122 protein-coding genes and 4 pseudogenes (1 of these 126 running past the window's edge) are annotated in these 107,501 nt (G+C 69.0%); 71 read left to right on the forward strand and 55 right to left on the reverse strand.

From position 1 onward, the window contains the following. Positions 1–40: 40 nt before the first annotated feature. Positions 41–862, reverse strand: a complete 822-nt coding sequence (locus ACFWZH_RS23585) for a MerR family transcriptional regulator (protein ID WP_384434513.1) — start codon at positions 860–862, stop codon at positions 41–43. Between the two features lie 82 nt (positions 863–944). Here ACFWZH_RS23585 and ACFWZH_RS23590 point away from each other — a divergent pair, with 82 nt between their 5' ends. Further along, entirely contained in the window at positions 945–1,328 is a 384-nt protein-coding gene (locus ACFWZH_RS23590; RefSeq protein ID WP_384434516.1) for a VOC family protein, read from the forward strand. Positions 1,329–1,356: 28 nt separating this feature from the next. Here ACFWZH_RS23590 and ACFWZH_RS23595 read toward each other — a convergent pair whose 3' ends face one another. The 3 genes and pseudogenes from ACFWZH_RS23595 to ACFWZH_RS23605 all read right to left on the reverse strand — a co-directional run. After that, on the reverse strand, positions 1,357–2,754 hold the full coding sequence (locus ACFWZH_RS23595; protein WP_384434519.1) for an SMI1/KNR4 family protein: 1,398 nt from the start codon (positions 2,752–2,754) through the stop codon (positions 1,357–1,359). 141 nt (positions 2,755–2,895) lie between these two features. Continuing rightward, positions 2,896–3,282 (reverse strand): barstar family protein, encoded by a 387-nt coding sequence (locus ACFWZH_RS23600; protein ID WP_384434522.1) that lies wholly within the window; start codon positions 3,280–3,282, stop codon positions 2,896–2,898. A gap of 171 nt (positions 3,283–3,453) precedes the next feature. Continuing rightward, positions 3,454–3,822: pseudogene (locus tag ACFWZH_RS23605) on the reverse strand (class I SAM-dependent methyltransferase); the annotation flags it as partial. A 362-nt stretch (positions 3,823–4,184) separates the two neighbouring features. Here ACFWZH_RS23605 and ACFWZH_RS23610 point away from each other — a divergent pair. Continuing rightward, a complete protein-coding gene (locus tag ACFWZH_RS23610) occupies positions 4,185–5,387 on the forward strand; it encodes a multidrug effflux MFS transporter (protein WP_384434525.1) in 1,203 nt (400 codons plus the stop codon). A 6-nt stretch (positions 5,388–5,393) separates the two neighbouring features. Here the strand turns inward: ACFWZH_RS23610 and ACFWZH_RS23615 are convergent. Both ACFWZH_RS23615 and ACFWZH_RS23620 read right to left on the reverse strand, forming a co-directional pair. Next, positions 5,394–5,471, reverse strand: a pseudogene (locus tag ACFWZH_RS23615) (IS5/IS1182 family transposase); the annotation flags it as partial. 288 nt (positions 5,472–5,759) lie between these two features. Then, complete coding sequence (locus ACFWZH_RS23620; RefSeq protein ID WP_384434528.1) at positions 5,760–6,695, reverse strand: LysR substrate-binding domain-containing protein; 936 nt, start codon at positions 6,693–6,695, stop codon at positions 5,760–5,762. Between the two features lie 70 nt (positions 6,696–6,765). On the opposite strand from ACFWZH_RS23620, the gene dapA reads away from it, so the two are divergent. After that, the gene (dapA, locus tag ACFWZH_RS23625; protein WP_384434531.1) at positions 6,766–7,686 is read left to right on the forward strand and encodes a 4-hydroxy-tetrahydrodipicolinate synthase; all 921 of its coding nucleotides are present in this window, start codon (positions 6,766–6,768) and stop codon (positions 7,684–7,686) included. A 179-nt stretch (positions 7,687–7,865) separates the two neighbouring features. Next, complete coding sequence (locus ACFWZH_RS23630; RefSeq protein ID WP_384434534.1) at positions 7,866–8,474, forward strand: maleylpyruvate isomerase N-terminal domain-containing protein; 609 nt, start codon at positions 7,866–7,868, stop codon at positions 8,472–8,474. A gap of 167 nt (positions 8,475–8,641) precedes the next feature. On the opposite strand, the pseudogene ACFWZH_RS23635 reads toward ACFWZH_RS23630, so the two are convergent. From ACFWZH_RS23635 to ACFWZH_RS23655, 5 genes and pseudogenes are all read right to left on the reverse strand, one after another. After that, positions 8,642–9,254 (reverse strand): annotated as a pseudogene (locus ACFWZH_RS23635) (transposase family protein). 81 nt (positions 9,255–9,335) lie between these two features. Then, positions 9,336–9,521, reverse strand: coding sequence for a hypothetical protein (locus ACFWZH_RS23640; RefSeq protein ID WP_384434537.1), 186 nt, complete (start codon positions 9,519–9,521; stop codon positions 9,336–9,338). Positions 9,522–9,532: 11 nt separating this feature from the next. Next, positions 9,533–10,093, reverse strand: coding sequence for a cysteine hydrolase family protein (locus ACFWZH_RS23645; RefSeq protein ID WP_384434540.1), 561 nt, complete (start codon positions 10,091–10,093; stop codon positions 9,533–9,535). Between the two features lie 60 nt (positions 10,094–10,153). Beyond that, positions 10,154–10,468, reverse strand: coding sequence for a hypothetical protein (locus tag ACFWZH_RS23650; protein WP_384434543.1), 315 nt, complete (start codon positions 10,466–10,468; stop codon positions 10,154–10,156). A gap of 119 nt (positions 10,469–10,587) precedes the next feature. Continuing rightward, positions 10,588–11,565, reverse strand: coding sequence for a LysR family transcriptional regulator (locus ACFWZH_RS23655; RefSeq protein ID WP_384434545.1), 978 nt, complete (start codon positions 11,563–11,565; stop codon positions 10,588–10,590). 70 nt (positions 11,566–11,635) lie between these two features. Here ACFWZH_RS23655 and ACFWZH_RS23660 point away from each other — a divergent pair, with 70 nt between their 5' ends. The 3 genes from ACFWZH_RS23660 (at position 11,636) to ACFWZH_RS23670 (ending at position 13,816) form a co-directional block, all read left to right on the forward strand. Next, positions 11,636–12,574 carry an NAD-dependent epimerase/dehydratase family protein gene (locus ACFWZH_RS23660; RefSeq protein WP_384434548.1) on the forward strand — a complete coding sequence of 313 codons (939 nt, stop codon included), beginning with the start codon at positions 11,636–11,638 and terminating at the stop codon, positions 12,572–12,574. A 16-nt stretch (positions 12,575–12,590) separates the two neighbouring features. Beyond that, a complete protein-coding gene (locus ACFWZH_RS23665; RefSeq protein WP_384434551.1) occupies positions 12,591–13,475 on the forward strand; it encodes an aldo/keto reductase in 885 nt (294 codons plus the stop codon). 122 nt (positions 13,476–13,597) lie between these two features. Next, on the forward strand, positions 13,598–13,816 hold the full coding sequence (locus ACFWZH_RS23670) for an EF-hand domain-containing protein (RefSeq protein ID WP_201808806.1): 219 nt from the start codon (positions 13,598–13,600) through the stop codon (positions 13,814–13,816). A 68-nt stretch (positions 13,817–13,884) separates the two neighbouring features. Here the strand turns inward: ACFWZH_RS23670 and ACFWZH_RS23675 are convergent, their stop codons facing one another. The 3 genes from ACFWZH_RS23675 to ACFWZH_RS23685 form a co-directional block, all read right to left on the reverse strand. Beyond that, positions 13,885–14,196: an alpha/beta hydrolase fold domain-containing protein gene (locus ACFWZH_RS23675; RefSeq protein ID WP_384434554.1), complete on the reverse strand. Its 312-nt coding sequence runs from the start codon at positions 14,194–14,196 to the stop codon at positions 13,885–13,887. 36 nt (positions 14,197–14,232) lie between these two features. Then, positions 14,233–15,207 (reverse strand): NADP-dependent oxidoreductase, encoded by a 975-nt coding sequence (locus ACFWZH_RS23680; protein WP_384434557.1) that lies wholly within the window; start codon positions 15,205–15,207, stop codon positions 14,233–14,235. Between the two features lie 125 nt (positions 15,208–15,332). Continuing rightward, positions 15,333–16,412 (reverse strand): alkene reductase, encoded by a 1,080-nt coding sequence (locus tag ACFWZH_RS23685; protein ID WP_384434941.1) that lies wholly within the window; start codon positions 16,410–16,412, stop codon positions 15,333–15,335. Positions 16,413–16,699: 287 nt separating this feature from the next. Between ACFWZH_RS23685 and ACFWZH_RS23690 the strand changes: the two genes are divergently transcribed. Then, positions 16,700–17,236, forward strand: a complete 537-nt coding sequence (locus ACFWZH_RS23690) for a MarR family winged helix-turn-helix transcriptional regulator (protein ID WP_384434560.1) — start codon at positions 16,700–16,702, stop codon at positions 17,234–17,236. Between the two features lie 160 nt (positions 17,237–17,396). Here ACFWZH_RS23690 and ACFWZH_RS23695 read toward each other — a convergent pair whose 3' ends face one another. From ACFWZH_RS23695 to ACFWZH_RS23710, 4 genes are all read right to left on the reverse strand, one after another. After that, the gene (locus ACFWZH_RS23695) at positions 17,397–17,999 is read right to left on the reverse strand and encodes a DUF2867 domain-containing protein (RefSeq protein WP_384434563.1); all 603 of its coding nucleotides are present in this window, start codon (positions 17,997–17,999) and stop codon (positions 17,397–17,399) included. A gap of 216 nt (positions 18,000–18,215) precedes the next feature. Then, positions 18,216–18,593 (reverse strand): VOC family protein, encoded by a 378-nt coding sequence (locus tag ACFWZH_RS23700; RefSeq protein ID WP_384434565.1) that lies wholly within the window; start codon positions 18,591–18,593, stop codon positions 18,216–18,218. Between the two features lie 238 nt (positions 18,594–18,831). Continuing rightward, positions 18,832–19,554 carry a dienelactone hydrolase family protein gene (locus ACFWZH_RS23705; RefSeq protein ID WP_384434568.1) on the reverse strand — a complete coding sequence of 241 codons (723 nt, stop codon included), beginning with the start codon at positions 19,552–19,554 and terminating at the stop codon, positions 18,832–18,834. A 289-nt stretch (positions 19,555–19,843) separates the two neighbouring features. Beyond that, on the reverse strand, positions 19,844–19,981 hold the full coding sequence (locus tag ACFWZH_RS23710; protein WP_384434570.1) for a hypothetical protein: 138 nt from the start codon (positions 19,979–19,981) through the stop codon (positions 19,844–19,846). A gap of 120 nt (positions 19,982–20,101) precedes the next feature. Here ACFWZH_RS23710 and ACFWZH_RS23715 point away from each other — a divergent pair, with 120 nt between their 5' ends. The 3 genes from ACFWZH_RS23715 to ACFWZH_RS23725 all read left to right on the forward strand — a co-directional run bounded on the left by ACFWZH_RS23715 (position 20,102) and on the right by ACFWZH_RS23725 (position 22,108). Beyond that, positions 20,102–20,674, forward strand: coding sequence for an RNA polymerase sigma factor (locus ACFWZH_RS23715; protein ID WP_384434573.1), 573 nt, complete (start codon positions 20,102–20,104; stop codon positions 20,672–20,674). A 163-nt stretch (positions 20,675–20,837) separates the two neighbouring features. Then, positions 20,838–21,092 carry a hypothetical protein gene (locus ACFWZH_RS23720; RefSeq protein ID WP_384434577.1) on the forward strand — a complete coding sequence of 85 codons (255 nt, stop codon included), beginning with the start codon at positions 20,838–20,840 and terminating at the stop codon, positions 21,090–21,092. Between the two features lie 440 nt (positions 21,093–21,532). Continuing rightward, complete coding sequence (locus ACFWZH_RS23725; RefSeq protein ID WP_384434580.1) at positions 21,533–22,108, forward strand: hypothetical protein; 576 nt, start codon at positions 21,533–21,535, stop codon at positions 22,106–22,108. 386 nt (positions 22,109–22,494) lie between these two features. On the opposite strand, the gene ACFWZH_RS23730 is transcribed toward ACFWZH_RS23725, so the two are convergent. Both ACFWZH_RS23730 and ACFWZH_RS23735 read right to left on the reverse strand, forming a co-directional pair. Continuing rightward, a complete protein-coding gene (locus ACFWZH_RS23730) occupies positions 22,495–23,274 on the reverse strand; it encodes an alpha/beta fold hydrolase (RefSeq protein WP_384434583.1) in 780 nt (259 codons plus the stop codon). 272 nt (positions 23,275–23,546) lie between these two features. Continuing rightward, positions 23,547–24,362, reverse strand: a complete 816-nt coding sequence (locus tag ACFWZH_RS23735; protein ID WP_384434586.1) for a S1 family peptidase — start codon at positions 24,360–24,362, stop codon at positions 23,547–23,549. 422 nt (positions 24,363–24,784) lie between these two features. On the opposite strand from ACFWZH_RS23735, the gene ACFWZH_RS23740 reads away from it, so the two are divergent. Continuing rightward, positions 24,785–26,644 (forward strand): erythromycin esterase family protein, encoded by a 1,860-nt coding sequence (locus ACFWZH_RS23740; protein ID WP_384434589.1) that lies wholly within the window; start codon positions 24,785–24,787, stop codon positions 26,642–26,644. Between the two features lie 70 nt (positions 26,645–26,714). On the opposite strand, the gene ACFWZH_RS23745 is transcribed toward ACFWZH_RS23740, so the two are convergent. Both ACFWZH_RS23745 and ACFWZH_RS23750 read right to left on the reverse strand, forming a co-directional pair. Further along, positions 26,715–27,743, reverse strand: a complete 1,029-nt coding sequence (locus ACFWZH_RS23745; protein ID WP_384434592.1) for an HD domain-containing protein — start codon at positions 27,741–27,743, stop codon at positions 26,715–26,717. Positions 27,744–27,850: 107 nt separating this feature from the next. After that, a complete protein-coding gene (locus tag ACFWZH_RS23750; protein WP_384434595.1) occupies positions 27,851–28,282 on the reverse strand; it encodes a GNAT family N-acetyltransferase in 432 nt (143 codons plus the stop codon). Between the two features lie 190 nt (positions 28,283–28,472). Here ACFWZH_RS23750 and ACFWZH_RS23755 point away from each other — a divergent pair, with 190 nt between their 5' ends. The 6 genes from ACFWZH_RS23755 (at position 28,473) to ACFWZH_RS23780 (ending at position 33,088) form a co-directional block, all read left to right on the forward strand. Further along, entirely contained in the window at positions 28,473–28,979 is a 507-nt protein-coding gene (locus ACFWZH_RS23755) for a hypothetical protein (RefSeq protein ID WP_384434597.1), read from the forward strand. Then, positions 28,958–29,206, forward strand: coding sequence for a hypothetical protein (locus ACFWZH_RS23760; protein WP_384434600.1), 249 nt, complete (start codon positions 28,958–28,960; stop codon positions 29,204–29,206). The genes ACFWZH_RS23755 and ACFWZH_RS23760 overlap by 22 nt, the downstream gene beginning before the upstream one ends. A gap of 662 nt (positions 29,207–29,868) precedes the next feature. Then, positions 29,869–30,780, forward strand: a complete 912-nt coding sequence (locus ACFWZH_RS23765) for a hypothetical protein (RefSeq protein ID WP_384434603.1) — start codon at positions 29,869–29,871, stop codon at positions 30,778–30,780. 142 nt (positions 30,781–30,922) lie between these two features. Then, positions 30,923–31,690 (forward strand): TIGR04255 family protein, encoded by a 768-nt coding sequence (locus tag ACFWZH_RS23770; protein ID WP_384434606.1) that lies wholly within the window; start codon positions 30,923–30,925, stop codon positions 31,688–31,690. A gap of 8 nt (positions 31,691–31,698) precedes the next feature. Further along, entirely contained in the window at positions 31,699–32,559 is an 861-nt protein-coding gene (locus ACFWZH_RS23775; RefSeq protein ID WP_384434608.1) for a hypothetical protein, read from the forward strand. Positions 32,560–32,704: 145 nt separating this feature from the next. Continuing rightward, positions 32,705–33,088 (forward strand): VOC family protein, encoded by a 384-nt coding sequence (locus ACFWZH_RS23780; protein WP_384434610.1) that lies wholly within the window; start codon positions 32,705–32,707, stop codon positions 33,086–33,088. 40 nt (positions 33,089–33,128) lie between these two features. Here ACFWZH_RS23780 and ACFWZH_RS23785 read toward each other — a convergent pair whose 3' ends face one another. Together ACFWZH_RS23785 and ACFWZH_RS23790 are read right to left on the reverse strand one after the other, a co-directional pair. Beyond that, complete coding sequence (locus ACFWZH_RS23785; RefSeq protein WP_384434613.1) at positions 33,129–34,124, reverse strand: nuclease; 996 nt, start codon at positions 34,122–34,124, stop codon at positions 33,129–33,131. 279 nt (positions 34,125–34,403) lie between these two features. Next, on the reverse strand, positions 34,404–35,384 hold the full coding sequence (locus tag ACFWZH_RS23790) for a helix-turn-helix transcriptional regulator (protein WP_384434616.1): 981 nt from the start codon (positions 35,382–35,384) through the stop codon (positions 34,404–34,406). A gap of 128 nt (positions 35,385–35,512) precedes the next feature. Here ACFWZH_RS23790 and ACFWZH_RS23795 point away from each other — a divergent pair, with 128 nt between their 5' ends. Beyond that, entirely contained in the window at positions 35,513–36,253 is a 741-nt protein-coding gene (locus ACFWZH_RS23795; RefSeq protein ID WP_384434619.1) for an NIPSNAP family protein, read from the forward strand. Between the two features lie 88 nt (positions 36,254–36,341). Further along, positions 36,342–36,712: pseudogene (locus tag ACFWZH_RS23800) on the forward strand (IS5/IS1182 family transposase); the annotation flags it as partial. A gap of 8 nt (positions 36,713–36,720) precedes the next feature. Here ACFWZH_RS23800 and ACFWZH_RS23805 read toward each other — a convergent pair. Then, positions 36,721–37,248: a hypothetical protein gene (locus tag ACFWZH_RS23805; RefSeq protein ID WP_384434622.1), complete on the reverse strand. Its 528-nt coding sequence runs from the start codon at positions 37,246–37,248 to the stop codon at positions 36,721–36,723. A gap of 335 nt (positions 37,249–37,583) precedes the next feature. On the opposite strand from ACFWZH_RS23805, the gene ACFWZH_RS23810 reads away from it, so the two are divergent. The 4 genes from ACFWZH_RS23810 (at position 37,584) to ACFWZH_RS23825 (ending at position 39,596) form a co-directional block, all read left to right on the forward strand. Next, positions 37,584–37,811 (forward strand): hypothetical protein, encoded by a 228-nt coding sequence (locus ACFWZH_RS23810; RefSeq protein WP_384434624.1) that lies wholly within the window; start codon positions 37,584–37,586, stop codon positions 37,809–37,811. A 244-nt stretch (positions 37,812–38,055) separates the two neighbouring features. After that, positions 38,056–38,445, forward strand: coding sequence for a VOC family protein (locus ACFWZH_RS23815; RefSeq protein ID WP_384434627.1), 390 nt, complete (start codon positions 38,056–38,058; stop codon positions 38,443–38,445). 367 nt (positions 38,446–38,812) lie between these two features. Beyond that, positions 38,813–39,022 carry a helix-turn-helix domain-containing protein gene (locus tag ACFWZH_RS23820; RefSeq protein WP_384434630.1) on the forward strand — a complete coding sequence of 70 codons (210 nt, stop codon included), beginning with the start codon at positions 38,813–38,815 and terminating at the stop codon, positions 39,020–39,022. Between the two features lies 1 nt (position 39,023). Continuing rightward, positions 39,024–39,596, forward strand: coding sequence for a Clp protease N-terminal domain-containing protein (locus ACFWZH_RS23825; protein ID WP_384434633.1), 573 nt, complete (start codon positions 39,024–39,026; stop codon positions 39,594–39,596). 115 nt (positions 39,597–39,711) lie between these two features. On the opposite strand, the gene ACFWZH_RS23830 is transcribed toward ACFWZH_RS23825, so the two are convergent. Further along, entirely contained in the window at positions 39,712–40,068 is a 357-nt protein-coding gene (locus ACFWZH_RS23830) for a hypothetical protein (protein WP_384434636.1), read from the reverse strand. A 665-nt stretch (positions 40,069–40,733) separates the two neighbouring features. Here ACFWZH_RS23830 and ACFWZH_RS23835 point away from each other — a divergent pair. Continuing rightward, on the forward strand, positions 40,734–41,285 hold the full coding sequence (locus ACFWZH_RS23835; RefSeq protein ID WP_384434639.1) for a hypothetical protein: 552 nt from the start codon (positions 40,734–40,736) through the stop codon (positions 41,283–41,285). A 12-nt stretch (positions 41,286–41,297) separates the two neighbouring features. Beyond that, positions 41,298–41,687: a VOC family protein gene (locus tag ACFWZH_RS23840; RefSeq protein WP_384434642.1), complete on the forward strand. Its 390-nt coding sequence runs from the start codon at positions 41,298–41,300 to the stop codon at positions 41,685–41,687. A 249-nt stretch (positions 41,688–41,936) separates the two neighbouring features. On the opposite strand, the gene ACFWZH_RS23845 is transcribed toward ACFWZH_RS23840, so the two are convergent. Then, positions 41,937–42,431 carry a MarR family winged helix-turn-helix transcriptional regulator gene (locus ACFWZH_RS23845; protein ID WP_384434645.1) on the reverse strand — a complete coding sequence of 165 codons (495 nt, stop codon included), beginning with the start codon at positions 42,429–42,431 and terminating at the stop codon, positions 41,937–41,939. Between the two features lie 52 nt (positions 42,432–42,483). On the opposite strand from ACFWZH_RS23845, the gene ACFWZH_RS23850 reads away from it, so the two are divergent. After that, entirely contained in the window at positions 42,484–43,182 is a 699-nt protein-coding gene (locus tag ACFWZH_RS23850) for a TIGR03086 family metal-binding protein (protein ID WP_384434648.1), read from the forward strand. A gap of 413 nt (positions 43,183–43,595) precedes the next feature. On the opposite strand, the gene ACFWZH_RS23855 is transcribed toward ACFWZH_RS23850, so the two are convergent. Further along, positions 43,596–44,066 carry a MarR family winged helix-turn-helix transcriptional regulator gene (locus ACFWZH_RS23855; RefSeq protein WP_384434651.1) on the reverse strand — a complete coding sequence of 157 codons (471 nt, stop codon included), beginning with the start codon at positions 44,064–44,066 and terminating at the stop codon, positions 43,596–43,598. 139 nt (positions 44,067–44,205) lie between these two features. Between ACFWZH_RS23855 and ACFWZH_RS23860 the strand changes: the two genes are divergently transcribed. The 7 genes from ACFWZH_RS23860 (at position 44,206) to ACFWZH_RS23890 (ending at position 48,817) form a co-directional block, all read left to right on the forward strand. After that, a complete protein-coding gene (locus ACFWZH_RS23860) occupies positions 44,206–44,580 on the forward strand; it encodes a DoxX family protein (RefSeq protein ID WP_384434654.1) in 375 nt (124 codons plus the stop codon). Positions 44,581–44,780: 200 nt separating this feature from the next. Next, a complete protein-coding gene (locus tag ACFWZH_RS23865) occupies positions 44,781–45,389 on the forward strand; it encodes an ester cyclase (RefSeq protein ID WP_384434657.1) in 609 nt (202 codons plus the stop codon). Positions 45,390–45,643: 254 nt separating this feature from the next. After that, positions 45,644–46,213 carry a suppressor of fused domain protein gene (locus ACFWZH_RS23870; RefSeq protein ID WP_384434660.1) on the forward strand — a complete coding sequence of 190 codons (570 nt, stop codon included), beginning with the start codon at positions 45,644–45,646 and terminating at the stop codon, positions 46,211–46,213. A gap of 316 nt (positions 46,214–46,529) precedes the next feature. Beyond that, complete coding sequence (locus ACFWZH_RS23875) at positions 46,530–47,036, forward strand: AAA family ATPase (protein WP_384434662.1); 507 nt, start codon at positions 46,530–46,532, stop codon at positions 47,034–47,036. 60 nt (positions 47,037–47,096) lie between these two features. Further along, positions 47,097–47,597, forward strand: a complete 501-nt coding sequence (locus ACFWZH_RS23880; protein ID WP_384434665.1) for a hypothetical protein — start codon at positions 47,097–47,099, stop codon at positions 47,595–47,597. A 271-nt stretch (positions 47,598–47,868) separates the two neighbouring features. Continuing rightward, positions 47,869–48,186: a hypothetical protein gene (locus tag ACFWZH_RS23885; protein ID WP_384434668.1), complete on the forward strand. Its 318-nt coding sequence runs from the start codon at positions 47,869–47,871 to the stop codon at positions 48,184–48,186. Positions 48,187–48,346: 160 nt separating this feature from the next. Beyond that, positions 48,347–48,817, forward strand: a complete 471-nt coding sequence (locus tag ACFWZH_RS23890; RefSeq protein WP_384434944.1) for a DIP1984 family protein — start codon at positions 48,347–48,349, stop codon at positions 48,815–48,817. Between the two features lie 354 nt (positions 48,818–49,171). Here ACFWZH_RS23890 and ACFWZH_RS23895 read toward each other — a convergent pair whose 3' ends face one another. Continuing rightward, positions 49,172–49,588, reverse strand: coding sequence for a hypothetical protein (locus tag ACFWZH_RS23895; RefSeq protein WP_384434671.1), 417 nt, complete (start codon positions 49,586–49,588; stop codon positions 49,172–49,174). A gap of 998 nt (positions 49,589–50,586) precedes the next feature. On the opposite strand from ACFWZH_RS23895, the gene ACFWZH_RS23900 reads away from it, so the two are divergent. The 4 genes from ACFWZH_RS23900 (at position 50,587) to ACFWZH_RS23915 (ending at position 53,954) form a co-directional block, all read left to right on the forward strand. After that, positions 50,587–50,781: a hypothetical protein gene (locus tag ACFWZH_RS23900; RefSeq protein ID WP_384434674.1), complete on the forward strand. Its 195-nt coding sequence runs from the start codon at positions 50,587–50,589 to the stop codon at positions 50,779–50,781. Between the two features lie 56 nt (positions 50,782–50,837). After that, positions 50,838–51,371, forward strand: a complete 534-nt coding sequence (locus tag ACFWZH_RS23905; protein WP_384434677.1) for a DinB family protein — start codon at positions 50,838–50,840, stop codon at positions 51,369–51,371. 442 nt (positions 51,372–51,813) lie between these two features. Further along, the gene (locus tag ACFWZH_RS23910; protein ID WP_384434680.1) at positions 51,814–52,854 is read left to right on the forward strand and encodes a vWA domain-containing protein; all 1,041 of its coding nucleotides are present in this window, start codon (positions 51,814–51,816) and stop codon (positions 52,852–52,854) included. 260 nt (positions 52,855–53,114) lie between these two features. Next, entirely contained in the window at positions 53,115–53,954 is an 840-nt protein-coding gene (locus ACFWZH_RS23915; RefSeq protein ID WP_384434683.1) for a DUF1963 domain-containing protein, read from the forward strand. A gap of 215 nt (positions 53,955–54,169) precedes the next feature. On the opposite strand, the gene ACFWZH_RS23920 is transcribed toward ACFWZH_RS23915, so the two are convergent. After that, a complete protein-coding gene (locus tag ACFWZH_RS23920; protein ID WP_384434686.1) occupies positions 54,170–54,979 on the reverse strand; it encodes an alpha/beta fold hydrolase in 810 nt (269 codons plus the stop codon). Positions 54,980–55,046: 67 nt separating this feature from the next. On the opposite strand from ACFWZH_RS23920, the gene ACFWZH_RS23925 reads away from it, so the two are divergent. Both ACFWZH_RS23925 and ACFWZH_RS23930 read left to right on the forward strand, forming a co-directional pair. Further along, entirely contained in the window at positions 55,047–55,421 is a 375-nt protein-coding gene (locus tag ACFWZH_RS23925) for a MerR family transcriptional regulator (protein WP_384434689.1), read from the forward strand. Positions 55,422–55,808: 387 nt separating this feature from the next. Next, on the forward strand, positions 55,809–56,423 hold the full coding sequence (locus tag ACFWZH_RS23930) for a hypothetical protein (protein WP_384434692.1): 615 nt from the start codon (positions 55,809–55,811) through the stop codon (positions 56,421–56,423). 76 nt (positions 56,424–56,499) lie between these two features. Here the strand turns inward: ACFWZH_RS23930 and ACFWZH_RS23935 are convergent, their stop codons facing one another. The 3 genes from ACFWZH_RS23935 to ACFWZH_RS23945 all read right to left on the reverse strand — a co-directional run bounded on the left by ACFWZH_RS23935 (position 56,500) and on the right by ACFWZH_RS23945 (position 58,426). Beyond that, complete coding sequence (locus ACFWZH_RS23935) at positions 56,500–56,919, reverse strand: DUF6640 family protein (protein WP_384434695.1); 420 nt, start codon at positions 56,917–56,919, stop codon at positions 56,500–56,502. A 138-nt stretch (positions 56,920–57,057) separates the two neighbouring features. Beyond that, positions 57,058–57,696, reverse strand: coding sequence for an FMN-dependent NADH-azoreductase (locus tag ACFWZH_RS23940; RefSeq protein ID WP_384434697.1), 639 nt, complete (start codon positions 57,694–57,696; stop codon positions 57,058–57,060). Positions 57,697–57,937: 241 nt separating this feature from the next. Then, entirely contained in the window at positions 57,938–58,426 is a 489-nt protein-coding gene (locus tag ACFWZH_RS23945; protein WP_384434700.1) for a luciferase family protein, read from the reverse strand. Positions 58,427–58,632: 206 nt separating this feature from the next. Between ACFWZH_RS23945 and ACFWZH_RS23950 the strand changes: the two genes are divergently transcribed. Next, positions 58,633–59,016, forward strand: a complete 384-nt coding sequence (locus ACFWZH_RS23950) for a winged helix-turn-helix transcriptional regulator (protein WP_384434703.1) — start codon at positions 58,633–58,635, stop codon at positions 59,014–59,016. Positions 59,017–59,050: 34 nt separating this feature from the next. Here ACFWZH_RS23950 and ACFWZH_RS23955 read toward each other — a convergent pair whose 3' ends face one another. Both ACFWZH_RS23955 and ACFWZH_RS23960 read right to left on the reverse strand, forming a co-directional pair. After that, entirely contained in the window at positions 59,051–60,235 is a 1,185-nt protein-coding gene (locus ACFWZH_RS23955; RefSeq protein WP_384434706.1) for a hypothetical protein, read from the reverse strand. A 145-nt stretch (positions 60,236–60,380) separates the two neighbouring features. After that, positions 60,381–60,758, reverse strand: a complete 378-nt coding sequence (locus ACFWZH_RS23960; protein ID WP_384434709.1) for a hypothetical protein — start codon at positions 60,756–60,758, stop codon at positions 60,381–60,383. 64 nt (positions 60,759–60,822) lie between these two features. Here ACFWZH_RS23960 and ACFWZH_RS23965 point away from each other — a divergent pair, with 64 nt between their 5' ends. Next, positions 60,823–61,074, forward strand: coding sequence for a hypothetical protein (locus ACFWZH_RS23965; protein WP_384434712.1), 252 nt, complete (start codon positions 60,823–60,825; stop codon positions 61,072–61,074). Positions 61,075–61,261: 187 nt separating this feature from the next. On the opposite strand, the gene ACFWZH_RS23970 is transcribed toward ACFWZH_RS23965, so the two are convergent. Next, on the reverse strand, positions 61,262–61,687 hold the full coding sequence (locus ACFWZH_RS23970) for a hypothetical protein (RefSeq protein WP_384434715.1): 426 nt from the start codon (positions 61,685–61,687) through the stop codon (positions 61,262–61,264). 307 nt (positions 61,688–61,994) lie between these two features. On the opposite strand from ACFWZH_RS23970, the gene ACFWZH_RS23975 reads away from it, so the two are divergent. After that, positions 61,995–62,495, forward strand: coding sequence for a hypothetical protein (locus ACFWZH_RS23975; protein ID WP_384434718.1), 501 nt, complete (start codon positions 61,995–61,997; stop codon positions 62,493–62,495). 518 nt (positions 62,496–63,013) lie between these two features. Here ACFWZH_RS23975 and ACFWZH_RS23980 read toward each other — a convergent pair. The 4 genes from ACFWZH_RS23980 to ACFWZH_RS23995 form a co-directional block, all read right to left on the reverse strand. After that, positions 63,014–64,744 carry an AAA family ATPase gene (locus ACFWZH_RS23980; protein WP_384434721.1) on the reverse strand — a complete coding sequence of 577 codons (1,731 nt, stop codon included), beginning with the start codon at positions 64,742–64,744 and terminating at the stop codon, positions 63,014–63,016. A gap of 116 nt (positions 64,745–64,860) precedes the next feature. Then, a complete protein-coding gene (locus ACFWZH_RS23985; protein WP_384434724.1) occupies positions 64,861–65,322 on the reverse strand; it encodes a hypothetical protein in 462 nt (153 codons plus the stop codon). Between the two features lie 558 nt (positions 65,323–65,880). Further along, on the reverse strand, positions 65,881–67,116 hold the full coding sequence (locus ACFWZH_RS23990; protein ID WP_384434726.1) for an MFS transporter: 1,236 nt from the start codon (positions 67,114–67,116) through the stop codon (positions 65,881–65,883). Positions 67,117–67,181: 65 nt separating this feature from the next. Continuing rightward, a complete protein-coding gene (locus ACFWZH_RS23995; protein ID WP_384434729.1) occupies positions 67,182–68,222 on the reverse strand; it encodes an iron-containing redox enzyme family protein in 1,041 nt (346 codons plus the stop codon). A 683-nt stretch (positions 68,223–68,905) separates the two neighbouring features. On the opposite strand from ACFWZH_RS23995, the gene ACFWZH_RS24000 reads away from it, so the two are divergent. Continuing rightward, the gene (locus tag ACFWZH_RS24000; RefSeq protein ID WP_384434731.1) at positions 68,906–69,850 is read left to right on the forward strand and encodes an ornithine cyclodeaminase family protein; all 945 of its coding nucleotides are present in this window, start codon (positions 68,906–68,908) and stop codon (positions 69,848–69,850) included. On the opposite strand, the gene tpg is transcribed toward ACFWZH_RS24000, so the two are convergent. Continuing rightward, complete coding sequence (gene tpg, locus ACFWZH_RS24005) at positions 69,738–70,355, reverse strand: telomere-protecting terminal protein Tpg (protein ID WP_384434734.1); 618 nt, start codon at positions 70,353–70,355, stop codon at positions 69,738–69,740. The genes ACFWZH_RS24000 and tpg overlap by 113 nt on opposite strands. Positions 70,356–70,587: 232 nt before the next feature. Here tpg and ACFWZH_RS24010 point away from each other — a divergent pair, with 232 nt between their 5' ends. Next, positions 70,588–70,722: a hypothetical protein gene (locus tag ACFWZH_RS24010; protein WP_384434737.1), complete on the forward strand. Its 135-nt coding sequence runs from the start codon at positions 70,588–70,590 to the stop codon at positions 70,720–70,722. Further along, positions 70,719–71,843 (forward strand): methyltransferase, encoded by a 1,125-nt coding sequence (locus ACFWZH_RS24015; protein WP_384434740.1) that lies wholly within the window; start codon positions 70,719–70,721, stop codon positions 71,841–71,843. Before ACFWZH_RS24010 ends, ACFWZH_RS24015 begins: the two co-directional genes overlap by 4 nt. A 467-nt stretch (positions 71,844–72,310) precedes the next feature. Here the strand turns inward: ACFWZH_RS24015 and ACFWZH_RS24020 are convergent, their stop codons facing one another. Then, complete coding sequence (locus ACFWZH_RS24020; RefSeq protein ID WP_384434743.1) at positions 72,311–73,255, reverse strand: LysR family transcriptional regulator; 945 nt, start codon at positions 73,253–73,255, stop codon at positions 72,311–72,313. Positions 73,256–73,371: 116 nt separating this feature from the next. Between ACFWZH_RS24020 and ACFWZH_RS24025 the strand changes: the two genes are divergently transcribed. Both ACFWZH_RS24025 and ACFWZH_RS24030 read left to right on the forward strand, forming a co-directional pair. Then, the gene (locus ACFWZH_RS24025) at positions 73,372–74,184 is read left to right on the forward strand and encodes an inositol monophosphatase family protein (protein WP_384434746.1); all 813 of its coding nucleotides are present in this window, start codon (positions 73,372–73,374) and stop codon (positions 74,182–74,184) included. A gap of 43 nt (positions 74,185–74,227) precedes the next feature. Beyond that, entirely contained in the window at positions 74,228–74,875 is a 648-nt protein-coding gene (locus ACFWZH_RS24030; RefSeq protein WP_384434748.1) for an NADPH-dependent F420 reductase, read from the forward strand. 663 nt (positions 74,876–75,538) lie between these two features. On the opposite strand, the gene ACFWZH_RS24035 is transcribed toward ACFWZH_RS24030, so the two are convergent. After that, positions 75,539–76,045 carry a hypothetical protein gene (locus tag ACFWZH_RS24035; protein ID WP_384434751.1) on the reverse strand — a complete coding sequence of 169 codons (507 nt, stop codon included), beginning with the start codon at positions 76,043–76,045 and terminating at the stop codon, positions 75,539–75,541. A 1,159-nt stretch (positions 76,046–77,204) separates the two neighbouring features. Between ACFWZH_RS24035 and ACFWZH_RS24040 the strand changes: the two genes are divergently transcribed. Then, complete coding sequence (locus ACFWZH_RS24040; protein ID WP_384434754.1) at positions 77,205–77,615, forward strand: RidA family protein; 411 nt, start codon at positions 77,205–77,207, stop codon at positions 77,613–77,615. Positions 77,616–77,954: 339 nt separating this feature from the next. On the opposite strand, the gene ACFWZH_RS24045 is transcribed toward ACFWZH_RS24040, so the two are convergent. Together ACFWZH_RS24045 and ACFWZH_RS24050 are read right to left on the reverse strand one after the other, a co-directional pair. Next, the gene (locus ACFWZH_RS24045; RefSeq protein WP_384434757.1) at positions 77,955–78,545 is read right to left on the reverse strand and encodes a hypothetical protein; all 591 of its coding nucleotides are present in this window, start codon (positions 78,543–78,545) and stop codon (positions 77,955–77,957) included. A 353-nt stretch (positions 78,546–78,898) separates the two neighbouring features. Continuing rightward, positions 78,899–79,114 (reverse strand): hypothetical protein, encoded by a 216-nt coding sequence (locus ACFWZH_RS24050; RefSeq protein ID WP_384434760.1) that lies wholly within the window; start codon positions 79,112–79,114, stop codon positions 78,899–78,901. 1,402 nt (positions 79,115–80,516) lie between these two features. Here ACFWZH_RS24050 and ACFWZH_RS24055 point away from each other — a divergent pair. After that, entirely contained in the window at positions 80,517–80,915 is a 399-nt protein-coding gene (locus tag ACFWZH_RS24055; protein WP_384434763.1) for a hypothetical protein, read from the forward strand. A 357-nt stretch (positions 80,916–81,272) separates the two neighbouring features. On the opposite strand, the gene ACFWZH_RS24060 is transcribed toward ACFWZH_RS24055, so the two are convergent. After that, positions 81,273–81,554 carry a hypothetical protein gene (locus tag ACFWZH_RS24060; protein WP_384434766.1) on the reverse strand — a complete coding sequence of 94 codons (282 nt, stop codon included), beginning with the start codon at positions 81,552–81,554 and terminating at the stop codon, positions 81,273–81,275. A 524-nt stretch (positions 81,555–82,078) separates the two neighbouring features. Between ACFWZH_RS24060 and ACFWZH_RS24065 the strand changes: the two genes are divergently transcribed. From ACFWZH_RS24065 to ACFWZH_RS24080, 4 genes are all read left to right on the forward strand, one after another. Next, entirely contained in the window at positions 82,079–82,981 is a 903-nt protein-coding gene (locus ACFWZH_RS24065; RefSeq protein ID WP_384434769.1) for an endonuclease/exonuclease/phosphatase family protein, read from the forward strand. Between the two features lie 727 nt (positions 82,982–83,708). Continuing rightward, entirely contained in the window at positions 83,709–84,635 is a 927-nt protein-coding gene (locus ACFWZH_RS24070) for an NADP-dependent oxidoreductase (protein ID WP_384434772.1), read from the forward strand. Positions 84,636–84,639: 4 nt separating this feature from the next. Next, entirely contained in the window at positions 84,640–85,578 is a 939-nt protein-coding gene (locus ACFWZH_RS24075; RefSeq protein ID WP_384434775.1) for an AraC family transcriptional regulator, read from the forward strand. A gap of 37 nt (positions 85,579–85,615) precedes the next feature. Further along, the gene (locus tag ACFWZH_RS24080; RefSeq protein WP_384434778.1) at positions 85,616–85,921 is read left to right on the forward strand and encodes a hypothetical protein; all 306 of its coding nucleotides are present in this window, start codon (positions 85,616–85,618) and stop codon (positions 85,919–85,921) included. Here ACFWZH_RS24080 and ACFWZH_RS24085 read toward each other — a convergent pair. Then, complete coding sequence (locus ACFWZH_RS24085; RefSeq protein WP_384434781.1) at positions 85,894–86,367, reverse strand: MarR family winged helix-turn-helix transcriptional regulator; 474 nt, start codon at positions 86,365–86,367, stop codon at positions 85,894–85,896. The two genes, ACFWZH_RS24080 and ACFWZH_RS24085, sit on opposite strands and share 28 nt — an antisense overlap. Positions 86,368–86,457: 90 nt before the next feature. Between ACFWZH_RS24085 and ACFWZH_RS24090 the strand changes: the two genes are divergently transcribed. Beyond that, positions 86,458–86,784, forward strand: a complete 327-nt coding sequence (locus ACFWZH_RS24090) for a hypothetical protein (RefSeq protein WP_384434784.1) — start codon at positions 86,458–86,460, stop codon at positions 86,782–86,784. Between the two features lie 23 nt (positions 86,785–86,807). Here the strand turns inward: ACFWZH_RS24090 and ACFWZH_RS24095 are convergent, their stop codons facing one another. Next, a complete protein-coding gene (locus ACFWZH_RS24095; RefSeq protein WP_384434787.1) occupies positions 86,808–87,509 on the reverse strand; it encodes a MerR family transcriptional regulator in 702 nt (233 codons plus the stop codon). A gap of 87 nt (positions 87,510–87,596) precedes the next feature. Between ACFWZH_RS24095 and ACFWZH_RS24100 the strand changes: the two genes are divergently transcribed. The 3 genes from ACFWZH_RS24100 to ACFWZH_RS24110 all read left to right on the forward strand — a co-directional run bounded on the left by ACFWZH_RS24100 (position 87,597) and on the right by ACFWZH_RS24110 (position 89,526). After that, on the forward strand, positions 87,597–88,076 hold the full coding sequence (locus ACFWZH_RS24100; RefSeq protein WP_384434790.1) for a DUF6194 family protein: 480 nt from the start codon (positions 87,597–87,599) through the stop codon (positions 88,074–88,076). Positions 88,077–88,266: 190 nt separating this feature from the next. After that, complete coding sequence (locus tag ACFWZH_RS24105) at positions 88,267–88,818, forward strand: flavoprotein (RefSeq protein WP_384434792.1); 552 nt, start codon at positions 88,267–88,269, stop codon at positions 88,816–88,818. Between the two features lie 168 nt (positions 88,819–88,986). Further along, on the forward strand, positions 88,987–89,526 hold the full coding sequence (locus tag ACFWZH_RS24110; RefSeq protein WP_384434795.1) for a hypothetical protein: 540 nt from the start codon (positions 88,987–88,989) through the stop codon (positions 89,524–89,526). 133 nt (positions 89,527–89,659) lie between these two features. Here ACFWZH_RS24110 and ACFWZH_RS24115 read toward each other — a convergent pair whose 3' ends face one another. Next, positions 89,660–90,889 carry an acyl-CoA dehydrogenase family protein gene (locus ACFWZH_RS24115; protein ID WP_384434798.1) on the reverse strand — a complete coding sequence of 410 codons (1,230 nt, stop codon included), beginning with the start codon at positions 90,887–90,889 and terminating at the stop codon, positions 89,660–89,662. 162 nt (positions 90,890–91,051) lie between these two features. On the opposite strand from ACFWZH_RS24115, the gene ACFWZH_RS24120 reads away from it, so the two are divergent. Then, positions 91,052–91,699, forward strand: coding sequence for a TetR family transcriptional regulator (locus tag ACFWZH_RS24120; RefSeq protein WP_384434801.1), 648 nt, complete (start codon positions 91,052–91,054; stop codon positions 91,697–91,699). 112 nt (positions 91,700–91,811) lie between these two features. Here the strand turns inward: ACFWZH_RS24120 and def are convergent, their stop codons facing one another. After that, positions 91,812–92,384 (reverse strand): peptide deformylase, encoded by a 573-nt coding sequence (def, locus tag ACFWZH_RS24125; protein WP_384434804.1) that lies wholly within the window; start codon positions 92,382–92,384, stop codon positions 91,812–91,814. 186 nt (positions 92,385–92,570) lie between these two features. Between def and ACFWZH_RS24130 the strand changes: the two genes are divergently transcribed. The 5 genes from ACFWZH_RS24130 to ACFWZH_RS24150 all read left to right on the forward strand — a co-directional run bounded on the left by ACFWZH_RS24130 (position 92,571) and on the right by ACFWZH_RS24150 (position 97,173). After that, a complete protein-coding gene (locus ACFWZH_RS24130; RefSeq protein WP_384434807.1) occupies positions 92,571–93,809 on the forward strand; it encodes a MurT ligase domain-containing protein in 1,239 nt (412 codons plus the stop codon). Positions 93,810–93,847: 38 nt separating this feature from the next. Continuing rightward, the gene (locus ACFWZH_RS24135; protein ID WP_384434810.1) at positions 93,848–94,576 is read left to right on the forward strand and encodes a type 1 glutamine amidotransferase; all 729 of its coding nucleotides are present in this window, start codon (positions 93,848–93,850) and stop codon (positions 94,574–94,576) included. 153 nt (positions 94,577–94,729) lie between these two features. Further along, on the forward strand, positions 94,730–95,755 hold the full coding sequence (locus ACFWZH_RS24140) for a 6-phosphofructokinase (protein ID WP_384434813.1): 1,026 nt from the start codon (positions 94,730–94,732) through the stop codon (positions 95,753–95,755). 105 nt (positions 95,756–95,860) lie between these two features. Then, positions 95,861–96,820, forward strand: a complete 960-nt coding sequence (locus ACFWZH_RS24145; protein WP_384434816.1) for a cytochrome c oxidase assembly protein — start codon at positions 95,861–95,863, stop codon at positions 96,818–96,820. A gap of 194 nt (positions 96,821–97,014) precedes the next feature. Continuing rightward, a complete protein-coding gene (locus ACFWZH_RS24150) occupies positions 97,015–97,173 on the forward strand; it encodes a hypothetical protein (protein WP_384434818.1) in 159 nt (52 codons plus the stop codon). 61 nt (positions 97,174–97,234) lie between these two features. On the opposite strand, the gene ACFWZH_RS24155 is transcribed toward ACFWZH_RS24150, so the two are convergent. After that, complete coding sequence (locus ACFWZH_RS24155) at positions 97,235–97,708, reverse strand: SSI family serine proteinase inhibitor (protein WP_384434821.1); 474 nt, start codon at positions 97,706–97,708, stop codon at positions 97,235–97,237. Positions 97,709–97,862: 154 nt separating this feature from the next. Next, positions 97,863–98,552 (reverse strand): hypothetical protein, encoded by a 690-nt coding sequence (locus ACFWZH_RS24160; RefSeq protein ID WP_384434824.1) that lies wholly within the window; start codon positions 98,550–98,552, stop codon positions 97,863–97,865. Between the two features lie 298 nt (positions 98,553–98,850). Between ACFWZH_RS24160 and ACFWZH_RS24165 the strand changes: the two genes are divergently transcribed. The 3 genes from ACFWZH_RS24165 to ACFWZH_RS24175 all read left to right on the forward strand — a co-directional run bounded on the left by ACFWZH_RS24165 (position 98,851) and on the right by ACFWZH_RS24175 (position 101,844). Further along, entirely contained in the window at positions 98,851–99,579 is a 729-nt protein-coding gene (locus tag ACFWZH_RS24165; RefSeq protein ID WP_384434827.1) for a lysophospholipid acyltransferase family protein, read from the forward strand. Positions 99,580–99,671: 92 nt separating this feature from the next. Then, positions 99,672–100,886, forward strand: a complete 1,215-nt coding sequence (locus ACFWZH_RS24170; RefSeq protein ID WP_384434830.1) for a GDSL-type esterase/lipase family protein — start codon at positions 99,672–99,674, stop codon at positions 100,884–100,886. 130 nt (positions 100,887–101,016) lie between these two features. Then, positions 101,017–101,844, forward strand: a complete 828-nt coding sequence (locus tag ACFWZH_RS24175; RefSeq protein WP_384434947.1) for a TIGR02452 family protein — start codon at positions 101,017–101,019, stop codon at positions 101,842–101,844. A gap of 120 nt (positions 101,845–101,964) precedes the next feature. Here ACFWZH_RS24175 and ACFWZH_RS24180 read toward each other — a convergent pair whose 3' ends face one another. Further along, on the reverse strand, positions 101,965–103,602 hold the full coding sequence (locus tag ACFWZH_RS24180; RefSeq protein ID WP_384434833.1) for an alpha/beta hydrolase: 1,638 nt from the start codon (positions 103,600–103,602) through the stop codon (positions 101,965–101,967). 548 nt (positions 103,603–104,150) lie between these two features. Between ACFWZH_RS24180 and ACFWZH_RS24185 the strand changes: the two genes are divergently transcribed. From ACFWZH_RS24185 to ACFWZH_RS24200, 4 genes are all read left to right on the forward strand, one after another. After that, on the forward strand, positions 104,151–104,534 hold the full coding sequence (locus tag ACFWZH_RS24185; protein ID WP_384434836.1) for a hypothetical protein: 384 nt from the start codon (positions 104,151–104,153) through the stop codon (positions 104,532–104,534). Between the two features lie 44 nt (positions 104,535–104,578). Beyond that, the gene (locus ACFWZH_RS24190) at positions 104,579–105,427 is read left to right on the forward strand and encodes a hypothetical protein (RefSeq protein ID WP_384434838.1); all 849 of its coding nucleotides are present in this window, start codon (positions 104,579–104,581) and stop codon (positions 105,425–105,427) included. A 70-nt stretch (positions 105,428–105,497) separates the two neighbouring features. Beyond that, the gene (locus ACFWZH_RS24195) at positions 105,498–105,881 is read left to right on the forward strand and encodes a roadblock/LC7 domain-containing protein (RefSeq protein ID WP_384434841.1); all 384 of its coding nucleotides are present in this window, start codon (positions 105,498–105,500) and stop codon (positions 105,879–105,881) included. Between the two features lie 95 nt (positions 105,882–105,976). Beyond that, the gene (locus tag ACFWZH_RS24200; protein WP_384434844.1) at positions 105,977–106,351 is read left to right on the forward strand and encodes a hypothetical protein; all 375 of its coding nucleotides are present in this window, start codon (positions 105,977–105,979) and stop codon (positions 106,349–106,351) included. Between the two features lie 3 nt (positions 106,352–106,354). Here the strand turns inward: ACFWZH_RS24200 and ACFWZH_RS24205 are convergent, their stop codons facing one another. Together ACFWZH_RS24205 and ureG are read right to left on the reverse strand one after the other, a co-directional pair. Continuing rightward, on the reverse strand, positions 106,355–107,200 hold the full coding sequence (locus ACFWZH_RS24205) for an urease accessory protein UreD (RefSeq protein ID WP_384434846.1): 846 nt from the start codon (positions 107,198–107,200) through the stop codon (positions 106,355–106,357). Further along, positions 107,197–107,501 carry the 3' end of an urease accessory protein UreG gene (ureG, locus tag ACFWZH_RS24210; protein WP_384434849.1) on the reverse strand. The gene runs 391 nt beyond the window's last position, so only the last 305 of its 696 coding nucleotides appear in the window; the start codon falls outside the window, past its right edge — the gene reads right to left on this strand; it ends in the stop codon at positions 107,197–107,199. The genes ACFWZH_RS24205 and ureG overlap by 4 nt, the downstream gene beginning before the upstream one ends.

Consider the following 107,501-nt stretch of genomic DNA (forward strand, 5'->3'; position numbering starts at 1 on the left):
GAGGTGACACCGCGCCGCCTCGTCGGCCGCAGAGCATGCATCAGGCCCGGGTCACCGGTGCCTGCAGTTCCGTCACCCAGTCGTCCCGGTTCTCGGGGCACTCCAGGTTGACCTCACGGGGGTAACCCGTCGTCTGGTAGCCGTTGGCGTCGATCCAGCGAGCCAGCGTCTGGGCGGTGGGCAGCACGGCAGCCATCGAGCCGCGGTGCACGATCGTCGCCGCCTGGTCGAGGGACGGCAGGTCGAGGATCCGGAAGGCGCCCTCCTGGAGAGGGGCGGAGACCTGGACGGCGGCGTGGACGGTGATCCTGCCAGCACCCTCCGGGGCGTCCTCGTAGGAGGCGACTCCGGGGCCCGTGGGGGCGATGCCCGCCGCGCCCAGCAGCCGGAACAGTTCGTCGTAGAGCGGCCCGATGACCGGGCCGATGTCCTGGGGCTCGAAACTCTCGGCGGTGGCGGTCAGCTCCGCCACCCGGATCGTGGAGACGCTCTTGATGACAACGTCGTTCGTGGGCATGTGCCCCTCGCTCTCGATCGCTCGGAGCCTCGCCTCGACCTGGACCAGCCGTGCCTCCGCGGCAGCCATGGCGGTCTCCAGTTCGGCCCGCCGCAGCCGCAGCATGCCGCGCAGTTCCTCGGCTCCGACCTTCTCGTCCACGATGTCGCGCACCTGCTGGAGGGTGAACCCCAGGTCCTTGAGCGCGATGATCCGGTTGAGCCGGGCGAGCTGAGCGGCGGTGTAGTAGCGATAGCCGCTGGTGGGATCGACGTGGGCCGGGTGCAACAGACCGGTCGCGTCGTAGTGACGCAGCATCCGGACCGAGACGCGGCCGTGCCGGGCGAAGTTTCCGATGGTGAACATGATGTCTCCGAGCTGACCGCCTGACACGGTGTGAGAGTCAACAACCGCGGCCGCGGCCAGGCTGTCTCCGTACACTGCGGGCATGGCATGCCGCATCAGTGAGCTGGTCATCGACTGCGCCGATCCCGACGGCCTGGCCGCATTCTGGAGCAAGGTCCTCGGCTACGTCGAACTCGACCGGGAGGACGACGGAAGCATCGAGATCGGACCGCCCGACGCCGGATTCGGGGGCCTGCAGCCCACCCTCGTCCTCAGCCCCAGCAGCGCCCCGCGGACCGGAAAGCTGCGACTGCACATCGACGTCAACGCCACGGACCGTGACCAGGACGCCGAGCTGGAGCGGCTGCTCGCGCTCGGCGCCGAGCCCGTCGACGTCGGCCAGACCGGCACCGAGAGCTGGCACGTCCTGGCCGACCCAGAAGGCAATGAGTTCTGCCTCCTGCGCGCCCGGCTCCAGCCTCGCTGACGGCTCCGGCCCCGCTGACCACATGCCTCTACCGCGCGGCGCCAAGGTTGCCTTCGAGGACGGTCTGGATGATCTGGGGCCGGTCCCAGAGGGCCAGGAGTTCGTTGGCGATGGCCACGATGGGCAGCGGGTCCTGGTTGCCGTGCACCGTGATGGCGGCGGCCGACAGACTGCGTGGGACGGCTCCGGCGTCGAGGAGGACACGCCATTCCTGCGGGCCGAGTTCCAGGAACTCCAGACCGGTGAGTTCGGCGATCTGCAGAGGGTCGGCGAGCGTGCCGGGGTAGGCGGCAAGGGTCCGCAGGCGGGGCAGTGCGGTGACCGGGGCGAGGCTGAGCGGCACGCTGTCCCAGACGCCGATGGACAACACCTCCAAGCCAGGGTGGGCGGCGGCCTCGACACTGGGCATGCTTCGGATGTTGACATGAGCCACGGCGGGCGGCTGGTCCTGGCCCGAGCTGCCATGTCGCCTGCTGTGCCGGTTCGCTATCAGGTCGGTGAGCGAGTCGGCGACCAGGGAGGCGCCGACGTTCCCCTCGTGGCCGATCATGATGATCTGCCCCGTATGTCCCTGTGGGCCGGGGGTCAGATCGACGGCCAGCCGGTCGCCACCGCCGTTGTCCCCGAAGACGATCCAGCCGGGTGAGCCGACCAGGCCCTGCACCGCGGCGTCGGGCGGCGTGACGACCGCCTCCTTCGCCGCGAACTCCCAACGGCAGTGGCGGGACGACGCGTCGGCGATGTACAGGTCGTCCAACGCGAAGAGCTCGCAGCCGACCGCGGTGGATTCGCGCTCCGCCGCCTCGTAGTCGTCGCCCCAGTCCTCCCAGCGCGCCCGCGTCACCCGGTAGAGCGCCTTGAGCTCGTCGGGCAGGGTGATGCCAAGGCGTGCTTCCGCAGTGGTGATCTCCGCCTCCGTCGCGCCGATGGCGCCGGGCAGCCGCTCACGCAGCGTCCGTTCCAGCAGGTCCCGATCCGCCGTAGGAGCCGGCGCCGCCCCGGGCACCGGATCGGGTAGACGGCGCCATGGCTCAGGAACGGCGCCCTCAACCAGAATGATCGCCCCCGGGTGCGGGGTGCCGATGCCGGGTTCCACGGCGGGGCTGGGCCCGAGCAGGCGGAGCGCGACCTTGCCGGTCGGCGAGATCTCGGCAGTGAACGAGACGTCGTCGACGCCGATGTCGGCGAGCGCGTGCTGAACCCGCTCCACCGCGTCGGACTCGTCCCGCATGTCCTCGGTCTGGGCGGCGCGGCCGGGCGGCGGCAGCCGTCGCCGCAGGGGCAGACTCCAGCCGTGCCGGCCGATGCGTCCCGCCACGCGGACAGACCGGGCGGCCTGCCCTTCCGCGTCGCCGGCCCGCAGCAGCCGCAGCACGGGCTCCCAGGTCGCGAAGTCGTGTATCGAGCGGGGCTTCTGATCAACCATGTGCAGACCGTACGCGGGACCACTGACATCGAAGGCCGCGGGCCCGGCGCCGCGCACACCAGCGCCTGTACCGCAGGGCGACGTCCCGTGGACGCTCCTCGCCGAGCCGGCGGGCAACGCGTTCTGTGTCCTCGTGCCCTGTCACCGGAGTCGCAGAACGCCCGGAGCGCGGTCGTCGAAGATTTCGACCAGCCAATCAAAGACAGTGGTTCCGCGCTCTTCTCTCGCTGCGGCAAGGTCGGCGCCGACAGAAGGGCGGTTGGTGGGGTGGCAGCGTGACAACCGGATCTCCAACTGGCGAGCCGTCTCCGGATAGCCGAGATGCTCGCGAGACACCTGGTGGTCGCGCCACTCGACCACATAGTCATCGTCTTCGGGCGCCCCGTATCCACCGCCGAGGCAGTCGGCGAAGGCATCGAGGTTCCGACCGAAGTAGCCGCCAGGGCCGTTGATCGCTTCGCCGATGACGCGCCAGAAGTCTTCCAGCGTTCTGATCTGCGTGCCGTCCAGCACATATATCGGTGTCACGGATCGGATGGTACGTGCCGCTCCGCGACGTGTCCCGCCCATTCCGGCCGCCTGCCCGCGGTCCGGAAAAGGCATTCTGCCCTGGGGGAATCCGTGCGGACGAAAAGGAGATGCCGCGAGGCGGTGCACCGTCCGGTCGCAGCGCTATTTCTCCGAGCCAGTGGCCGACGGCGGTACCTCGACTTGAACCTCCAGTCGCACGCGCCGCATCTCGGCCAGCGTCGGCCCCCAGTCCTCCAGGTAGTGCAGGACCAGCGACGCGACCACGTCGTCGAACGCGCCGTCGGCGAACGGCAGGCGGTCGCTCAGATCACACACATACAGGGCCACGTCGTCGCCCAGCCGCCGCCTGGCCAACGCCAGCATCTTGGCGCTGGCGTCGATGCCGGTCACGACGGCACCGCGGTCGCGCAGTGCGGCGGGCAGCGGGCCCGAGCCGCAGCCGGCGTCCAGGATCCGGCGGCCGGCCACGTCTCCGGCGAGGGCTGACATCGCGGGCCGCGCGTAGTACGCGTTCACGAGGTTGTTCTCGGTATCCGCCACGGTGCACTGCGTTCGCTACGTGCACTGTGTTCGCTACGTGCACTCCGTCTCGGCTCCCCCTGTGCTCCTTGGATGCCGAGCTCCATCGCAAGGCACCGGAGCGTTGGCTGCGGCGCCACGCTCTGCCGTGAACGCGTGCGCACGCGCGGACCGAGGTCCGATGGCCCAGCACTGTGCGCTCCTGGCAGTAGGGCTTGCGGAGCGTGCGGTTCCGGTCTGTGGACCGACGCCGGGCCGGTTCCTTACCTCCTAGCGTCGTGTCCGGCACCGCACGAGGCGCAACCGCTCCAGGAGCGCAAGGACCCCTTGTTCGTGCGTGCTGCCTGCTGTGCACGTTTTCCTGCTTGGAGTTCCCCGCGATGCCCGTGATGACAGCGGCCCTGGTGCTGCTCGCCTTGGTGATGCCCCTTGCCACAGACATGTATCTGCCCGCCTTTCCGCAATTGGCGGGGGACCTGGGCACCGATGCCTCCGGTGTCCAGCTCACGCTCACCTCGTTCCTGACAGGCATGGGGCTGGGCCAGCTGATCCTCGGACCGCTCTCGGACCGGTTCGGGCGCCGTACGCCGATCCTGGTGGGCTCGGCGGTCTGTGTCGTCGCCACCGGTCTGTGCGCGCTCGCGCCCTCGCTCGACTACCTGGTCGCCCTGCGCTTCCTCCAGGGCCTCAGCGGAGCTGCCGGCGTGGTGATCGGCCGCGCCGTCATCTCGGACGTCGCCACAGGCGCGCGAGCGGCGAAACTGCTCGGCGTCCTGATGTCCCTGCTCGCCGTCGCCCCCGCCATCGCCCCCGTGGCGGGCGGCATGGTGATCGAGACCGCCGGCTGGCGCGCGGTCTTCTGGGTCCTGGCCGCAACCTCGCTCCTCGCCTTTACGGGCGCGGTCTTCGCGGTGCCCGAGAGCCTGCCGCGCGAGCGGCGCCGGACCGGAGGCGCTCGGGCGACCCTCCGGTCGGTGCGCGAGGTCCTCGCCAACCGCAGCTACCTGGGCCACACGCTCTGTTTCGGGATGGCTCTGGCGGTGCTCTTCTGCTACTTGGGCGGCGCGTCCTTCCTCTTCCAGAACCTGCTCGGTCTGAGCGTCGCCCAGACCTCCACCGCGTTCGCCTCGGTCGGCGCCGTGAGCGTGGTCTCCGGCCTCGTGATCACCCGGCTCGTCGGCCGCTTCTCCCCCACCTCTCTGCTGCACACCGGCCTTTGGACGATGCTCGCCCCCTCCGCCGCCCTGTGCGCATGCGCCGTGGCCGACCGGCTGCGCCTACCGCTGGTTCTGGCCCTGCTGTACCTGGCCTTCATCGGCATCAGCCTGGTCGCCGTCAACGCGAGCGCACTCGCGCTGGAGCGCGTCCCCCATGCCGCCGGAACCGGCTCCGCTCTCCTCGGCACCGCCCAGAGCGTCCTGAGTGCCATCGCCGCCCCACTGGTCGGCCTCGGCGGTGAGCACACCGCACTGCCCATGTTCGCGGGCATGACCATCTCGGCCGTCCTCGCCTTGCTCGCCTTCCTCGCGCTGAGCCTGACCAGGACCACCCACCGCGAAGCCCCGATCGGCAGCGCTCACTGAGCCTTTTCAGCGCTGCCTCTCCAGGGTGACGACGGCCTTGGTGATGACGGTCATGCGGTTGGGGCTGATCCGGGATCTGCGGAAGCCGCAGCCGCCCGCCACCCCGGCATCACTCCCGGCAGCCTGCACTCCGCCATCGTCACCATCCGCGCGCCTGACAGAAGGAACCGAGCAACGCCGAGGCGTACCAGAGCGCCCATCACCGCGCCGCCGAGATCGCCATCGCCGAAGGCGGCGGCAGGAGAGGTGCCAGGCCGGGTGACCGCGTTCCCCCGGATGGGTGCCGCAGCGGGCCGCGGCCTGAGTATTGAAGTCATCCCTCGAGCCAGCTACTGCTGTGACCGCATACGCATTTCTGGTCTCCGTCCCTGACTAGGAGGCACCGCCCGTAGCGCCCACCGCTGTTCGCGCCGCCGCCACGAATGCTGCGATCGCAGGGTGCCTGCCGCCGCCCGCGCGGAAGGCGACCTTCGAGCGACGGAAGAGGGGCAGCCGGGTCAGGACCACACCCTCGGGAGCGTGTGCGGTGGCCATCTCCGGTACGAATCCCGCACCTTGCCCGATCGCGGCCAGTGCCAGGACCGTACGGAAGTCGTTGACCTGATGGCGGATGCGCGGCTGGAAACCGGCCGCCTGACAGGCGCGTACGGCCATCGCGTGACCGGTCGTACCGTCCCGGGCCGTGATCCATGGGGACGTGGCCCACGGTCCGAGCAGCTTCGCCAGCGTGTCGCCAAGGGCGGCAGGACCGGTAGCGGGAGCGCTGTCGGTGGCGCCGCCGCCCGTGGCCAGGTACATCGACTCCTCCAACAGGGGCACCTGATCAACCGTGGTGTCCGGTGACGCGGGAACGAAGTCGTAGTCGTGGACGAGGGCCACGTCGAGCTCGCCGGCGCGCAGGCCGTCGGAGACTCGCGCCGAGTCGATCTCCTGCAACATCGGTTCCAGCGCGGGATGCCGCAGGGCTAGTTCGGCCAGCGTGGCGGGCACGATCGCCAGGCCGCCAGAGGGAAACGTCCCGATCCGCAGTGGCCCGCCGATGCCCTCGCGTGCCCCGGCCAGCTCGGAGACCGCCAGTTCGAGACGTTCGAGAACGGCGTCGGCGTGGGTGACGAGGGTGCGGCCCGCAGGCGTGAGCACCACCCGTCTGCCACTTCGCTCCAGCAGGGGCACGCCAGCCTCGCGCTCAAGCACGCCCAGCTGCTGGGAGACGGCCGAGGCAGTGAAGGAATGTGCCTCGGCCACGGCCGCGATGGTGCCGCGTCGGTCCAGTTCGCGCAGCAGATGGAGACGTCGGACATCAAGCATAAGATGATCTTACGTATGAGCGAAGAAATGTGAACTGGATCTACGGGTTTGCGTCGGTCAGGCTGGGCGCATGAAGCCCGAAGCGAACCTCACCGGCCTGTTTGTCCCCTTGGTGACTCCGTTCACCGACGACCTGCACCTCGCCCCGGACGCGCTCGCCTGCCTCGCCAGCGAGGCGCTGTCGGCCGGCGCTCGCGGACTCGTTGCCCTGGGCACCACCGGGGAGGCAGCCACGCTGACCGCCGAGGAGAAGCGGGCAGTGGTCCGCATCTGCTCGGCCGCCTGCCGGGCACACGGAGCTCCGCTGATCGTCGGCGTCGGCACCAACGACACTGCCGCCGCCGTCACGACGCTGCGGGAGCTCGCTCAGAGCGGTGACGTCACCGCGGCGCTGGTTCCCGCGCCGCCCTACACCCGGCCCGGTGAGGCGGGAACGCTGGCGCACTTCACGGCGCTCGCCGAACAAGGGGGCCTGCCGCTGGTCGTCTATGACATCCCGTACCGCACCGGTCAGCCCCTCAGCACCAGCACCCTGAACACGATCGGGCACCTACCGGAGGTCGTCGGGGTCAAGTACGCGACCGGCGCGATCGACGCGGCCACGATGGAACTGCTCGGCTCGTCGTCACCGGGCTTCGCGGTGCTCGGCGGCGACGACGCCGTCATCTCGCCGCTGCTCGCGGCGGGCGCCCACGGCGGCATCCTGGCGTCGGCCAATGTCCGCACCGCTGACTTCGCCGAGCTGATCTCGCTGTGGCAGCGGGACGCTACCGGACCGGCCCGCAAGCTGGGAGCAGGGCTGGCCCGGCTGTCCGCCGCGCTCTTCGCCGAGCCGAACCCGACCGTGATCAAGGGGGTATTGCACGCCCAGGGCCGCATCCCCAGCCCGGCCGTCCGGATGCCGCTGCTGGCCGCCTCTGCCGATTCGGTCCGGCGGGCGGCGGACCTGGCCACAATCCGGACCAACGCCCACCACGAGGCCGCAGCCTGACACGGGCCCGTGGTCACCGGCGGAACCTGGTGGACTTCGATGCAAGCCGATTGCGCCCGCCCGCTCCCCGCCCACGGCACTCCCCGCGTGGGCGAGCCCTCGGGGCGGCCGAGGCGGCGGGTCGATCCATAACGTGGACGTGTCAGCAGCTGTGACGATGAGATTGCGGCGATGCCCGAATGACTGATGAGATCCGGAAGACATACCTGCAGGCTGCCGAGAAGGCGGTGTACCTGCTTGCCACAGAGCAGGTCGCCCGATGCTGGGAAACCGAGTCCGTGCTCCCCGGGATGTCAGTGGGTGGGCTGGCCGGTCACCTTGCGCGTAGCGTCCTCCAGGTCGAGTGGTTCCTCGACGGCCAGGTATGCGGCGCAGAACCGGTGTCACCGGTTCGGTACTACGCGCGGCTCTCAGATACGTCGTTGCCGCACTCTGCGCTGAACGTCGGGGTGCGTGCCCGCAGCGAGGAAACTGCTGCAGCCGGCCCCACTGTCGTGGCTGAGCAGGCCCGGGCAGCGTGGGTGGGACTGTCTCAGCGGCTGGGCGTGGAGCCGGCCGATCGACGAGTGGCCGTCCTCCATCGGCCGGGAGAGGAGATGTTCCTCGACGGATACCTGCAGACCCGTTGCGTCGAGCTGACGGTGCACCTCGATGACCTCGCGCTCAGTGTCGATGCGCCATGCCGAGTGCCCGATGCTGCGCTCGCCATCGCGGTGGATTTGCTGGTCGCAGCCGCCCGGGACCAGCACGGGCGATCAAGCCGTGTTGCATGCACTCGCCAGGCGTGAGCGTGACGTTGACCAGGCCCTGCGTGTGTTGTAGTTCCTCCGCACTGCAGACGGGCCATCCCCCAAGGCCAGGAAATTAGCGTTCGGCCTCCGGTGCCAAGAGGACTGGTGCGAGGCTGATGTGCCCTCGGTTTGCGCGATGGGCATATCGCCCGAGAGCGAGGCTTTCAACGTTGCCTCTCCAGGGTGAGAACGGCCTTGGTGATGACGGTCATGCGGTTGGGGCTGATCCGGGATCTGCGGAAGATCTGCCAGCACTTCAGCCGTGCCATGCCGCGTTCGACAGGGGCCCGTGCCTGGGCGAGGGCACGGTTGACAGTGCGCTGAGTGGGAGTGAGCTCCCCGCCGGGCGGTCGTTTGAGGCCTGTGGTGACCCATGGGCCGGCGCCCGTGTAGGCGCGGTCGGCGAGGATCGGGACACCTTGTCGCTCGCAGATCCGGACGATCTTGTGGGTGCGGGTGGCGGTCAGATCGTGGCTGTGGCCCGGCAGGGCGGGCGAGATCCAAAGCACTTCGCCGGCCGAGTTCGGTGACGACCTGGACGTTCACGCCGTGCCGGCGGTGCTTGGCGGAGTAGTCGGCACGGCTGTCGCCGACGAGGTCGCACTCGACGAGTGTCCCGTCCAGCAGGACGAAGTCCGGGTCGTTCTCGCGCAGCGTTTTGAGAAGGCCCGGGGCGCGATTGGCGAGCAGTCCGGTGACGGCGGTGACGTAGGCGTGGGCGGTGACCCACTCGACCAGGGCGTGTGGGAGGTCGAGTGCGGCAGGATGCGGAACCAACAGGGCTCCTACGCCGATGGGTTGAGACTTCGAACACCTCCCTCAACGGCACTGGAGCCCTGTGCGTTGCGAACCCCTCCCTCATCCCGGCCCCGTCACCCGATCAGCGGCCACGCTGAAAACGCTCATTGAGCAGTCGAGTGCCTCGACGCAGTCCTGGGCGGCCTGGGCCGAGCGCGGCAGCATGAGGTTCTCGTAGGCACGGACGGCGTCGTCGATGCCGGATTCGGTGATGAGGGCGTGGGCGAGATCGGTGCTGCGGTCCACCCGGTCTCGCGCTATTGAGGTGCGATCGCCTTGACCCAGTCGTCGACGGTGACGACATCCGCCCACTGCGGGAACAGCCGCTCGATGAGGACCCGGTGCAGCTCCGGGTCGGTGTCCAGGCAGGCGTCGGACAGGACGGTGAGGCCGAAGTCCAGATCGTTCGCCTGGCAGAGGGTGGACAGCACCACGGCGCTGGTGGCGATGCCGGTGAGCACGAGGCTGTCGATACCGCGCGCCCTCAACACCACGTCGAGATCGCTGCCCGCGAACGCGCTCGCCCGTCTCTTGGTGACCACCACCTCGCCCGCCCGGGGCGCGACCTCGGGGTGGATCTCGGTGCCTGGGGCGCCCTCGACGAAGAGGCCGGCCCGTGCGATGGCGGTGAGCGCCCTGTTGCGCGTGCCGACTTCCGGGAAACCGGGACGGAGCGCGATGACCACGTAGATCACAGGAATGTTCGCCGCCCGGGCCCCGTCGATCGCTCTGCGCAGGCGTGGCAGATATCCGGAGCCGTCATCGGCGATGTCCACGATGGCCTGTTGGACGTCCATCACGAGAAGGGCGCTGGTCATGTCGCCTCCAGGAACGAGGTCAGGGGAGTCTTCGCGCCGGCCGTCGGCGGTCTTCGGATGTCACTGCCCCTGATAGGGCGGCTGTTGTGGCGGTTGGGCGCCGTACGGTCCGGGGTACTGCGGCGGCTGTCCCGGAGGGGCGACCGGCGGATACGCCTGCGCGCCCGGCTGCTGCGCCGGCGGGAACCCCTGGCCGGGCTGCTGGGCGGGCGGATACGGCGCCTGGTGCGGCATACCCGGACCCGCGCCCCAACCCCCGGGGGCCACCTGCGACTGCGCGCTCCTGCCGCGCGTGCTCAGCGCCACGGCGACGACGACCACGATCGCGGCCAGCACGCCCAAGCCCACCAACAGCAACAACACCGACGCGATCATCTGCGCCCCTCCCATGCTTCCGGCCCGTGCGGACACGCCACGGCGTTGACCCAACACGACCCTACTGGTGACCCACCACGACCCTACTAGGGGACGACAGCGGCGGCGTTCAGCGAGGACTACACGCCCGTGGTCTGTCTCTCCCCCCTGCCCAACGGCACGGGCTGCGTGGACATCGGCTGTCCGGGGCCCTCCGATCGGTACCTCGCCTGCTCGCGGAGGGCTTCGATCAACGTCGTGACGTGGGGGCGGTCGTGACGGCGGCCGATGGTGGCGACGCCGATGTGCCGGGTCGGAGCCGGCGGCTCGATCGGGACGGCGCGCAGACCCGGCACCGTCGGGACGAGCGCGATGGAAGGGATCAGGGAGATCCCCATTCCCGCGGCGACGAGCGAGCGGGCGAAGAAGTAGTCGGTGGTGGTGCCGCGCACTTCCGGTTCGAAGCCCGCGCGCTCGGCGTAACGGCGCAGGTACGCCTCGGTCTTGAGGCAGCCGAGCACCCAGGGCTCGGCTGCCAGCTCGGCGATGTCGAGTGACGCGCGGTCGGCGAGTCGGTGCTCGTCGGGCATGACGACGTGCAGGGGGTCTTCCAGGAGTGCGGTCCACTGCAGGCTGTTGCCGGAGCCCGGCCCGACAGGCAGCGGGCCGTCGAAGTGGTAGGCGAGTGCGAGGTCGACGGCGCCTTGGCGGACTAGGGGCACGGTGTCCTCGGGCTCTCCCTCCCGGACGTGGAGCAGGGTGCCGGGATGGCTTGCCATGAGCCGGGGGAGGGCGTCGGGCAGGAGGTGCCTGCCGCCGCTGGTGAAGGTGGCGACGGTGAGCTGTACGCGGCCCGTGCTGAGCCGCTCGACCTGCTGCCTCGCCTGTGCGAGCTCGGCCGCGACGGACTCGGCGGCCCCGACCATGATCTGGCCGGCCTGGGTGAGGGTGACCCCGCGCGTGCTGCGTGCCACGACCTGGGCACCGAGGCTGCGTTCCAGCACCGCTACGTGCTGGGAGACGGCGGAGGGGGTGAGGTGGAGAGCCGCGGCCGCCTTGCTGAAGCTGCCGTGGTCCGCCACCGCCCGCAGGACGCGGAGCCGCTGCACATCGATCAACAGTATTCCTTAACACGCTTCCAGCAAGCCGTCACTTCACCTGATGACGGTAGGCGTCCAGGGTGGGGGCATGCAAAGAATCTGCGTCATCGGCGGCAGCCGCTACTTCGGAAGGCTCCTGGTCGAGCGCCTCCAGGCGGCCGGCCACCAGGTCACCGTGCTCAACCGCGGCTCCGCTCAACCGCCCACCGGTGTCGAGCACCTCGTTGTCGACCGCGACGACGAGGCCGGTCTCGTCGCCGCCCTCGGCTCGCGCACCTTCGACGTGGTCGTCGATCAGATCTGCTACACCCCCGTGCAGGCCGCGATCGCCGCCCGCGCCTTCGCCGGCCGCACCCGGCGCTACGTCATGACCTCCACGATCGAGGTCTACGACCCGGCGACCGCCGCGCTGCCGGCCGTGCCGGCGGGTATCACGGTGCCGGAGGAGAACGTGGACCCGCGCGCCTGGCAGGTGGCCGTCGACCTCCCCTGGCACGACGAGGCATACCTGGAGGCGCACTACGCCGAGGGCAAGCGCCAGGCGGAGGCCGTCCTCACCCGGGACGGCGGCTTCGCGTTCGCCTCGGTGCGCAGCGCGCATGTGCTCGGCGGCGGCAGAAGGGAGTTCACCGGCCGACTCGCCCACTACACCGAGCGCATCGCCCAGGGCGACGAGATCGTGGTGCACGCCGAGGCGCTGCCGACGGTGTTCATCCACTACGAGGAGCTGGCGGACCTGCTGCTGTGGGCGGCCACCGCCACCGACTTCACCGGTCCGGTCAACGCCTGCTCCGACGGCCTGCTCGATGTGCGCGACCTGGCCGCGATCGTCGCCGCGCGGACCGGCCGCGAGCCCGTCTACCGGACCGTCGCCGCGGGCGGGGCCGCCTCACCGTTCTCCTTCGACCGGCACTACGCCATGAGCAACACCCGCGCGAAACAGCTGGGCTTCGCCTTCTCCCGTACCACCGACTGGCTGCCCGGCGCCGTCGCCGAAACGATCACCGCATCCGCCGCTCCCGCCTGAGGAAACACCAACCGCCATGCAGTACCGCACCATCGCCGACATCACCGTCAGCGCCATCGGCCTGGGCGCCATGCCGCTGTCCATCGAGGACCGCCCGGACGAGAAGCGGGCCATCGCCACCGTCCACGCCGCCCTCGACGCCGGCGTCACGCTCATCGACACCGCCGACAGCTACCACTGGCACGCCGGCGAGGCAGGCCACAACGAGCTCCTGATCGCCCGCGCCCTGGCCCGCTACGGCGGCGACACCTCCGGCGTCCTGATCGCGACCAAGGGCGGGCGCGGCCGTCCCGGAGACGGCAGCTGGACCGTCACCGCCACCCCGGAACACCTCAGGCACGCCGCCGAGGCCTCCGCCAGGCGACTGGGGGGCGAGGCCATCGGCCTGTACCAGCTGCACAAGCCGGACCCGGCCGTGCCCTGGGCGGAGTCCGTCGGCGCCTTGCACGACCTGCTCGACGCCGGCACGATCCGCGCCGCCGGCATCTCGAACGTGACCACCGACCAGATCTGCCAGGCGCATCAGATCCTCGGCGACCGACTCGTCTCGGTACAAAACCAGTACTCGCCCGCCATCCGGGACAGCGAGCCCGAGCTGCAACTGAGCGCACAGCTGGGCCTGGCGTTCCTGCCCTGGAGCCCCCTGGGCGGCATCTCCCGCAGTTCCCTCGACGGCCCCTCCGGCCCGACCTCTGCCGGCACCGCCTTCCACCGCATCGCGGCCGAGCACGGCGTCAGCCCGCAGCAGATCGCCTTGGCCTGGCTGCTGCACCGCTCCCCCGCGGTGATCCCGGTGCCGGGAGCCAGCCGCCCGACCTCCATCACCGACTCGGCCCAGGCCACGGAACTCCGGCTGAGCCCGGGAGAGCTGACACAGCTCGAGGACGCGCTGCCGGGCTGAAGCAGCCGCGGGCGTCGACGGGTTCGGCCCGCGACGGCCGGGCAGGGTCGGGCGGCCCCGAGTCGCTCCGAACGGGCAGATAGCCTGGGCCCGTCAGCGAAGATCGCAGAAGGGCGGAGCACATGGCAGACATCGTGGAGACGGCAGCGCGGAAGGTCTTCGAGCGCTACGACGTCGACGGGGACGGCCAGGTCACCGCGGACGAATACCGCAAGGTCGTGGCGGAGCTGGAGGGCTCGGAGATCACCGAGGCGCAGGCCCAGGAACTGATCGACTCGCTCGACACCAACGGCGACCGCCAGATGTCGTTCGAGGAGTTCTGGGCGGCCATGAATGGCTGACACCGCCGGGTCCGGCACATGAACCTGCCGGACCCGGTTCGTCACCCCGCCGGTTCCCGCGTGTGTGCTCAGTCAGCCGACACGGCTATCTGGGCCTCGTAGCGCACCTGCTCCACCGTGACACCGGCTTCGCGCAGCCGCTGCGCATACGCCTCGACCTCGTCCCGCAGCGGGTCGTACCCGGCGGTGATCGCCAGTGTCGGAGGGGCGGCGGCCAGGGTGGCGGCGTCCGCGTGGAGCGGCGAGACGCGCGGGCCCTCGCCCTCCGGCCAGTACAGCTTGACGGGAACGCCGTCGGCCAGCGCGTCCTCGGTCCGGGCCACCGCTGCCGGCTCGCCCCCGAGGTCGGCCCACATCCCGTCCATCGCCGCGCGGGCCACGGGAGCGAGAAGTTCGTGGAGCTGGGGAACACCGCGCTACACGACCATGCCGAGCACCGCCCGCGCCTCCGGGTCGAGGGGCGTCCTGGTGGTGATGACGATCTTGCCTCGCAGGTGGCCGTCGTCGAGTCGGCGGTAGGCGTCGGCCGCCTGCTCCAGGGGGAAGACCGCTTCGAGGGGCATGCGGAGGCGGCCGTCTTCGATCATGGGCATGACGTCCTCCATGACCTGCGGCAGGGGGAGCATCCCCCGGGAGAAGCGCACGCCGTGCCGGGCGGCGTCGAGGTCGGCGATGGTGACGACCTTCTCCGGGTTTCCGGTCAGTTCGACGGACAGGGGCAGGACGCCGCGGCCGGAGGCGTCGAGCACGGCGTCGATGCCCTGCGGGGCGGCGGCGCGTATCCGTTCGGCCAGGCCGTCGCCGTAGGTGACGGGGGTGGCGCCGAGTTCGCGGAGGAAGGAGTGGTTGGCTTCGCCGGCGGTGCCGATGACCGTGGTGCCCAGGGCGCGGGCGAGCTGGACGGCCACGAGACCGACACCGCCCGCGGCGGCGTGCACCAGCAGGGTCTGACCGGCGACCACCCCGAGCTGGCGCAGGGTGCGATACGCCGTCTCGGTGGCGATCGGCAGGGCGGCGGCCTGCTCGAAGGTGAGGGCATCGGGCTTGGCGACGATGTCGTCGGCGTCGGCCAGCGCGTGGGTGGCGACGGCGTCCGGCTGGGCGGTGCGTCCCAGCACCGGCCGGCCGGTCTTCCACCGCGTGACACCGGGACCGACGGCGTCGATGACACCGGCCATCTCCAGACCCAGTGGCTGGGGTTCGGCGGGGGCCTCCTGGCCGGGAGCGAACAGGCCCCGGCGCTTCTTGGAGTCCAGGGCGTTGGCGCCTGCGGCGTGGATGCGGACGCGGACCTGGCCGGGGCCGGGCTCGGGCAGCGGCACCTCGGTCACTTCGAGTACCTCGGGGCCGCCGTAGACGGCGTGCTGGAGTCTGCGGGCGAGGGCGCTCATGACGGATCCTTCAGGTAGGTGTGGAAGGTTGCGAGGGGGGCCGGGGCTCGCGGAAGCGCGCCCTGGGCGGTCGGTCCGCCGTTCCCCGGCCGGTCGAGGGGTCCCGGTCAGACGAGGGGCCCCGGTCAGACGGGCAGGGCCGGGTAGTCGGTGTAGCCGCGCTCGTCGCCGCCGTAATAGGCCGCCCGGTCGGGCTCGTTGTAGGGGCCGCCGGACGCGAGGCGGCGCGGCAGGTCGGGGTTGGCCAGGAACAGCGCGCCGAAGGCGATCAGGTCCGCGGCGCCGTTCTCGACCAGGCCGAGGGAGTCGTGGCCGGTCGGCTCGGGGTGCGTGAACGGGTTGAGGACGAACGTGCCGGGCCAGTCCTTGCGCAGGCGCCCGGTCAGACTCTGGTCGGGGCCTTCGAGTACGTGCAGATAGGCCAGGTCCAGCGGGGCGAGACCGGCCACCAGGGCCGTGTAGGTCTCCTCCAGATCCGCCGGGTCGGTCTCGGCGATGTCGTTGAAGGGGGTGCCGGGAGAGATGCGGATACCGGTCCGGTGGGCGCCGATCGCCTCGGCGACGGCCCCGGCGACCTCGACGGCGAAGCGCACCCGGCCCGCGGCGTCGCCTCCCCAGGTGTCGGTGCGCTGATTGGCATTGGGGGCGAGGAACTGGTGGATCAGGTAGCCGTTAGCGCCATGGATCTCCACCCCGTCGAAGCCGGCGGCGATCGCGTTGCGCGCCGCTTCGGCGAAGTCGGCGATCGTCCGCACGATCTCGTCGTGCTCCAGTTCGTTCGGCGTGACGAAGTCCTGGGGACCCTGGCGGGTGTACACCTGCCCCTTCGCCGCGACGGCGGAGGGGCCCACCGGGGTCAGACCGTCGGGCAGCAGGCTGGGGTGGCCGATGCGGCCCGTGTGCATCAGCTGCGCGAAGATCACCCCGCCCTCGCGGTGGACCGCGTCGGTCACCTGCCGCCAGGCGGCGACCTGCTCGGCGGAGTGCAGGCCCGGGGTGTCGGGGTAGCCCTGGCCGATCACCGACGGCTGGACGCCCTCGGTGATGATCAGGCCGGCACTTGCCCGCTGGGCGTAGTAGGTCGCCATCAGCTCCGTCGCGGTGGCCCCCGGCCCATAGGCGCGGCTACGGGTCATCGGCGCCATCGCTATGCGGTTGGCCAGACGCCTGCCGCCCAGCTCGATCGGATCGAACGCGGTCGTCATGATCATTCCCTTGGTGAGGAGCGGGAGGCCGCCGGGCACGACGGCACTCCATCGGTGTGCAGGTGCTCATCGCACCGCGTTACCTGTTCGAACAAGTAAAGCACGCCGCTCATTCCTCCCCCGCCACGTGACCCGCGCCACCCGACGAGCCTCCAGTCGGTGCTACCTGCCGCCTTACGGGCACATCGAATGACTCGAAGGATGAAAGAAGCGCAGCAAAGGGCGGTTATCCTGATTACTGTCCGGCCAGTTTCAGCAGCCGGGGAGGCGAGGAAGGGACGATCTTGATGAGCCGGGCATCCAGCCAGGACACGCAGAAGCAGCAGCAGAAGGCGGCGCCGGCCACCTCCACGGTGCCGGTGCCCGCCTCCGCCCATGCGGGGCCGGTCAGTCACGCGATCTTCCGCGTGGCCCGGCTCCACCGCATGATCGCCGGGCAGCTCCTGCGCCCCCTCGGCCTCCACCTCGGCCAGGAACTGGTGATGATGCATCTGTGGGAACTCGGCCCCCAGCGGCAGACCGACCTCGTACGCCTGATCGACTCCGACGCCGCCACCATGACCCGCAGCATCAAGCGCCTGGAAAACGCCGGCTTCGTCCGCCGCCGCCCCTGCCCCGACGACAGGCGGGCCGTCATCGTCGAACCGACGGCCGCCAGCCAGGCACTGCGTCGGGAAGTCGAACGCATCTGGACCGAACTCGAAGACGCCTCGACGGGCGGCCTCACCGCCGATCAGCAGTCCGCATCGCTGGAGGCCCTGCGGCTCATCGAGGAAAGTCTCGCCCGCGCGGCCGCACGCACTCCCCCGCCCCAGGAGGGATGAGCCCGCAACCGCGCGCCATGGGGCCCATGACGGAACGGAAGGGGGCCGGACAGCCCTTCACCGTGCAGCACAGGGGCCGTCGAGCAGGGCCAGAAGCCGATGTCGATCGTGATCACGGCCGGGCAGTGCGGGATCCGCTGCACCATCCCGGACAACACCGCTAGGCCGCGGGCGACGGGGCGTGGGGCGGGTCGGCTCGCCACTCGGCTGCGATGCCCCGCAACAGCGGCGGGTACACGAGCAGGTGCCGGAACGGCGCGATCGCGGCCATATAGGCCCGCCCGAACAGGCCGTTCGGCTTCACCAACACAGCCATCTGGCCACGGTAGCCGCCGACTCCGTCCGGGACCCAGCTCATGTGCATCACTCCGTGCATGGTCCGGTTGCTCATCTCCGACGCCCACTCGTTGCCCGTCAGATAGATCGAACGGAAGGGCAGACGGTCGAACTCGGGCCCGAACGGGCCGTCGCGCAGATCGGTGGGCAGCCGGTCGCGCAGCGACGGAACCCGGGAGCCGATGTCGGAGTCGGGGCCGTCCCAGCCGAGCAGCTTCCCGAGTTTCCAGCGGATCGCGAAGAGCGTACGGGCGACCCAGGACGGGCTGTCCGACGTGTCACCCCCGATGGTCTGCCGTACCAGGTGCCCGAAGTCGTCAGGGCCTCCCGGCGTCGGCAGCGCCCACACGTCATAGAGACGGAAGTCGCCCGCCATCTCGTGGATCAGCCAGGGCCGGGAGGTGTGCGCGGTGTCGGGGAGTCTCATTCGTGAACCTCTCTGGGCGTGTGACGACACATGTGTCGATCGTCGCCAACGCCCCCGCGCGCGGGCCTCCTTCGAAGGTCGCGACCGTATCCGCAGCACGGGTGAGGCGGCCCTCCCACCGCTCACCCCTGGTTGATGCGCTCGCCGTCACTGACAGCACATCGCTACGATCACGACGGCTCACCGCCCCGACTTGGGGTTTCCCGTCGTGTGCGGTCAGGACTGGGGAGGGTTGCGGCACAGGCAGAACGGATGCCCGGCCGGGTCGAGGTAAACCTGCCACCCGTAGCCGGACTCGCCGACGAAGCTCTTTTGGAGGGTGGCGCCCAGCTTGATCACCCTGAGGTGCTCGGGCTCGAACTCGTCCACTTCGAAGTCGAGGTGGAACTGCTGCGGATGCTCCTGGCCCGGCCAGCTGGGCTGCTGGTAGTTCTCCACCCGCTGAAACGACAGCTCGACGCCGTCGTTGCGCAGGTTGACCCAGTCCTCGGTGCTGATGTCGGTGTTGATCTCCCAGCTCAGCAGCTCGGCGTAGAACTCGGCCAGCTTCCAGGGGTCGGGGCAGTCGAGGATGACATCGGTGAACTTCAGCATCCGATCACCATAAATGCGGCGTCGGCCGCCTGCGATGCATTAATCCGCGCCTCGATGTTGCGCTCGGGCAGGTAACGCCGAGGGTCGGTACGGCCGATGGCCGGTACCGTCGCGATCGGCGCGGTTGCGTATCTGCCGCGCCACCGCCACCGCCATCGAGGAGGGCCGGGACCTGTCCTCGATGGCGGTGACCTGACCGACCCCGCCTACCGGCTGCTGCCGGCTGAACGGGCCGGCCTCACTTCAGGTGTCGGCCGAAGAACCGGTTCCCGTCCTCCACCTCGAACCACGGGGTGCCGGTGTGCCCGCCCATATTGGCGTGCAGCGTCTTCTCCTTGGTACCGAAGGCGTCGAAGAGGTCCAAGGCCCGCTGCCGGGGGTTCCCCTCGTCGTCCCACTGCAGCAGGACCAGCAGCGGAATGGTGACCTGCCGGGCCTGCTCGCGCTGGGCGCTGGGCACGTAACCCCCGGCGAAGAAGCCGGCGGCGGCGATGCGCGGCTCGACCACCGCCAGCCGGATGCCGAGGGCCATCCATCCCGAGTACCCGACCGGGCCACCAATCTCGGGCAGCGCGAGGAGGGCGTCCAGAGTGGTCTGCCATTCCGGGACCGCCTTTTCGACCAGCGGGCCGATGAAGGACTCGAAGATCTCGTCGACCGGCTCGCCGGCCTGCATCGCCCGGCGGAGGTCGGCGCGGGCCTGCTCGTCGGCGGCGGAACGGGGCCGGTCACCGCACCCGGCGGCGTCGATGGTGGCCACCGCGTAGCCGTACGCCGCGGATTGCCGGGCCCGGGCCACCAGCCGGGGTTGCGCCTTGGGCAGGCCGTTGTTGTGGGCCATCAGGATCAGCGGGGCCGGTGCGGCGGATCCGGGCGTCCACAGGGTGCCGGGGATCTCGCCGAGGGTGAATTCGCGCTCGAGGACACCGTCGTCGAGGCGCTGTTCGGAAGTGAAGTGCATGGTCGTGCCTTTCGGGAGTGCGCTTGAACGGCGCTCCCGGACGACACCTACCGCCCGACCGTGACCCCGGAGGGGAGCACCCATGTCGATACTGCGTTCACGGGTACCACCTCCTCTTTCTCTCGCACGGCCTCCGGGAAAGTAGCAGTGGCCGCCACGCTCCGCCAACGGGTTTTGCGGAGGCTCCCTGACACGGGCCTTCTCGCATCTCAGGCCCGGAAGCCGGCCGCTCCCCTGCTCGGCGCGGCGGGCCGTCCTCAGGGCCCTCGCCCCACTCAGTGTCAGGAGTTCACTTCTTCAAGAGCACCAGGAGCAGGGTGACGACCACGACGCCGATGCCGATCGCGGCACCCAACACCGGGTTGTAGTAGGCGATGTGGACGGCGAGTCCACCAAGCACGAGGGCGAAGGCAATGCGAAGGTCCATGCCTCCAGGGCCCGTGGGGAGCGCGGGGATTTTCATGCCCGGCCGATGAAAAAACCGCGGCGGCGGCCGCGTCCTGTAAGGGAGCCCGGGGTTGGTGCCCGGTATGAGGAAAGGGACAACATGGGACAGCGCTCAGGGGACGGGAACTGCTCCGTGGATCCGCCCCCTCGGCTGTCGAAAGACAGGGAAGAGGAGCTGAAGGAGGCGCTGCAGACCATCGAGCCGCGGTTGATCGCCTCCGTCACTCGGATCACCCATGACTATCACTTGGCGCAGGACATCACCCAGGAGGTATGTCTCGCGGTCTTCCAGGAGTTCCGTAAGGGTACGAAGTTCGAGAAGCCGGTCATCGTCTTCGCCACGGTGGTGGCCCGTAACAAGATCAACAGTCACTACCGGCGCAAGCACGCCTCCCTGGAGCGGTCCTACGGCGATCTGCCGGAAGACTCACGCTTGTTGGGCATGGATCCGACCGCTGGACTTGAGTATCTGGAGTTGCTGGAGTCGGTGAAGGCCGCGATCGCCGATGAGCGCCAGGCCGCCGTCTGGGAGCTCAAGCACGTGTGGGGTCTGAAGGGCACCGAGATCGCCGAACTGCTGGAGATCTCCTCGGCAACCGTGAGCAGGGAGCTGGCCGAGGCCGAGGCGAAGGCCAGGCTCCAGCAGGGCGAGGAGGAAGTCGAACCTGTGTAGACCGAGACCGGGCTCCCGGCGGCTGTCCTTCGGCGGCCGCCGCGCCCCGGCCGTGGCACCAGGGCGTCGGACGGATGGAACCCGAGCTGAGGACATAGGCCACAACAGAGCCGTGTCTTCAGCGCGGTGGCTATCACCGTAAACCGACAGATGGAGATCTTGTATGAACGACCGTCACTCCTCTCCCCACGAGAGGATGCTGGCCTACCTCCGAGAGGGGGACCAGCTCACTCCTCCAGCCTTGGGCAGCGAACACGATGGGGAGACGCTGTACCGGGCGCTTTCCGGCATCGTGGACAGCGCCGACACAGAGGATCTCGAAACCCACGGCACCTATGGCCCCCGCTACGACTCGCCGATCGCTTGGTACGAGTCCGGGCAGGGCGTCGAGCGAGACCGACCGGCGGTCCACCAGTGACCGGACGACGCAGCCCGTTACGACTGGAGATCCCGACCGGCGGGCAGCTGAGCCTGACCGCCTCATGGCTCGTCGCCCTCTGCTCACCACGGCGGGTGTTATCGGCCGCCGTCTGCATGCTTTGTGGCCTTGTACGGGGGTGGCCACAAAGCGTCAGGCAGAGCGCAACGGCATAGGCACACGTAGGACCGAACGGCGCAGCAGCCACAACGGGGAGGCTGCTGCGCCGGCCGGTCCCCCACGGTGAGGCGGAGTGATCGAGATGGCACCAACGCGCCGACCAGGACGCGACGAGGCCCGGCGACATACTCGCCGGGCCTTGCGCCATCGGCAGGGCCGGCAGGGTAACTGGCGCCTCTCCCCTGTGGCCTTGAGCCACGGCCGGTTGCCGGCCCTGTGCCGACAGCCGGTTGTCAGTGCCCCTGCGTAGGCTTCCGAACATGGTGCCCAAGAGTTTCTACGACGTGAGGTTCGGCGTGTCCCCTGGCGCGGCCAGGAAGGACGCTCACCACATCTGCGGCAGCCTCGACGAAGCCATGGCCGCTCTGGACTCCGAACTCGCGGAGTCCATCAACGTGTGGCTGCTGTTCAACTACAGCCGCGGTGCGGATCTGTACCTGGACGTGTATCAGCGGGGCGAAAGAACGCGTTCGATAGATCTCCACCCGTTCGTCACCATCCGAGTCGACGGCTACCCGGACATCACCTTCCGTGGATCGGGGAAGCCCACCGGCTACGCCGTTGGTGCGGATGATCCGGAGAAGGTGAGGATGGCGCTTGCCGACGGGATGTTCTTCGGCGACTTCGACGACAGGATCGAGGTCACTGTGGACTGGGACAGCATGCTCGTCCCACCGCTCGTGGGTGAGACAGCTCAGGACGGTGACTACGTCATGCTCGGCGACGGCCCGCTTGAAGACCTTGATGAACTTGACGGCCTCGAAGGGGACGAGTTGGAGGACGAGCTGATCGACCGGGGTTACGTCGAGTACGGGGATCACGATTTCGATGCGTGAGCCGGATGGGCAATGACCTCGTCACACCGTGGATGCTGAGGTGCATGGTCGTCGGGCCGCCTGTCGACGGCCATGGCCATCGCGGGCCGGGCCTGGTGACCTCCCACAGACCGGCCGGCGCGATCCAACTCCCCGTTCCCCGCACCCCTGCCGCCCGACGACGCCCGCCTCACCACATAGGACACGCTCCAAGTCGTCAGCGCCGCACCGCCGATGCCCTTCAGCCTGCGGATCCCGCCTGCGCGGCGACGACGGTATCGGGATGACGGCCACCTGCCGGACGAGGTCGCCAGCGGCAAGGCCACACGGGCCCATTTCAAGGTCACGCGAGAAGGAACCCGTGCGGCTGCCCCCACGTCACCGCCTGCTGGTTGCCCGCAGCTCCGCTATTCCTGGCTCCGGTCTGCGAGTGCGGCCGCGGTGGCACGGGCGAAGGCTTGCGGATTGTCCAGCATGATGTTGTGCCCGCAGTCCGGGATCGGCACCACAGCCACCCCCGCCTCGGCGAGCGCATCGGCGCCCGAGAGCGGGCCGTCGGCCTCGGGCAGCAGGTAGGCGCGGGGAATCTCCAAGTCCAGCAGGAGTTCGCGCATGGTGGGGACGGTGCCGCGGGTGAGGTGGACCGCGCTGCGGTGCAGGGCCTCGCGGCCGGCCAGGCGCATGGTGGACCACCAGTGGGGGCCGACCCGGTCGCGGACCTCTTCCCAGCCGCCTGCCAGGAACTCCTGCTCGGAGTACGCGGCGATGCCGCTGCTGCCGCCGGAGCCAGACCGGCGTGGGAGCGGGTCGAGGTTGGCATCGACCAGGACCAGTCGGGAGACCAGGTGCGGGTGCCGGGCGGCCAGGACGATGGCCGCCGAGCCGCCCATGCTGTGCGCGATCAGCTCCGCACCAGCAACGCCCGCGGCGGTCAGGGCCTTCGCGAGGGCATCGGCGTGCGCTTCCAGGGTGTAGTTGAAGCCGGTCGGCCGGTCGCTGAGGCCGTGACCGAGCAGGTCGATCAGCAGCGAACGGCGACCGGCCAGCAGCGGGTGGGCCGCGACCTCCGCGAAGTAGGCGGGCGAGGTGGCGCCCAGACCATGCACGTAGACGCGGGAAGGCTCCTCCCCCGGCAGCTCCACCCAGCGGATCTGGTCACCCTCGGGCGTCACGACGGCGTTACGCACGGCCTGCTCCCCTGCAATCAAGATCGATGGAGAGACGAGAGTAGCCACCCGTCCTCCGCACACCACCCCCATCCCCCTCGCAGACCCTGCGTGGGCGCCAAGGACGTACATCCTCGGCCAGGACACGGCGGGCTGCCCCAGAGCCGCAGGTGCTTCAGCATGCGGAACACGCAGAGGAAGGTGGTGAGTACGAAGCGGATCCCGTCTTCGTCGTCCGTCCAGGTCGAGGGCTCCAGACACTGACGGCTGTCAGGGATCAGACGGCTGTCGGATCAGCCGTTGCGCCTGATGGTCTTCCGTATCCAGTCGGCGTAGGCCGGCACATTGCTGTAGAGGCCCGGCCCGGCCGAGCACGCGACCCCCGGGGCGCCGGGGCCCGAGGTGGCTCCGATGAGCTCCCACCGCCCGTGCCTGTCCTTCTGGAGTTGCGGCCCGCCGGAATCCCCGAAGCACGCCATGGCCTCGGGCACACGGCTGATCGTGCACAAGCGGGTGGGGTCTGCATAGCCGGGCGCACACTCGGCGTCGGCACCGCTGCGCGTCTCGAGCTCCTGCAACCGCTCCGCGAACTTCAGGTCGGTGTCGACGGTGGTGCCGAACCCGAGGATCCGGGTCGGGGTGCCGGGCTGCCCGGCCCGCTCCGCGATCCGGACGGGCTTCTCGGCGACCGGGCGGTCGAGGCGTACCAGCGCGATGTCGTCCTCGTTGGCGGCCTTGCCCTCGCCGTTCACATAGCCGGGGTGGACGACGGTCCGTTCGATGGCCCGGACGGTTCCCCCGGACTTCCGCTGCTCGCTGCCGATCCGGACGATGCCGTCCAGCTCGAGGCCGTCGCCCCGCACGCAGTGGGCCGCCGTCAGCACCCACTGCGGATCGATCAGCGACGCCCCGCAGGAGCCGTCGTACAGCCCATGCTTCGGGGCCGACTCCGGGATCGTCGCCATGAACGGGTAGCGCTCCGTGGAATCGGTTCCGTTGACGATCGCTGCGGCGCTGCCGGTCATCAGGGTGGCGCACGTCGCGACGGTGAGAGCACCGACGGCAGCGGTACGCGCCGCGCGTCGGCGCACCGACTTCAGGCTGAACACAGGGGGTTCCTTCTCTCGTAGTCCGGATGTGTCCACCCTGCTTGTTCAAGATCCATCGGACCATCCGGGTAGCTGGCCCGAGTGCGGTAGGACTAACCCCCCATGCACATGCCCATCCCCGGTACGGCGCATCTCGCTGGGTATCGCCCAGTGGCTCGCGGGGCTCGCGGGGCTCGCGGACGAGTGGGAGCTCTCGCTACGGTCCGCCGTGGGTTGGGCGACGAGGTGGTCCGCTTCGTCGCCATCGGCGAATGACCATGCCGAGAGGCGCGTACGGCGCCGGAGCGGGGGTTAACCCCCGGCCGGGCACCAGGGGTATACCCCCGGAGCAACTCGGTGGGGCGCCCCAGCGCGATCCGCGCCACGGCACGCGAAGATCACTTCATCGGCTCGCGGATCGCCGCATGCAAGGAGTGATCAGAATGCACGGGTACAGGAAGACGACCGGCCGGCGAGGGCTGTTCGCGTGCACGGCAGTGCTCGCCGCCTCGGCGCTGACCGCCCCGGTGGCCGATGCGGCACCGGGGGCGCGGGCGGCCTCGACCGCACCCGCTGCATCCGCTGCACCCGCCGCCTCCCCCGCGTCCGCTGCATCGGCCGTACCCGCCGACTCCGCCGCAGCGAACCGGGAAGCGGCGGGCGTCGTGCGGTCCCTGGAACGGGCCGCGCACCCGCTGCGTTCTACGGAGCCCGGCGGCCGGACCGCGGACCTGCGGGCACTGAGCGCCATGGTCGGGGACGCCAAGGTGGTGGGACTGGGCGAGGCCACGCACGGTTCGCACGAGTTCTTCGCCATGAAGGAACGCGTCTTCCGGCACCTTGTCGAGGAACGCGGCTTCACCACCTTCGCCCTGGAGATGAGCTGGTCGGCAGGGCTCAGGATCGACGAGTACCTCCAGGGCGATCCGGGCGATCCGGGCGACCCACGAAGGATCGCGGAGGAGACACTGGCCGGATCCCCCTGGGAGCGCGAGGAGTTCGTCAGCCTGATCGGCTGGATGCGCGAGCACAACCGCCGCCACCCCGACCACCGGGTCCACTTCATGGGGGACGACCTCGGGGCGCCGAAGCTCGGCGACCGCATTTTCCAGCGTGTGCTGTCGTCCGTCGGCAAGACCCGGCCGGAGGCACTGCCCCGGCTCACCGAGCTGTACGCCGGGCTGCGCCCCTTCGACGACATCTTCGCCTACCTGCGCAAGCCGGTCGCGGAACGCAAGGAGAACGCCGCACTCGCCCAGGCAGCACTCGACCTGGTCGCCGAGCACCAGGACGCCGGCGGCAACGACTACGCATGGACGGTGCAGCACGCCCGGAACATCGCGCAGACCTTCGCCTTCGCCGCCATCGACCTCGCCGACCCGGCCTCGGTCACCGCCGCCGAGCGCCTGCGCGACCAGGCCATGGCCGACAACGTGCTGTGGTGGCAGCGCCACACCGGCGACAAGATGCTGCTGTCGGCCCACAACGGCCACGTCGGATACCTCTCCACCCACCCGGAGACGTACCCGCGGACCCAGGGCGCCGTGCTGCGCGACCGTCTGGGCCGCGACTACGCCGCGATCGGCTTCAGCTTCGCCGGCGGCTCCTTCCTCACCAAGGACGCCTCCCTCGACGGGGACTGGAAGCCGGTCACCGTCCCCGCGGCGCGACCGGGTCGGGTACCGGGACTTCTACCTCGACCTGCGGACCGCGCCCGCCACGGCCCGCGCCTGGCTCGACCGCGCCCGGCCGGTCTACGACGCCGGGTCGACCTTCACCCCCGACCCCCTGCCCACCCTCGCCCTCGCCCTCGCCCTCGGCCGGGCCTACGACGTCCTCATCCACCTCCACCAGGTCCGCGCGGCCGACAAACTCTGAAGCTCGGCCCGGAATTCGGACGAGGTGTGCTCGCTTCCGCGGTCGCTGTGCACTACGCAGCCGTTGTCCAGCCGCCGCGGAAAACGGCAGCGGGCGCGCGCGAGCCTACTGCCCTTGGAGGCACCCACTCTCTCGCTTCATGCATATGGACGGAATTTAGGCCGATCGCACTTCGGACCGCAGAAGTGCACGGCAAGATGCGGCCTCGATGGCGGGAGTCCGTCAGAAGGGATCGAACGCATATGGTGGAACACCTCCCAGAGCCGCAGGACGAGCCGGCCTCAGAGCCGGGTCGGAGCGAGAGCGCGCCAGGATTCGATGTGTCCCGGGCAGCCCGCCTCACCACGGCGGCGGTTGCCCCGCACCTGCCCCCTGGCAAGCGCAAGGACGGCAAAGCCAGCCGGGCAACCCGCTGGATCACGTGAATCCTGCTGTGCTCCGTCCGTTGCTGTGCTCCGTCCGTCGTCGGTGCTCCGTAGCTGCCGCAAGGGCACCTCAGCAGACGGCACCCCCGCCTCCTGCCGTCCAGGTGACGGCGAAGTGGCGGTCCAATGTGTCGAGGGCCGCCAGGCGGGTGTGTAGCTGTGGGGCGGCGACGGCTAGGGGACGGCCCTCAAGGAGTGGTGCGGAGCGGTAGATCTTGCGTAGGGAGTATGTGCGGGCGGGATGGTGTTCGGGTACCGCGCGGGCGGTGAGCAAGTGCGGTGTCTCCCGCAGTCGGCGCGTCACGTCTGCGGTGGCGGGTGTGTCGAGCAGGAGCGTCCAGAGTTCGTCGTCGGTGAGTGCGGCCAGGGCGTGCGGCTGGTGCCCGTCGTCGATGAGGGCGCTGACGGCGTGGCGTACTACGGAGGCAGGCGCGATGTTCTCCCAGGAGACGTGAGCGTGGGCCTCGGCGCACACGAGGTCGACCAGGGTGGCGGCGGTGGCGGCGTCGGTGTCGACCGTGGTGCCGTTGAGTCGCATGGCACTGAGGAGATTGGCGGGGTCCTGCGTCAGCCAGCCGTTCATGCGGCCGCTTCGGACATAGGAGTCGAGGTGGTCGAGGTTGAGCATGCCGCTGGTCCCGACGAGCAGTGATGGCTGCGTGCCGTCAAGGACTCTTTCGATGTCGTGGAGTTGCAGGCCGTGCTGCTCCAGCAGGCCGGCCGTCTGACGTGCGTACTGGCGGCCCAGATGGTGGTGGTTGAGCCCGGCCAGCCCTTCGAAGGTGTGGCTGAGCGGGAGGTGCCCCACGTCGTGCAACAGGGCCGCTGCCCTGAGGTCGGTGGCTTGTGGTGCCCAGTGAGCCACCAGACACAGCAGGCCGAGGGTGTGTTCCAAACGGCTGTAGGTCTGTGGGGTCACTACGCGGGACGCCCCGGCGTGGGCGACGAAGTGCAGGCGGCGCAGGAGTGGGTGGGTCAGCAATTGCTGTTCCAGCGGGGTGAGATGCACTGTTATGCGCCACAGCGGATCGGTGTAGGTGCCGCGGCAGCCGAGGGTGTTGGCTGCGCGTGTGGCAGTGGGCGAACTCTTCTGAGCCACAGCTCCTCCTCGGAGGTCGGTACGTCCTTCGCGTTGATCATTGACCCACCGCCTTGAACGGCCGCCGCCCCCTGAGACGGCGGCCGTAGTGCACAGGTGACGACTGGTCAGCTCTTCCTCATCAGGCGGTACATGCCGATCGAGTCGTGTACGGCGGTGTCGGCGAAGCCGAACTTCTCGTAGAGGAAGCGAGCGGACCCGTCCGCGATGAGCGAGACGTAGGCAGTGGCGGGGGCCCGGCGCTCCAGTTCGTCGGTGAGTGCGGCCATGATGCGTTGGCCGAGACCGCGTCCCTGGTGTGCGGGTTGCACGCACACATCGACGATCTGGAACGCGGTGCCACCGTCACCGATGATTCGCCCCATGCCGATGGGCTTGCCCTCGTAGTAAAGGACCACGCCGTACCAGGTGTTGGGCAGGGCGAGTTCGACCGCCTCGGGGGCCTTGTCGGAGAGCCCGGCTTCGGTGCGCAGACGGCGGAAGACCTCGCCGGTGGGTACCCCCGCACGCAACTCGTAAGGACCATTGACCTCATTCATACGTTACACGCTACAAGGTGCGGTGCGGCCGGCTGCCACGTCCTCGATCACCAGCCCTGGCGTCGCACGGACCAGCCGCACCCCGTTCTGGCGCTCACCGTCCCTCGCAGGCAGGGGCCGTGGCGACGTTAGAGGCGGGACGGCTCGGGCAGGCGGTGACGAACGCAAGTACGAGGAATGGGAGTTGTTCGTGTTACACCGGAAGCCCCTCGTCGCCCTGGTCGCAGCAGCCTGCGCGTTCACGGTCGCCACAACGACGGCCCTGGCCAGCCCTGGTCCCATCCGAGATGGCAGCGGCGCGGCTCACATAGTGGACGACAGCTTCACCACGCTGGCGTCCCCGGGAGGCGAGGACCCGATTCTGCGGGCGGGGAACGCGAAGTTCGGGCTTGCTCACATCAAGCAAGGGGGAAAGCACCACGACAAGCCCAGCCACCCCTACGACGCGGCAGCCAAGAAGAAGTGGCAGCTGGCCTTCTACAACAGCATCTGCGACTCTCTCGGCAAGTACTACACCCTGTACTGCCACCCCTATAAGCAGGGCTCGCTGAAGCGCACGATGTGTGTGTTCGTCGATTACGGTGACTACACTTTCCACGGGCAGAACATGGGCCAGAAGGGCATCATTACGGCCTACTGGACCAAGGGACAGAAAGGCCCGAACGGACGCGACTCATGTCTGACGAAGGACGACTGACGGGTTCCCCTGCTCCCCGGCGTTTCGTGCCCGGCGACCAGGTCACGCCGCGGGAGGCAACAGATCACCCGGAGGACCCGGTCGGCACGGTCATGACGCGAGTCTCCACCGGTGAGCTGCTGGTGGCCTTCCCTCTGGCCGGCGGCGAGATGTATCTCGACGAGGAACTCGACCTCGTCGAGCCTGCCCCGCCGGGTTGGACACCACCTCCCCCAGCCACCTCGTAGGCAGGTGGAGGCGAGACAAGCGAAGCGATGGACCTCAGGTGCCGTTGCCCGTCATTGCGGGTAACGGCACCGCGGGTCCGAGCACGAGCCCACCCCCGACACCGCGGATGCCCCTGACCGCCGCACTCGACCATCTCGTCGCTGCTGGCATTGCGGCGTCATGGCCGTACGCCCCCGCGAAAGAAGACGTCACGTGGACCCTGACCCGCTGCCAAGAGCTCCGCGATGACACACGACCGACACACGACCGGTAGGTGGTCGCGGCATTCCTCGCGGCGTCGCTTTGACGCATGGTCAGATGTCGGCGCCTGTCGCAACGTGACAGTTCACCGCGCCAGTCGTTGACTCACGGACGGGGCAAGCCCGGTGCAAGTCCGGTGACGTTCCGTCGAGTTGGGCCTCTTCCTCACTGCGCCAAAGCGGCCGTCTGGAGGGCGAGAGCCCTCACTCCAGAAGCGCCGGACGAGCCCGAACCGGCGATCGAGACAACGCGATGGTTGGTCACATCATTTGATGATCTACGAGAGTTGTCGGGAATGGTTACGCCATAGGACCACATCCCTTATTGTGACTCTGCGTACTCCTGGCGTTACGGGGGTGCTGGGGGTTGTGATCCAAGGTCCTGACTTCGCCTGACGAAGCAGCGTGCGATCGGGGGTGTCATGGCGAGCTTTGTCGATGACGGGATGCCGTCAGCTCGCGAAGAGTGGCCACAGGGGACTCTGGAAGGGCTGGAGCAGTTCAGTCAGGGCGATGTCGTACCGAGCCCCTCTTTCGTCTACTTCGGCTCGGCGGGTGCGCCGCTGATCCAGACGTCGAAGCGGTACGGCCAGTCCCTCTCCGCGGACATGCCCATGATGGTGGACCCGGCTGACGCGACACCGTGGGCGATGATCACTTCCGCGACGTGCGATATCGCCGAGCCTGATGTCGCCCGGCCCAAGAAGCCGTTTGTCCAGGTGGCACCCGTCGTGAATCTGGACTACCTGGATGGCGGGCAACGCGGGCACATCATCAACGGGAACATGGTGCATTTTGTGCACCTCCCGGCGCTGCATCTGCACTCCCCCGGCTTCTGGGTGGCCGACCTGCGTTTCGACCAGCCGGTGGAGAAGAGCTGGCTGGCCCGACAGAGCCCTGTGCGAGGCTTCGGCAGCGAGGCCGAACAGGAGGTTGTGGGCGAGGCGCTCTCCTGGCTGAGGCGGCGGCCGGCCATGGGAAGCGCGTTCATCGAGCATGTGCAGCAGCCCGTGAACGACGCCCTGGAAAGCCTGCGCCGGAGCGACAAGGCGCTATGGAAGACGGTTGACCGCGAGATCGCCGAGTGGGCCGTCGACAGTGACAGCCGCCTTGCGCCGACCCGCGTGGAGATCGTCCTCCTTTCCGGCACAGACGACCCGAGTGACGAGTGCGTGCGGTGGTGGCGGGAGACGGTGGACCGCCTCCGAGCCTCGGCGGGGAAGGCGCTGATCATCGCAGGTCCCGAGTTCAAACGACTGAACGAGATCACCGTGACGGAGTACCGGGATCTGACCGTGCTGGGGAAGCCGCACCGCAGCCTGAGCAAAGGGTAGCCGCGCACCTGCAAAGAGTCACCAAAGTGTCCTGTTTTGTGTTGACAGGAAGAGACCCCCGCGAGACAGTGAGGAGTGCAAGTTCGTGAAAGTTGCCGCTGCAAGCCAGGGGAGAGCTCGCTTCGGGGAGCGAGGTGGAGATGTGACAGGCTGGCTCACCGGCACTCCGCACGACCGCCCTCTCAAGCGACCGCCCGTGGGGTTGGTTGTCTGCCAGATCCGGCATGAGACGGAATATGCAGCAAGCTCCATTGAGCGGGCCGTCAGCATCAGGGACGCCCTGGGGTGGCAGGCCCCTCTCAGCGAACATGTCATTCAGGGCATAAACGTCCAGGTCGACCAGCACGTCAGTGTGCGCCCCAACACGGACCCCTTGGCCCGAGGCTGGCGGATGCAGAACGGCGCCTGGCTGGTCACGCTGCAAAACGATCACTTCGCGATCGAGACTACGGAGTACCCGGGATGGGCGGAGTTCTCCGCCACACTGGGCCGGCTCGTGAAGGCCGTACAGAAAGTCATCTCGCCGCGGGTGGAAAACCGAGTAGGCCTGCGCTTCGTCAATCAGTTCTCGCATCCCGATGTCCACTCCCCACTCGACTGGAGACGCTTCATCGGTGAGGAGATCTTCCAGGAGAAGCTCTACAGCTCGGTGGGCCCGTCGATCAGCGCGGCGATGCAGGTTATGGAGATCCAGCCCAGTCCCGAACAGAGCCTGGTCGTCAGGCACGGCTTCCAGAAGGACGAGAGCACAGGCCGGTTGACGTACATCCTGGACAACGACTGCTCACGCCAGGGAGCACGCCCGTTCGGGTCTGCATCGATCATGGAAACAGCGGAGGAACTTCACATCTCAGCACTTCGCGCCTTTGAAAAAGGGACCACGGAGGCCCTGCGCGACTTCTACTCCTAGGGGGAACGATGGGAGACGCCACGGTGGTACTTGAGGCATTCTCCGGAATCGACCAGACGCCGGTCGGCAGACCGCTTCTGGAAGGGGCGACACCAGGCAGCCTGCAGCCGGCAGCAGAGGCTGCGGCCCAAGTGACCGAGAACCTCACCAGTGTTCTGGAGGCTCAGGCTCGCTCCGGCTGGCTCATGGCCTATCTGGACATGTGTCGACGAACAGTCACCAGAAGCGAATGCCTGACGCAGCTGCTGGCGCCACGCCCGCTTCGTGCATGGACCACCACAGTGCACGAGGAGACAACGCTTCTTCCGGCCCTGGAGCTGTCTGCCTGCGCAGCTCCCGTGCCCGTGACCGTCGCCGTACCGCCGACCGAATCAGCTGTCGAAGAGACCCCCTTGCCGCAAGACCGAGCCACACGAGCCATCGCAGCAGTCAACGACATCGCAGGATGGCTCGGAGTCAGCGAGGCCGAAGCCGCACAACTGGCGGGCGGCTACCGCAGGTCCTTGTACAACTGGAAGAACGGCATTCAGCCCTACGACGGCCCCACCTTGGACCTCTTCGAGACGCACGCATTCGTCGCCTCGCTCGTCAGCGCGCTCGGAAGGACGGAGGCACGCGAGTGGCTTGAGACCAAGCAGGCAGGCACCCCGCGCAGAAGCATGCTCAAGGATGCCGAAGGCCGCCGGAAGCTTTCCAAGCTCGCCAAACCGCTCCTCTACCCCTCCCCCGCCCCAGCACCCCGGTGGGAACCGATCGAGGGTCTGCATCCCACTCCGCCTCCCACTGCTGACGCCGAAGAGCGTGAGGCCCAACGACGTCCCGTGCACATTATTGCCCCGCCACCACCAACCAGGGCTGACGAGCAATAGAGATTGCCAGCGATCGGCAGGCCTCCAAGCCGACTTGGAGGTCTGTGGCGTTTCTCGAAGGTGCCGCCAGGAGCCTGAGCCACGTGCACGGAGACAGAGCACAACTCGGTGGCGTTTGGCGTGGAAATCAGGAAGGCTCACGCACATGGTCTCGGTATTGCAGAACGTGGCGATCGACTGTGCGGATGCCTACGAGCTGGCTCGGTTCTGGAGCAGTGTGACGGGCCGGCCGCTGCATCCGGAGGACAGACCGGGTGACCGGGAGACTCAGGTGCTGCTGGCGGAGGGCCCAGTGCTGTACTTCAACCAGGTGCCCGAGACCAAGACGATCAAGAACCGGATCCATCTGTGTCTGCGGCCTGAGACCTCGCGCGATCAGGAGGTCGAGCGACTACTGGGCCTCGGTGCCACCTTTGTCGCCGATCACCGGAATCCCGATGGTTCAGGCTGGGCAATCCTCGCTGATCCCGAAGGCAACGAATTCTGCGTTCTGCGCAGCGCGTCCGACCGGGCGACCATGAATCCCTGACGCTCACGCGCCGCCCTGCGAGCAGGCGATCTCGGCGTTCTCAGCGCGTGCGGCTACTGCTTCCGGTGAGCCGTCGCGACGGTGTCAGGTTGAGATGGCCGATGGCCTCGTTCACGTCCTGGGGCCAGAGCCACAACCGGTAGATCGGCGGGACCCGGAAGTAGTCCTCCGGACCGTGTAGTTCACGATTGCGCATATCTGCGCAGTACCGCGTCCGCCAGGAGAATGCCTCGTCGGGCTCCAGCTTCTTCCCCTCGGCCTTCTTCTTCGTCACCCCATGAAGCTTTTCGAGGGCCCGGTACTCGTAGGCGAGCAACGTGTGGGGGTCCTTCCAGATCTTCTTCTTGTCCTTGACGGCCTTGTCGGCGGCCCTGAGGAAGAGGGGCAGGTCGAGTTCGCCGGGGATGGAGGGGTAGACGACGAAGGGCGCCGCCCATCCTTCGGCGATGAGATCGAGGTTGAACGTCGGCCTCTTCTCCCTCGGAAGGGTTTCCAGTTCCTTCTTCGAGTAGTTCGGCGCGATGTAGGCGAGCAGGCGGTTGTTGTCGTCGAAGAAGTCATCGGCGGTACGGATGAAGATGCCGCGTTCCTTGCCTGGGTCCCTGCCCTCGGCCAGCCTCTTCTTGATGTTCTCCGTGTTGAACGTGGCTGCCTCCGTGCCCTGGCTGAACTGCAGGCTGCCGGCGTTCCCCGTCTCGATCTTCGGCAGCAGGAACTCCGCGAGGTCGTCGGAGATGGGTGCGATGCCGTCCCGTATCCACGCGGCGAGTTGCTTGAACTTCTCGTCGACCTTCTTGGCCCCCTCGGCGGTATCCGCTGTTGTTTCCGGAGTGTCGACGGACAGCATGCGGATGGGCATCTCGACGTACGGCGTGTCCCCGTCGTGTACGTGGGCCAGGGCGCGCGAACCCAACGACGGCAGGGATATCCCGGCAGGCGTCCACAGGATCTCTACAGGGTCGGTCACTGGCTTGTCGTCCTTCCCAACGATTCGCCTCCGGTCCCCCGGCCTCCGGCTTCTCTCCCACAGCGTCACGCCGTGCACCGCACGCCGCAACTTCGTCCGAACGGGCACGGCGTCGGCGCCTGACCACCGACGCTCCGGGACACCAGGCGGTACCGCACAAGGCCGGCTGCCCCACACACGCACAGCTCGGACGGCGGTCAAGCCGGCGGCGGTGCGACGGTCAAGTGGGCGTAGCCCACACGGGTGACTGCTGGTGGGCGCGGCACACGGTGGAGTCCACCCTGGCCGCACTTCGCTTCCCCAGCCGGAGACCCCGGTCACCACGAACGCCGAAGGCACCTCCTGGCGTCAGTGGACTTCGTAGGCCCGGGCGAGTACGCCCACGGTGGCGGCCATGGCCTGGCGCAGTTCGGCAGGTGAGACGACCTCGACGTCGATACCGAGCCGCAGCAGTTCCCCGCAGGCGTGGTCAATGCTCTCGATCGGGATGGCGGCCTCGACCCAGCCGTCGTCCCCGACGGCTGTCGCGGTGGAGTCGACTGCCCGCACCACCTCCGGAGGGACGTTGTCGGGCAGGCGCCGGCGTCCCCGCGGGGACAGGCGGATGGTGGCTGTGCCCGTGTAGCGGCGGCTTTCGAAGTCGTCGAGGTAGGAGGTCCAGTACGCACCCAGGTCGAACCCCCGCGGCCGGTCGAACCGTTCGTCGCTGAGCACCGCATCGAGGACCTGGGTGACCCGGTAGGTCGCGATCCGACTCTCCGCGACGGCGGCCACGAGGTACCAGACACCGGATTTGAGCACCAGGCCGTAGGGACGAAGGCGGCGGTCCACCTCCTGCGGCACGCGCCAACGCCGATAGCGCACATCCACCGCACGCCGAGTGAGCAGAGCGTCGACCAGCAGGGGGAGCTGCGGCGTCTGTTCGGGTTCCCGGTACCAGCCGGGTGCGTCCAGGTGGAACACCGCCGCGGTCTGCGCGACTTCCTCGCGCAGTCCCGTCGGCAGCGCCGCCAGGAGCTTCAGCCGTGCCGCCGTCACCTCCGCCGCGAGGCCCAGGTCGGCGGCGGGCCCGGGCAGTCCGGCGAAGAACAGTGCCCGGGCCTCGCCCTCGCTCATCCCGGTGAGGCGGGTGCGATAGCCGTCGATCAGCTGATAGCCGCCCCCGCGGCCCGGCTCCGCGTAGAGCGGGACCCCGGCGGCCTGCAGGCGCGCCATGTCACGGTAGGCGGTCCGCACGGACACCCCGAGCTCGTCGGCGATCCCTCGGGCGGACATGCGGCCACGAGCTTGCAGCAACAACAGCAGCGACAGCAGTCGACCGGCAGACATGGGCGCATTCTCCTCGAAAACCCTGACAGCACGTGGCACACAGGTCCCCTAGCGTCGATCAGCGTCCGGCTCCGGCCGAACGGCCCGAAGCCCACGCCTGGAGAAGAACAGCGAAGAGGAGTTGCACCGTGTCCCCCACCGACCCCGTCGACCGCCCCACCGTGATCGAGCTTCGCCAGTACACACTGCGTCCCGGTCGACGCGACGAGCTGATCGAGCTGTTCGACGGGGAGTTCGTCGAAACGCAGGAGGAGACCGGGATGGTCGTACTCGGCCAGTTCCGGGACCTCGACGATCCGGACCGGTTCGTGTGGTTGCGCGGGTTCCGGGACATGGCGGTACGGCACCGTGCGCTGACGGCCTTCTACGGTGGGCCCGTCTGGGCCGAGCACGGTCCCCAGGCCAACGCCACCATGGTCGACTCCGACGATGTCCTGCTGCTGCGGCCACTGTCGGCCGGGAGCGGCTTCGCCGTCTGCCCGTCCGAGCGGCCCCAGGCCGGCACTCCGGCACCGGACCGCTTCGTCTGCGCCACCGTCTGGTCCTTCCCTCCCGGGCGCCCCGACGGCATCGCACTCGTCCGGGACGGTCTCCTCCCCGTGCTCCACAAGACGGGACCCGCGCCGCTCGCCGTCCTGACCACCGAGACCGCGCACAACACGTTCACCAGGCTGCCGGTCCGCACCGGAGACCACGTCGCCGTCGTCTTCACCTCCTACCCTGACGAGCAGGCGTACCGCCGGCACCTTGCCGAGGTACAGACCCATCCCCTCATACGGGACGAGGTCCTGCCCGGTATCGGGAGAGAACAGACAGCGGCCCCTCGGACACTGAGGCTGGCACCCACAGGACGCTCGCTCATCAAGTAGAGGACAGCGCTGAGGGGGAAGTAGAGGGCAGTGCTGAGGGGGAAATTGAGGGCAGTGCTGAGAGGGCACAGACCACATGGTCTGCGCCCTCTTAGACGCCATCGCCCTGACCCTGCTGGTACGCGGCATCCCGCCCATCCGCCCACGCCGCGGCCCGCGACGCCGCAGGCCCGGCAAACTGCACGGCGACAAGGGTTACGACCACCAGCACCTGCGGCGATGGCGCTGCTCCCGCGGCGTCCGGCACCGCCTCGCCTCGCCTCGCCTCGCCTCGCCTCGCCTGCAAGGGCATCGAGTCATCCCAACGACTGGGTCGACACCGGTGGGTTGGGGAACGGACCGTGTCCTGGGTGTCCGGCTGCCGACGCCTCATCGCCGCTACGAGCGCAAGCCGGAACACTTCCTCGCCTTCACCGCCATAGCCGCGACCTCATATGCCACCATCGGCTCACCAACTGAATGACGGCTCACAGTTGGTCCCCCATGCTGGCTGGTTCCGGAGGATGCGGCCCGCCACCGTCCTTGATGTCCTGCTCGCAGGTTCGTCCGTTGTGGGACTGGTCATTGGGGATCAATAGCACTCCGGCAACCTGCTCAGGGTGCTCGACGGCGAGCCATTCGTCGCCCGTGAGGTCACCGTCCGGCCCGAACGCCTGGGACGAATAGACCCTCTGACACCCCAACGCCACGCGCTTCTTGTCGACCGCGCAGGCGTCCACTGCAGGGCCGGATCTCTCGTCGGCACCGTCAAAGCGGTAGTCGAAGTGGACCTTGTCACCTTCGGCGGGCACCTGCGGGTGGGGCTCAAGGCGCCAGTCAACGACCTCGGCGGTGACGCCGAGAGACCGGCCAGAGGTGCCCTCGACCTGAACCCTGACACCGGCCTCACCGCGCTCCGCAGTCGTGTCGGTGCAGCCCCAGTGGGAAGAGCAGCCGGATAGAGCGAGAATCACCAGAGCCAACGGAGCGCCAGCAAGTAACCGTGCGGGGAACACTCAGGTGACCTCCAGTCAGGGTGGAGCGGAGCAGTTTATCCGGGGGCACGGCACCTGTGGGTGGTAGCGACGAGCGCCTGCGGCGATGAATCCTCGCCTTCATCGGCATCGCCATCAGCGCAGGCCAGGAGTTCACCGGCAGCGGGCGCAATTCCGGGCGTCGGTCCGGTGGATTCGCCGGTCAGGTCATTACGACTTCCGGGCAGGTAACCACGCCCTTACAGTGTGCCGTCGATAGGGCGCGGTGTCGGATCTCGGAGCGGGGCGGAAGATTTGGCGACGCAGGTTGCGCCTGGCATGGTCATCTGCCGACCGGATGCCAGAACCAGAAACAGATGGTGGACATCAACAACAAGTTGGCCAAGGAGGACCCCATCGGGTCCTCCGGGTACGACAGCGACACTCCGGTGATTCCGCTGCTCCAACAGCTGACGACGCTGACCGAAAGGGCACTGAACCAGCCCCACGTCCCCGCGCCGATCAAGACCGCCCTCCAGAAGCAGGCCGAGGACCTCAGAAGGAAATCGATCTCTATAAGCAGGATGGCGGCTGATCGAAAGTGAACCTTCAGCTCGGCCTGAAGCGCAGCCCGAACATGGCCTGCGTCGACTTCGTGGCGGATCTGGCGGAGCACCGGACTTCCAGCTGACGCATGTGCGAGGGAGCGCCCGAGCCGCCGTGCTCCAGGCCCCCTAACTCGGCGCGACGACCTGACAGTTGGGGCGACGCGGCGCGATTACAGGCCTCCGCCCAACGGGACGGCACAGCAGAACACTGTCACCACCCTTGCGCGGCTATCGTCAGTAGATGACGACTCACTTACGCCGCCTCACCATCCCGGCCCAGGATCCTGCAGCACTCGCCCGGTTCTGGGGCGGGGTGCTGCTCCGCCCGGTGATTAACGGCAGTGACGGCCTTCACCTTCAGTTGGTGGAAGGGAATGAACCGCAGGCTCTGTACTTCACGCAGGCGGCATCTCAGTCGGCTTCGGACGGCGGTCCGTTCCTCAGCGTCGGGGCACTCTGCGGCAGGCTCGCCGAGGAGGTCGCACGGCTCGTCTCCCTCGGGGCCGTGCTTCTCGATACCTCCGTCGACGATACCCGGCCCACGATGATGGCCGACCCAGAAGGTCATCAGTTCATGGTCGAGTTGAGTGAGGAGGAGCTTATCGACGGCGAACTCGGCCACGCGCGGTAAAGCGCCTTGTCTCGACAAAGGTGTTTGTCACGACGCGAGTCGAGAGTGGCGGCGAAGTTGTCTGCGTTGGTCAGAGCAGAGGCAGTGCTGCGGGCGTCAGGGCGGCGACTTCTCGGTCTACCTGACGCGGAAAGGGGCCGGCCGGTGCGTGTCCCTTCGGCCCGTTCCTCTCACCAGTCTTGAAGTGGGCAATCAGCGATAACAGACCGAACAGAGCAGAAGGGCCCTGCCCGCACCGCCGGTTGTTGCCGCGGCGAGGTCGCCGCGGCGTACCCGCGGACAGGGCGGGGCCGGCAGAGCACTCCTCCCCACCCCGCCCGTCAACCGCGGTTGACAACGGCTCTCGCGTCAACTTAAGTTGACAAGCATGACCGAGGCAACCGATCTCGCCCAGCGAGCAGGGGACCGTGACCCGCGGGTCGGGCTGCGGGCCGTGGCCGCGTTGCGGCGACTGCTGGAGCAGCTTGAGTCCGTACAAGTCAGAAGTGCCCGGAACCAAGGCTGGTCGTGGCAGGAGATCGCCAACGAACTGGGCGTCAGCAGGCAGGCTGTACACAAGAAGTACGGGAGGCATTGACGTGTTCGAGAAGTTCACCAGGAGCGCACGCGACGTGGTCAAGGGCGCGATCAGCCACTCCGGGCGGGCCGGGGCCACAGCAGTCACCGAGGAGCATCTACTGCTGTCGCTGCTTGACGCGGAGGGCACCACAGCCTCCTCCGCCCTGGCCTCGCTCGGCGTGGATCGGCGCCGCGAGGCCCTGGCGGGAGCGCTGCGGGAGGCCCGGCAGCGTGGCGGGATCTCTCGGGCGGACGCCGAGGCGCTGGCCGGCTTCGGTATCGACGTCGACGAGGTCGTCGCCCGTGTCGAGGCCACCCACGGACGCGGCGCCCTGGCCGCCGACCGCGCGACCAAGCGCTGGCGGCCCGCAGGACATCGCCCCTTCACCCCCGAGGCGAAAGCCGTGCTGGAGCGCTCCTTGAAGGCCGCGCTGGCCCGCGGCGACCGGCACATCGGCGACGAGCACATCCTGTTGGCGCTTGGCGCCCACCCTGGCGTGGTGGCGGACGTGCTCGCCGAGTACGGAGCCGACCAGGCCGAGGTCGAGCGCGTGCTCGGGGACGGCGGCCCAGGGCGGGCCAAGGCGAGCTGAGCACAGCACGGGCCCTCGGTGGTACGCGCGATGGCCGATCCATCACCACCGCGTCACCGCCCACACCCCGCTCAATACCCAGCGGTCGCGGCACCTCCGCCGTCCACGGCATGAGTCACGATCCGACTCGTCCTCGTCGTATTGGCCGTGCTGCCGCCCCATAGGACAGGCACGTCGCCTGCCGCGTGGTTCTCGTATCGCCCGCTCCCACGTGTCGGCGCGCCGCAGCGCCCACCGCGGCGAGAGCACCGGCAGGCTCCGGGGGTGGTCCGAACCGGCACGCCACACCAGCACGCCGCACCGGTGCGCCACACCGGTGCGCCTCTGGATAGCGGCCTCGGCAGAGGCTGACGGCGCCGCCTCGGGCGAGGTTCGAGGCGAGGGCGTCGTCGCGCGCGGTGCGGACCGCGGCGGCGACGGGTTCACCATCCACGATGACGACGCGCAGGTCGCGTCCGTGTGAGGGGGCCACGTACTCCTGGAAGAGCAGGGCATGTCGGAGGCAGCGCCGTCAGCCGCCTGACGCAACGCGGGGAGGTCCGGGACAAGGGACACCTGCCTGCCCAGGTAGCCGTTGACGGGCTTGACCACGCAGGGCACGTCAAGGCCTGGGGTGCGGACGACGCTGTTCAGCGGTGCCGTGGCGTAGGAGAGCGATGCGGGCACCGGAAGGCCGGCCGCGGCCAGTTCTTGCAGCTGCCAGAACTTGTTCCGGCAGGTGATCTGCGATTCGAGCGAGTTGAGGAGCACGCTCCCCATGCGTGCCAAGTGGCGCAGGAGCGTCACTTCGCGGTCGTGGTGCATCGAGCCGGGTACCTGTCGTACGCATACGACCTTCGGAGCGGGCATCTTCTCTCCGCCCAGGGTGCGCAGGCTCAGCCGCCCGTCACGGACGCCGAGGAGGAGCTCGTCCGTGTGCCAGACGGCGAAGCGCACCAGGACATGACGACTCGCCGGACGCGCCCTCGGCCGAATCCGCGGCGCGCCGCAGTGCCATTCGTTCGATCAACGTCTCGACATCGGCTGGGAGCGTTGCGCAGACCTGTTGCGATGCGAGTTTGCCCCCGGCGCTGGATCGCGCTCGCCTCCTGCGAGCATGTCGCCCGTACCGGCGGCTTACAGGAGAGGTGGAGAGCCGTGGAGACGTTGGTGGACGAGGCCGTCACGGAGGTGCTTCGCGGCGGGGACGGAACGACGGTCCGTCTGTACGTAGCCGCCTGCGCCGAACGCATGGCACCGCTGTTTGTGGGACTGCGGGTCGGCGCGGCGGGCCGGGATGCCGACGTGGATTTCTACGCGGAGTCCGTACGCGACCTTTGGTGTGCCGACCGCCCGCTCTCCGACGCCGCGGAGCGCGTACGTGCGCTGGAGCGGTTCCGCGAGCTGCAGCCGCGCGACGAGGAGGTCACCGACGTAGCCGGCACCTACGCCTTCTTCGCCGCCCTCGTCCTGCGTTACGCCCTGCTGACCAACGGCTCCGGGAGCCCCGCCGACGCGGTGTCCTGCGGCCACGCGGCGCTCACCGCGATGGGGATGCTGGACCAGAACGTGGTCGACGCCGGCTTCCGTGCGCAGGAGCATGGGCTCCAGGCCCTCTCGGTGTCCGGCGACGCCGCTGGGCTGTGGGAAGCGAGTGTCGAGGCGGGGCGCGAGCGGTTCCGCACCGTGCTCGGCCGTACCGTCGGCTGAGAGGATCGGGGCATGGCGGACTCACCTATGCGGATCAATGCCCTCATCGTCGATGCCACCGACCCCGCGCGGCTTGCCGCGTTCTGGTCCGAGCTGCTCGGCCGGCCGGTCGTGGGCCGCACGGGACCGTACGTCTGGCTGCGGCGCGAGAACGGCCTGGGGCTGGGGTTCCAGCGGACCGCCGAACCCAAGTCCGGCAAGAACCGCATGCACTTCGACATCGCCTCTCCCGATCCGGCCGCAGAGCAGCAGCGGGTCGAGGCGCTCGGCGGGCACCGGCTGGAGCAGTACGCCGACGGCGGGTTCCTGGTGATGGCCGACCCCGAGGGCAACGAGTTCTGCATCATCCCCGACGGCCCCTTCGAACTCGACGACGAAGGGCGGGCGAACTACCTAGGCTGACCGGCAATCCCGACTGAGCCCAAACCCATCGACGACTCCCGCCCCCTCTTCCCCCCCCCGCAGACGGCCTCCCAAATCAGCACCGCGGTCAGCCAGCCGGTCGGTCGGTCCGTCCATCCATCCATCCTCCTCCGACTCCCTGACGGCCGAAGCCGCCCCGCATACACGAGGTCGTCACGCCTGTCTGTCTCTCTGGTCAGGGCCCGGGGTAGGGGCAGAGGCAGAGGCAGGGGTGGGTCCAGGCGAGGGTTACGGCGAGCCCCGCCCAGCCTTCCGCGACGTCAGTTCCGGCAGCTCGGACAGTGTCTGCAGCGCCTTCAGGAAGCCGGCTCGGTCGGCGGCCGGCAGTTGGGTGAGCAGTTGCTCCTCGCCTTGCTGGATCGCGGCCTGTACCGCGTCCCGCAGCCGCCTGCCCGCGGCGGTGAGCGACAGCAGACGAACCCGCCGGTCCTTGGGATCCGGCTGACGGTGAATCAGCTCCCGGGCCTCCAGGTCGTCGAGGACGGGGATGATCCGGGTCTTGTCCGCCCGGATGGCCTCGGCCAGCGCCGCTTGCGTACGGATCGGTGACTCGTCGAGGTGCAGCAGTACCGAGTACGCCCACATCGTCAGACCGTGCGCGTCGAGGATCGGCTGCTCCGCTGCCATGAGCGCACGGCCCAGGGGCACAATCATCGCCGCCAGATCGGGACGGGTCGGCCGCCCCTTGGATGTGGTGCCGCTGTCGGCTGCGTTCTCGGCCATGGTCAAGAAAATACCTGTTGACAATTCATGTGCCCGCGCAGATCGTAAGCGCATGCATATGAATCACGAAGGCGTGTCCGCACCGCACGCGGACTTCGCGCACCTGAGGCGTCTCCATGCCCAGGCGGTCCGGGACAGCGTGAACCTGATACGCCGGACGGTCCCCGGCGACCTCCTCAAGCCGACGCCCTGCTCGGCGTGGGCACTGTCGGATCTGCTCGCCCATATGACGGCCCAGCACCACGGGTTCGCGGCGGCGGCGCTCGGGCACGGGCAGGACCTGTCGTACTGGTCGGTCCGACCGCTCGGGGACGATCCCGTCACGGCATACGTCGACGCGGCCGAGCACGTCATCGCCGCGTTCGCGACCCTGGAGAGCCCCGACCGCGAGTTCGCGCTCCCCGAATTCACCCTCGCCCAGACCTTCCCCGCCGCCCGCGCGATCGGCTTCCACCTCATCGACTACGTGGTGCACAGCTGGGACGTCGCCCGCACCCTGGGCCTCACGTACGCACCCGGCTCCGAACTCCTCCAGGCCGCACTGCCGATAGCCCGCGCCGTCCCGGACGACGACTCCCGGCTCGCCCCAGGCAGTGCCTTTCGGCCGGGACTGGCCGCCGACGACAACACCGGCACCCTGGAGAAGATCCTGGCGGCACTCGGCCGCTCACCGGACTGGCGCACCCCTCTCCCCCACGACAGCCACACCGGCCTGGAGCGCGGCGCGACCGCCGGCGACACCACTGACTGAAGACCCCTTTACGCACTAAAGGCCCTTTGCTGAAGGTCCCTACGTCCCTCCACACGCGCCGAGCCGACCGAGAGCACACATCACCGACGCCCGCCCATGGCCCCGCCCTGCGCCGGGAGGGGCCCGCCATCCGCTCGACGAAAGTCCGTCGCCCGCACAAGATCTGCCGGCAGATGCACCGACGCCCCCTCAGAGAGAGGACATCGCCGCGTCCGACGCTGGGCACGTCAGCGGGAAACCGCAGGTAGGAGCCGTGAATCCGGCTGGACCACGTTCCGCGCTTCGCGCTCCACGCACGAGGCAACCATCGCGGCGAACATGCGCGTCAACGCGCACTGTCACTGTCGCGATGCTGAGCCGACCCTCGTAAACATCCCGCTCCCGCCGCGCCCGCCGAGCTCGCTCGCCGGGACTCAGGGACCGTCGGGACCGATGGCGTGGTTGATGCGGCGACCGATCTCGCGCAGTTGCTTCTGCTGGGCCTTGGTGAGGGGATCGAACACCAGGCGGCGCACCTCCGCGACATGACCGGGGGCAGATTCCACGACCTTGCCCCAGCCCTCGTCGGTGAGGACCGCGAGGGTGAAGCGGCCATCGGCCGGATCAGCCGTGCGGTAGAGCCAGCCCTCCTTCTCCAGGCGCTTGACCGCATGGGAGAGCCGGGAGAGCGAGCCGTCGACGAAGTCGGCCAGGGTGCTCATCCGCAGTTTGCGCTCCGGGCTCATGGAGAGCCCGGCCAGGATCTGGTACTCGAAGTGGCTGATCCCCGCGTCGCGCTGAAGCTGGACGTCCAAAGCGGCCGGAAGCCGCACCGCGGTGCCGACCAGGGCCAGCCACGCCGCTTGCTCGTCGTCGTCCAGCCAGCGGGGCTCATCTGCGCTCATGCCCCCACTTTAACTTGAGCACTCAACCCAGACTCCCACCCCCATGGCTTGAACGTTCAAGAGATATCACTTGACGATTCAAGTTTGACCGACCTAAGGTTGAGTTGAATCTTCAACTAATTGCACGAAGGAGCCCCCCGTGAACATCACCTTGTGGATCATCACGAGCATCCTGGCCCTGGCCTTCCTCGCGGCCGGCCTGATGAAGGTCAGCCAGCCGAAGGAGAAGCTCGCCACCTCGGGCATGGCCTGGGTCGAGGACTTCTCCCCGAGGTCGGTCAGGGCGATCGGCGCCATCGAGGCACTCGGCGCCTTGGGGCTGATCCTCCCGGCCGCGCTTGACATCGCGCCGACCCTGACGGCCTGGGCCGCCCTCGGGCTCGCGGTGACCATGCTGGGCGCCGCCGTCGTACACCTGCGCCGGAAGGAAGCGAAGGCGATCCCGATCAATGCAGCACTGATCCTCCTGGCCGCCATCGTGGCTTGGGGCCGCCTTGGTCCCTACGCCTTCTAAGCCCCCTACGGGCCGCAACCCCGCGCGGCCGCCAGGGCGACCGACCAGCCCCGTTCCCGCATCAACCCCACCCCCACCCCCGCCACCGCCACCGCCACCGCCACCGCCGGCGACGCATCTCCATGTGGTTGAAAGTTCAATAACCCTTCCGCGGATCCCCCTTCCTCTCCCCAGCGTGATCTTGTAGACAAGGAATCGACATGATCGACCGCCGCAACGTCCTCCGAGGCGGAGGCGCCGCCGCCCTGGGCGTCCTCGCCATCACCGCGGTAACCAGCGGAACCAACCTGGCAGCCGCAGCCACGGGCAACCGGGAACTGCTCGGCGACCCGGCCTCGACCCCGGAGGCCGAGTCGCTTTGGCCGGCCCACCTGACCGATACGGAGCGCAAGCACCTTGAGGTCTTCGACGAGCTGGACTTCGTCGTCTACTCCGGTCAGAAGTGGGACCGGCTCGCTGAGAGCCACGCACAGAACATCCGCGTCCACTGGCCCGACGGTCATTACACGGACGGCATCGACCGGCATATCTCCGACATGAAGAGCCAGTTCGTCTGGGCGCCGGACACGCGCATCACCGAGCACCCGATCCGCATCGCCAAGGACAACCTGACCTCGGTGACCGGCGTCATGCAAGGCTCTTTCACGCGTCCCATGCCGGACGGAAAGGGCGGCTTCATCCAGCCGACGGGCAAGAAGTTCTCCATCAACATGGCCACGGTCGGCATCTGGAACAAGTACGGAGTGATGGAGGAGGAGTTCCTCTTCTGGGACAACCTGACCTTCTACCAGCAGATCGGCCTCGCCTGACCCGCGCGTGGCCCAGCGGCGCGGGACCGCCGGGCCACGCAGATGCGCCTGAGGCATCGCCGCCACCAGGTGCGGCGAGCGACGAACTGCTTCCCCCCACACGCAAGGTGTCCTGCCGCGCCAGCACCTCGCCGTCGTCCGCCACCTCCGATCGCCATCTCCGTCCGCCACTTCGGTCCGTTACGCACGGGCCGCGGCAGGCGTACAGGTGCCCTGCTCGTCAGGGAAGGACAGCGGTCGTGCAGGCTATGGGTGTGGCCAGTCGTGTGGAGAAGTACCTCGCTCATCTTGATCACCTCTCAGGCGGCGTCGAGCCCCTTTTCTTCCCGGTGGAGTCGACCAAGCCGGGACTGCCCGGAGTGACGACCGTGGTCTACCAAGGCATGCCGGAAGACCTGCTCACCGCGCTCACCTACGGTTTGTCGTTGGCCGAGCATCCGGAATGGCGGGATGGCACACCCGAACTCTGTCTGAGCGTCCGCTCGACGGAGACCGCCTGGGCCCACGCTGCGGGCTTCCTCGCCGAGGGCCTGCGGGGATCCTGCCCGTTCAGTTACGGCAACATCATCGACTTCGGCGAACCTGTTGCGGCGGAGTCCGACATGACGGCGTTCTGCGTCTTCGCTCCTTCCGTGCTCGACCGCGAGGACTATGTCGGTATCGACGTCGGCCCCCGGGGCCATGAAGGCCACGACACCATTAACATCCAGGGGCTTTACCCGATCCACGAAGCCGAGCGACAGTTCGTCACCGAGCACGGCCTCGAAGCGTTCTGGCGGCTTGAATGGGATCCGTACGACGTCCGGCGGGCGCCCGTCGCGTGAGGCTGCCTGCCTTCCGCCGCACTTGGTCCCCACTTGGTCCCCACGTGGCCCCCACCTGGTCTGGCGATTGCTTTCCGCGTCCGTTTTGCGCGACCAATCAGGCGGTGCGAATGGGGCGTTGCGCCCTCTGCCATGAGTCAGGTCGGCAAGGCTCGTTGTCTTGAGCGTCCAAGATCTGGAGGCAAGGGCCGACTGCTCAGCTCGTCGCCGTGCCACAGCGGGGCTCCGTCGGTCTTTAGGCGGCCGGGGCGATGAACCGATCAGGCAGACGGATTTTCCTTCGCCGTCGGCGCTCGGCGTGGTTAGGGTGACAGCCGTGTCGACTCTCTTCCTCACCTGCGGACTCCCCGGGGCCGGCAAGACCACCCTGGCCAGGCGCCTTGAGCAGGAGTGGTCGGCGCTTCGACTGACGGCTGACGAGTGGCTGCACGATCTCCATCCGGCGCTCGCCGGCGATGCGCTCGACGCCCTGCGGGACCCCGTCGAGCGGGTGCAGTGGCGCGTTGCCGTACGCGTTCTGCAGACCGGCGGGAACGTGGTGCTCGACTGGGGGCTGTGGACCCGGGAGGAGCGCGACCGCTACCGGACGGAAGCCCAGGCCCTGGGGGCACAGGTGGTGCTGTGCGTGCTCGACCCGTCGCTGGGCGAGCTACGAAGGCGGCTTTCCGAACGCAATGCGGCTCTACCGCCGGGGACATTCCACATCACGGAGGAACGGCTCGCGGACGCCCTCAGGTGGTTCGAGCGGCCGACGCCGGAGGAGCTGGCCGAGTTCGAGCCCACTGCGATCGGCAATCTTGCTGGTGGCCATTACCAAGTCTGAGCCGAGAAGGCCGGAGGGAGACGTACGGTGGCTGTCCCATGGGGACTTTTGATATCTACCGTGGGAGGCATCGCCGCCACGCTCGTGGGTGTCGTCGCGGGCGGTGTCGTGGGACGGCGCGGCCAGAACCGCCAGTGGCTCCAGGAGTCGCGGACGGCCGCGTACGAGAAGTTCCTCCAGGCCTTCGGCGCTGTGGAGATGGAGCTCCGCGAGGCATTCGTCGACAGACGTGTGCCCGCCGTCGACTGGGAGCCGTTCAACGCCTCTCTGCAGTCGATCTCCCTGGTGGCAAGCCAGGATGCCATGACGGCGGTCAACCAGATCTGCGACGTCATCGAGGAGTTCACCATCCTGTTCCATGGCCGTCAGCCGACGGATCTGGAAGAGCTCCGGCCGATCCACACCGAACTGTGCGAGGCGCACGTGAGGTTCGTCAACGCGGCCCGTCGCTCCCTCGACCCCTTGCAGGAAAACCTCATCCGGACCCAGGGCGGACCGTCACCGTGGCACGGGGTCGAGTCCGTCTGGGCTCGGGGGGAGAGGCGTCCAGGACGCGTATAGACGCGGAGTGACGCGAAGGGACGCGAAGGAGCGCGGATAAAGGAACGCTGCAAGGCGGCGTGATGCGACGACGCCGGCCGCCACGACGGCGAGGGGCGTTTGCGGCGCGGCATCTCGCGGGAGTCTGGATCCGGCGTGACGCTCCCAAGGCGACGCCTCCGCCGACAGCGCCATCACCCTCGCGCTCGCCAGTTTGCTCACGGCAGGCCGAAACCTCGTACACCTTCGGGCGCACACACCCCCTGCCATACAAAAGAGAGCCGGTCACTGAATGCCGATCCACTTCAACGTGTACGGCCTTCGCGAGAAAAATCTCAGCGAAGCTGAAAAGCTTATATCCAACACCCTGGAGGTGGAATTTACAGCACGCGAAAGCTCCTTCAAAGGAGGAGAGTACTTCTCACATCGGGATTCCAATCTTGAGATCACGATTGAGTCGAACTTCGCGGACGACGAAGGCATCCTCTCCGTCCCGGAATTCCCCCAGTATCCGACGCTCATCTTCGTCGGCTACGTCACCTCGGAAGTAGAGCGCCGACTGAACGCACACGGTGAGATCGACCTGCTTCGCACCGAGGCAGTCGAGTAGCCATCGACGATTCCGCAGAGCCCACCCACGGGTCTGCGGCACCTCTCCCCCCACCTGGCGGCGGTCCGGTCCAGGCTTCGGTGGAGCGAAAACCAGGTGCGTAGGAGGCCGTTTGCGTCCTTATACTCGTGCGAACTCTGAAGGACGGGAGGTGGAGACAGTGAAGCTTGCTGAGGCACTGGCGGAACGTGCGGAGGCGACGCGTCGTGTGGAGCAGTTGCGAGCGCGCATCGTCGGTAGTGCGCGGTACCAGGAAGGCGAGACGCCCGCCGAGGACGCAACCCAGTTGCTGGCCGAAGCCGGCGAGGTGCTGGATACCCTTGAAACGCTGATCCGGCGGATCAACCGGACGAATGCAACTGTGGAGATGGGCCCGGACGGCACACTCACCGACGCGCTCGCACGCCGGGATGTGCTGCGGACGCGGCACTCGGTTATCACCGCGGCGGCGGATGCGGCAGCGGGTAAGGGCGAGCGGGGATACGGGCGCCAACTTCGGTCCGAGCTGATGATGCTCTCCGCCCTCTCGGTCGCCGAACTGCGCGGGCAGGCAGACGACCTCGCACGGGAGATCCGTGAGATCGACGTTCGGATCCAGCGTACGAACTGGGAGGTCGATCTGCTGGACTGAGCCGTCCCAGCAGACGAGGACGATGTGGAGCAGGTAGCCGTTTCGGAGGCGTGCACACACCGAGGGCCGGCGGTTTTCCAGCCCACTCCTGGCGCGTGAAGAGCAACGCGGGGGTTCGACTCCCCTTTTAACAGTGCAGCTCAGCACCGCGTACAGGTAATGGTGCACATCGCACAGCACATCACCACGTGCAGATCCGGATCGGTGAGGGCGGGTTCGGGGTTTCCCACATCGCAGCAGGAAAGACCCTTCAGGAGAGGGCCGCGGCTGGCATCGGTCATTCGTCGATGGCAATGAACACCATCGACGAATGGCCTCACCACTGCTCGACGAAGTCCCTTCGGGAGCGCGGCTCTACGACAGCAATCGCGACAGTAGGTAGAGCACCACCAAGACTCCCAGGACTGCCCCGACGATCTGCCACGTCCTTTGTGGCGAGGGCAGGATGACGACCTGCGGTGCGGACTTGCCGGGGTAGACGTAGTAGATCCGGTGCCGATGCTCGGGCACGACCACCCGGGCCAGCGGCAGGTACCGCAGGTCGGCCTCTCGTGCGATCTCGCCGTCACGCGGCTTGAGGCGAGGCTTGAGGAGAGCCTTGAACTCGCCCTCCAGGTCGTCGGGGACGGAGTCGTCGTGGGTGAGGAACGTCCTGTGCCAGTTGCCGTACTCGCGTGCGTGCTGACGCGCCATGTACGGCAGGCCGGACTCGGGCCACTTGACCTCCTCGGTCCGTGGCTGCCGGCTGATAGTGCCTTCGGTCCACGTCACGGTGTGGCCGGTGCCCGCGCATCGCTTGTGGGACTCGGTTCCTGCGCCGTCGCAGTCGGGACACTCTCGGGTGCCCCTGCCCCGGCAGGTCGAGCAGGTGACGTGTCCGCGGCCTCGGCAGGTGGAGCATGCGGCGTCGAACGCCCCACACTTTTTGCACGTGACGCGCTCGTCCGCTGCCTGCCGGGCTTCTTCGGGAGCCTTCCGGGTTCGTTGGCCTGTGCCGTCGCAGCGTAAGCAGGCGTCGATGCCGCGGCAGTCGCCGCAGGTGGTGGTCGCTGCGCAGGGCAGGTCCCCTCGCCCCTGGCAGCGCGAGCAGGTCACCCTCCCGTTGCCGCACGGGCAGGGGTCGTCCTTGACCGAGCCGCGTTGCACCAGCTGCAGTGTCGTCGCGACGGCAGGGTCCTGCGGTGGGGCGAGGGGGTGGCGATCCAGCCTGTCGTATCGCGGGCGGCCCGAGAGGTCGATACGGCCGCGGTGAAGCCGCTTGTCCTCGGTGCGGGTCTCTATGGACCGCACGATCTTTCCCTCCAGGAGCGAGTGCCAGGTGATCTCACCGGAAGCCGGCAGGCCCATCTTCGGTGCTTCCCCGCGTTCGGCGATGTGCTGTCGTACGGCTTGCAGGATGTCCGTCTCGCTCAGCATGGGCCTCCCCTGTTTCAGCCGCGGGTGCCTTCTCCGCGGCCGTGGTTGGCACCGTAGCCAAAACGCACGGCGGGTAGTGCCGAACCGGACAACCTGTACGGCCGGGCGACGCCGTGCCCATGCGCGCAGGCGCCGTGAGCGTGACGGTCGGCCGCCCGGATGCTCCCTCGTCGGCGCGGCAACCGAACCTCCGCGGCAGCCCGCCGGCGATACGCGATCCTCATGCCCTGGCGCCGATTCGACAAGATCCCCTACCGAGCCCCGCATGAGGTGCCTAACTTGGCAGCACGTTGCGGTACCACCGCTCCCGTCACTTCCTGTCGGTCGAACGAGGCGTCGAATGAGGCATCGCCATGGCTATCGTGATCACGCTGCGGGTGGATACGGCCGAGCAAGTCGCGGCCACAGGCGTTGAGGCCGACGACGACGCCGAGCGAGCACGACTCCCGCCCCGCCTTGAGCCCGCCGTGGTCACCATCGCCGGACTCACTCTGCCGGGCGTCCTGACCGCTCTGCCCCGCCTGGCGGAGGAGACTGCCCGCACCTGATCGAGCCAGGAGCCACGCCGCCTCCCCCTCCCTTCCCCACACCGAAAGGCGAAGTCATGCACGACCTCCCCACGCTGCTACGCGAGTACGACCGCGCCCGCGCCTACACCGACGACCTGTGGAGGGACCTCACCCCCGATGAGGTCATCTGGCGCCCACACGAGGACTCCAGCGCAATCGGCTGGCACCTCGGCCACCAGGCCCATGTCGCCCATTTCATGATCCGCAACCTCACCGCGGCCGAGCCCAGCCCCGACCCGGAGCTGGACGCCGTGATGGACTCCGCGAATCCGGAGAGGTTCCGCGGCGCGCTTCCCACGGTTGAGCGGCTCACCGCGTTCCGCGACACGGTCGCCGAGCGGGTCCACGTCCGTATCGGCGACATCGCCGCCGGACGTGTCGGCGCCCCCACCCAGCTGTCCATCGTCGCAACCCACCTGCTGACCGCACTCATCAACCATGAGTACCAGCACGACCAGTGGATCAGCGAGGTCCGGACCGACGACCTCGGCCACGCGCTCCCGCCCGACCCCGAGTCGGACCGGCTCAGCCGCGTCGACGGCTACCTGGTCTGCAACCCCTACGCCTGACTGCCGCGCAGGCGGACGGCCGGACTGACGGACAGGCGGACAGGCTGCTGCTGGAGGCCTCCCACCTCTCGTGGTCTGTGACAAGAACGGGGAAGCGGCCCGGCGCAAGCGGCTGATCGTCGAGGACGGCTGCTGCCTGGAGCTGGGCCGCTTCCCGTGAGCCTGGTCCGCAAGTCGGGCGTCTCCACATCACCGACCTCGTGGCGCACACCCAGCGGGCCACGCTGCCCGACGTGCCGCGCACCACCACCCCGACCTTGCCCAGGAAGCTCGGCGCCTCCCCGTTTCGTTCATAGTCCGATGCCGGTGTGAACGCGGAACTGGCTGTGGCCGGCCGAGCGGACATCGGGGCGTGTGCCCGCGTCCGACCTGCGCTTCAAGATCGATTGTCAGTGGTGGGTGGGAGGATCGATGCATCGAGTCGGAACAAGGGGGAGCAGTCATGTCCGGTACCCAGAACTACATCAATCACGTTGCTCTTGTGCTGGATGCCAGTTCGTCCATGTCGCAGCTGAGCCACAAGGTCGTCGAGGTCGCCGACCAGCAGATCGCCTATCTGGCCCGCCGATCGGAGGAGCTGGACCAGGAAACCCGCGTGACGGTATACGTCTTCGCGAACAAGGTGGAGTGCGTCATCTACGACAAGGACGTGCTGCGCATGCCGTCCCTGAAGCAGCTGTACCAAGTAGGTGGAATGACGGCTCTGCTGGCGGCCACGCTGAAGTCGCAGCGGGAGCTGGCGCAGACGGCTCAACTTTACGGCGACCACAGCTTCCTGACGTTCGTGCTCACTGACGGGCAGGAGAACGCGAGCCATCGCTGCCCGGATGCCCCTGCCAAGGATCCGCGTGAACTGGTGCAGGCCGTGGCCGAGATGATCGAAACACAGCAGGACAACTGGACGCTGGCCGTCCTGGTGCCGGACCAGATGGGCAAGCGTGAGGCCATGCAGTGCGGCTTCCCGAAGGACAACATCGCCATCTGGGACGCCACGAGCACTCAGGGTCTGGAGGAGGCCGGGCAGGTCATCCAGCAGGCGACCGAGAAATTCATGGTGGGCCGTTCCCAGGGCATTCGGGGTTCACGGGCGGTGTTCTCTACGGGTGCTGAGGCTGTCAACAAGGACACCATCAAGGCGGCCGGTCTCACCCCGGTGAAGCCGTCCGAGTACCAGCTGATCCCGGTGACCCGCGAAGCGAAGATCCGGGAATGGGTCGTCGAATGCGGGCACACCTTCCGTACCGGTTGTGCGTTCTACCAGCTGAGCAAGTCGGAGAAGGTCCAGGCGCAGAAGCAGATCGCGGTCCTGGAGAAGAAGACGGACCGGGTGTACACGGGGCCGGAGGCCCGAGCGCTGCTCGGCCTGCCGGACATGGAAGTTCGCGTCAAGCCGGACCACAACGACGACTTCACGATCTTTGTGCAGAGCACCAGCGTGAACCGGAAGCTGGTGCCGAACACCCGCCTCATGCTGATGAACTGACGGCTCGCAAGCCCCGCTGGTCCGACTGGCGGGGCTCGCTCCGGTTCCAGCCGCGTGTGGTCGTCAATCGCCGCCGGATGCCAGCGCGGCCAAGCACCTGGGGCGGCCGCTGGAGGAGACGGCGCGCTGCGGGTGTACCTACGGCCGTGTCTCGACGCCCGCCTGCCCGAAACCGAGGCCCGCGCGGCCGAACTGGTGGGGAAGCTGTGGCCACAGTTTGTCCGGACCCGACTGTCAGAGGCGGGTGTTTAACTGCCTGTATGGATCCAGAGACCACCCGCTCCGCCCTCCGTGACTTCTGTGCCGATCGACTTGGCACAGACCTCGCCGCCGGCTTGGTCCGCCTCGCGCGACCCGGTTTCGCACTCGCCGAGGCCGGTCCCGGCGAAGCCGCCGGCCACAGCCGGTTCGGCGGCCGGGCGATGCTCGAACCGGACACGCCCTGGCCGATGTGCGACGGCTTTCCGCTGAGCCTGATCGCTGTCCTCGACATCGATGCCTTGGCTCCTTGGCTCGGCGACGTCCTCCCGGCGGGGACGGGCCTGCTCAACTTCTTCTACCTGGACACCGACTCCGAGCAGTGCGATCCCGCCTCCTTCGAGCTGGCGCTCAAGTACGACTCCTTCGCCCCGCAAGTGGGGAAGGTGGTCGCAGCCCGTTCCGCACACGCCGTCGAGACGAACCCACCCGCTCGCTCCAGCGTCTTCGACCCGGTCCCCTGGGCAGCCACGCCAGGGTTCGACTTCCCCGACACCTGGGATCCGGCCTGGCGCGCCCTGGACCTGGGACCCGAGGCCGACCATATGGCCAGGGCCATGCCCGGTCAGCACGTGGAGGAGCTGCTCACCGACGGGCCGAAGCGGCCGGGCGCGCTCGCCTCCGAGGACATCGCCTTTGGATGGCCGAAGTTCCCCACGGGGAGTTCGCCGATGGTGCCGTGGGGCGAAGACCCGACCGCCTACCACCACCTGCTCCAGCTGTCCGGACAGGGCGAGTGGTATCTCGGTGGCGACGGCGGCTGGATGCACTGGTCGATACCCACCGATGCGCTGCGGGCCGGCGACTTCAGCCGGGCAATTCCGACCCCGGACATCTGGTGACCATCGGACGACTGGATCCTGCGACTGGATCCTGTCTGTAAGGAGCAGCCCGCCGGGCCAGGTTCACGGCAGCGGCCCCCCGCCCCCGGCCCGCCCCTGCGCCCGCCCGCCCGACCGACCGACCGACCGACCGACCGACAACGACTCGGTGGCGACTGGGTTGCGACGACGGCGAACGTGGCGAGCATGCGGACGTCGATACCGGCGGCCGGGTGTCACACGCCCGCCTCGGCGAGGAACCGCCGTACATGTCCCAGCCACACCGCCCGGTCCGCCTCGTCCAGGACGTGCCCGCCACCGGGGATCTCGACCATCGTGGCTCCGGGGATGCCCGCGGCGAGTCGACGCTGACTGTCGGGCAGCACCAGCCGGTCGCCGGTCGGCACCGCCACAAGGGTGGGTACGCGTACGTGGCCGAGGTCGTCGCGGACGTCGAGGCGCATGATCAGCTCGAAGTGGGCCAGCGTCCCGGCGGGTATCGCGGCCACCACGCCGTCGACAGCCGCTTCGACGTCCGCTGGGGACATCGCCGTGAGCTGGCGCTCCGAGAGGCAGGAGAGCAGCGCAAGCCGGGCCACGCCCCGCCACTCGCCCGCCTTCCCGAGGGCGGCGAGGAGATGCCCCGCACCCCCGAGCACGGGGTCGGGGGCCGCGAATCCGGCGGTGAGCACGAGGGCCGTGACGCGTTCGGGGTGCCGGGTCGCGGCCCGGACCGCCACTGCGCTGCCCAGCGATTCGCCGATCACGGCGAACCGCTCGTGCCCGCGGTCGACGGCGGAGGCCACGACGGCGTCGGCGAGCGCGTCGAGGTCGAGCGGCGCGTCCGGGAGGGGCGTACGGCCCACGCCCGGATAGGACGGACCGATCGTCGTGTGGTCCCGCCCCAGATCATCGAGAACGAGACCGAAGTTGCCCTCGATGCCGCCGCCGGCACCGTGCGCGAGGAGCAGCGCGGGTCCGTCGCCCCGTACGTCTACGTCGAGCTGATAGCGGTGTGCCTGGAGAAATGCCTGTTCAGAAGCCATGTCCAGGACGCTAAACTCTGACATGGGTGTCAGAGTCAAGGCGTTGAGCCAGGGGGAGAGAGTTCCGGTGCGGATCAAGGAAATGGCCCGGCGTGCCGGCGTGCACGAACGCTCCTTGCGCTACTACGAGAAGCAGGGCCTGCTCGCTCCCGAGCGCCTTTCCAGCGGCTACCGCGAGTACAGCGAGGCGGACCTGGAGACCGTGCGCCGCATCCGCAGTCTCCTGATGGCCGGGCTGTCGACCACCGTCATCGCCCAGGTCCTCCCCTGCATCCGCGACGACGGCAGCCGTCTCGCACCCGCCTGCCCCGACCTCGTCGGGAAGCTGAGGGGCGAACGGGAGCGCATGACCCGCGAGATCGAGGCGCTGAATACGTCCCGCGCGCTCCTCGACACTGTTCTCGACGCCGCGCCCCAGGACTTCGCCCGCCAGGCTGACTGAGGCGGCGCTGTCACCTGTCTCGCTCGCCATGGATACGACGGCCAGGGCATGGGCTCCATCTCTTCTTGCCGTGTCTTGACGCCGTCCTACGCTGGCGTGATGGGTGTGTGGAGAGAGGCGCTGATCGTGGACTGGCCGCGGGTGGAGTCGGCAGTGCCCGATGGTGGCGGCGGGCGGTCCTCCAACTGGAAGTGCTGCGCGAGCCGTTCGCTCGCGCTGCATCGGAGCCCGGGGGATGAATTTGTTGAGCGGGTCTGTCCGGCCTGAAGCTGAAGCTCGGCACTGCCTCGAGCCGGCCGACGACCTGCCTGCCTGGCCAACCGCCTGACTGACTGACTGGCCAACCGTCTAACCGCCTGCCTGACTGACTGAACGTGAGGGAACACCTTGATCTCGGAGTACCAGCAGCAATTGCGTGAACGGTTCCTCTCCGTCCCCGAGACTCCTCCGCCTGCTCCCTGGCGCCCGGTCCTGAGCCGCCGAAACCCCATAGGCGGCTTGCTCGGCATCGGCTTCGCCATCGCCCCCGGCAACGGCCACGACCTGGTCATGGTGGTCTCGGGCGGCGGGCACGGGCTCTTCGACACCCTCACCGGAGAGAAGATAGCCAGGGACCGCGACCCTGATCCCGACGACAGCACCCCGGACGCAGTCCCTGACCTCTCGTGCCCCGGACTCGGACCGATCGCTGGGACCCGTGTGCGCATCGCCGGACTCTTCGGAGGCGGCCTCCACACCACCACGTACGACGGCTGGAGCCTGGAAGTCGTCAGCCCGGAATGGCCTCACCACCGGGTCCTGCTCTCCACAGACGGAGGAATGCCCCACCGCGGACCACACGGCGAGCGCTGGTGGCACATCTTCGACTCCCACTACTCGGAACTGCGGGCTGTCGGCTTCTCACCGTCCGGACTGACCCTGGCGGTCGCCACCAGCAGCGACCTCACCCTCTGGACCCGTCGCAGTGCCGAAACGGGCCCCGCGGGCAAGGCCGACGCGTGATGCGCGAGGACGTCGCCGTGCCGCCCCAACCCGGCGAACCCTTTCGACGACACCACTCCAGTCAAGACCGCCCGGACTAGTCCTGGGCGATGTGGTGCTCCAACCGTCGGTGCTCGAGGAAGTACGCGAGTGCGTTGAGGGCCAGCATGGTTGTGGCGAGGGCCGGCTGGATGGGCGGAACCCGGTCGCCGTCGACGAGGGCGGTGCCGGGGTAGAGGATCGCCGACAGCTGGGTGATCCAGTAGAGCGACTCGGTCACGACGATGACCTGGACCAGGGAGCGCGTCCAGGCGCCCCGGTGCACCCACAGCAGGTACAGGCCGATCAGGCCGAGTGCGGCGCCCATGCTCATGGTCTGGGCATTGTGGAACTTGGCGTGCGGCGGCCAGTCGGGGTTGTAGATGTGGGTCTCGTTCCAGTCCGCGATGTAGGCACCGGCCGTGGTGACCAGTGAGGTGAGGGTCAGCAGGACCCTTGCAGTGGTGATCTTGGGCATGAGATTTCTCCGTGGGTGTGAGTGCGGTGATCGAAGGGAGGGCGTGGGGGCGGGTCCCGGAACAGGTCCCCGAACGGGTCCGCAAACGGGTCCCCGAACGGGTCCGCAGACGGGTCCCCGAACGGGTCCCGGAACGGGTCAGGCAGCGATCCGATCGCGGAACTTCTCGGCCTGCCGGCGGGCCTGCTGATGCGCGTCGGTCAGGGACGCCTCGTGGATCGGGACCAGGTGGGTCAGCGCCGGGACGACGGGTGCCATGGTCAACTCGGGCGTGAGCGCGGTGACTTCGAGGCCGAGCATGTCGCGCACGATCGTCTCCAGCGCGGGTACGACGAAGTCCTTGCCGTGGTTGGGGGTACCGGGGCCGTAACCGCCGCCGCGTGCCGAGACCACCAGGGCCGGACGGCCGGACGCCGGCGGCCCGTCGGGAAGGCCGAAGGTGCGGCCCTTGACGATGACCTGGTCCAGCCACGCCTTGAACACCGAAGGCATCGTGAGGTTGTACATCGGCACGGTGAACACGTAGGCGCTCGCCCCGAGGAACTCCCCGATGAGTTCGTCCTGAACGGCAACAGCCGCTGCTTGTTCCGGAGCGTGCCGGGCGGGGTCGGTGTTCCAGGCCGCTATACCTGCCGCGGACAGGTGCGGTACGGGCGAGACGGCCAGGTCCCGGTGGACGACCGGCGCGTCCCAGGTGCCCCGGAAGGACCGGGCGACCTGGTACGACACCGAATCGGCGCCGAGCGAGGAGGAGTCGACGTGGAGCAGGTAGGACATGGAGGAACCCTTGCTGGTCGGTGTGGAGAACGGGAAGTGGAGAACGGGGAGTGGAGACGGGAAATGGGCAGGGCAAAGCCGCAGGCTGGGCTGGGCTGATGCGGTGTGGGTGAGGGTGAGGGGAGGCGACAGCGTCGATGCCGTACGGGGCCTGGCGGCTGCTTCGACGCGACCCTCGGCAGGGGTACATCGGCGTGCCGGTCACCTGCGCCGACGTCCCGGCGCGGGGCGGGGAGAGCGGTCAAGCCGCGGCGGGCCCGGCGGTCGGTGTGTGGCCGGTGGCGTAACGGTGGGAAGCGGCGATGACCTTCTTGGCCACCTCCAGTTCGGCCTCATCGCGCGGGGCGTAGAACATGACGACATTGGCGCCACGGTCGTAGAGCGGGTGCTTCTCGCCCCATCCGGAGGCCAGGAACGCGGCGTGGTCGGCCGGGTCCAGGGCCAGGTGGAGGCTGCCGTCGGCGTGCAGGTGCACGAACTCCGCGTTCCCGCGCGGCAGGAACAGCCGGGCGCCGCGGGCGGGGGCGGCATCGCCGAGGAACACCGCCCAGGTGCTGGGCACGGAGATCTCGCTGCGGCCCGAGACGGTGTCGGGAAGCGCGCCGGCCATCCACCGCCGCAAGTCCTCCTTGATCTGCGGCGGGCTGAGCTGGGTGAGCTGCAGGTGCGGGACCTCGGGCCCGGTCTCGGGCGGGTCTCCCGCACGCTCGGGCAGCGCGGAGAACGTCATGGTGGTGCCTCTTTCGGTGGTGCGGGCGGCCCGTCGGTGGGACGGGCGGCCGGCTGATCGCCGAGCGGTCCGGCTGAGTGCCGCCCCGCTCGCTGACACCACCACGCTAGTATCCTCCGGATAGTGGTTTCCTCTGGGAAACTACCCCGTAGGTGCCCCTGGCCGCTAAGTGCGGGGGTGCTGACGCGAACGGAAGGAAAGGTGCCGTGGTCGATCCGGCGCAGCAGGAGTGTCCGATCAGTCCGGTGGTGGAGCTGGTGCTCAGCCGTTGGACCACCCCGATCCTGTGGACCCTCGAACACCACGGCCGCTCGCGCTTCAACGAACTGCAGCGGCGCCTGCCGACGATCACACCGAAGGTGCTCACCCAGCGTCTGCGCCAGCTGGAACGGGACGGCCTGGTCACCCGCACCTACCATGCCGAGATCCCGCCGAGGGTCGAGTACGCCATCAGTGAGCTGGGCCGCACCCTCGTGCCCGTCTTCGATGCCATCGCCAACTGGTCCGACGCCCACCTGTCCCAGGTCACCACTGCCCGCCGGGCCTACGACACGGCACGGGCGGAGGAAGAAGCCTGGGCGGAGGGCTGAGGCGCAGTTGCCATAGTGGCCGCCCGGACGAGAGCTAGCCGCTGATGTGGACGAGTGCGGTGCGTTCCGCCCCGACCAGCAGGAGGCAGGCATCCCCCTCGCCGTACAGAACCGATTCGAGGGGGACGTTCTTGGCGTAGGCGAGGACAGGTGGGATTCCAGGTGCCCCGGTGGTCTCGGTGACGAGCGTTTCGACAAGGTCGCGGGCGAGCCAGGAGACGAGCTCATCTCCGGGGATCTCGGGTGTCGTGGAGTCGAACTCCCAGACCAGGGTCTGGCTCCGGGCCACCGCGACCATGTTCCGCTCGGACTCGATCAGCGCGGCTCTGAGGGTGGCGGAGTCCAAGGACCGGAGGACATCGTCGGATTCGTCGTCAGTTTCGCCGCCGATTTCGTCGCCGGTTTCGCCGGCGGATTCATCGCCGGTTTCGCCGGCGGATTCGTCATCGCCCTCCTCCGCGATCAGCCAGTGTTCGTCGCCGGCCCAGCCCGCACGGAAGGCGGCGTCGGGGTCGGCGACGTTCAGGTCGATGTCATACGTTCCGAAGGTCACCTCGAAGGTCACCGCGTCGGTGTTGTTGATCCGGAGGAATTCGCTGAGCAGTGTCGTGGTGCAGGCGATCCGGTGCTCGGACACATCGCTCACATCGCTGGAGTCGGGGGCGACCGGGCCGGGAGCCGGTTCGGAGGCATCCGGGGCCAGGGCCCGATCGGCGGCGTCCGGGGCCAGGGCCAGTGCCAGACGCGTGGTCTTGGTGTCGGAGCGCACCATCATGTGCAGTTCATCGTCCAGGGCGGGGCCGCCCGGTTCGGCGGCCGCCGTGATCCGCAGCAGGTCCGTACCGTCTGCCGCCAGGTAACCGGCCAGGTATCCCGCGAGCGCCCGGCCCCGCCGGTCCAGGCCGCCGGGTCCCGACTCCAGTGCTTCGACGAGGAACGTGAACGCCTCCTCCGCACCATCGTCCGGCAGGCCCCACGAGGCGTGCAGCGGGCCGTCGGATGTCGCGTCCGGGTCCTCGATGTCGTACCGCTCGACAGCCACCGGATGGCGCCGCCCGTCGAGGCCGGCGAACGTCAGCGGGAACGCCCCGTAGTCGGACACCTCGGCCAGGGAAGGTGCGGCCGCGGCAGTCCACTCCTCCTCGTAGGACGGCGGAGCGTCGCCGCCGACGACTGCCAGGCGCCACTGCGGCAGCCACCGTGCAAACAGGTGCTCCACGGCTTCGAGTGGGCCGATGTGGCGAACCCTCGCCTCCGTCAACGTCCACCTCCGAGAGCTGCCTTGCGATCACAGCAGAGCGTATAAGCGTATAGAGGGCGGACCGCGACCACTAACCGATCGTTTCAGAATGCGACCGGGGTGGTCACTCGTCGCCGAGTCGCTGGAGGACGTGCTCGAACTCGCCGGAGTCGAGCAGGCCGGCGATCACCTGGGCCATGTTCTCGATGCCGGGGTCGCGGACGATCAGACCGTCGGAGCACCAGAAGTAGCGGCCGTCCAGGTCCTCACCGGTCCGAGCCCCCTTCTCCATCAGGCGCGCGACCTCCGCGACGGTGAACACGGTCGCGCTCCAGCGTGAGCCGTCCTTCGCCAACCGGACCTCGACATCGACGTTGCAGACGGCCTCCAGATCCTCGCCTTCGCCGGGCAGGAAGGATGCCTCGAAATGGTCCGTACGGACGCGGTACCACGGACCGTCCCAACGCTGTTGAGTGGCTGCGGACCGTTCGCTGTTGGTCATCTGAGGAGTATCGACAGCAGACCCATAAGGAACAACCGAGGAGTCCGTTTCCGCGTTCTCCGAAGTGCCCGGGCTCCGCTTCAAGATGTGGGTCTCCGATTCCGAAGCCAACAGGTGGGGCGCCGTCCTGCTGTGGGAATCCAAGGAGGCGGCGCAACAGCCGCTGCCCAGTCGGGCGCTTGAGCTGATCGGCTACCCAGCGACGGTCGCTCATTCCTTTGACGTGGAGGCCACGGCCGAGGGCCGTTACGAGACGCAGCAGCTCGCACTGCTCGGCCTGGCTTTCGACGGGACCGCTGAGGCGGTGCAGCCGTGACGGCTGCGACATGAACGCGGAAGTATGACGGGCTCTTCGCCGGCTACGTCCTCCTCCCCCCCCCCGAGCCGGATCAGATATCCGTCCTGAACCGCGCGACCGCGGGCAGTAGTTGTGCTGGACGTCCGCGACCTCGTGCCGACGGTCCGCGGCCTCGTGCTGACCGTCCGCGGCCACGCGGTTGGGCTCAGCGGACGTCCACCGTCGCCAGGTCGGAGGCCCTCTCGCGTACGGGATGGCCATCGTTCGGGCTGGTCAGGCCGTACAGGACCGCGCGGTACTGCAGAACGCCGCGGTGCACGGCCTTCACGTGTGCGGCGGCCTGCGCGTCGGTGCCCGTGGGGACCACAGCGCCGCAGGTCACCGGCTGCCACGCCTGCCCACCGTTGCGGCCCTCCAGGCATATCCGCAGGTAGCTGGCGGCGTCGTCGTTCCCCTGCGCCGTGACCGTGAAGGTCTTGCCGACATGCGCGGTGCGCGGCGCCGTGATGTCCACACCACCCTTGGCGTACGCCGGCACGGCGGCCAGCGTCACCGAGGCCAGAGCCAGCGCACCGATCACGGCCACACGGCCGCCCCGCGCCGTCGGCTCCGTCTTCTTCGTCCAGGTCATGGACTTCCCTCCCGTAGATCTCCCCCACACGGCGAGACCCACCCGTCGCGAGGGCGCCCGGTGCGCCCCGCCGACTCCCCAGATGAGCCGGCCGCGCCACTCGTTGCACTCCGCCCGACGGCGCTGCGGAGGGACGACGAAATCGCGCCAACTCGCCTGATCCCACCATCAGTCCGATGTATGCACGGAGATCGGCCACCCACCGCTCAGCGGGAGAGGGACCGGGTTTGACGGCCGCACGGGGCACGGCGCCGTCACGTTCAGGAGCCGCCGAAGTCCTTGCGCCGAGACGTCGTACCGTGGCTCCGTGGGGAACGTATTCGGTGGTGGGGAACAGAGCCTGTACCTGTCCAACGGCGGCACTGAGGTGTTCGTCGACGTGCTGATGTTGGCGGTATCTGATCTTGCTGATGACGTGTGGGACTACCGCTTCGCGGCTCTTCTGACTCTGCAGGACCAGAACGTGATGGGGCGAGGGGCTGTCGGATTCGACCTGCGGGACATTGCGTGGGGCTCAACTTCGCGGGACCGCGCCCGGTCGAAGGACTTCGTGCTGCGCGCTACGACACTCGCATCGACTCGCCACCGGTGGAGCGAGCTTGGGTACGCCCCTGCCTTCGCCGGTGACTACCTGAACCAGTTCCAAGCCATGGTCGAGTCCTTCGTACCGGCCGACGACACTCATCGCGTCGGCGGCTTCCCCGGCCCGGACGACCGTGCGATGGCCTCATGCTCACAACACCGGATCCTTAGCGCGCTCCCGCACTGGGAGGGGTGTTTCCTCTGCACCAAGCCAAGACAGTCTTGAGCATTCGAGTTGGCGAACGCCGCCAACTGTGGCGCTCAATCACAGTCGCGCTCAATCACAGTCGTGTGACTGAGTCTTTGACCTGGCCATGAGTGGTTGAGTTGGGACGAATGAGCATCGGAGGTGGCTCGCAAGGTGGCGGGCCTCTCTCTCGCCGCCGGGACGTGAGGGCGCTGCTCGGGGGGTCATTGGGGGTTCACGGGCAGGTGGACTTGATCCTGCGCTGGGCGCTCGTATGGGTGGAGTAGACCGACCACGACCTGCCGATTGAGAGGAGCGGCTGATGGAGAAGGCAGACCTCTGCGCTGATGCCCGCCCGGCAGCCGCACCAACTCGACACGCTCGCCCCCGCGGCCGCGCTGCCCGTGCCCGCCTAGACGGGGTCCCAGTAGTACTCGTCGAAGAAGCAACGGATGCGTGCCCAGCTGGACCGCTGGCGCCGTAGCCCAGCAATGCCCGGTCGCCGTGCTCGTCGCTGTCCCACGCAGGCCGCCAGGCGCCAGGCGCCAGGCGCCAGGTCAGACCTGGCCGCTGAGCTTCAGGCTGTCCCTCACCGAGTCCGCAGCGCCCACGCCGTCTTGATCGCCCACCTCGTGGAAGATTGCTGCGGCCTGAGCCAGTGCCTCGCCGGCCTTGCGGAGTTGGTTGTCCGCATGGAGGAGGCGGCTGAAATTGACCAGTGCCCAGGCTTCCCATCTGCGTGCGCGGCGCTCGCGAAAGATGGCCAGAGCCCTGGTCTGGGCGTCGAAAGCACAAGCCAGCAGGTCGGGCTGTTCATGGCTGCCATGGTGCTCAAGCTCGCGGCCGAGGGCTGCCAGAGCCTTTGCGACAAGGCCGTTCGAGCCGTCCGGGAGGTGCGATACGGCCAGCACGGTTTCGGTAACAGCGACCAAGTCGTCGAAGCGCCACCTGGAGCTGAGGTACAGGCCAACGAACCAGGCGAGCAGCACGTTCCGGCCGTGACGGCCCTCTGCCTGCGGAGCGGTGACCGCGGCCATCAGGTTCGGACGTTCTTCATCGAGCCACGCGAAAGCCTCCCCGCGGCCGCTGAACCGGGAGTCGGTGAGACTGGGCGGGGAGAACACTCCTGCCCGGATCATGTACCCCTCTGTATGCATGGCCGCTGACGCACTGAAGATGTAGTGGGTGTAGAGGCGCCGGCGGGCGTCCTCGCGGTCGTCGGCTTTGGCATGGATCTTTCCTGTTTCATCGGCATACAGGCGCACCAGATCGTGCAGACGCCAGCGGCCCCAGGTACGCCCGGGCTCGATGAGATGGGTGCGGGCGAGGTTCTGCAGCAGTTCCTCGGTCTCGTGCCGGTCACTGGCGGCCAACCAGGCCGCGGCTTCGGTGGATATGTCAGGGCCGGCGTTGAGCGACAACAGCCGGAACAATCGCGCGTGGAGGGGATCGAGGCGCGCGTAGGACAGGTCGAACGCGCTGCGCACGGCCCGCTCCTGCCTGCGCAGCCTGTTCAGGCGCAGATGCTGGGCTGCCAGGGCCTGCGCGAGGGATGACAACGGGCGGGCAGGACTGTCGGCCAGGAGGGCGGCGGCGATGCGCAGCGCCAGGGGCAGGTCTCCACATGACCGGGCGATGGCGGCAGCGTCGTCCGGCGAGTCCTGAACGCGGGTATCACCGGGACCGCGTGCTTCGCGCACGGCCCGATCAAGCATGTCGATCGCAGATGTTTCGTCGACGACATCCAGCTCGAACAGGCGGGCGCCGAGATCCAGCGTGTCTCGAGAGGTGAGGAGGGCGGCGGTGAGGCCGTCGGTGGGAAGGAGCGGGCGCGCCTGGTCGGCAGTGGAGACGTTGTCGAGCACGACCAGGATCCGGCTTCCCGCGCCCGCGAGAGCAGCCAGGGCACTGCGATAGAGACGTGAACGGTCTTGCAGGCCCGGCGGTATGTCCTGGGGTGGCATGCCCAAGGCGCGTAGGAAGCCGTCCAGAGCCTGTTCGGGCGGCAGTCGACGCTCGGGGTCGTAGCCGAACATGTCCACGAACAGGACGCCGCCGGGGAACGAGCCCTGTTTCTGCAGTGCGCGCCTGGCGGTCTGCACGACCAGCTCCGTCTTACCGATCCCCGCCAGACCGGCCACCAGCGCGGCCGACGCCGTCTGCGCTGCTCCAGGTTCGAGAACCTGGAGCAATTCACCGATCTCCCGGTCTCGGCCGGTGAAGACAGCCGAGACCGGGGGCAGGCCGCCCAGCGCCGGGGTGATCGTCTGGGGCAGGTTCACGTTCACGGTGTGCCCCTGGATCACCGTCCCCAGGAAGACCCCACCGCTGATCCGGTTCTCTACCCCTGCCACCGGATCTTTCGGCGACGCAGGGCCTTGGCCTCCGACCGCTGCCATTCTGCTCAGTCCCCCTGACCGGAGCCGGCGCCTCCCGGAGCAGCTGGCGGGGGCGCGGGCTGAGTGCGAGTGGTGAACGACGCCTCGGAAAAGTCACGGCCTTGTAGAACCGGACCGTGGAAGGTCCCTCCGCTGATCTCGTTGCGGGTCGCTCCGTCCACGCTGTGCACCACCGCTGTCGCCTGCGTGAGCCACTGTTGCAGCCGTGCGTCGAAGTCCACGTCCGCCGCAGCCCGCATCGCGAGCGCAGCACCCAGTGCTTGGGCCCGCATCGGATCGGTGGGCCTCTCTTCCAGCTGTGCCAGCTCCGCCTCTCCCGGAGGCGTTGCCGGGAGCTGCCCGCCGTCCTTGTCACGCTGGAATGGTCGACGCACCAGCACACCCAGTCTTGCCCACATCTGCCGACCCAGCTCACCGCCGACACCGCCGGCCAACGCCTCCAGCAAGCCCGTCGATATCGGATCCATCCCTGGCTCCTCTCCCGTACGGATGTCACGAGAGCAGACACCGCAACCAGCTTGCGACACCAATCCCCGCCTGTACTACCAGCCACGTGGTTTCGGTGGCCGACGAGCCCGAGACCGCCCAGTGAGCAGTGCCCGGTCGTTCTCAGGCGGGGCCCGCACACCGGGGTGACAGCCACGCTACGTCGCTTCGCCGATGCGGTGCGCGGATCTGCCCTCCGTCTGGCAATTTCCATCTGGTTCCACGCGCTTCTCGTGCGCCCGGCCTCCCTGAGCCGGTGCTGGTCCTCCACACACTCCTGCCGGCACGTCTTCAGCTCCTCCGGGCGCTGCTCTCACCGGAGCGCCGTACGAGCAGGAGCTGCTGGCTGTACCAGGCGAGGACGGTTCCCGAGCGCGCGTGCGTTTCATAGATGCCAACCTTCAGTCGCTTCAGTCGCTGATGGGGGTACAGACCCCTGTTGAGCTGCAGCGTTCTCAAGCGACTCAAGCAGCGACCGAGACGGTCTCAGTCGCTGCCGTGGACCATGGTGCCTCGCGCCCCTCCCGCTGGTGCTTTGGTTAGGACGTGTACGCCGCCGGTACGGACCGCAGGCTGCGCCGCAGCACACTGAGCGCGACGACGGCGAGGGAAGCGACCATCGCAGTACCGGTCAGGAGGTAGAGCCGGCTGCCGTCCCCGGAGAGGGTGGTCAGCAGGCCACCCGTCCAGGCGCCGAGGGCGACGGCGGCGTAGGCGATGCCCCGGCAGATGCCGGAGATCCGGCCGATCAGCTCCGGTCCCGCGACGTGCTGGCGCATTGCGCGCCATTGGACGTTGAAGACGACCGCACCACTGGTGTTGGCGAGGAGGGCGGCGGCGACGATGGCGATATGGGCGGGGTTGGCCATCAGCGCGCAGGCGCTGGCCAGGCCGGCCAGGCCGAGGCCCATGCCGAGGGAGTAGCCGGCGCGTCTGCCCAATCGGGGCAGCAGGGAGGCGGCGGCCAACGCGAAGAGGCTGGAACCGGTGAAGATCAGGCCTACGGTGACAGCCGAGGCGTGCAGGTTGTGGCGGAGTGAGTAGATGGCGTAGATGTCCAGGGAGCCGGTACAGAGGTTGGATCCGGAGCTGAGCAGGATGCCGATCCGGATGGGGCGACGGCGCCAGGCCTGGCCGAGTCCGTCCCTGACATCGGCCCACAGCTCTCGGACGGTGACGGGCGTACCGGTCGGAGCCTTCTTCAGGCTGCGCAGCGGGAGGATCAGCATTGTCGCGACGAAGAAGCTGGCCGCGTTGACAGCGATGGCCGGGCCGCCGTCCCCGAATCCGGTCAGGAAGCCGGCCAGCGACGGGCCGAGCACCGCGCAGAGTGTACGGGTGGCCTCCAGGCGGGAGTTGGCCTCCAGTAGCTGCTGGGCGGGCATCAGCCTCGGGATGGCGGCCTCGTAGGCGGAGAGCAGGGTGGAGGCCGAGCAGGCCATCACGACCGTGATCACGGCGATGACCGGGAGGCTTGCCGCCCCGATCGTCACCAGCACCGCCAGTATGGCCATCAGGCTGCCGGCCAGGAGGGAGGTGGTGACCAGCAGGCCGTACGGGCCGCGCCGGTCGGTGAAGGCACCGCCGAAGAGTCCGGCGACCACGTGCGGGGCCATGGAGAGGCCGAACACCAGTGACATCGCGCCGGCGGATCCGGTCACCGCGTAGACGACCAGGGGGAGGGCGACGGTGTAGACCTCGTCGCCGAGCTGGCTGCTGGTCTGGGCGGTCCAGAAGCGGACGAATGAGGTGTCCCGCCCCAGCGGTGTAGCCAATTCGTCCGCCCCCGTGTGTGCGTTCTCGATGTGCGTTGTCTCGCGTTCTCGGTACGCCCCTGCGCTCAGAGACTGAAGTAGTCCACCTTGATGCGCGGAATGTAGTTGGCGATGTCCGAGTAGTACTGGACGATTCCGTCGTGGAACTGGTCGTAGGAATGCTTGATGTCGTGCAGATTGTTCACGGCCTTGTGCGCGTTCGCCGCCGGAACATCGCCCAGCACCTCCACCGCCTCGTCCAGCAAACCGACATGGCCGGCCTCGACGTCGATCTGCATATGCGTGATCAGCGGCTCCGCGCAGGCTTCCGGATATCCAGCGATGCGGGCTGCCCGGCGCAGGCTTTCTGCGCCCTCTTCGAAGTCGTCGGCACGCGCTTCAAAGAGCGTGGTGCAGGCGATGTACGAGAGTGTGTCCTGGCGGGCGATTTCGCAGAGGTTGTTGATGAGCGACCACGTACCGATGACCGGGTGGGCGGACTTGATGTGCTCCTTTGGTACGCCCATCTTCTTCAGCGACTGCAGCATCATTCCCGCGTGGTTGTACTCTTCGGTGAAGTACTTGGCCAGAATCGGGGTCAGTCGCTCGTCGTCGCAGTGCGCGATGGCCGTGGCGATGTGCTTGGGTGCGGATTTCACATAGTGGTAGGTCTCCATGATCATTCCCATAAAGACCTCGCCGCGCAGCTCTCCGCTCTCCAGTCCTGCGAAGAGGTTGTGGAAGCCGATCTGCCGGCCCCACATGTCGCAACTCTTCTCGATCTGCTCGACAAAATCCTTACCAGGCACAATGGCAAGCGGCTGCGGTCGGTGCAGCAGTCCCAGCTCGTCGAAGGTCTGGGCGATCTGCCGTACCGAGTCCTCGTCGACCTTGGCGCGTTCGGCGATCTCGGCGATCGAGTGGCGGCCGTCGAAGTACCGCTTGATGGTGAGGAACTGCTCTCGGGTCCCGAATTCCTCGGTGATTTCGAAGTACTCCTTGCCGACGATCATCAGCATCGGCGATTCATCCGAGGTCCACTTGAACGTACAGTGCCGCAGGCGCGGATGCTCGATACGGGCCTGGGCATTTGCGAGGTCCGCCGGGGCGGTGGTGGGGGCTGTCATGAGGAGTCTCCCGAGCCTTTCAGAAGCCGTTTCTCGGTGCTATCGCGCCCTATGGAAACCGGGGGTGCCGCGCCGGTTCACGCAGCACCCCCGGCGTAGCTGCGTCAGCCGCAGGTGGTGATCGAAGCGATCTTCGAGCCCCCGGCAGGAGCCTCGACCTTCTTGACGGAGATCTTCATCATGCGATTCACCCCCCTTTGATTTCGAATTACTCGAATTACCGAGTGTGGGTTGACGAGAACCCCGAACCTCGGATCGCCGAAATGCTGCCGCAATACCCTTGACGCCAGCAAGAGAGATCACGGTGGCCTATGTCACACGGAGATCGACATCCTGGCGGTTTAACCGCAGGTCGTCGACCCGCGCGGCTTCTGTTGGCACGCCTCCTGCGGCGTAGATTTCAGCCTGGAGTGAAATTACCGAGGGGATCCATTCCGGCCCGGCTGAAACCGTTCGCCCGACGCTCGTTGTCCGGTGGGCATTAACTGCGGCTACGGGTGAAGCAAACGTTTCTCACTGTGGCATAACGCCCACTCTCCTACCGGCGGGTTCAATAGCTTTTCCGTCAGCCCGGCACCTGCAGCGCGGCGCGCTCGACGCCCTCCGACCGCGGCCAGGGCTTGAATCGTTCGCCCGACGGTGACCGGTTGGCCACGGCCATGGCAGGCGGCGAGACTGCCCCGATGACCTTGCTGCTGACCGCTAGTCAGATCACCCGGTACCTCGGCCTCGACACCGCCCTGGCCGCCCTGCGTACAGGTTTCACCGCCGCTCCCGCCGGCCCCCGCCCGCTGCGCACCCACACCGCACTGCCCGGTCCCGGTTCCGCGACGGCGCTGCTCCCCGGCCTGATCGACGACATCCCGGCCTACACGGTGAAGGTCAACGCCAAGTTCCCCGGCGCCACACCCGCCCTGCGCGGGGTGGTCTGCCTGCACGATCTGGCGGACGGCGCGCTGCTGGCCGTACTGGACTCGGCCACCGTGACCGCCTGGCGAACGGGCCTGGCCGCAGCGCTCGCCACCCATGTCCTGGCCCCCGCAGGCGCCGACAGGGTGAGCATCATCGGCGCGGGGGCACAGGCGCGGATGGTGCTGCGGGGGCTCGGCCGGCTCCGTGCGGTGAGACGGCTGACGGTCCATGACATCGATCCGGAGCGGGCAGCGGCCTTCGCTTCGGAGCAGGGACGGCTGCTGGGGATTGCCGTGGATGTGGCCGCCGATCCCCCGTCGGCCGCCGCCGGTGGCGGGATCGTGGTCCTGGCGACCTGGTCCCGAACGCCCCTGCTCGACCTGTCCGATCTGCGCCCGGGCACCCACATCACGAGCCTGGGCGTGGACGAGCCGGGTAAGGCCGAGCTGGCTGACGACTTGCTGAGGGAGGCCCGTACGGTGGTCGACGACCTCGAACTGGCACAGGCCGTAGGCACCTTGCAGGGCCACGGGCCAGTCGCCGACGCGACCTTCGGCGAGGTACTGCGGGGCGAACGCCCAGGCCGTGAGGACGACACCCAGCTCACCGCATACACCCCGGTCGGCCTGCCCTGGCAGGACCTGGCACTGGCCTGGCCCATATACCAGGCGGCGCGCGCGGCCGGCGACGCTCCAAGCGTGGACTTCCTGGCATGACGGACCACAGCCGGGTGTACAGCTCGATGTCGAACCGCTCCACGTCGGTGACGTCGACGCCGAGACCGTCCGCGCGGGTGTTGTCGGCGCGGAAGTACATCTGCGCGAGGCCCTCGGCGGCGATGCCCTGGAGCTGCTGCTCGTTGGCGCCCTGCTCGCGGGCGCCCTGCTCGCGGGCGGTGAACAGACGGTCGACGTAGGCGGGCGGCAGGGCCTGCGTGATGTCGCGGACCCTCGCGTCGTCGGTGCTGCCCGGCGCAGCGGTGAACCCGAACCGGGCCCGGGTGGAGACGACGTTCCCGACGCGCCGCCCCTTGCTGAGGCACGCACGACGCCCGCCCAGCGGATCGACACGCTGAACCCGCAGGCCCTGAACGTCTACACCCGGATCGCGCTCGCTCTCAGCTCGCCATCGATGAGTCGGCGACGTGCAGGCCGACCAGCGCCCCGGCGTTGCCCTCAGCCGTCTTCTCCCGCACCGGGCGGTCGGCGCCGGCACAACCACCCTGCGTTATCGATCCGGTCGCCCAGTCGCCCAGTCGCCAACTGTCGTCGGCCAGACTCGCCGGCCATGACTGGCCGCCACCTCCAGTACCTGCGCGTTCCTGTGTGCCCCTTCCGCCAAGTAGCGACGGCCGTCACAGTGAGGTTGGCCAGCTTCCGTACGCCCTTCCCGCCCGCCGCCGGCTGTCCTACCGTCACCAGCGCGACATTTCCGATCCGCAAAGGAGGACGTCGTGCTCACTCCCCGCATGGCCGTGATCCACAACGACGGCGGTAGGCACGGTGGTCCGCCGGATGACCAGCCCTGGCCGGTGCCGGACGAGGAACCCAGCCCCGACGGAAGCCGCCCCCAGGAAGTGGCGCCGTGACCACACACCCTTCACCAGCCCACCTGGGACAGGCTGCGCTCGCCAGGGGTTTGGCCGAGAGCGGCCTGCTCTCCCCGCAGTGGCGCGAGGTCTGGGAGTGCACCCCGCGCCACCGCTTCATCCCGGACCCAGCCTGGAAGCAACTGCGGCGCGGCTGCGAGCTGGTGACGGGCCGGGAGCGGGAGGACCTGATTTACAGCGATGAGCCCGTGGTCACGCAGCTGGACAACGGGGAGCCGGGCGGACCCGGCATCGCCACCTCCTCCAACAGCATGCCCTCGATGGTTGCCCGACAGCTCTGCGCCCTGGACGTCAGGCCAGGCCACCGCGTGCTGGAGATCGGCACGGCCACGGGTTACGTCGCGGCCCTGTTGTGCCGACGGGTGGGCGAGGAGAACGTCTACAGCGTTGAGATCGACGGCGTGCTCGGCGCCCAGGCGCGGGCCAATCTCGCAGGCGAGGGGTTGTACCCCACCCTGCGGGTCACGGACGGCGAGATGGGCCTCGCCGACCACGCCCCGTACGACCGGATCCTGTCCACCTGCGCGCTGCGCGAGGTACCGCTGTCTCTGGCCGATCAGCTCGCACCGGACGGTGTCCTGGTGGCCCCGATGACCGACGCCTTCTACGGCGGCGCCACGGTCCGCCTGGCGCGCCAGGCCAACGGGGACCTCTCCGGCCCGTTCTTCCACGGCGCCTCGTACATGCCCATGCGCTCCCACCGCCTGGAGAAGCTGGGGCCACCGGACACCACCACGGCGCGGCACCGGCAGACCAACCTGGATCCGGAGCGGCTCTATCCGTTGGGCTTCGCCCTGTACGGCAGCGCCCGTCTACCGGGCGTGCGGATGACTCACGGCTTCCACCAGGACGTCCGGACCGTGTGGCTACAGGCCGAGGACGACTCGGCGGCTGTGGCCGGTGGCGGGACGGTGACGGTGTACGGGCCGCGGGACCTGTGGGCGGAGGCCGAAGAGGTCGAGGCGGAGTATGGCGCCCGCGGCCGTCCGGACACCCCAGCCTTCGGCCTGACGGTCACGTCGCACGGCCAGCACCTTTGGCTACACGCCCCAACAGAGGTGATCTGCGCGAAGTCGCCGGGCGAGGCTGCCGGCCTGTGACGTCGACCCGAATCCGATGTGCCGGCCGGGGGCTACCGGTCCCGTAGGTGAGTGACCAGAGCTTCGGACCTACGGGCCGCCTCGCCGCCGCGCAGGCGTGGGCGAACGCCATCGCCCCGGGCACCGACGACGGCACCGAGGAGTAGAGGAGTAGTCGAGACGGGAGGCGGCCCGGTGTGCGGGCTGAAGCGTCCGGGTGTTGCCACCGCCGACTCCTGCCGAGTGAATCCTCCGCCGAGGATCACGACCCCGGTCAGGAGCCTGTGGAGGTTTCCTGTGGGGCCTGCTCTCGCTGCTTGCACGACGGGTGGCTTTATACGCGAGCAGCGACATACGCGAGTAGCGACGTCGTTTTGACATGGCATTGGGCGTCTTGACATGGCATTGGGCGTCGCACGCTGAGGCGAATAGGCGGTGTTCACGAGTACGGGAGTCAGCTGCCGCGGGCCTTTCCCCGGGCGTATCCGTCACCCCCCGGTCCGGTTGGTGAGGGGCTGGTGAGAGGCGGTCGGTGGGGCGAATAGTGCCTGGACGGTTTCGGCGGCCGTTTCGCGCAGCCAGGTGTGGGCGCGGTCGTCGTCGTAGCGCTGGTGCCACAGCAGGTACAAGGGGATGTCGGGCAACTGGAGCGGCAGCGGCAGCGTGACCAGGCCGAGTTGGTCCCGGGCTGCGCGGGTGGCCGCGTCTGGCAGGGTGACGACCAGGTTGGTGCCGAGCGCGAGTTGCAGAGCGAAGGCGGCGGTGGGCCCGGCGGCCACGACGCGTCGTTCGTTGCCGCGCGTGGTCAGAGCGTCATCGATCTGGTCGTGCAGGCGCCCGCGCCGCGAGACGGTGAGGTGTTCGGCGGCCGCGTAGCGTTCGAGGCTCAGCGGGCCTTCGGTGAGCGGGTGGCCTGGGCGTACGGCGACGACCAACCGATCCCTGCCGACGAGGCGGTGGCGGATGTCGGGGAGCGTCGGCCGACTGGAGCTTGATTCGAGGTCGACCTCGCCTCGGCGCAGCTCGGGGGTGTCCGTGCCGGGTTCGGCAGGCAGGCGCAGCTGGACGCCTGGGGCCTGGCGGTGGACGGCGGTGATCAGGGCGGTGCCGCAAGCAGCTGTCAGGACATCGTGCCAGCGCACGGTGAAGACCCGCTCCAGAGCCGCCAGGTCGAGTTCCTGCTGTGCGGACAGAAGTTGGTGGGCCTGCTGCACGAGAGCGTGGACCTGGGCGCGCATGGCCAGCGCGCGGGTGGTGGGGACCATGCTGCGGCCGGTGCGGACCAGGATCTGGTCACCGGTGGCCTTGCGGATGCGGCCCAGGGAGCGGCTCATCGCCGGTGCGGTGACGTGGAGGCGTGCTGCCGCGCCGGCGACACTGCCCTCTTCCAGCAGGGCGTCCAGGGCGGTGAGCAGGTTCAAATCCAGTTGCATGAGAGTAACTCTACGAGTGAAAAGCATGCACTTGTTGTTAACCATCAAGGGGCCTAACTTCGAAGGGCGGGTGCGGCACAAGCCGCCCGCAAGGACCGAACCCAGGGAAGCCCGCCATGAGCACAGTCATGCATTTCGACGCCCACACGACGCTCCTGTCCGACGTGACCGCTGCGGTGAAGGCCGCCGGCCTCACGCTGCGCGACCGCTACACCACGCACGCCCGAGGAGTGAGCCTCGACGAGGTCGTCGAAGAGATCCACGCCAACGACGACGCGGTACTGGACGTGCTGCGGGAACCGCTGCTGCGGGCCCGGCGAGGATCGCAGTGGGCCGAGGACGAGCTGGCCGGCGGCGCGCTCCCGCCCGGGGAGTGGTGGGTCGTCGACCCCGCCGAGGGCAACATCAACCACGTCCACGGCATGGAGGACTGGGCCGTGACCGCCACCCTGGTCCGCGACAACCAGCCGGCACTCACCGTCGTCCACCTTCCGCTCACCGACGACACCTACACCGCCGTCGCCGGCGGAGGTGCCCGCCTCAACGACCGCCCCCTGAAGGTGTCCACCAAGACCGATATGGGCGCCGCGCTCATCGGCACCGGCCAGGCCAAGCCCGGCGAGGACAAGCGCACCTTCCGGCGGATCGGTGACTCCGTTACCGCCATGCTCATCAACGGCCTGGTCGTGCGTGTGTCTGTCCCCGCCACGATGCAGCTCATCCACGTCGCCGCCGGACGCATGGACGCGTTCTGGCAGTTCTCCGACGTCCGCTCCGGCCTGGTCGCCGGCGCCCTGCTGGTCTCCGAGGCCGGAGGCACCGTCACAGACCTGGCGGGCGAACCCTGGAACACGGGCAGCAGCGACTTCCTGGCCGCCGCCCCCGGCATCCACGCCGCCGCCCTCAAGGTCCTGTCGCCGATCGCCTGACCGGACACCTCCCTCTTCCCGACAGCGCAAGGAGAATCACCTCATGACCAGCATCGGCATCCTGGGCGCCGGCCGCGTCGGCGCCAACCTCGCCAGCAAGCTCTCCCAGGCCGGACACCACGTCATCCTCGGCCGCCGGAGCCCGACGGAAGAGACCGCAGCGGCTGCCCAAGGCGCAGGCTCCCGCGTCTCCTTCGCCGACCAGCGCACCACCGCCCGCACCGCGGACATCGTGATCAACGCGACGCCCGGCGACAGCGCCCTTGACCGCCTGGCCGGCCTGCGAACCGAACTCGCCGGCAAGATCCTCATCGACGTCTCCAACGCCACCCGCGACGCCGACGACGGCCTGCCCGGAGACCTGTGCTATCCCGGCAGCAGCCTCGCCGAGAAGCTCCAGGCCGCCCTCCCCGACACCCATGTGGTCAAGACCCTCAACACCATGCTGTTCATGGTCATGACCGCTCCCGAGACCCTGGCCACCCCACCGACCGTCTATGTCTCGGGCAACAGCGAACACGCGAAGACGACCGTCACCGGCCTGCTCGGCGACCTGGGCTGGAAGCCCGCATGGATCGAGGACCTCGGCGACATCACCACAGCCCGTGCCACCGAGGCCATGATCCTGGTCGTGCCCCACATCCTGCGCCGACACGGCTTTGAGCCCTTCGCCGTCTCCCTCGCCCGCTGACCCCGCCAAGACCGGGTTCAGACCAAGGTCAGGCAGCGGGCCCGTGCGAGGCAGCTGGGCGCTACCACGGACAACGCCCACTGGTCCGCAAGTGACGCCCAAACTCATGGACATTGATCATGCCTACGCCGCGCGAGGCGGCTCCCGAAGTCGTCGACAAACGACTCCCATTCCCGCTTCGCGACCTCCCACAGCCCGTCCGAAACAATCCAACTCCACGTACCCCGCCCCATGAGCAGCCCAACGACCGCCTCACCACCCACATAGGAGGGAGTGAGTCTTGTTGGCTGGGAATGCTTCGAGACGGCGTCGCAGCCGTCATGGTTCGGCGTCGATCCACAGGTGGAACTTGTCCCGCTGGTATCCGGCACGCGATTCGCGAGCCGCCTTCAGCCGGCCTATCGCCGCGGCCAGAGACAAGCCACCCTGCTTGCCATCGGACGAGCCAGCACTCGGTGTCGACGACGGCGACTTCGGGTCCTGGGGTGAGGCGTCGGGAGCGCACGCGGTCACGGACCATCAGCAGCGGACAGATCAGAGCGGCGGCGGCGACCTGGCGCACGGAATACATAAGGCCCCCAGGTCAGGCGAGGTGAGGCGACGTCAGCTCCATGGGCCTACCCACGTGCACCGATGCACGTCAATGGGAGGACGTCGTCGGGGTCAGTCGTGCTCGACTGGTGGTTGCCGGCTCAGGAAGTGCGCAGCTGCCTCGACCGCATCGTTCTTGAGCTTTTCGACGGATACGTCCCAGTTCTCGTCCCAATCGTCGAGGGCATGCGCGCACACGATGAGCGGCTGCAGCGCGTCGGGGTAATCGAAGTCCACGGCGACGTCACGCCAGATCCGGAAGGCGCCGACCGCGGGGTCGAGGGAGCCTTCCACCATCTGACCGGCAAGCCAGTAGGCCAGCGCCCACCTCGTAGCCCGGGCATCGGCAGGCGCTTCGACCTCAAGGCCCAGCTCGTTCAGCACCCGCTCAAACAAGTCCGGCGCTTCGAGCTCTTCGTTGCGCCCGAGGCCGGCCAGCATCGCAAGGGACTCGCTCTCGACCCCGGCAAGCAACGCGTCCAGACCAATCTGAATGAGAGTGCCAGACGCGAAATACCCGCCGAACGCTCCCTCGTGCGCGATGCGGCTCAGCTCCTTGAGCGCCTCATCACGACTCACCAGGCCTCCTGCCGGCGGACTGAACCCGCAACTTTCCCGAGCCGCGCCCTGGCTTCCTGACCCAGGCGATCGGCCACGTGCTGATGCCGTTTCACCGACCCGCTGTCTTCAGCGGGCCGAGCAAGGACACCAGCGCGAGTTTATCGAGCCGGTATGACTACCCACTCCCCCGAGTGACCGCCATACGGATTCACCACGATGGCCGGCGTGCCGGTGTCATCGTCGCGCTGCGCCTACGCCAACGACCTCGACGCCGAGCGCTCCCTGGTCGGCGTCACCACCCGTAGCAACCGGCAGAAGGCTGATCGGGATCCGGCACAGGGGCTTCCTCCGGCCGCTGATGCCCAGTGCACGTATCTCGCCGACTGGGTCGGCATCAAGCTCCGCTGGTCGCTGACCGGCGACCGGCGACCGGCGACCGGCACGAGCGTGACGCCCTGCGCGAGCTCGCCACCGGCTGCGAGGACACCGACGCGGAATTCGAACGGGTGTAGCGCAAAGCAGGCCCCGGGAAGGGGTGGCGGCCGGAGTGCACCGACGTGCGAAGGACAGTGCGCCCCGGCCTCTTCCCACCTACCGGAGACGGGTTGTGCTGTCGACGTTATGGGCATGGTGGGCATATCGCGACGTGGTGCAGGCATCCGTGCGGCAGCTCGGATGACGCCAGTCTCCGCTGTGGGTGGTGATGAGCGCCGTTCCCCAGCTAGGGACGGTCGCACGTGAGTACTTCTACGGATAGCCAGCCCCCGCCGTGATCAGCAGGATGGCTCCGTGACTGATCACGAGGGTTGTTCCCAAATCCCTGTTCGCCCTGCACGCGACCATCGGGCCGCGGAGAAGGCGATGAAGGCCGTCCTCATCGTGGCGGCCGTAGCGGGTGCGCTCCTGCTGTTGTGCCTGGTCCCCTTCTTCATCAGCCTCTTCGCTGTGGCCAGGTGACCGTGGCAGGGCCTTGAGGAGAACGTGGCCGGCTTCGTTGATCTCTAGGAACAGCGTTTCTCCACGGGCTCCGGAGTCAGTTGGTGATTACCCGATCCACGCGTATCGACCGGAAATGACGGCGTTTCCGTGGGAGCGGTGAGAAAAGAGAAGGCGGATGCCAACGGGTCCTTGGCAGGATGTCCGCGCTCAACACTCGATGGGAAAGGACCCGACGATCATGACTCGTGCCATCACTCTGATCCGCTCCGCATCCCTCTCCGACGTCGCCGAGTACGCCTACGCGGCCACGGCGCCCGCCGACTCCCGACTGATCTTCCTCGCCGGTGCGTGTCCCCTGAACGACGACGGCTCGACGGCAGCGATCGGGGACTACGCGGGTCAGGCGCTGAAAGCTGTCGAGAACATGCAGGCCGCTCTCACGGCCGCCGGCGCGTCACTCCAGGACGTCATCAGTACAAGGATTCTCGTCGCATCGGCCCGGCGGGAGGATTTGGTGGCTGCCTGGCAGGTGGTGCGGGACTCGTTCGCTGACCATGACGTTCCCAGCACCTTGATGGGCGTCACTGTGCTCGGCTATAAGGACCAGCTCGTCGAGATCGAGGCCGTCGCCGCCGTACTCGACTCTTGAGGCCCGATGACACCCTGCGGCGGCCGGGCGCGGCCTGGACCGGATGTGCCTGGCGGGAGCACCACGATGCTGCTCTGGCAAGAGACCCGGTGCCTCCCAAACTCATCCACACCACCTGTCCATGGAACGGGGTGCCTCCCCAACTCATCGACGAGCGACGTCAGTACTGCGGTTCTGGCTCGATTTCCGTGAAGGCGGCACGCGGGGTGACGGCTGACGCTCAGGTCAACCTCCTGGGATTTTCCTGAAAGTGAGCCGTGCGAGCCTTGGCGTGAAGGCCGATGCCGCGCACCCGCCCTCCGGATGAGGTTCGGGCCGAGGGGAGGTGTCGCCGGTTGGTCAGGCGATGAAGTCGTGGAGGGCAGGCAGCGGATCGGTCGTCTCGACAGATCCGATGTAGACCACGGCCTCCTCGAACTGGAAGTGGGAGAGCCCTTCGTGGCGTGGGCCGATGACGAGAAGGTTGCTCCCGCGGCGCCAGGCGGCGTGCCGCCAGTCGCCGGGGCCCATGGCCAGGGTGCCGCCTTCGGACCTGAGGTCGCGCTCCGGGGGACCGAGTCGCTGAGTGAATCCGGTGATAGCGGCGTCGATCTGCGCGTCGAACACGTCGCGTCCGGCGTTCTCGTGGCTGGACCAGCCGGGCAACGTGCCCCAGAAGTCCTCAGCCCAGTCCTCGCCGCCAACCCAGTAGAAGTGGGCGAAAGACAGGGCGAGGTGGTCCCCGAGGTAGGCGAGATGACCTTCGGCGGTGACAAGAGTGTCTTCCAACGGCAAGTCGTCGCCTTCGCGCCAGCCCAGACGCTGCAGTGCCGCCTCGGGGACCGTTCGGTCGTCCCATGGCAGTTCCGCCAGGCCGACGATCTGTTCCACCAAGAGGGAGGTGACGGGGCAGGCGGCGACGTGATCGGCGATCGGGTCCTCGTCTGTCATGGCAGAACGGTATCCAGGCCCTGTGACGACATCGCCCCCACCCCCACACGACCTCCAGCCGGTCCGAAGTGTCTTCCCAACCCATAGCTCAGCGTGCCCGCATCACAGAAGTTGAGCCAGAACCCGTTCTCATGGACATAGCCAGTGGGGCCGTGGGGAGGCCGACTGAGTGGGTGCTGCGAGGTGCGTGGGGAGAGTCGGCATCCGTCCATGCTGGCGCGTATCGGATCCGGTGTTACCCCGGTTCGGGGCCCGGCCACGGTGTGCGTCAGCGTGGCCTTGCTGGTACCGGGTCTGCCGGTCGCGGCCGGGCTGCACCCCGGCGCCGAGGTGGGCGCCGGGGTGCAGCTTGGTCACCAGATCCAGTGCTGGAGCCACGCCGTCAGCAGGGTGATGGCGCTGCCGCCGGCGGCGTAGAGAGCCCCGCGGAGGGGCTCCTGCCACATCGGGCGGTGGATCGGCCCGTGGGAGAGGTGCGGGTGCAGTTGACGCGCGGCCTGGCGCTGGCGCCAGAGGGCCCGGCGCCGCTGATGACGGCCCCAGCGCTTGCCGTTGTCGTCTTCGGGCATGGTGGTAACGTCGTCCACGGATATACCTCCAGTGAAATCGCAGGAGATCTGGTCTTTGCGGGTCTTACTGGTGGTGCATCGCGCAGGGAGTCGTCGACCCGGTTTCTCAGGCCACTGGTCGCGGCTCCTTTTGCGTTACTGAGATGGTAGCGAGCGCCAAGAGGAATACATTCGGCTGCGGCCGGACCCGTGTTTCGCTTCTGTGCCGTTGTGTTGGCACGTGTTCCTGATGGTCATTCAGGATCGCTGAGAGCGTGCCCATCCAGGGCGTTTTTGTTGCATTGCGTCTCGGCTGGCTGCACGTTAGTGCGCACAGGCCGGTAGATGAGCAAAAGTGCTGCGGAGAGCTGCTCGCAGACGCCCCTCTCCACCTGCCCTTCGATGAAGACGACGCTGTACAGGATTAGCGGGGCGAAGGACTCACGTTGGTGCACAGAGGCTCGTAGGTGAGGACGATGAAGCAGCCTGACCTGCACAGTGGCGTGCCGAGCATGGCGGCGGACGTGGTTCGGCTCCATGCGCTGTCCTGTGGTGCGCCAGCGCGAGGCCCCCGGCGGGAGGTGCGGGTTTCTCGGTGTCGATCAACGCTCGTATGAGGCGGCTCAGCTCTCTTCCGCAGTCCTGGTAACCAGGTGACCTCGTCACAGCGTCGTCTTTCGTCGTGACCGTCTGGTCTCCGGCGGACAGCTCTCGAAATTTGAGCGCTAGGCGTTCCTGCTCAACGATGTAGACGCCCACGGACTCCACCCGTGCCACTACCTTTTTGGCGAGGATGAAGGCGCGCGGGCCCTTCCCGGCTATGCGCCACTTGCGGTAAGTGCCTGGTGTGATGCCGAGGCGGGAGGCGATGCCGGGTCCGGCTTCGGTGTCCTCGATCCATAGGAGACCGGGTGGGGGGATCCTGCTCGTCGCTGCACCTCCGGCTGAGGCCTTCCCCTCCCGAGAGATACCCGACGGCCGTGCGCCAGGCGTTCAAGGACGCGGCTTGGCCGGGTATAAGCGCGAACTCGCCGGGGCCCGCGCTCACACTGCTACCGCCATTTCCGGTACGCATCGACGATCGAAGTGCGGCTCACGCGGATCGTGTGCCATTTGGTGCGCAGTGGGCACGCGTGTGGCTCGGTGGTTTCGGGCATGGCGAAGCTCCTTCGTTGTGTGGTCAGGGGTGCGGGGCCCGCTGTGTCCCGCTGGGAGGGGTAGTCGGCGGCGCGTGCGTCTCGCTGCATCTGCCCGGCGTGGCGTTCCGCTGTTCCCCGCGCGAGCGGAGTTGAACCAGCGCTGAGGATGGTCGCGTCCACTTTGGGAGGCATGGACGTGCCGCGCAACCAGTTCACACGGTCGCGCGGATTTTGTACCGCCTGGTCGAGGAACACGCTGCTGGGGCCTCCCGCCAGCAGCTTCGATGCGCGGCTGCGGGGCAGAAGGTCCCTGGTGGGACTGGGAAGTCATCGCCTGGAACGCTGGCCAGCTTCGGTTGGCTGCCGGCCACGACCTCACCTATTACCACGGCTTGGAGCTGGTCTTCGACGATCCGGCCTTCGTCAGCTGTCCAGCGATGTTTCACGATCCGGTCTTCCGCGCACCGACGACCGAGGAGTTGCTCAGAGTCACCCGTCAGCTCGGTGAAAGACCGCCCGTTCTGGTCGCCTTCGAAGGAGACGCGAACGGCCAGGAGCCCGTCTCCTGCCTCATCGCTGCGGAACGGCTCAAGATCGTGCACGAGAAAGTTCTGAGGTGCTGGCGGGAGGGCATAGCACCCGGTCAACGCCTCGCGCCATGGGTGCGGCCGCCGGACCGGTAGACAACGCCGTTCATGGCCGATCAACCCACGACGCGGCAGCTGCCCGCAGTTCGCCGTAGCCTGCAGCACCACCCCTGCGGGTGACTGAGACACCAGATACTGGGCGAGTTCTGGGTCCGGCCGCGGAGCGGCCAACCGGCCCCCACGGCCGGGCCCTCGTCACGCCGGGCAGCGGCGACGGCTAGCGGTGACGCTCAAGCTCGCGGACGAGACCTGGGGTCGGTGGCGGTGAACGGCCGCGTCAGGCCGCCAGCCTCTGTGACACATTCCTGCGCCTGTGGACCACCCAGGGCGCGCCCACCCGAGAATCGCCTACTCCCCCGCCCCGTACCGGATGCCCCACCAGATGGCGCATCCTTACCAGAGCGTCAGCCACACGTTGAAGAGAACATAGAGCGCTCCGAGGGAGAGCGGTGCCAGAGCAGCAGTGGCCAACCGCAACGTGTTGTGGCGACGCCGCCACGGCAGGAGCCAGCTGACCAGTAGTAGTGCTGCGGGGACAACAAGCCCGTACTCGCAGCACACTTTGAAGATGAGCGAAAAGGTCGGCTCGTTGTGTTCGCTGTGGCACTCGTTGCCGCACAGGGTGGAAGTGATGATGACGAGCCAGCCGAGCACAAATGCCCCGCCCAGAGTCACGCCGGTCGAGATCGCCGGAAGGATGATCGCCCGGGGATCACGATCGTCGTCCGTCGGACGTCTCGGCTCGGCACGGAAACGGCATCTTCTCCATGTACTACAGCCAACCCTCCACCACGTCCGCGCGCATGAGTCCTGGTACTCAACCTCGCACCCCACCTGCACTCTGACCTCGGTCTTCACAGCCGCGTACGACGCGCCCACCCCGTGCCACTGAGGTCCGTGGCGGCGGCAGTGATCTCGGCCGTGGCGTCGATCCGCTTCGCCTTCGGGTTGTAGGAGAAGGCGAGGGAGGAGTGCCGCGCCGTTACCCAGCTTCCGGAAGTACGGGCCCCGCGCCCCGGCCCCGCTGAAGCCGGCCAGCGCCAGACCCGGGGCCAGGACGAGCGGCGCGACGGTAGGGAAGGGCATGTCCCGGTCTTAGGCGTGGATCCGAGGATTCAAGGTTTCCTCAAGGCGGTGTTCCTACGTTCGTCGGTGAGTCCGCATGGGACTCGGTGAGTCCACAAGGAACAGGGGGAACCGTGAGTAGGTCGAGCAGCACAGCACGCACAGCATGGCGCGCCACGAAGGTGTGGCTGATCGGGTCGATGGCGGTGGTGGCGGGGCTCGTGACACCCGCGTACGCCGGTCCCACGTACGCCGGAAGCGCCGCCGAGGAGCCCCTGAAGCCGATCTCCAACCGGTTCATGACCTGGAACACGAACGGGCAGGACCTCGGCACGCCGAAGGCGATCGCGGAACAGATCAAGCACTTCCTACCGCAGGTGGCCGCGTTGCAGGAGTCCTGCTTGAACGAGGTGCGTGAGGCTGTTCGGCAGCTCAACGAAGCGGGGCTGAAGTACGAGTACCGGAGCGGACTGGCCGCCCTGAACGGCGGCTGCCCGGGCCGGCTGGGCACCGCGATCGTCTACGCCAAGGGCACCACGGTCAGGGCGCACAACAAGAAGGGCTACAGCGACGACGAGGGATGGCTGGAGGCGCGTGGCATGCAGTCCTTCACCACGAAGCTCGACGGCCAGTGGGTCCGGGTGTTCAACACGCACCTCAGTGCACCGCCCTACGAACGTCTGAGGAAGCTGCAGGCCAAAGAACTGGCGGACGCCACGCGACCGCACCCCCGCGCACTGATTCTCGGCGACCTCAACACCCGGCCGCACGCCACAAACGTCATGGCCCCGATCTGGAAAACCGAGTTCAAGGACGTCGACCAGTTCTGCGGACCGGCCAAGGATCCGCGGTGCACCAAGACCCTCCCGCTGACCGGGCCGCCCCGTACTGCCGAGGAGTCCAAGTACGACTACATCCTCGGCCGGGGCGTGAACTTCCGTAGCTGCAGGCTGCATACGCCCACCGATGACCACCGGATCGTGATCAGCGATCTCACCGTGGCCAATGTTCCCCGGCCGGTGTGCACCGTGACCTGACGGACGCGGACGGGGCAGGGCGGCCGGGTCTCCCGTCCGCCCTGAAGCCCGTCACCCGTACACGGGCCGCTACGCCCCGTCCCGTCGCCGCACGAGCAGGCCAGCGCTCCCTGTGAAGCCGCGGCGCTCCGCGTGGGCGAGGCTCGGCGTCGCCGCCCCCGGCAGCGTCCCCCTGAACCTCACCGGCCACCAATCCCCCTAAAGCTGCGCTCGCCCCACCCGCGTGCTATACGAGCGCCTGGACCGCCTTGCTGACGCCGGAGGCTGCTGGTCGGCTGCGGTGCCGGCGGGATTCGAACCGCGGACGGGGAGGGGCAGGCCCGCCCGGTCCCTGTCAGTCGCCGCGAGAAGGGCCTCTCTCGCGGCGATCGCAATGGGCCGCTCTGCCACGGCTCCGCAACCTGCGGGTGCTGCGCAGTCCCGCTCCAATCAAGGTAGAGACAACGCCCTGTGGAGGGCGAGCTCTTTTTTACGGTACGAACCGGCAGGTGAGGGGTTCGGCCAGGGCGCGGATCACCTCGGCGGACGCGGGAGTGGTTCGCCACGATCAACCGGAGCGACCGCGGCTCCGCGGTGGCCGCCCCGCGTGCCGGTGGCTGGCGAGGAGGGCTGAGAGTGTCGAGACGGAAGACGATGGGACATGTTGCCGAGACGGTAGACCATTACGCAGCTCATTCGATCTCCCTAACGTTGAGGGCATCAACCCGAATGACAAGGGAGAGTTCCCATGCGTGCTGTTGTCCAGAATTCCTTCGGTGGACCCGAGGTCCTGGAGACCGTCGACATCGACCGGCCCGAGCCCCTCGGCGGAGAGGTGCTCATCCGCGTTCGGGCCAGTGGCGTGAACCCCGTGGACGTTGCCGTCAGGTCGGGGGCCTACCCGCTGCTGGGCGAGCCGAGTTTCGGTGTGGGTTGGGACATCTCCGGAGTCGTGGAGGAGGTCGGTCCGGGAGCCCGATTCAAGGTGGGGGACGAGGTGTTCGGGATGCCGTTCTTCCCGCGTGCCGCGACCGGGTATGCCGAGTACGTCGCCGCACCCTCGCGACAGGTCGCCCGCAAGCCCGCCTCGCTCGACCATGTGCAGGCCGCCGCTGTGCCGCTGGCCGCGCTGACGGCTTGGCAGGGGCTGGTGGACGCGGCGCGAGTGAAGGCCGGCGACCGGGTACTGATCCACCGCGCCGCCGGAGGAGTCGGGCACTTCGCGGTGCAGATCGCGAAGGCGCGGGGCGCGTATGTGATCGCGTTGGCGAGTGAGGCGCGGCACGAGTTCGTGCGGAGCCTTGGGGCGGACGAGGTGATCGACTACCGGGTTACCGACTTCGCCGATGCGGTGCGTGATCTCGATGTCGTCTTCGACTCGAACGCCCAGGGTTCGCGTTCGCTGAGCGTGTTGCGACCGGGCGGCACACTGGTGAGCATCATGGAGCACTGGAACCAGGAGTTGGCAGCCGAAGTCGAAGCGGCGGGGCGGCACTTCGCAGGTGTGTCGGTCGAGCCCGACTACGCGTCGCTGGAGGCGATCGCCGCGCTGATCGACGCGGGACGGATCCGGCCCCATGTGCAGGAGACATTCCCGCTCGAGGAGGCAGGCAAGGCGCATGAACTGGTCGGATCCGGGCGGGTGCAGGGCAAGGTCGTGCTCACCGTAGGGTGAGGGCGTGGACATCCTTACCGAGGCGCTGAGTTCGATGCGGACCGGGCTTCCCACGTCCGTCCGCACCGACGGCCGTGCCCCCTGGGGGCTTCGGCTTCCGTCCGTCGCAGGGGCGGGCTTCCACGTGGTGCTGTACGGAACGTGCTGGCTGGTACCCCTGGAGAACGCCCCACTCCACGTGGAGCCGATCGCCCTGAGTCCGGGCGATGTGGTCTTCCTGCGCGACGGCCGTGGCCACATCCTCGCCGACCATCCGTCCACACCGGCCCAGGTGGAGAGGCCCGAGCAGTTCCGCCCGGGATCGCCCGTCGGTACGGTGAAGCTGGGCGGCGACGGCGCGCTGACCAGCCTGCTGTGCGGCAACTACCACTTGGACCAGAGGCGGCCGCACCCGTTGGTGCGGCAACTGCCCGAGGTGATCCATCTAAGGACGGGGCACGGCCGCCACCCCGAGCTGAGCGTCGCCGTCCAACTGCTCGGGATGGAGCTGGAGAACCCACGGATCGGATCGGCCGGCATCGTCCCCACGCTGATCGACTCGCTACTGCTCTACATCCTGCGCGCCTGGCTGGAGGACCAGCCCCCGGCCGCCGCGCGGGGCTGGGCCGCGGCGCTCGGCGACTCGGCGGTCGCCCCGGCGCTGGCGGCCATCCATGAGGATCCCTCGGCTCCGTGGACCGTCGAGTCGCTGGCCGATCGGGCCGGGCTCTCGCGGGCGGCCTTCGCACGGCGGTTCGCAGCGCTGGTCGGCGAGCCGCCCATGGCCTATCTGACCCGTTGGCGCATGACGACCGCGGCCCGGCTGCTGCGCGAGTCCGACAACCCACTGATCGCTGTCGCCGCGCAAGCCGGATACAGCTCCGAGTTCGCCTTCGCGAAAGCCTTCAAACGCGAGTACGGCCTGGCCCCCGGCGGATACCGCCGTCAGGCCCGGACCGCCTGACGACAGATCCACCACCGGGCACGAAGGCCGGCTGACCATGGGCGACGCGACAGCGCTGGACGGCTTCCTGGACAGCGTTCTGGACGGCTTTCTGGACGAAGAGGCCGTGCCCGGCGACCTGCACGGGGCGACGGCGCGGCGGCTCACCGTCTCCCCGACGGACGAGCGCACTGACGAGCGCACGGACGAGATGATCCTGCCGTGCAGTGTCGCCGACCCGGTCTTGGCGCACGCCGTGCTGAGCGACCTTCAGCCCGGAGGCCAGCTGCGCGTCACCGGCTATCTGCGGCTGCCGCGCGCAGCCCGTGACCCGCATCAGCGCGCACGGTCCGCCTCACCCTGAGCGAGCGCCTCCGTCAGACGCTCCAGTCGCACGGCGAAGGCGGCGGCCTCACCCGGCGGCCACGTCGCCATCTCCTCGGCCAGGAAGGATTCCATCGCCCCGCGCAACGCCGTGACCGCCCGCTCGCCCTCATCGGTGAGGACCAGCCTGGTGGCACGGGCGTCAGCAGGGTCGGGGCGACGGGCGATCAGCCCGGCCTCCTGCAACCTGGTCGCATAGCGGGTGGTGACGGTGCGGTCCATCCCGATCGCCTCGGCGAGCTTGGTGGCGGTGACGGGGCCCACGCGAGCGAGCCCGGACAACACCGGGTAGGTCGTGGCGTCCACGCCCTCCACCCCCGAGGTCAACCGGCCGTAGAGCCCGGCGCGGGTGGCCCGCAGGGTCAGCGCCCCGATGGCTGCTGCCACGCGGGCGGCGGACGCGCTGTCATGCGTCGTTTCACTCACGCCTCGATGATACGTGCAAAAAACACGGAGTCCTGCTACCGTCGAATGCGTGCAGAAAGCACGTGCATTCAACACGCAAAGGATGGACCCATGTCGCATTCGTCTTCGCCCCAGCCCCAGCCCCAGGACCAGGACCAGCACCCGCACCCGCGCCCGCCCGTCGTACGCCCCGAAGACGTCCTGCCCGAAGGGGTCGACTCGACCGCGATCAACGGGCTGACCGTCCGCAAGGGTTCGGTGGCCGCATTCGTCGCCAACGCCCTCCGACTGGACGACCTCACCGAGGGCACTCCCGAGCACGCAGCCGTCGTCACACAGCTGCGAGAACTCGCTCCCGCCCTGCGCACCATCGGCCTCCTCGACGTCTTCCGGCCCCGCTCCCCCGTGGTGGAGCGGATCCTCGCCGAGGTCGCGTAGCGCGGCGGACGAAACAAGCGGGATCAGGCCGCCCGCCCACGCAGGGAGAGCAGAGCGCTGAGTGCGGCGGCACCGTCGAGCAGCGCTCTGGAGCGGGCCGCGATGCCCGCGTCCCTGGTAGCCAGCGCGGAGGCGACGTCTTCCAAGCGGCGGGCGCGCCCCAGCTCCGGTACGAGGGCCCGAAGGGGTGCGATGCGGTAGCCGGCCTTGCGGAGTTGGTGAACGATCCGCGCAGTGCGCACCTGAGTCGGGGTGTAGCGGCGCGTTCCTCGCACGGGGTCGCGGTCCGGGACGACGAGACCCTCCGCATCCCAGTGCCGCAACGTCGAAGGGCGCACGCCGAGAGCCGTGGCGAGTTCGGAAACGCCCATCGAGTCCGCTGCGCTGACGTCGACGATCGGCTCGCCGGCGATGGCTCGGGCGGCCTCTCTGGCCCGACTCAGTTCCGTGCGCTCTGTGTCGAGCCGGGCGTGCGCCGCGTCGAGAAGGGCGAGCGCCTGCGCAACGGGGAGCTGGTGGACGGCCCGAACGATCTTCTTGGCCTCTGTCGGACCCGCGCCTGCCGCGAGGGCGCGGTAGGCCAGCGCGGACTGCAGATGCACCTCCCCATAGGTCCGGTAGCCCGCGGCCGTGCGCGTCGCCGGCGGAAGCACACCGTCGCGCTCGAGATTGCGAATCTGCTGCACGGAGTACCCGGCACACCGCGCGACATCGACCGTGCGCATGGCCCCCGATTTGAGACCTGACAACGTGAATCTCTCCCTTCTCGGCCCCAAAGTCTCCACAAGCACTTCAATGCAACGCTAGAGCACATGACCACCATGGACGAGATCATCAGCTTCGTGGACGGCCTCGACGGCGTCCTGACCATCAGGCCGGCGCCCGGCGACGGCTCACCGGAGATCAGCTGGGGCGACACGTTCTTCCACTACGCGCCTGACGGCGTCGTCCCGGCAGCCGCCCAACCGTTCGCGACGATCGTGACCAAGGACTACCCCGGCGACGAGGCATCGCGTCTGGACCGGGCGGACGCCTTCCGCGTGAACATCGCCGCCGGGAAGGAAGCGTTCGTCCGGTGGACCGGCCACGCGCCACGCGAACCGGCCGCCACCGAGGTCGACCCCAGCACCCCCGACACCGTGATCGCACACCCCGCCTACGGCGCCGTCGGCTGGTTGGCAGTGGTGAACCCGGGCGGGCGTACGGAGGCGGCAACCCGCGAGTTGCTGCGTGCGGCCCATCACCTCGCACGCTCACGCCACGAGCGACGCACGGAATCGACAACGCGATAACAACGCGATAAGGCGGCCCGGAGCGGGGGTTGAGTCGGGGCGGCGGCCATCCGCCGTCGCTCCGACCGCCGACCTGCCCGATCACCACCCCACATCCTCGGGACGATCGTCGAAGCGCTCCGTGAGGCGAGCGACTCGCGCCCGAAGAGGCACCGTTGCGCGGGTCGGCCGATCGCGGTGGACTGCCCCGATGACCAAGACCCACACCCTGTACCTGATCGCCTGCGCCGCGCCGCCCGCCCGCTGTCTGGAGACCCCCATCCGCGCTGCCCAGAAGGCGGGTTGGGACGTCTGCCTGATCCTCACACCGTCCGCGTACCGGTGGGCGAAGGAGGACGCCGAGGGCGAGATCGAGACCCTGGAACAGCTCACCGGCCACCCCGTCCGGTACCAGTACAAGCTCCCCAGCCAGGACGACGTCCTGCCACCGCCGCACGCGCTGCTGGTCGCCCCGCTGACCAGCAACACCATCAACAAGTGGGCTGCGGGCATCAGCGACACCCTCGCGCTCGGGCTGATCACCGAGGGCCTCGGGCTCGGCCTGCCGATCGTCGCCCTGCCGCACTGGAACGAAGCCCAGGACGCGCACCCGGCCGTCGCCCGCAACGTCGACTTCCTACGGGTCGCCGGCGTGACCGTGCTGTACGGCGAGGGCGGCTTCGTGCCGCACCAGTTCCGCAACGGCGACCGCGACAGCTACCCGTGGCAGGCCGCGATCGACGCACTGCCGGCCATCGACTGACCCTGGTCAACGCCTGCTCCCCGCAAGCGCGGATCGTCCCGTCGCTACCTGGCGGCTGACAGCCGGCTCGTCTGCCGGCCGCCAGGCGGCCCCGGCGTCACATCAGGCGCTGGTGGGCCCCTTCGTGGGCTGCCGCAACGGCACTCCCGGCTGGCAGACTCCTCGATCATGGCGAACAGCGGACTGTGGGTCGGCATCCTCACTGCACTGACCGCGCTCGGAGCCAGCTACATCACCGCGCGGGCGACCTCCCGCGCGGCGCTGGTCCAAGCCCGAACAACCACAATGGCAGAGGCCCTTCGTGAGCAGCGCGACCGGCGCAGGTCCACCTATCGGGAGATGATGAGTTGCGCGCACGCCTTCTCAGAGGTCACCTGGCAGATCGACGACGTCGACGCGACGCGTGACCGCGAGGGCAAGGACCGGATCCTGACGCAGATGTATGAGCGCATCGGCCCGACCATCGGGAACATGAACAGGGCAACCCATGAGGTCCGGCTCGACGGTCCCGCCGAGGTCTCCGCCGCGGCGGAGCAGGTGCGGCAGACGGCGCGACACGTGCAGCCCCTGCTCAAGGCGCTCATCAGTGACGACGGTCCCGAGCGCAGGCACGAATACGACGCCGCGTACCGGGATTTCCGGCAGGCCTTCGTCACGTTCGTAGGTCTGGCGAGACAGGCGTTGGAGGTTGAGGACCAAGAAGGTTAGCTCTCCCACGCCTTCCGCGCGGCAGCCGCCCACGGTATCGACAGGGCCGCCCGTCGAAGGCCCCGCCCCTGCACGGGCCGGGGCCTTCGAGGTGAGAGTGAACTGCCCATAGGCGGAAGGGAGTCGGTCAGCGCTAGCGAATCGGCATGCCCGACAGCGTGCGGGCGATCACCAGGCGCTGGATTTCGCTGGTGCCCTCGAAGATGGTGTAGATGGCGGCGTCGCGGTGCATGCGCTCGACGGGGTATTCGCGGGTGAAGCCGTTGCCGCCGAGGATCTGGATGGCCTGGGCGGTGACCTTCTTGGCGGTCTCGCTGGCGAAGAGCTTGGACTGCGAGCCCTCCGCGGCGGTGAACGGCTTTCCGTTGACGGCCATCCAGGAGGCGCGCCAGACCAGCAGTCGGGCCGCGTCGATGGAGGTGCGCATGTCGGCGAGTTGGAAGGCGACGCCCTGGTTGTCGATGATCGGGCGGCCGAACTGCTCGCGGGTCCTGGCGTACTCCAGGGCTTCCTCGTACGCGGCGCGGGCGGTGCCGACGGCCATCGCGCCGACCGCCGGGCGGGAGGCCTCGAAGGTGGCCATCGCGGCGTTCTTCACCCGCTCGCCGCCGCCCGCCTTGGCGCGCTCGCGGGCGCGGGCCAGCCGCTCGTCCAGCTTCTCCTTGCCGCCGAGCAGGCAGCTGCCGGGGACCCGGACGTCCTCCAGGACGACCTCGGCGGTGTGCGAGGCGCGGATGCCGTGCTTCTGGAACTTCTGGCCCTGGGAGAGTCCGGGGGTGTTCGGCGGGACGATGAAGGAGGCGTGACCCTTGGAGCCGAGCTCGGGGTCGACGGACGCGACCACGACGTGGACGTTGGCGATACCGCCGTTGGTGGCCCAGGTCTTGGTGCCGTTGATGACCCACTCGTCCTTGGCCTCGTCGTACACGGCGCGGGTACGCATCGAGGCGACGTCCGAGCCGGCGTCGGGCTCGGAGGAGCAGAAGGCGGCGACCTTCACGTCGTCGGCGTCGCCGTACATCTGCGGCACCCAGGTGCCGATCTGCTCCTCGGTGCCGTTGGCGAGCACGCCGACCGCGGCGAGGCCGGTGCCGACGATGGACAGGGCGATGCCCGCGTCGCCCCAGAAGAGCTCCTCCATGACCATGGGGATGCCGAGGCCGGTCGGGTCGAAGTACTGCTGCGCGTAGAAGTCCAGCGAGTAGATTCCGATCTTGGCGGCCTCCTGGATGACCGGCCAGGGGGTCTCCTCGCGCTCGTCCCATTCCGCGGCGGCGGGGCGTATGACGTCGGCGGCGAAGCCGTGGATCCAGTCACGGACTTCCCTCTGCTCGTCGTTGAGCTCCATGGTGAACTCGGCCATGTCCCCTCCAGCGCTGCAGGCAGTACGATGTTACTAGCGGTAACCCGTAGTGTGTTACTCGCCAGTAAGCACTGTCAACTCCCCCGGCGGCGGATTCGCGGCGGAGGACGGGTGTTACGTTGCGCGAGCGCCACAGATTCACAACGGGTGGGGAGCACGACCATGGAGAGCACAGAGCACAGCGAGGGCCGTCATTCGGCGACCGAGCGCCGGCGGCGGGAGTTGCTGGAGGCCGCGGAGCGCATCGTGCTGCGCGACGGCCCGGACGCGTCGATGAACGCCATCGCCGCCGAGGCCGGCATCACCAAGCCGATCCTCTACCGGCACTTCGGCGACAAGGGCGGGCTGTACCGCGCGCTGGCCGTACGGCACACCGACGCCCTGCTGGACAATCTGCGCACCGCACTAGACGCGCCGGTCGTGCGCCGGGACCGGGTCGAGGCCACCCTCGACGCCTATCTGCTCGCGATCGAGACCCGCCCGCAGGTGTACCGCTTCCTGATGCACCCCTCGGACGAGGAGAACTTCCCGGAGTCCGGTTTCGACGTGGGGCGGCACTCCGCTCCGCTGCTGCGCCGGCTCGGCGAGGAGCTGGCCAAGGTCATCACCGACCGGCTGGACCTGGGGCCGGGCGGCGAGCTGAGGGCCCGGGTATGGGGGCACGGCATCGTCGGGATGATGCACGGCGCCGGCGACTGGTGGCTGCGCGAACGCCCCTGCTCCCGCGAGCAGTTGGTCGAGCAGCTGACCGATCTGCTGTGGGGGCAGCTGGCCATGGTCGAGGACCGCGCGGGCGGCCCCGGCTTCTGAGCCGAGCCGGAGCCGCGCGATGTCGAAGCCGCGCCGCGATGCCGAAGCCGCGGGGGCCGGGCCCGTCGCCGGCCTCGGCGGGCGGCCCGGCGGCCCGGCGGCACCCTTCGTCTCAGCGGGCGGCCGCCGCCTCCGCGGCCGCGGCCCGCGCCGCCCAGGGAGCCCTGGCCGCCGTGCGTAGCACCCGGCGGCGGCGCAGGCCGGTGAGCCGGTCGACGTACAGCTGCCCGTCCAGGTGGTCGCACTCGTGCTGGAGGCAGCGGGCGAAGTATCCGGTGCCGGTCACCGTCCTCGGCTCGCCGGTGACGGTGAAACCGGTCACCACGGCGCGGTCGTGGCGCGGGGTGCCCGCCTCGATTCCGGGGAGCGAGAGGCAGCCCTCCGGCCCACGGACGACCGGTCCGTCGACCTCGACGAGCCGGGGGTTGACGAGATGTCCCAGATGGCGGACGTCCTCGTCGTCGGGGCAGTCGTAGACGAACACCCGCAGCGGGACGCCGATCTGGTTGGCGGCGAGGCCGACGCCGTCGGCGGCGTACATCGTCGCGAACATGTCCTCGACCAGCCGGGCCAGCTCGCCGTCGAAGGCGGTGGCGTCCTGACAGGTATCGGTCAGGGACGGATCGCCGAGCAGGCGCATCGGGCGGAGACGGCCGGAACTACCGGGAATGGTGCGGGAGCGCATGGGGCCAAGCGTACGGTCCCGTGAACACCGGATGACGTCGCACGGGTGGCGGGGTTCGGGCCCGCGGCCGGATCTCGATAGGCTGATCCCCGACCGAAGCCTCCGGCCGGTCATCGGCGGCGGAGGAGGCGTTCCACCGGCAGCCACACCGCAGGGGGGCGCCGGATGCAAGGAGGATCAAGGACGATGGCAGGCAACACGGAGCCGCTGTCGCCGCGGGCCAAGCTGGCCGTGACGGCAGGCAAGGCCGCGGCGGCGGTATCGCGCGCGGCGGGCCGCGGCAGCGGATCGGTGATCGGTGGCCGGGTGGCGCTCAAACTCGACCCCGACCTGCTCGCGCGGCTGGCCCGGCACCTGGACGTGATCCTGGTGTCGGCGACGAACGGCAAGACGACCACGACGCGACTGATCGCGGAGGCGCTGCGGGCCAGCGGCCCGGTGGTCTCCAACGCGCTCGGCGCCAACATGCCGGCGGGCATCACCTCCGCGCTGGCCGGCGGCTCGGACGCCAAGTACGGCGTCATCGAGGTCGACGAGAAGTACCTGGCCGGCGTGGCCCGCGATGTGACGCCGAAGGCCATAGCGCTGCTGAACCTCTCGCGCGACCAGCTCGACCGCGCCGCCGAGACCCGGATGCTGGCGGAGCGCTGGCGCGAGGGCCTGGCCGACTCCAAGGCGCTGATCATCGCCAACGCGGACGACCCGCTGATCGTCTGGGCGGCCTCGTCGTCCGCGAACGTGGTGTGGGTCGCGGCCGGCCAGGAGTGGAAGGACGACGCCTGGTCCTGCCCGTCGTGCGGTGGCGTGATGCAGCGTCCCGGCGACGACTGGTTCTGCGGCGAGTGCGGCTTCCGCCGCCCGATGCCCAGCTGGGCGCTGTCCGGTGATCACGTCCTCGACCCGCACGGCAGCGCCTGGCCGATCAAGCTGCAGCTGCCCGGCCGCGCCAACAAGGCGAACGCCACCACCTCCGCCGCGGTCGCCGCGGCCTTCGGGGTGCCGCCGCAGGTGGCCCTGGAGCGGATGTTCTCGGTGCAGGCCGTGGCCGGCCGCTATGACGTGGTCAGCTTCATGGAGCGCGAGCTGCGGCTGCTGCTGGCGAAGAACCCGGCCGGCTGGCTGGAGACGTTCTCGCTGATCGACCCGCCGCCGACCCCGGTGATCATGTCGGTGAACGCGCGCGGCGCGGACGGCACGGACACCTCCTGGCTGTGGGACGTCGACTACACCCGGCTGGCCGGACACCCGCTCTTCGTGATCGGCGACCGCAAGCTGGACCTGGCGGTGCGCCTGGAGGTCGCGGGGCTCGACTTCCAGGTGTGCGAGAGCGTCGACGAGGCGGTGCGGATGGCGCCGCCCGGCCGGATCGAGGTCATCGCCAACTACACGGCCTTCCAGGACCTGCGCCGCCGCGTGGGCAACTGAGTGCGGTCCACGGACGTTACGGACAAGGACGAGCGAGCATGAGTGACAACAGCCTGCGCCTGGTGTGGGTCTACCCGGACCTGCTGAGCACGTACGGCGACCAGGGGAACGCCCTGGTGGTGGAGCGGCGGGCGCGCCAGCGCGGTCTGGACGTCCAGCGTCTGGACGTACGCTCCGACCAGCAGATTCCCACCTCCGGTGACATCTACCTGATCGGCGGCGGTGAGGACCGGCCGCAGCGGCTGGCCTCCGAGCGGCTGATCCGCGACGGCGGTCTGTCCCGCGCGGTCTCCAACGGCGCGATCGTCTTCTCGGTGTGCGCCGGCTACCAGATCCTGGGCCATGAGTTCATCAACGACCTGGGCGAGCGGCAGCAGGGCCTGGGGCTGCTGGACGTGGTGAGCACCCGCGGCGAGGGCGAGCGCTGCGTCGGCGACGTGCTGGCCGACATCGACCCCAAGTTGGGGCTGCCGCCGCTGACCGGCTTCGAGAACCACCAGGGCGTCACGCATCTGGGCAAGACCGCCCGGCCGTTCGCCAAGGTGCGGTTCGGCAAGGGCAACGGCGTCGGCGACGGCTATGAGGGCGCGTACAACGACACCGTCTTCGGTACGTACATGCACGGCCCGGTGATGGCCCGCAACCCGCACATCGCCGACCTGCTGATCAAGCTGGCGCTGGACGTCAACGCGCTGCCTCCGGTGGACGACCGCTGGTACGAGGCGCTGCGCCAGGAGCGGATCGCCGCGGCGACCCAGCCCGCATAATCCGTTTCGCCCGAATCACCCCCTTTTCGTACGCCCGCAGTCCCGCACTGCGGGCGTACGTGTACCCACCGCCTTCGCGCTTGTAGGGTGTGCGGAATCCAACCGGACGACGGGGTCCGGGCCCCCGGTTGAGTTGCAGAGGTTTTTCGAGCAATGCGCATTGGTGTACTCACCTCCGGCGGCGACTGCCCCGGACTGAACGCCGTCATCCGCTCCGTCGTCCACCGCGCCACCGCCGATCACGGCGATGAGGTGATCGGCTTCCGCGACGGCTGGAAGGGCCTGCTGGAGGCCGACTACCGCAAGCTCGACCTCGACGCCGTCGGCGGCATCCTGGCGCGCGGCGGCACCATCCTGGGGTCGTCGCGGGTACAGCCCGCCCATCTGCGGGACGGCGTCGAGCGGGCCCGCGGCCACGTCGCGGAGCTGGGCCTGGACGCGATCATCCCGATCGGCGGCGAGGGCACGCTCAAGGCGGCGCGGCTGCTGTCGGACGCCGGGCTGCCGATCGTCGGCGTACCGAAGACCATCGACAACGACATCGCGGTCACCGACGTGACGTTCGGCTTCGACACCGCGGTGGGCGTCGCCACCGAGGCGCTGGACCGGCTCAAGACCACCGCCGAGTCGCACCAGCGGGTGATGATCGTCGAGGTGATGGGGCGGCACACCGGCTGGATCGCGCTGCACTCGGGCATGGCGGCCGGTGCGCACGCGATCGTGGTGCCGGAGCGGCCCTTCGACATCGACGAGCTGACGGCGCGGGTCTCCGCGCGGTTCGAGGCCGGCAAGAAGTTCGCCATCGTGGTGGTGGCCGAGGGCGCCAAGCCGCGCGAGGGCTCGATGTCCTTCGACGTCGGCGGCAAGGACATCTACGGGCACGAGCGGTTCGCCGGCGTCGCCCGCCAGCTCTCCGTCGAGCTGGAGAACCGTCTGGGCAAGGAGGCCCGCCCGGTGATCCTGGGCCACGTCCAGCGCGGCGGCACCCCCACCGCGTACGACCGGGTGCTCGCCACCCGCTTCGGCTGGCACGCCGTCGAGGCCGCGCACCGCGGCGACTTCGGGATGATGACCGCGCTGCGTGGTACGGACATCACGCTGGTGCCGCTGGCCGAGGCCGTGGAGACCCTCAAGACCGTGCCCGCGGAGCGCTACGACGAGGCCGAGTGCGTGCTGTGATCCAGCGGTAGTCCAGCGCTCCACGAACCGCCCCCGGCCACCGCCACGGCCGGGGGCGGTTCTACTCTTGTCGCCGGAGCATTGGTACGAATCAGGAGCGAGCGGATGGATCACAGCGGGCACGGCATGGACGGCATGAACATGGATCTGCCGCCGTTCACGCTGGGGCGGGGCCTGGAGTTCGGTGGTGATCCGTTCTTTCTGGTCGGCTGCCTGCTGGCGCTCGGGCTGTACGGCTGGGCCGTGGTCCGGCTGCGGCGGCGGGGTGACGCATGGCCGGTGGGCCGGACCGTCGGCTGGGCGCTGGGCGTGCTCACCGTGGCGCTGTCGATGTGCACCAAGCTCAACGACTACGGCATGGCCATGTTCAGCGTGCACATGGTCCAGCACATGATCATCAGCATGCTCTCGCCGATCCTGCTGCTCCTCGGGGCGCCGGTGACGCTGGCGCTGCGCGCGCTGCCGGCCACCGGGCGCGGCCGCAAGGGCCCGCGCGAACTGCTGGTGGGCCTGCTGCACAGCCGGTACATGCGGATCATCACCCACCCCGCGTTCACCATCCCGCTGTTCATCGCGAGCCTCTACGCGCTGTACTTCTCGCCGCTGTTCGACTTCCTGATGGAGTCCAGGGCCGGGCACATCGGGATGATGGTGCACTTCCTCGCGGTCGGTCTGGTCTTCTTCTGGCCGATCATGGGCGTCGACCCGGGACCGCACCGGCCGGGCTATGTGATGCGGATGCTGGAGCTGTTCGCGGGCATGCCGTTCCATGCGTTCTTCGGTATCGCGCTGATGATGGCGTCGGAGCCGATGGTCGACACCTTCGTCCACCCGCCGGCCTCGCTGGGGATCGAGGCGCTGGCCGATCAGCAGGCCGCCGGCGGCATCGCCTGGGCCTTCAGCGAGATCCCGTCCGTCGTGGTGCTGATCGCCCTGGTCTACCAGTGGTACAAGTCCGAGGCGCGCCAGTCGCAGCGCGCGGACCGGGCCGCCGAGCGCAACGGCGACAAGGACCTGGCCGACTACAACGCCTACCTCGCCTCGCTCAACACGCGGGGGCGGTGACGGCGGGTCGGCGCGTAGCGCCGTCTTCTGGGGGTGGAGGTCGGGCGACGGGCGGGCGGGTCGCCCACATCTGGCGGTACGGGCCGCGGCCGGGGACGATGGGTCCCATGGCCGCGGCCCGTGGCATGTGAGCGGACGAAGCGAGCAGTCGCAGCGCGCGCACGTTCAGGGGCCGCGATGAGGAGGTTGCGGGTATGCCCGGATCTGCTAGGACGATGGCCGTGATGACGGTGGGCGGGCTCGTGGTGGCCACCGCCTACACCGTGGCGCTGGGCGCCGACGGCTGGCTCTGGTTCTGTTGGGTGGTGCTGGCGCTGGTGACGATCGGGGTCGTGGCGGCACGGCCGGTCTGAGCGCGCGGACGGGTGCGGCCCCGCGGTGTCCCTCCCGGCCCCTGGAAGCCGTCGGAAGCCCTCAGAAGCGGAAGACCGGCCCGGTGGCGGAGTCCATCGTGCAGAGGTTGGCGAACTCCTGGTGCCAGTCCACCGCGGCGCCACGGAAGGTGCCCCGCGCGCTGACCGTGACCGGGGCGAACTGCTTGGTGCAGGCGTGCGGCTCCCCGGGCAGCGCGTCGAAGTCCCCGCGCGCCCAGGTCAGCGCGTTGCACGCGGCCAGGGCGTGCGGATGCCGGCCGTAGGTGTCCGGGCAGCCGAGCCGCACCCCGCGGACCCAGGTGTTGCCGTCCCCCGACACGGTCAGCAGCAGGCCCTGGTCGGCGGCGGGCGGCTTCGGCGCGGCGGGTGGCTTGGGCTCGGCGACGGGCGGCGGCGGCTCGGCGGCGGCCGCCGGGGTGGGGAGGAAGGTGCCGGCCAGCACCGCGGACACGGTGGTGAGCACGGCGGCGGGCAGGGCGGCACGGGCGGAGGTGTGTCGGCGGCGCACGGGCATCGGTGTCTCCTCGGAACCCTCGGTGGATTCAGGCCACCTCGCCCGGCGCCGCCGCACAAGCGGCCACGCCGCGATGTCGCCCGTACGGGCCGCTCACACGACAAGGTGACCGGCGGCGGAGGAGGCGGCTCCGCCACCGGTCACCGGACCGGGACTACCCGACGCGCTCGATCCGGGCGCGGCGGATCAGGAACTTCCCCTCCTCACGGACCTGCTCGAACGCCGCGTTGTTGAGCAGTACGCAGCTGCCCGACGTCGAGGTCACGGACACGGTCGTCGACTTGTCGTTGTCCAGGTTGGTCACCTTCAGCTTGGTCCCGGCGGGGAACTCGTTGCTGGAGGCCGCCGGTGCCCCGCCCTCGCCCGAGAGCGTCACCGTCGAGCCGGGGCAGACGACGTCGCCGTCCCCACCGGGCGGGGCGGCGGATGCTGACGGATCGTCCGCTGCGGGCGGCTCCGCCGAGCCGGGCGGCTCCTCGCCGGCGGGCGGCTGCCCGGACGCGGGCGGCTCACCGGCGGCGGGCGGCTCCTGGGCCTGTGGTGGAGCGCCCGCGGCATCACCCCCGTCCGCTCCCCCACTGCAGCCGGCGGCCTTCTGCTTGACCTGGATCTCCTTGATCACGGCCTGCCGGTTGGCGATCCGCGCCGCCGACTGGGCGTCGGGACGGGCCTGCTGATCGGCGATGAACTTCTGGTTGTTGCTCAGGGCGGTGGCCAGTCCGTCGCACGCCACCGATGCCTGGCTGGTGCCCGTCGTCACGATGGCGATGCCGCCGACCAGCGCCGCGGCGCTGACCCCGACGACGATCTTCTGACGACGCGTCACTCTTCTCTTTCGGGACATGTATGACTCCCTGTCCTCGGCCCGGAACCTGGGGTCCGGGCTCGGTTGCCGACCAGTACGGTGCGCCGGACCGGCCTCGTTCAGGGGGAGGGGAAAGTTGTCCGCGGATGCCAAAGCGAGGTGCGGCGGCGGTCCGGCCGGCTCCGGTCGCCGCCGCGCCCCTCCCGGGCGGCGTGATCCGGGCCGGGGGTGTTACCACCGACGGCGGTTGCCCATACACTCACTGCCCATCCGGGAGCCCTCGTGACCTGGAACGACGCAGCCGCCGAGACGATCCGACGGGAGAGGGAGCCGCCCCGTGTTCTATCAGGTGCTGAAGTACTTCCTGCTGGGGCCGTTACTGCGGCTGGTGTTCCGGCCGCGGATCGAGGGACTGGAGCACGTCCCGGAAGAGGGTGCGGCGATCATCGCGGGCAACCACCTCTCGTTCGCGGACCACTTCGTGATGCCGGCGATCGTGCCGCGCCGGGTGACGTTCCTGGCCAAGGCCGAGTACTTCACCGGGCCGGGCCTGAAGGGGCGACTGACCGCGGCGTTCTTCCGCGGCGTCGGGCAGATCCCGGTGGACCGCTCCGGCGGCCGCGCCTCACAGGCCGCGATCTCCTCGGGACTCGCCGTCCTGCGCAAGGGCCGCCTGCTGGGGATCTATCCGGAGGGCACCCGCTCGCACGACGGCCGGCTCTACAAAGGGCGTACCGGGGTCGCCTCGATGGCCATCCAGGCGGGGGTGCCGGTGGTGCCGTGCGCGATGATCGGCACGTTCGAGGCACAGCCGACCGGTCGGCGGCTGCCGCGGGCCATGCGGATCACCATCCGCTTCGGCGCGCCGCTGGACTTCTCGCGGTATGCGGGGATGGCCGACGAGCGCATCGCGCTGCGCGCCGTCACCGACGAGATCATGTACGCGATCCTCACGCTGTCCGGCCAGGAGTACGTGGACAAGTACGCCGGCGAGGCCAAGGCGGAGGCCCAGGCGCAGGCCCGCGCCCACGGGCGGCGCGGGCACGGCGGCGGGCAGGCGGGGTAGGCGTCCGGTCCGCGGGGGCGGCGCGGCGGCGGCCATGCCGCGGGTGGGGAAACCCGGATGCCCAGCGGGCCCTGGGTTGACAGGCTGGGGTCATGAACTCCGAGCTCAACGACGTCCCCGGCCCTTCCGAGGAGGGCGACGTGACGGACTGGATCACCACGCCCGTCGAAGCGCACATGCTGCGCGGCGCCCTGGAGGTGGAACGCACCGCACGCGGCGTGCTGCCGCACCGGCTGCCCGCCTGGGCCCGCAAGCAGTTCCCCGACGAGAACTTGGCGATGACCGAGGCCAAGCCCGCCGGGGTGCGACTCGTCTTCCGCACGGCGGCCACCGCCGTCGAGCTGGACACGCTCGCCACCAAGCGCGTCTACGAGGGCGTTCCCCCGCTGCCCGACGGCAGGTACGACCTGCTCGTCGACGGCCGTCTCACCGGCCGGGCCACCGCCTCCGGCGGCAATGTGCAGACCGTCGACATGGCCACCCAGTCCGTGGTCACCCGGCCCGGTCCGGCCGGCACCGTCCGGTTCGACGCGCTGCCGGCGGGGGTCAAGGACGTCGAGATCTGGCTGCCGCACAACGAGATCACCGAGCTGATCGCCCTGCGCACCGACGCTGCGGTCGAGGCCGCACCGGACCACGGCCGCAGGGTGTGGCTGCACCACGGCAGTTCGCTCAGCCACGGCTCCAACGCCGCGTGCCCGACGGAGACCTGGCCGGCGCTGGTCGCCGCCCGGACCGGTGTGGAGCTGATCAACCTGGGGTTCGGCGGCAACGCGCTGCTCGACCCGTTCACCGCACGTGCCATGCGGGACACCCCCGCCGACCTGATCAGCGTCAAGATCGGCATCAATGTGGTGAACAGCGACGTGATGCGGCTGCGTGCCTTCGGCCCGGCGGTCCACGGCTTCCTCGACACCCTCCGCGAGGGCCACCCCAGCACACCCCTCCTGGTCGTCTCCTCCGTCCTGTGCCCCGTCCAGGAGGACACCCCGGGGCCCCTGGTACCGGACTTCAGCACCGGAAAGCTGCAGTTCCGCGCCGTGGGAGACCCGGCGGAGCGCGCCGCCGGGCGGCTGACGCTGAACGTCGTCCGCGACGAGCTCCGCCGCATCACCGCGCAGCGGGCGGCCGACGACCCCCACCTGCACTACCTCGACGGCCGGTCGCTCTACGGCGAGGCGGACTTCGCCGAACTGCCCCTGCCCGACGGGGTCCATCCGGACGCCGCCGGGCACCGCCGTATCGGTGAGCGCTTCGCCGAGCTGGCTTTCGGGGCCGGCGGGCCGTTCGCCGCCGCGGCCGACTGAGCGTCATGGGAGCCCGGGGCGGTGGACGCTGCGTCTCACCGCCCCGGTACCTGCCGTAATTCGCTCGCGCGGTACACCGTCCGGCCCGTACCTTGATCACCATGAGTGATCGAATGCGGGGGTGCCGACGATGAGCGCCCGGCTGCGCGGGATGGCGCAGGAGACGGAGCGGATCGTTGCGGCGGGTGCGTATCGCGCACCGGGCGGACGGCTGGTGGAGATCGCGGCGGCGGTCGACAGGGCGCGGGCGGGGACCCGGATGTACGGGCCGGGGCCGGTCGCGGTCGAGCGGCCGGCTGTCGAGCCGGGTGGGACGGTCTTCGAGGTGACGGACGAGGGCAGTCTCACCGCCGGCCGGCGGCTGTCCGAGGCGGGCGGCGGCCCCCTGGCCGTACTGAACTTCGCCTCGGCGCGCAATCCCGGAGGGGGATATCTCAACGGTGCGCAGGCCCAGGAAGAGGCGCTGTGCCGCGGGTCGGCGCTCTACACCTGCGTGCGCGAGGCGCCGGAGTTCTATGCGGCGCACCGGGCCGAGCCCAGTCCGTTCTACAGCGACCGGGTGATCCTCTCGCCCGGTGTGCCGGTGTTCCGGGACGATCGGGGCACCCTGCTCGAAGTGCCGTACGAGGCGGGGTTCTTGACGGCCGCGGCGCCCAACGCGGGAGTGATCGCACGGCAGCGTCCGGACGAGGCGGCGCGGGTGCCGGCGGCGCTGGCCGCGCGTGCGGAGCGGGTGCTGGAGGTCGCGGCGGCCGGCGGACACCGCCGGCTGGTGCTCGGCGCCTGGGGCTGCGGGGTCTTCCGCAACGAACCGGCCGATGTGGCGCGGGCGTTCGCCGCGGCGCTGCTCGACGACGGCCGCTTCGCGGGCTGGTTCGACCGGGTGGTGTTCGCCGTGCTGGACCGCCGGGCGGACTCCCCCACCAGGGCCGCCTTCGCGGAGGCCTTCACGGTGTGACGCGCCGGGAGCGGCGTACGGACGGCGACGCGCCGCGGCGGGCTCGGCGTACGGCCCGGAACACGAGAAGGGGCGGCCGGGAGGGATTCCCGGCCGCCCCTTCGTGTCACCTCCGTGCCGCTACGGTGCGGCCGGAAGGTCGGCCGCGCCCTTGGCGACGGCCTTCGCCGTCGGCTTGGTCGGCTTCGGCGTGGCGTGCGGGGCGCACGTCACGTCCTTGGCGTCGGTCCTGCCCTCCAGGAAGTAGGCGTCCACCCGGTCGTTGATGCAGGGGTTGACCTGGCCGGTGACACCGTGCGAACCGGCGTCCTTCTCGGTGATCAGACGCGAGCCCGCGAGCCGCTTGTGCAGCTCGACGGCGCCACCGTACGGCGTGGCCGCGTCCCGCTCGCTCTGCACGATCAGCACGCTCGGCAGCCCCTTGCCGGTGGTGACCTCCACCGGGCGCTGCTGCTTGACCTGCCAGGTGGCGCAGGGCAGGTTCATCCAGGCGTTGGACCAGGTCATGAACGGTGCCTGCTGGTGGATGCGGGTGTTGTCCCGGTCCCACTTCCGCCAGCTGGTGGGCCACTTGGTGTCGGTGCACTCGACGGCCGTGTAGACGGCGTTGCCGTTCTCCGAGGCGATGTTGCCGGCGGTGTCCTTCAGGTCGGGACCGGCGTTCTCGACCAGCGGCTTGCTGTCACCGGCGAGGTAGGCGCTCCAGACCTCGGCGACCGAGGCCCACATCGAGTCGTAGTACGGCGCGTTCTGGAAGAAGCCAGTCAGTTCGGCGGGGCCGACGACTCCGCCGATGGGCTCCTTCTTGGCGGTCGCCCGCAGCTTCTCCCAGGCGGTCTGGACCTTCTCGGGGGTGTCACCGATGTGGTAGGCCGCGTCGTTCTTGGAGACCCACTTCTTCCAGTCGCCCCAGCGGGTCTCGAAGGCGAGATCCTGGTCGAGGTTGGCCTGGTACCAGATCTTCTCGCGGGAGGGGTCGACGACGCTGTCGACGAGCATCCGGCGGACATGGTCCGGGAAGAGCGTCGCGTAGACGGCGCCGAGGTAGGTGCCGTAGGAGACGCCCAGGTAGTTGAGCTTCTTCTCGCCGAGCGCGGCACGCACCACATCGAGGTCGCGGGCGGTGTTCGCGGTCGTCATGTACGGCAGGAGGTCGCCGCTGCGCTCGGCGCAGCCCTGCGCGTACTGCTTGGCGAGCTTGCGCTGGGCGCGCTTGTCCGCCTCGCTGTCCGGCACCGGGTCGGCCTTGGGGGCCTTGACGAACTCCTGCGGGTCCATGCAGGAGATGGCGGCGGAGTGGCCCACTCCCCGGGGGTCGAAGCCGACGAAGTCGTATGCCTTCGCGGTCTTGGCCCACAGGGGGTTCTTGGTGGTGATGCGGGTCGGGAACCTCATGCCCGAACCACCGGGTCCACCGGGGTTGTACAGGAGGGAGCCCTGGCGCTCCTCCTTGCCGCCGGTGCTGACGGCCCGGTCGACGGCGATCTTGATGGTGCGGCCGTCGGGCCGGGCGTAGTCGACCGGGACGGTGACATAGCCGCACTGGACGGGCGACTTCAGGCCCCAGTCCGCGGGGCAGTCCTGCCAGTCGATGCCCTTCTTGGCCGCGCGTGCGGCGGCGGTCTGAACACCGCGCGCTTCGGCCGTCTTGGTCTTCGGGTGCTCGCCGGCGCTGGCGGGCGTGGCGGCTATCGCTCCGGTGAGGAGCGCGCCGGTCACCAGGGTGCCGGCGGCGCCGAGCGCTGCTTTTCTTCTCACGTGGTGGTTTCCCCCTGCTCGGTTGCCACTTGTGGCGGCGTTGATCACAGGTCTTACGGAGGGATCCTGTCGTCTTACAGCCCCTCCTGAACAGGTTTGACCGGCAATTCTTTACCAAGCTGTAGGTTTTGACGCCGGATGGGCTCCGCAGGCGGAACGGCCGGACATCGCGACAGAACCGCATCATTTCAGCCAAGGCGGGCGGGCGGTGGTGCGCGGCGCAGGGCCCGGCACGCCGCACCGGGGCGGCTGCCAACCAGAGCCACACACGGGGCAGTTGACGTGGCGGAATGGTGAAGGCCGCTTGGCCGGTCGACTCGCGCGACATGGCATCCCGGCGGGGCGAGGCCCGACGCGATGGCCGCCGGAGGGCCGCGGAGGGGCGAGAACACGTCAATTGCCACAGACCTGCCCAGGAGGCATGTGCCCATCGCGCACCTTCAGTAACCTTCCGTGAAGGCTCTCCCACACGCTGCCACAACGGGAGGGCTTCGGCGTTTTCGCGCCTCAACCGCCCCGTCCCACAGCCGTCGCGAAGGAGTTCCGAAGTGCCGGGTATCGATCAGGTCTTGTCCCGAGCAATGGGGATCCCGGGCGTCCTGGGCGCCGGGCTGATCGACTGGACCAGCGGCCTGACCCTCGGTACGGCCGGCCAGGCCCCGCACGGCGACCATGACGCGGCCGCGGCGGACACCGCCGACGTCGTGCAGGCCGTGGCGCGCAACGCCACCTTCGACACCGGCGGCGCCTCCGGTCCGGCCCTGGAGGACCTGATCATCACGGCCGCCGACAGCTACCACTTGATCCGTTTCGTGCACACCGCCTTCGACAGCCAGACCTATCTCTACCTCTGGCTGGACCGTGCGCAGGCCAATCTCGCCGTCGCCCGGCTGCGGCTGCGCGATCTGGCGGCGGAGCTGGTCCCGTCCTGACACCGCTGCTCCGCCACCTCGCACGAACGGTTAGGGAACCAGCCATGGGCCTGCCCATACCTCCTCGCCCACCCACCCCGGACGGGCTGCTCGACCGGTTCGCCGCGCAACGCGTCACCGGCGTCCTGCGCGGCCCGCACGGTTCGGTCTACCTGCTCGACGGGGCGGTCACCTGCGTCGAGGGCGCCGCCGCACCCGGGCTCGACGTACGGCTCACCGCGGCCGGCAAGGTGCCCGAGCAGGGCTGGGGGCAGGCCGTCGACACCGCCGGGCCGCAGCACCGCGTCGGCCAGTTCCTGGTCAGCGAGGGCTGGCTGACGCAGGGTGAACTGGAGATCTGCCATCTGGCGGCCCTGCTCGACGCCGCCTTCTTCGCCCTGCCGCTGCCGCCCGAGGCCACCTCCTTCACCCCCGGGACCGCCCACTGGCTGGGGGCCGTGCGCCAGATCAGCGCCACCGCCCTGCAGCAGGCGACGGCCCGCCGCCGGGCACTGCTGGACCGGCTGCGGCCCTGGGCCGCGGTCGACACCTCGCCCGTCGTTCCCGTACGCCCCGGCCGCCGGGCCCGCACCACGGCCGGGCAACAGCGGCTGCTGGAGCGGGCCGACGGCCGGCACACCCCGTACGAACTCGCCCGCTCACTGGGACAGTCCGCGTTCGTGACGCTGCTCGACATCCGCCGCCTGGCCGCGGCCGGTCTCGTGCGCGTGCCGTCGCCGGCCGCACTCCCCCGGCGGCGGCCCGGCGCCTGCCTGGACGGGCACCTGCCGGAGCCCGCCGATCGGCACGAAACCCCGACCTGGCAACTACCGGTACCGGAACTCCTCGACACCGCCGATCCGGATATTGCCCTCCTGATCCGACTGCGTACGGCGCTGGAGGAAAACCTGTGAACCCTTGCGCGCGAAGACCGTGCACGGCATGAGGCGCGCCATCAAAAGACTGGCCGCGAAAAGGAGACTGATGACGATCGAGCCCCGGATACGGGACGAGCTACTCACACTGCGGGATCAGGTGAGGCATTTCCAGGGCGGAATGGTGGCGAGCGTGGACGGCATGGTCATCGCCCACGACCTTCCGGACATCGAACCGGACGGCCTTGCCGCACTCACCGCCGCGGCCATCGGGGTCGCCAAGCGCCTCACCGAGGCGACCGGTCAGGGGTCGTTCGAGGAGTCCCTGACGCGCGGCACCGGTGGCTACATCGCGGCCTACTCGGCCGGCCGCCGCGCCGTCCTCACGGCCGTGGCCAGCCCGGACACCAACGTGGGCCGGCTCCATCTGCAGGCCAGACGGGCCGCCGAACGCATCGGCGCCCTGGTCGACGCGGCACCGCGCCAGCAGTAGCGCCCCGCACGGGAATTCCCTCACCGCACACCTACGACCCCAACACCACGCACCACACAGCAACACCTTCGAAGAACGGAAAGGTCACACCCCTCATGGCTCAGATGGAATCCGCCCTCGCCGATGCCATGTCGACCATCGAAGGCGCCATAGGCGTCGCCCTGGTCGACTACACCAGCGGTATGGCGCTGGCCACTCTCGGCGACAACCTGGCCCTGGACCTCAATATCGCCGCGGCCGGAAACACCGATGTCGTCCGCGCGAAGATGCGCACCATGGAGATGCTGGAACTCCAGGGCTCCATCGAGGACATGCTCATCACCCTGACCGCCCAGTACCACATCATCCGTCCGGTCACCGGCAAGGGCGGCAGCGGCCTCTTCCTCTATCTGGTGCTGGACCGCAAGCGCGCCAATCTCGCGCTGGCCCGCCACCGCCTCGCCCGGCTGGAGGCCGATCTGGAGGTGTGAGCCTCACCCGGCGGCGGCGCTTCGGGCGGCCTCGTCCAGCAGGCGCCGCAGCCGTAGCGCGTCCGGGGCGAGGGCGGTGGCCAGCAGCGCGCCACCGGCGAGCGGCGCCAGGACCCCCTGGCCCGCGCCGTCGGCGGACCGCTCACCCGCCGCCGCACCGAAGAGCCGTACCTCGGCCGGCCCGGACTCCCCCTGCCGGTCGATCACCAGGAGTTGCCCGACGGCCCGGTGGCCGCCCAGTACGGCCGGGGTGTCCCAGCCGGGGACCCCGGGCCCGTACGCGGTCTCCTGGTCGAGCAGCGTACGGCCGGCGCGGCGCACGGTGAGCCGGCTGCGCAGCGCTCCGGTCTGCTCGCCGCTGCGGCCCAGGACCTGCTCCTCGCGGAGCACCAGGCGTGCGGTGGGGGCGAGTTCGACGGTCGTGGTCATCCGCAGATCGCTGCCCGCGGCGGAGATCAGCGGCTCGGGCAGCCAGTCGAGCCGTGCGCCGTCGCCCACCGTCAGATGCACGTCGTAGGTGGCCGGTGCGCCGGTGCGGCCGGGCAGCGCGACGGTCGCCGCGGCGGCCGTGATGTGCAGCGCGCTGCCCGCCTCGGCCGTGGCCTCGATGCGCAGCCGGTCGCCGCCGAGCGGTGCGCTCATGGCGCCGACGACGCAGACCCGGGCCTGGTCGCCGTGCGCGCGGATGCGGCGCAGCGCGAGCGGGCCGTCGCCGTCGAGGACCGGAAGCCGGGTGGTGCCCGAACCGCCGTCGGACCGCGCGACGATCCGGGCGGTGGCGCACAGACCGGCCGCCGGGACCGCGGTGGCCTGCGACACCGCCGTCTGCTTCGGGAGCGCGAGGGTCATGCCGGGCCCGCGGTCCACTCCGCCAGCCGGGCGCGGACCCAGTCCGATACGGGCCGGACGCCGTTCGGCGACTTCAGTGCCGTGAACGCGACGGGCAGTTCGCCGCGCTGGGCCTTGGCGTCGCGGGCCATGCCTTCCAGGTCGACGCCGACGTAGGGCGCGAGGTCGGTCTTGTTGATGACGAGGAGGTCGGCGGTGGTGACGCCGGGGCCGCCCTTGCGGGGGATGTCGTCGCCGCCGGCCACGTCGATGACGAAGATCTGGGCGTCGACCAGTCCCTTGGAGAAGGTGGCGGTGAGAT

Source organism: Streptomyces sp. NPDC059008, from assembly GCF_042749045.1.
GTDB lineage: Bacteria > Actinomycetota > Actinomycetes > Streptomycetales > Streptomycetaceae > Streptomyces.

What these genes read in the sequence shown, in the direction of transcription:
- ACFWZH_RS24095 (WP_384434787.1), bottom strand. Translation starts at nt 87,509, where the DNA reads ATGCGCACGGTCGATGTCGCGCGGTGTGCCGGGTACTCCGTGCAGCAG.
- ACFWZH_RS23595 (WP_384434519.1), bottom strand. Translation starts at nt 2,754, where the DNA reads ATGGTTGATCAGAAGCCCCGCTCGATACACGACTTCGCGACCTGGGAG.
- ACFWZH_RS23780 (WP_384434610.1), top strand. Translation starts at nt 32,705, where the DNA reads ATGGTCTCGGTATTGCAGAACGTGGCGATCGACTGTGCGGATGCCTAC.
- ACFWZH_RS23915 (WP_384434683.1), top strand. Translation starts at nt 53,115, where the DNA reads ATGGATCCAGAGACCACCCGCTCCGCCCTCCGTGACTTCTGTGCCGAT.
- ACFWZH_RS23790 (WP_384434616.1), bottom strand. Translation starts at nt 35,384, where the DNA reads ATGTCTGCCGGTCGACTGCTGTCGCTGCTGTTGTTGCTGCAAGCTCGT.
- ACFWZH_RS23845 (WP_384434645.1), bottom strand. Translation starts at nt 42,431, where the DNA reads ATGGCCGAGAACGCAGCCGACAGCGGCACCACATCCAAGGGGCGGCCG.
- ACFWZH_RS24115 (WP_384434798.1), bottom strand. Translation starts at nt 90,889, where the DNA reads ATGGCCGAGTTCACCATGGAGCTCAACGACGAGCAGAGGGAAGTCCGT.
- def (WP_384434804.1), bottom strand. Translation starts at nt 92,384, where the DNA reads ATGCGCTCCCGCACCATTCCCGGTAGTTCCGGCCGTCTCCGCCCGATG.
- ACFWZH_RS24090 (WP_384434784.1), top strand. Translation starts at nt 86,458, where the DNA reads ATGTCGCATTCGTCTTCGCCCCAGCCCCAGCCCCAGGACCAGGACCAG.
- ACFWZH_RS23920 (WP_384434686.1), bottom strand. Translation starts at nt 54,979, where the DNA reads ATGGCTTCTGAACAGGCATTTCTCCAGGCACACCGCTATCAGCTCGAC.
- ACFWZH_RS24140 (WP_384434813.1), top strand. Translation starts at nt 94,730, where the DNA reads ATGCGCATTGGTGTACTCACCTCCGGCGGCGACTGCCCCGGACTGAAC.
- ACFWZH_RS24030 (WP_384434748.1), top strand. Translation starts at nt 74,228, where the DNA reads ATGACCAGCATCGGCATCCTGGGCGCCGGCCGCGTCGGCGCCAACCTC.
- ACFWZH_RS23940 (WP_384434697.1), bottom strand. Translation starts at nt 57,696, where the DNA reads ATGTCCTACCTGCTCCACGTCGACTCCTCCTCGCTCGGCGCCGATTCG.
- ACFWZH_RS23945 (WP_384434700.1), bottom strand. Translation starts at nt 58,426, where the DNA reads ATGACGTTCTCCGCGCTGCCCGAGCGTGCGGGAGACCCGCCCGAGACC.
- ACFWZH_RS24100 (WP_384434790.1), top strand. Translation starts at nt 87,597, where the DNA reads ATGACCACCATGGACGAGATCATCAGCTTCGTGGACGGCCTCGACGGC.
- ACFWZH_RS23865 (WP_384434657.1), top strand. Translation starts at nt 44,781, where the DNA reads ATGATCGACCGCCGCAACGTCCTCCGAGGCGGAGGCGCCGCCGCCCTG.
- ACFWZH_RS24170 (WP_384434830.1), top strand. Translation starts at nt 99,672, where the DNA reads ATGAACTCCGAGCTCAACGACGTCCCCGGCCCTTCCGAGGAGGGCGAC.
- ACFWZH_RS23710 (WP_384434570.1), bottom strand. Translation starts at nt 19,981, where the DNA reads ATGGACCTTCGCATTGCCTTCGCCCTCGTGCTTGGTGGACTCGCCGTC.
- ACFWZH_RS24040 (WP_384434754.1), top strand. Translation starts at nt 77,205, where the DNA reads ATGACTCGTGCCATCACTCTGATCCGCTCCGCATCCCTCTCCGACGTC.
- ACFWZH_RS24130 (WP_384434807.1), top strand. Translation starts at nt 92,571, where the DNA reads ATGGCAGGCAACACGGAGCCGCTGTCGCCGCGGGCCAAGCTGGCCGTG.
- ACFWZH_RS23705 (WP_384434568.1), bottom strand. Translation starts at nt 19,554, where the DNA reads ATGCACTTCACTTCCGAACAGCGCCTCGACGACGGTGTCCTCGAGCGC.
- ACFWZH_RS23900 (WP_384434674.1), top strand. Translation starts at nt 50,587, where the DNA reads ATGGCTATCGTGATCACGCTGCGGGTGGATACGGCCGAGCAAGTCGCG.
- ACFWZH_RS24045 (WP_384434757.1), bottom strand. Translation starts at nt 78,545, where the DNA reads ATGACAGACGAGGACCCGATCGCCGATCACGTCGCCGCCTGCCCCGTC.
- ACFWZH_RS24105 (WP_384434792.1), top strand. Translation starts at nt 88,267, where the DNA reads ATGACCAAGACCCACACCCTGTACCTGATCGCCTGCGCCGCGCCGCCC.
- ACFWZH_RS23715 (WP_384434573.1), top strand. Translation starts at nt 20,102, where the DNA reads ATGGGACAGCGCTCAGGGGACGGGAACTGCTCCGTGGATCCGCCCCCT.
- ACFWZH_RS23740 (WP_384434589.1), top strand. Translation starts at nt 24,785, where the DNA reads ATGCACGGGTACAGGAAGACGACCGGCCGGCGAGGGCTGTTCGCGTGC.
- ACFWZH_RS24020 (WP_384434743.1), bottom strand. Translation starts at nt 73,255, where the DNA reads ATGCAACTGGATTTGAACCTGCTCACCGCCCTGGACGCCCTGCTGGAA.
- ACFWZH_RS23725 (WP_384434580.1), top strand. Translation starts at nt 21,533, where the DNA reads ATGGTGCCCAAGAGTTTCTACGACGTGAGGTTCGGCGTGTCCCCTGGC.
- ACFWZH_RS23995 (WP_384434729.1), bottom strand. Translation starts at nt 68,222, where the DNA reads ATGACAGCCCCCACCACCGCCCCGGCGGACCTCGCAAATGCCCAGGCC.
- ACFWZH_RS23645 (WP_384434540.1), bottom strand. Translation starts at nt 10,093, where the DNA reads ATGACCAGCGCCCTTCTCGTGATGGACGTCCAACAGGCCATCGTGGAC.
- ACFWZH_RS23700 (WP_384434565.1), bottom strand. Translation starts at nt 18,593, where the DNA reads ATGCTGAAGTTCACCGATGTCATCCTCGACTGCCCCGACCCCTGGAAG.
- ACFWZH_RS23610 (WP_384434525.1), top strand. Translation starts at nt 4,185, where the DNA reads ATGCCCGTGATGACAGCGGCCCTGGTGCTGCTCGCCTTGGTGATGCCC.
- ACFWZH_RS24145 (WP_384434816.1), top strand. Translation starts at nt 95,861, where the DNA reads ATGGATCACAGCGGGCACGGCATGGACGGCATGAACATGGATCTGCCG.
- ACFWZH_RS23850 (WP_384434648.1), top strand. Translation starts at nt 42,484, where the DNA reads ATGCATATGAATCACGAAGGCGTGTCCGCACCGCACGCGGACTTCGCG.
- ACFWZH_RS23820 (WP_384434630.1), top strand. Translation starts at nt 38,813, where the DNA reads ATGACCGAGGCAACCGATCTCGCCCAGCGAGCAGGGGACCGTGACCCG.
- ACFWZH_RS23960 (WP_384434709.1), bottom strand. Translation starts at nt 60,758, where the DNA reads ATGACCAACAGCGAACGGTCCGCAGCCACTCAACAGCGTTGGGACGGT.
- ACFWZH_RS24080 (WP_384434778.1), top strand. Translation starts at nt 85,616, where the DNA reads ATGGGCGACGCGACAGCGCTGGACGGCTTCCTGGACAGCGTTCTGGAC.
- ACFWZH_RS23910 (WP_384434680.1), top strand. Translation starts at nt 51,814, where the DNA reads ATGTCCGGTACCCAGAACTACATCAATCACGTTGCTCTTGTGCTGGAT.
- ACFWZH_RS24190 (WP_384434838.1), top strand. Translation starts at nt 104,579, where the DNA reads ATGGGCCTGCCCATACCTCCTCGCCCACCCACCCCGGACGGGCTGCTC.
- ACFWZH_RS24120 (WP_384434801.1), top strand. Translation starts at nt 91,052, where the DNA reads ATGGAGAGCACAGAGCACAGCGAGGGCCGTCATTCGGCGACCGAGCGC.
- ACFWZH_RS23905 (WP_384434677.1), top strand. Translation starts at nt 50,838, where the DNA reads ATGCACGACCTCCCCACGCTGCTACGCGAGTACGACCGCGCCCGCGCC.
- ACFWZH_RS24155 (WP_384434821.1), bottom strand. Translation starts at nt 97,708, where the DNA reads ATGCCCGTGCGCCGCCGACACACCTCCGCCCGTGCCGCCCTGCCCGCC.
- ACFWZH_RS23660 (WP_384434548.1), top strand. Translation starts at nt 11,636, where the DNA reads ATGCAAAGAATCTGCGTCATCGGCGGCAGCCGCTACTTCGGAAGGCTC.
- ACFWZH_RS24000 (WP_384434731.1), top strand. Translation starts at nt 68,906, where the DNA reads ATGACCTTGCTGCTGACCGCTAGTCAGATCACCCGGTACCTCGGCCTC.
- ACFWZH_RS23885 (WP_384434668.1), top strand. Translation starts at nt 47,869, where the DNA reads ATGCCGATCCACTTCAACGTGTACGGCCTTCGCGAGAAAAATCTCAGC.
- ACFWZH_RS23760 (WP_384434600.1), top strand. Translation starts at nt 28,958, where the DNA reads ATGTCTGACGAAGGACGACTGACGGGTTCCCCTGCTCCCCGGCGTTTC.
- ACFWZH_RS23935 (WP_384434695.1), bottom strand. Translation starts at nt 56,919, where the DNA reads ATGCCCAAGATCACCACTGCAAGGGTCCTGCTGACCCTCACCTCACTG.
- ACFWZH_RS23840 (WP_384434642.1), top strand. Translation starts at nt 41,298, where the DNA reads ATGGCGGACTCACCTATGCGGATCAATGCCCTCATCGTCGATGCCACC.
- ACFWZH_RS24150 (WP_384434818.1), top strand. Translation starts at nt 97,015, where the DNA reads ATGCCCGGATCTGCTAGGACGATGGCCGTGATGACGGTGGGCGGGCTC.
- ACFWZH_RS23985 (WP_384434724.1), bottom strand. Translation starts at nt 65,322, where the DNA reads ATGGATCCGATATCGACGGGCTTGCTGGAGGCGTTGGCCGGCGGTGTC.
- ACFWZH_RS23750 (WP_384434595.1), bottom strand. Translation starts at nt 28,282, where the DNA reads ATGAATGAGGTCAATGGTCCTTACGAGTTGCGTGCGGGGGTACCCACC.
- ACFWZH_RS23620 (WP_384434528.1), bottom strand. Translation starts at nt 6,695, where the DNA reads ATGCTTGATGTCCGACGTCTCCATCTGCTGCGCGAACTGGACCGACGC.
- ACFWZH_RS23590 (WP_384434516.1), top strand. Translation starts at nt 945, where the DNA reads ATGGCATGCCGCATCAGTGAGCTGGTCATCGACTGCGCCGATCCCGAC.
- ACFWZH_RS23765 (WP_384434603.1), top strand. Translation starts at nt 29,869, where the DNA reads ATGGCGAGCTTTGTCGATGACGGGATGCCGTCAGCTCGCGAAGAGTGG.
- ACFWZH_RS23670 (WP_201808806.1), top strand. Translation starts at nt 13,598, where the DNA reads ATGGCAGACATCGTGGAGACGGCAGCGCGGAAGGTCTTCGAGCGCTAC.
- ACFWZH_RS24135 (WP_384434810.1), top strand. Translation starts at nt 93,848, where the DNA reads ATGAGTGACAACAGCCTGCGCCTGGTGTGGGTCTACCCGGACCTGCTG.
- ACFWZH_RS23630 (WP_384434534.1), top strand. Translation starts at nt 7,866, where the DNA reads ATGACTGATGAGATCCGGAAGACATACCTGCAGGCTGCCGAGAAGGCG.
- ACFWZH_RS23775 (WP_384434608.1), top strand. Translation starts at nt 31,699, where the DNA reads ATGGGAGACGCCACGGTGGTACTTGAGGCATTCTCCGGAATCGACCAG.
- dapA (WP_384434531.1), top strand. Translation starts at nt 6,766, where the DNA reads ATGAAGCCCGAAGCGAACCTCACCGGCCTGTTTGTCCCCTTGGTGACT.
- ACFWZH_RS24050 (WP_384434760.1), bottom strand. Translation starts at nt 79,114, where the DNA reads ATGCCCGAAGACGACAACGGCAAGCGCTGGGGCCGTCATCAGCGGCGC.
- ACFWZH_RS23720 (WP_384434577.1), top strand. Translation starts at nt 20,838, where the DNA reads ATGAACGACCGTCACTCCTCTCCCCACGAGAGGATGCTGGCCTACCTC.
- ACFWZH_RS23855 (WP_384434651.1), bottom strand. Translation starts at nt 44,066, where the DNA reads ATGAGCGCAGATGAGCCCCGCTGGCTGGACGACGACGAGCAAGCGGCG.
- ACFWZH_RS24200 (WP_384434844.1), top strand. Translation starts at nt 105,977, where the DNA reads ATGGCTCAGATGGAATCCGCCCTCGCCGATGCCATGTCGACCATCGAA.
- ACFWZH_RS23695 (WP_384434563.1), bottom strand. Translation starts at nt 17,999, where the DNA reads ATGAGACTCCCCGACACCGCGCACACCTCCCGGCCCTGGCTGATCCAC.
- ACFWZH_RS24110 (WP_384434795.1), top strand. Translation starts at nt 88,987, where the DNA reads ATGGCGAACAGCGGACTGTGGGTCGGCATCCTCACTGCACTGACCGCG.
- ACFWZH_RS23685 (WP_384434941.1), bottom strand. Translation starts at nt 16,412, where the DNA reads ATGACGACCGCGTTCGATCCGATCGAGCTGGGCGGCAGGCGTCTGGCC.
- ACFWZH_RS23585 (WP_384434513.1), bottom strand. Translation starts at nt 862, where the DNA reads ATGTTCACCATCGGAAACTTCGCCCGGCACGGCCGCGTCTCGGTCCGG.
- ACFWZH_RS24070 (WP_384434772.1), top strand. Translation starts at nt 83,709, where the DNA reads ATGCGTGCTGTTGTCCAGAATTCCTTCGGTGGACCCGAGGTCCTGGAG.
- ACFWZH_RS24175 (WP_384434947.1), top strand. Translation starts at nt 101,017, where the DNA reads ATGAGCGCCCGGCTGCGCGGGATGGCGCAGGAGACGGAGCGGATCGTT.
- ACFWZH_RS24055 (WP_384434763.1), top strand. Translation starts at nt 80,517, where the DNA reads ATGCGCGGCTGCGGGGCAGAAGGTCCCTGGTGGGACTGGGAAGTCATC.
- ACFWZH_RS23665 (WP_384434551.1), top strand. Translation starts at nt 12,591, where the DNA reads ATGCAGTACCGCACCATCGCCGACATCACCGTCAGCGCCATCGGCCTG.
- ACFWZH_RS23650 (WP_384434543.1), bottom strand. Translation starts at nt 10,468, where the DNA reads ATGATCGCGTCGGTGTTGTTGCTGTTGGTGGGCTTGGGCGTGCTGGCC.
- ACFWZH_RS24205 (WP_384434846.1), bottom strand. Translation starts at nt 107,200, where the DNA reads ATGACCCTCGCGCTCCCGAAGCAGACGGCGGTGTCGCAGGCCACCGCG.
- ACFWZH_RS24195 (WP_384434841.1), top strand. Translation starts at nt 105,498, where the DNA reads ATGACGATCGAGCCCCGGATACGGGACGAGCTACTCACACTGCGGGAT.
- ACFWZH_RS23680 (WP_384434557.1), bottom strand. Translation starts at nt 15,207, where the DNA reads ATGAGCGCCCTCGCCCGCAGACTCCAGCACGCCGTCTACGGCGGCCCC.
- ACFWZH_RS24160 (WP_384434824.1), bottom strand. Translation starts at nt 98,552, where the DNA reads ATGTCCCGAAAGAGAAGAGTGACGCGTCGTCAGAAGATCGTCGTCGGG.
- ACFWZH_RS23970 (WP_384434715.1), bottom strand. Translation starts at nt 61,687, where the DNA reads ATGACCTGGACGAAGAAGACGGAGCCGACGGCGCGGGGCGGCCGTGTG.
- ACFWZH_RS24025 (WP_384434746.1), top strand. Translation starts at nt 73,372, where the DNA reads ATGAGCACAGTCATGCATTTCGACGCCCACACGACGCTCCTGTCCGAC.
- ACFWZH_RS23690 (WP_384434560.1), top strand. Translation starts at nt 16,700, where the DNA reads ATGAGCCGGGCATCCAGCCAGGACACGCAGAAGCAGCAGCAGAAGGCG.
- ACFWZH_RS23810 (WP_384434624.1), top strand. Translation starts at nt 37,584, where the DNA reads ATGGTGGACATCAACAACAAGTTGGCCAAGGAGGACCCCATCGGGTCC.
- ACFWZH_RS23815 (WP_384434627.1), top strand. Translation starts at nt 38,056, where the DNA reads ATGACGACTCACTTACGCCGCCTCACCATCCCGGCCCAGGATCCTGCA.